The organism is Streptomyces sp. NPDC047982 (assembly GCF_043204165.1).
Taxonomy (GTDB): domain Bacteria; phylum Actinomycetota; class Actinomycetes; order Streptomycetales; family Streptomycetaceae; genus Streptomyces.
The window spans coordinates 1-115,343 of sequence record NZ_JBIDBS010000022.1 but is presented as its reverse complement, the minus strand read 5'-3'; the positions used below and the strand labels follow the sequence as shown (position 1 = coordinate 115,343).

General features: G+C 71.5%; 93 protein-coding genes and 5 pseudogenes (1 of these 98 running past the window's edge). 40 read left to right on the top strand and 58 right to left on the bottom strand.

The window, feature by feature from the left end; genetic code table 11:
* From ACGF2V_RS25155 to ACGF2V_RS25145, 3 genes are all read right to left on the bottom strand, one after another.
* Positions 1-220: the 5' portion of a chaplin gene (locus ACGF2V_RS25155; protein ID WP_362709148.1), read on the bottom strand. The gene continues 17 nt to the left of window position 1, outside the view; the window shows 220 of its 237 coding nt (coding positions 1-220); the start codon lies at positions 218-220; the stop codon falls past the left edge of the window.
* Positions 221-480: 260 nt separating this feature from the next.
* Positions 481-1,053 carry a transcriptional regulator gene (locus ACGF2V_RS25150; protein ID WP_362623831.1) on the bottom strand — a complete coding sequence of 191 codons (573 nt, stop codon included), beginning with the start codon at positions 1,051-1,053 and terminating at the stop codon, positions 481-483.
* A 344-nt stretch (positions 1,054-1,397) separates the two neighbouring features.
* The gene (locus ACGF2V_RS25145; RefSeq protein WP_362709151.1) at positions 1,398-2,783 is read right to left on the bottom strand and encodes an alpha/beta hydrolase; all 1,386 of its coding nucleotides are present in this window, start codon (positions 2,781-2,783) and stop codon (positions 1,398-1,400) included.
* Between the two features lie 145 nt (positions 2,784-2,928).
* Between ACGF2V_RS25145 and ACGF2V_RS25140 the strand changes: the two genes are divergently transcribed.
* From ACGF2V_RS25140 to ACGF2V_RS25120, 5 genes and pseudogenes are all read left to right on the top strand, one after another.
* On the top strand, positions 2,929-4,200 hold the full coding sequence (locus ACGF2V_RS25140) for an APC family permease (protein WP_362623825.1): 1,272 nt from the start codon (positions 2,929-2,931) through the stop codon (positions 4,198-4,200).
* 175 nt (positions 4,201-4,375) lie between these two features.
* Positions 4,376-4,873, top strand: a complete 498-nt coding sequence (locus ACGF2V_RS25135) for a DUF2975 domain-containing protein (RefSeq protein ID WP_362709154.1) — start codon at positions 4,376-4,378, stop codon at positions 4,871-4,873.
* Entirely contained in the window at positions 4,873-5,100 is a 228-nt protein-coding gene (locus ACGF2V_RS25130; protein WP_362623819.1) for a helix-turn-helix transcriptional regulator, read from the top strand. The genes ACGF2V_RS25135 and ACGF2V_RS25130 overlap by 1 nt, the downstream gene beginning before the upstream one ends.
* A 207-nt stretch (positions 5,101-5,307) precedes the next feature.
* Positions 5,308-5,649: pseudogene (locus ACGF2V_RS25125) on the top strand (TetR/AcrR family transcriptional regulator); the annotation flags it as partial.
* 151 nt (positions 5,650-5,800) lie between these two features.
* Positions 5,801-6,292 carry a GNAT family N-acetyltransferase gene (locus tag ACGF2V_RS25120; protein ID WP_362623816.1) on the top strand — a complete coding sequence of 164 codons (492 nt, stop codon included), beginning with the start codon at positions 5,801-5,803 and terminating at the stop codon, positions 6,290-6,292.
* 219 nt (positions 6,293-6,511) lie between these two features.
* Here the strand turns inward: ACGF2V_RS25120 and cpt are convergent, their stop codons facing one another.
* Positions 6,512-7,033, bottom strand: a complete 522-nt coding sequence (gene cpt / locus ACGF2V_RS25115; RefSeq protein ID WP_392913120.1) for a chloramphenicol phosphotransferase CPT — start codon at positions 7,031-7,033, stop codon at positions 6,512-6,514.
* A gap of 428 nt (positions 7,034-7,461) precedes the next feature.
* Here cpt and ACGF2V_RS25110 point away from each other — a divergent pair, with 428 nt between their 5' ends.
* Complete coding sequence (locus ACGF2V_RS25110; protein WP_362709159.1) at positions 7,462-7,821, top strand: hypothetical protein; 360 nt, start codon at positions 7,462-7,464, stop codon at positions 7,819-7,821.
* 178 nt (positions 7,822-7,999) lie between these two features.
* Here ACGF2V_RS25110 and ACGF2V_RS25105 read toward each other — a convergent pair whose 3' ends face one another.
* Positions 8,000-8,365 (bottom strand): VOC family protein, encoded by a 366-nt coding sequence (locus tag ACGF2V_RS25105; RefSeq protein WP_362709161.1) that lies wholly within the window; start codon positions 8,363-8,365, stop codon positions 8,000-8,002.
* 168 nt (positions 8,366-8,533) lie between these two features.
* On the opposite strand from ACGF2V_RS25105, the gene ACGF2V_RS25100 reads away from it, so the two are divergent.
* From ACGF2V_RS25100 to ACGF2V_RS25085, 4 genes are all read left to right on the top strand, one after another.
* Positions 8,534-9,109: a WYL domain-containing protein gene (locus ACGF2V_RS25100; RefSeq protein ID WP_362709252.1), complete on the top strand. Its 576-nt coding sequence runs from the start codon at positions 8,534-8,536 to the stop codon at positions 9,107-9,109.
* 399 nt (positions 9,110-9,508) lie between these two features.
* A complete protein-coding gene (locus ACGF2V_RS25095; RefSeq protein ID WP_362623808.1) occupies positions 9,509-9,619 on the top strand; it encodes an SDR family oxidoreductase in 111 nt (36 codons plus the stop codon).
* Positions 9,620-9,827: 208 nt separating this feature from the next.
* Positions 9,828-10,421 (top strand): helix-turn-helix domain-containing protein, encoded by a 594-nt coding sequence (locus ACGF2V_RS25090; RefSeq protein ID WP_362623806.1) that lies wholly within the window; start codon positions 9,828-9,830, stop codon positions 10,419-10,421.
* Positions 10,422-10,454: 33 nt separating this feature from the next.
* The gene (locus ACGF2V_RS25085) at positions 10,455-11,735 is read left to right on the top strand and encodes an MFS transporter (RefSeq protein ID WP_362623803.1); all 1,281 of its coding nucleotides are present in this window, start codon (positions 10,455-10,457) and stop codon (positions 11,733-11,735) included.
* A 455-nt stretch (positions 11,736-12,190) separates the two neighbouring features.
* Here ACGF2V_RS25085 and ACGF2V_RS25080 read toward each other — a convergent pair.
* The 4 genes and pseudogenes from ACGF2V_RS25080 to ACGF2V_RS25065 form a co-directional block, all read right to left on the bottom strand.
* Positions 12,191-12,274: pseudogene (locus ACGF2V_RS25080) on the bottom strand (MerR family DNA-binding transcriptional regulator); the annotation flags it as partial.
* 239 nt (positions 12,275-12,513) lie between these two features.
* Complete coding sequence (locus ACGF2V_RS25075) at positions 12,514-13,137, bottom strand: hypothetical protein (protein WP_362623802.1); 624 nt, start codon at positions 13,135-13,137, stop codon at positions 12,514-12,516.
* The gene (locus ACGF2V_RS25070; RefSeq protein WP_362709164.1) at positions 13,134-14,060 is read right to left on the bottom strand and encodes an AAA family ATPase; all 927 of its coding nucleotides are present in this window, start codon (positions 14,058-14,060) and stop codon (positions 13,134-13,136) included. The genes ACGF2V_RS25075 and ACGF2V_RS25070 overlap by 4 nt, the downstream gene beginning before the upstream one ends.
* A 3,430-nt stretch (positions 14,061-17,490) precedes the next feature.
* Positions 17,491-19,908, bottom strand: coding sequence for an excinuclease ABC subunit UvrA (locus ACGF2V_RS25065; RefSeq protein ID WP_362709166.1), 2,418 nt, complete (start codon positions 19,906-19,908; stop codon positions 17,491-17,493).
* A gap of 1,165 nt (positions 19,909-21,073) precedes the next feature.
* Between ACGF2V_RS25065 and ACGF2V_RS25060 the strand changes: the two genes are divergently transcribed.
* From ACGF2V_RS25060 to ACGF2V_RS25050, 3 genes are all read left to right on the top strand, one after another.
* Positions 21,074-22,135, top strand: coding sequence for a bifunctional DNA primase/polymerase (locus tag ACGF2V_RS25060; protein ID WP_362709169.1), 1,062 nt, complete (start codon positions 21,074-21,076; stop codon positions 22,133-22,135).
* On the top strand, positions 22,132-23,691 hold the full coding sequence (locus ACGF2V_RS25055) for a phage/plasmid primase, P4 family (protein ID WP_362623792.1): 1,560 nt from the start codon (positions 22,132-22,134) through the stop codon (positions 23,689-23,691). Before ACGF2V_RS25060 ends, ACGF2V_RS25055 begins: the two co-directional genes overlap by 4 nt.
* 205 nt (positions 23,692-23,896) lie before the next feature.
* On the top strand, positions 23,897-24,283 hold the full coding sequence (locus tag ACGF2V_RS25050; RefSeq protein WP_362623789.1) for a DUF6009 family protein: 387 nt from the start codon (positions 23,897-23,899) through the stop codon (positions 24,281-24,283).
* A gap of 236 nt (positions 24,284-24,519) precedes the next feature.
* Here the strand turns inward: ACGF2V_RS25050 and ACGF2V_RS25045 are convergent, their stop codons facing one another.
* On the bottom strand, positions 24,520-25,695 hold the full coding sequence (locus ACGF2V_RS25045) for a macrolide family glycosyltransferase (protein WP_362709172.1): 1,176 nt from the start codon (positions 25,693-25,695) through the stop codon (positions 24,520-24,522).
* 673 nt (positions 25,696-26,368) lie between these two features.
* On the opposite strand from ACGF2V_RS25045, the gene ACGF2V_RS25040 reads away from it, so the two are divergent.
* On the top strand, positions 26,369-26,845 hold the full coding sequence (locus ACGF2V_RS25040) for a hypothetical protein (RefSeq protein ID WP_362709175.1): 477 nt from the start codon (positions 26,369-26,371) through the stop codon (positions 26,843-26,845).
* A gap of 190 nt (positions 26,846-27,035) precedes the next feature.
* On the opposite strand, the gene ACGF2V_RS25035 is transcribed toward ACGF2V_RS25040, so the two are convergent.
* Entirely contained in the window at positions 27,036-27,461 is a 426-nt protein-coding gene (locus tag ACGF2V_RS25035) for a Rid family hydrolase (RefSeq protein WP_362623780.1), read from the bottom strand.
* A gap of 339 nt (positions 27,462-27,800) precedes the next feature.
* Here ACGF2V_RS25035 and ACGF2V_RS25030 point away from each other — a divergent pair, with 339 nt between their 5' ends.
* Positions 27,801-28,259, top strand: a complete 459-nt coding sequence (locus ACGF2V_RS25030) for a hypothetical protein (protein WP_362623777.1) — start codon at positions 27,801-27,803, stop codon at positions 28,257-28,259.
* A gap of 178 nt (positions 28,260-28,437) precedes the next feature.
* Here ACGF2V_RS25030 and ACGF2V_RS25025 read toward each other — a convergent pair.
* The 11 genes and pseudogenes from ACGF2V_RS25025 to ACGF2V_RS24975 all read right to left on the bottom strand — a co-directional run.
* A pseudogene (locus ACGF2V_RS25025) lies at positions 28,438-28,732 on the bottom strand (restriction endonuclease); the annotation flags it as partial.
* Positions 28,733-28,802: 70 nt separating this feature from the next.
* Positions 28,803-29,522 carry an MBL fold metallo-hydrolase gene (locus ACGF2V_RS25020; protein WP_362709178.1) on the bottom strand — a complete coding sequence of 240 codons (720 nt, stop codon included), beginning with the start codon at positions 29,520-29,522 and terminating at the stop codon, positions 28,803-28,805.
* Between the two features lie 193 nt (positions 29,523-29,715).
* On the bottom strand, positions 29,716-30,639 hold the full coding sequence (locus ACGF2V_RS25015) for an NAD(P)-dependent oxidoreductase (protein WP_362709180.1): 924 nt from the start codon (positions 30,637-30,639) through the stop codon (positions 29,716-29,718).
* Entirely contained in the window at positions 30,636-31,880 is a 1,245-nt protein-coding gene (locus tag ACGF2V_RS25010; RefSeq protein WP_362623768.1) for a cytochrome P450, read from the bottom strand. Before ACGF2V_RS25010 ends, ACGF2V_RS25015 begins: the two co-directional genes overlap by 4 nt.
* Positions 31,877-32,653 carry a glycosyltransferase family 2 protein gene (locus tag ACGF2V_RS25005; RefSeq protein ID WP_362623765.1) on the bottom strand — a complete coding sequence of 259 codons (777 nt, stop codon included), beginning with the start codon at positions 32,651-32,653 and terminating at the stop codon, positions 31,877-31,879. Before ACGF2V_RS25005 ends, ACGF2V_RS25010 begins: the two co-directional genes overlap by 4 nt.
* A 244-nt stretch (positions 32,654-32,897) precedes the next feature.
* Complete coding sequence (locus ACGF2V_RS25000) at positions 32,898-34,385, bottom strand: class I adenylate-forming enzyme family protein (protein WP_362709182.1); 1,488 nt, start codon at positions 34,383-34,385, stop codon at positions 32,898-32,900.
* Positions 34,385-35,125: a glycosyltransferase gene (locus ACGF2V_RS24995; protein WP_362709185.1), complete on the bottom strand. Its 741-nt coding sequence runs from the start codon at positions 35,123-35,125 to the stop codon at positions 34,385-34,387. Before ACGF2V_RS24995 ends, ACGF2V_RS25000 begins: the two co-directional genes overlap by 1 nt.
* A complete protein-coding gene (locus ACGF2V_RS24990; protein WP_362623757.1) occupies positions 35,122-36,147 on the bottom strand; it encodes a ketoacyl-ACP synthase III in 1,026 nt (341 codons plus the stop codon). Before ACGF2V_RS24990 ends, ACGF2V_RS24995 begins: the two co-directional genes overlap by 4 nt.
* 368 nt (positions 36,148-36,515) lie before the next feature.
* Positions 36,516-37,601 carry a branched-chain amino acid aminotransferase gene (locus tag ACGF2V_RS24985; protein ID WP_362709188.1) on the bottom strand — a complete coding sequence of 362 codons (1,086 nt, stop codon included), beginning with the start codon at positions 37,599-37,601 and terminating at the stop codon, positions 36,516-36,518.
* A gap of 609 nt (positions 37,602-38,210) precedes the next feature.
* Positions 38,211-39,602 (bottom strand): hypothetical protein, encoded by a 1,392-nt coding sequence (locus tag ACGF2V_RS24980; RefSeq protein ID WP_362709190.1) that lies wholly within the window; start codon positions 39,600-39,602, stop codon positions 38,211-38,213.
* Complete coding sequence (locus ACGF2V_RS24975; RefSeq protein WP_362709192.1) at positions 39,599-43,615, bottom strand: DEAD/DEAH box helicase; 4,017 nt, start codon at positions 43,613-43,615, stop codon at positions 39,599-39,601. Before ACGF2V_RS24975 ends, ACGF2V_RS24980 begins: the two co-directional genes overlap by 4 nt.
* A 469-nt stretch (positions 43,616-44,084) precedes the next feature.
* Here ACGF2V_RS24975 and ACGF2V_RS24970 point away from each other — a divergent pair, with 469 nt between their 5' ends.
* A complete protein-coding gene (locus tag ACGF2V_RS24970) occupies positions 44,085-44,687 on the top strand; it encodes a GNAT family N-acetyltransferase (protein ID WP_362709195.1) in 603 nt (200 codons plus the stop codon).
* Between the two features lie 582 nt (positions 44,688-45,269).
* Here the strand turns inward: ACGF2V_RS24970 and ACGF2V_RS24965 are convergent.
* From ACGF2V_RS24965 to ACGF2V_RS24955, 3 genes are read right to left on the bottom strand one after another with little or no spacing between them, the layout of a single operon-like run.
* Positions 45,270-45,764: a hypothetical protein gene (locus ACGF2V_RS24965; protein ID WP_362709198.1), complete on the bottom strand. Its 495-nt coding sequence runs from the start codon at positions 45,762-45,764 to the stop codon at positions 45,270-45,272.
* Positions 45,761-47,290 carry an ATP-binding protein gene (locus ACGF2V_RS24960; RefSeq protein WP_389047470.1) on the bottom strand — a complete coding sequence of 510 codons (1,530 nt, stop codon included), beginning with the start codon at positions 47,288-47,290 and terminating at the stop codon, positions 45,761-45,763. Before ACGF2V_RS24960 ends, ACGF2V_RS24965 begins: the two co-directional genes overlap by 4 nt.
* The gene (locus ACGF2V_RS24955; protein WP_362709201.1) at positions 47,287-47,979 is read right to left on the bottom strand and encodes a response regulator transcription factor; all 693 of its coding nucleotides are present in this window, start codon (positions 47,977-47,979) and stop codon (positions 47,287-47,289) included. The genes ACGF2V_RS24960 and ACGF2V_RS24955 overlap by 4 nt, the downstream gene beginning before the upstream one ends.
* A 136-nt stretch (positions 47,980-48,115) precedes the next feature.
* Between ACGF2V_RS24955 and ACGF2V_RS24950 the strand changes: the two genes are divergently transcribed.
* Genes ACGF2V_RS24950 through ACGF2V_RS24935 form a run of 4 tightly spaced genes read left to right on the top strand, consistent with a single transcriptional unit; the run spans position 48,116 to position 51,880 of the window.
* Complete coding sequence (locus tag ACGF2V_RS24950; RefSeq protein ID WP_362709203.1) at positions 48,116-48,763, top strand: hypothetical protein; 648 nt, start codon at positions 48,116-48,118, stop codon at positions 48,761-48,763.
* The gene (locus ACGF2V_RS24945) at positions 48,760-49,839 is read left to right on the top strand and encodes a peptidoglycan-binding protein (protein ID WP_389047473.1); all 1,080 of its coding nucleotides are present in this window, start codon (positions 48,760-48,762) and stop codon (positions 49,837-49,839) included. The genes ACGF2V_RS24950 and ACGF2V_RS24945 overlap by 4 nt, the downstream gene beginning before the upstream one ends.
* The gene (locus tag ACGF2V_RS24940) at positions 49,836-50,690 is read left to right on the top strand and encodes an ABC transporter ATP-binding protein (RefSeq protein ID WP_362709205.1); all 855 of its coding nucleotides are present in this window, start codon (positions 49,836-49,838) and stop codon (positions 50,688-50,690) included. Before ACGF2V_RS24945 ends, ACGF2V_RS24940 begins: the two co-directional genes overlap by 4 nt.
* Positions 50,687-51,880 (top strand): ABC transporter permease, encoded by a 1,194-nt coding sequence (locus tag ACGF2V_RS24935; protein ID WP_362623730.1) that lies wholly within the window; start codon positions 50,687-50,689, stop codon positions 51,878-51,880. The genes ACGF2V_RS24940 and ACGF2V_RS24935 overlap by 4 nt, the downstream gene beginning before the upstream one ends.
* Positions 51,881-52,317: 437 nt before the next feature.
* On the opposite strand, the gene ACGF2V_RS24930 is transcribed toward ACGF2V_RS24935, so the two are convergent.
* On the bottom strand, positions 52,318-53,286 hold the full coding sequence (locus tag ACGF2V_RS24930; RefSeq protein ID WP_389047479.1) for an alpha/beta fold hydrolase: 969 nt from the start codon (positions 53,284-53,286) through the stop codon (positions 52,318-52,320).
* Positions 53,287-53,384: 98 nt separating this feature from the next.
* On the opposite strand from ACGF2V_RS24930, the gene ACGF2V_RS24925 reads away from it, so the two are divergent.
* Positions 53,385-54,005 carry a TetR/AcrR family transcriptional regulator gene (locus tag ACGF2V_RS24925; protein WP_362623727.1) on the top strand — a complete coding sequence of 207 codons (621 nt, stop codon included), beginning with the start codon at positions 53,385-53,387 and terminating at the stop codon, positions 54,003-54,005.
* Positions 54,006-54,162: 157 nt separating this feature from the next.
* On the opposite strand, the gene ACGF2V_RS24920 is transcribed toward ACGF2V_RS24925, so the two are convergent.
* The 6 genes from ACGF2V_RS24920 to ACGF2V_RS24895 all read right to left on the bottom strand — a co-directional run bounded on the left by ACGF2V_RS24920 (position 54,163) and on the right by ACGF2V_RS24895 (position 62,788).
* Positions 54,163-54,930, bottom strand: a complete 768-nt coding sequence (locus ACGF2V_RS24920) for a LuxR C-terminal-related transcriptional regulator (RefSeq protein ID WP_362623723.1) — start codon at positions 54,928-54,930, stop codon at positions 54,163-54,165.
* Between the two features lie 28 nt (positions 54,931-54,958).
* Positions 54,959-56,662: an amidohydrolase gene (locus ACGF2V_RS24915; protein ID WP_362709209.1), complete on the bottom strand. Its 1,704-nt coding sequence runs from the start codon at positions 56,660-56,662 to the stop codon at positions 54,959-54,961.
* Between the two features lie 252 nt (positions 56,663-56,914).
* Positions 56,915-57,205: a hypothetical protein gene (locus ACGF2V_RS24910; RefSeq protein WP_362623717.1), complete on the bottom strand. Its 291-nt coding sequence runs from the start codon at positions 57,203-57,205 to the stop codon at positions 56,915-56,917.
* Positions 57,206-57,412: 207 nt separating this feature from the next.
* Positions 57,413-57,967 (bottom strand): WHG domain-containing protein, encoded by a 555-nt coding sequence (locus ACGF2V_RS24905; protein WP_362623715.1) that lies wholly within the window; start codon positions 57,965-57,967, stop codon positions 57,413-57,415.
* Complete coding sequence (locus ACGF2V_RS24900) at positions 57,960-58,796, bottom strand: alpha/beta hydrolase (RefSeq protein ID WP_362623712.1); 837 nt, start codon at positions 58,794-58,796, stop codon at positions 57,960-57,962. The genes ACGF2V_RS24905 and ACGF2V_RS24900 overlap by 8 nt, the downstream gene beginning before the upstream one ends.
* A gap of 566 nt (positions 58,797-59,362) precedes the next feature.
* Positions 59,363-62,788: a S8 family serine peptidase gene (locus ACGF2V_RS24895; protein WP_362709212.1), complete on the bottom strand. Its 3,426-nt coding sequence runs from the start codon at positions 62,786-62,788 to the stop codon at positions 59,363-59,365.
* 231 nt (positions 62,789-63,019) lie between these two features.
* On the opposite strand from ACGF2V_RS24895, the gene ACGF2V_RS24890 reads away from it, so the two are divergent.
* Both ACGF2V_RS24890 and ACGF2V_RS24885 read left to right on the top strand, forming a co-directional pair.
* Positions 63,020-63,571 (top strand): SigE family RNA polymerase sigma factor, encoded by a 552-nt coding sequence (locus ACGF2V_RS24890; RefSeq protein ID WP_362623708.1) that lies wholly within the window; start codon positions 63,020-63,022, stop codon positions 63,569-63,571.
* Entirely contained in the window at positions 63,568-64,377 is an 810-nt protein-coding gene (locus tag ACGF2V_RS24885) for a hypothetical protein (protein WP_362709215.1), read from the top strand. Before ACGF2V_RS24890 ends, ACGF2V_RS24885 begins: the two co-directional genes overlap by 4 nt.
* A gap of 157 nt (positions 64,378-64,534) precedes the next feature.
* Here ACGF2V_RS24885 and ACGF2V_RS24880 read toward each other — a convergent pair whose 3' ends face one another.
* The 5 genes from ACGF2V_RS24880 to ACGF2V_RS24860 all read right to left on the bottom strand — a co-directional run bounded on the left by ACGF2V_RS24880 (position 64,535) and on the right by ACGF2V_RS24860 (position 69,539).
* A complete protein-coding gene (locus ACGF2V_RS24880) occupies positions 64,535-64,702 on the bottom strand; it encodes a hypothetical protein (RefSeq protein WP_362709219.1) in 168 nt (55 codons plus the stop codon).
* Between the two features lie 76 nt (positions 64,703-64,778).
* Positions 64,779-66,080 (bottom strand): BNR-4 repeat-containing protein, encoded by a 1,302-nt coding sequence (locus tag ACGF2V_RS24875; RefSeq protein WP_362623699.1) that lies wholly within the window; start codon positions 66,078-66,080, stop codon positions 64,779-64,781.
* 242 nt (positions 66,081-66,322) lie between these two features.
* Positions 66,323-67,624 (bottom strand): extracellular solute-binding protein, encoded by a 1,302-nt coding sequence (locus tag ACGF2V_RS24870; protein WP_362623696.1) that lies wholly within the window; start codon positions 67,622-67,624, stop codon positions 66,323-66,325.
* Between the two features lie 68 nt (positions 67,625-67,692).
* The gene (locus ACGF2V_RS24865) at positions 67,693-68,613 is read right to left on the bottom strand and encodes a carbohydrate ABC transporter permease (protein ID WP_362709222.1); all 921 of its coding nucleotides are present in this window, start codon (positions 68,611-68,613) and stop codon (positions 67,693-67,695) included.
* Complete coding sequence (locus ACGF2V_RS24860; RefSeq protein WP_362623690.1) at positions 68,610-69,539, bottom strand: sugar ABC transporter permease; 930 nt, start codon at positions 69,537-69,539, stop codon at positions 68,610-68,612. The genes ACGF2V_RS24865 and ACGF2V_RS24860 overlap by 4 nt, the downstream gene beginning before the upstream one ends.
* Before the next feature lie 433 nt (positions 69,540-69,972).
* On the opposite strand from ACGF2V_RS24860, the gene ACGF2V_RS24855 reads away from it, so the two are divergent.
* Positions 69,973-72,273 carry an FAD-dependent oxidoreductase gene (locus tag ACGF2V_RS24855; protein WP_362623687.1) on the top strand — a complete coding sequence of 767 codons (2,301 nt, stop codon included), beginning with the start codon at positions 69,973-69,975 and terminating at the stop codon, positions 72,271-72,273.
* A gap of 77 nt (positions 72,274-72,350) precedes the next feature.
* Here the strand turns inward: ACGF2V_RS24855 and ACGF2V_RS24850 are convergent, their stop codons facing one another.
* Positions 72,351-73,139, bottom strand: a complete 789-nt coding sequence (locus tag ACGF2V_RS24850; RefSeq protein ID WP_362623684.1) for an IclR family transcriptional regulator — start codon at positions 73,137-73,139, stop codon at positions 72,351-72,353.
* A 247-nt stretch (positions 73,140-73,386) separates the two neighbouring features.
* Complete coding sequence (locus ACGF2V_RS24845; RefSeq protein WP_362623682.1) at positions 73,387-74,679, bottom strand: phosphatase PAP2 family protein; 1,293 nt, start codon at positions 74,677-74,679, stop codon at positions 73,387-73,389.
* 433 nt (positions 74,680-75,112) lie between these two features.
* Between ACGF2V_RS24845 and ACGF2V_RS24840 the strand changes: the two genes are divergently transcribed.
* Together ACGF2V_RS24840 and ACGF2V_RS24835 are read left to right on the top strand one after the other, a co-directional pair.
* A complete protein-coding gene (locus ACGF2V_RS24840; protein ID WP_362709224.1) occupies positions 75,113-75,325 on the top strand; it encodes a cold-shock protein in 213 nt (70 codons plus the stop codon).
* Between the two features lie 243 nt (positions 75,326-75,568).
* Positions 75,569-76,339, top strand: coding sequence for a DUF2071 domain-containing protein (locus tag ACGF2V_RS24835; RefSeq protein WP_362623676.1), 771 nt, complete (start codon positions 75,569-75,571; stop codon positions 76,337-76,339).
* A gap of 41 nt (positions 76,340-76,380) precedes the next feature.
* On the opposite strand, the gene ACGF2V_RS24830 is transcribed toward ACGF2V_RS24835, so the two are convergent.
* Together ACGF2V_RS24830 and ACGF2V_RS24825 are read right to left on the bottom strand one after the other, a co-directional pair.
* On the bottom strand, positions 76,381-76,893 hold the full coding sequence (locus ACGF2V_RS24830) for an N-acetyltransferase (RefSeq protein WP_362623673.1): 513 nt from the start codon (positions 76,891-76,893) through the stop codon (positions 76,381-76,383).
* Positions 76,894-77,232: 339 nt separating this feature from the next.
* Positions 77,233-77,349, bottom strand: a pseudogene (locus tag ACGF2V_RS24825) (IS5/IS1182 family transposase); the annotation flags it as partial.
* Between the two features lie 132 nt (positions 77,350-77,481).
* On the opposite strand from ACGF2V_RS24825, the gene ACGF2V_RS24820 reads away from it, so the two are divergent.
* A complete protein-coding gene (locus tag ACGF2V_RS24820; protein ID WP_362709227.1) occupies positions 77,482-78,576 on the top strand; it encodes an acyltransferase in 1,095 nt (364 codons plus the stop codon).
* Between the two features lie 60 nt (positions 78,577-78,636).
* Here the strand turns inward: ACGF2V_RS24820 and ACGF2V_RS24815 are convergent, their stop codons facing one another.
* The 12 genes from ACGF2V_RS24815 to ACGF2V_RS24760 form a co-directional block, all read right to left on the bottom strand.
* Complete coding sequence (locus ACGF2V_RS24815) at positions 78,637-79,149, bottom strand: copper chaperone PCu(A)C (protein WP_362709230.1); 513 nt, start codon at positions 79,147-79,149, stop codon at positions 78,637-78,639.
* A 70-nt stretch (positions 79,150-79,219) separates the two neighbouring features.
* A complete protein-coding gene (locus tag ACGF2V_RS24810; protein ID WP_362630250.1) occupies positions 79,220-81,499 on the bottom strand; it encodes a heavy metal translocating P-type ATPase in 2,280 nt (759 codons plus the stop codon).
* Entirely contained in the window at positions 81,499-81,756 is a 258-nt protein-coding gene (locus ACGF2V_RS24805; RefSeq protein WP_362630247.1) for a hypothetical protein, read from the bottom strand. Before ACGF2V_RS24805 ends, ACGF2V_RS24810 begins: the two co-directional genes overlap by 1 nt.
* A gap of 450 nt (positions 81,757-82,206) precedes the next feature.
* Positions 82,207-82,803: a sigma-70 family RNA polymerase sigma factor gene (locus ACGF2V_RS24800; protein WP_362630245.1), complete on the bottom strand. Its 597-nt coding sequence runs from the start codon at positions 82,801-82,803 to the stop codon at positions 82,207-82,209.
* Positions 82,804-82,955: 152 nt separating this feature from the next.
* On the bottom strand, positions 82,956-83,753 hold the full coding sequence (locus ACGF2V_RS24795) for a hypothetical protein (RefSeq protein ID WP_362709233.1): 798 nt from the start codon (positions 83,751-83,753) through the stop codon (positions 82,956-82,958).
* A gap of 126 nt (positions 83,754-83,879) precedes the next feature.
* Positions 83,880-84,818 carry an isocyanide synthase family protein gene (locus ACGF2V_RS24790; RefSeq protein WP_362709235.1) on the bottom strand — a complete coding sequence of 313 codons (939 nt, stop codon included), beginning with the start codon at positions 84,816-84,818 and terminating at the stop codon, positions 83,880-83,882.
* Positions 84,819-85,136: 318 nt separating this feature from the next.
* The gene (locus ACGF2V_RS24785) at positions 85,137-86,411 is read right to left on the bottom strand and encodes a cytochrome P450 (RefSeq protein ID WP_362709238.1); all 1,275 of its coding nucleotides are present in this window, start codon (positions 86,409-86,411) and stop codon (positions 85,137-85,139) included.
* Between the two features lie 13 nt (positions 86,412-86,424).
* Complete coding sequence (gene asnB / locus ACGF2V_RS24780; RefSeq protein ID WP_362709240.1) at positions 86,425-88,251, bottom strand: asparagine synthase (glutamine-hydrolyzing); 1,827 nt, start codon at positions 88,249-88,251, stop codon at positions 86,425-86,427.
* Between the two features lie 101 nt (positions 88,252-88,352).
* On the bottom strand, positions 88,353-89,801 hold the full coding sequence (locus ACGF2V_RS24775; protein WP_362709243.1) for an MFS transporter: 1,449 nt from the start codon (positions 89,799-89,801) through the stop codon (positions 88,353-88,355).
* Between the two features lie 87 nt (positions 89,802-89,888).
* Positions 89,889-90,740, bottom strand: coding sequence for an ABC transporter ATP-binding protein (locus ACGF2V_RS24770; protein ID WP_362709246.1), 852 nt, complete (start codon positions 90,738-90,740; stop codon positions 89,889-89,891).
* The gene (locus ACGF2V_RS24765; RefSeq protein ID WP_362630224.1) at positions 90,737-91,804 is read right to left on the bottom strand and encodes an iron ABC transporter permease; all 1,068 of its coding nucleotides are present in this window, start codon (positions 91,802-91,804) and stop codon (positions 90,737-90,739) included. The genes ACGF2V_RS24770 and ACGF2V_RS24765 overlap by 4 nt, the downstream gene beginning before the upstream one ends.
* Before the next feature lie 80 nt (positions 91,805-91,884).
* Positions 91,885-92,958, bottom strand: a complete 1,074-nt coding sequence (locus ACGF2V_RS24760) for an ABC transporter substrate-binding protein (protein WP_362630259.1) — start codon at positions 92,956-92,958, stop codon at positions 91,885-91,887.
* A 421-nt stretch (positions 92,959-93,379) separates the two neighbouring features.
* Here ACGF2V_RS24760 and ACGF2V_RS24755 point away from each other — a divergent pair, with 421 nt between their 5' ends.
* The 6 genes and pseudogenes from ACGF2V_RS24755 to ACGF2V_RS24730 all read left to right on the top strand — a co-directional run.
* Positions 93,380-94,255, top strand: coding sequence for a MurR/RpiR family transcriptional regulator (locus ACGF2V_RS24755; protein WP_362628730.1), 876 nt, complete (start codon positions 93,380-93,382; stop codon positions 94,253-94,255).
* A 356-nt stretch (positions 94,256-94,611) separates the two neighbouring features.
* Positions 94,612-95,499, top strand: coding sequence for an NAD(P)-dependent oxidoreductase (locus tag ACGF2V_RS24750; RefSeq protein WP_362628728.1), 888 nt, complete (start codon positions 94,612-94,614; stop codon positions 95,497-95,499).
* Positions 95,496-97,052 (top strand): aldehyde dehydrogenase family protein, encoded by a 1,557-nt coding sequence (locus tag ACGF2V_RS24745; RefSeq protein ID WP_362628725.1) that lies wholly within the window; start codon positions 95,496-95,498, stop codon positions 97,050-97,052. Before ACGF2V_RS24750 ends, ACGF2V_RS24745 begins: the two co-directional genes overlap by 4 nt.
* Before the next feature lie 9 nt (positions 97,053-97,061).
* Positions 97,062-98,288, top strand: coding sequence for an amidohydrolase (locus ACGF2V_RS24740; protein WP_362628723.1), 1,227 nt, complete (start codon positions 97,062-97,064; stop codon positions 98,286-98,288).
* Positions 98,285-99,643 carry a DUF3100 domain-containing protein gene (locus ACGF2V_RS24735; protein ID WP_362628720.1) on the top strand — a complete coding sequence of 453 codons (1,359 nt, stop codon included), beginning with the start codon at positions 98,285-98,287 and terminating at the stop codon, positions 99,641-99,643. Before ACGF2V_RS24740 ends, ACGF2V_RS24735 begins: the two co-directional genes overlap by 4 nt.
* 153 nt (positions 99,644-99,796) lie before the next feature.
* A pseudogene (locus ACGF2V_RS24730) lies at positions 99,797-99,905 on the top strand (transposase); the annotation flags it as partial.
* Positions 99,906-99,965: 60 nt separating this feature from the next.
* On the opposite strand, the gene ACGF2V_RS24725 reads toward ACGF2V_RS24730, so the two are convergent.
* Together ACGF2V_RS24725 and ACGF2V_RS24720 are read right to left on the bottom strand one after the other, a co-directional pair.
* Complete coding sequence (locus tag ACGF2V_RS24725; protein ID WP_362628718.1) at positions 99,966-100,967, bottom strand: helix-turn-helix domain-containing protein; 1,002 nt, start codon at positions 100,965-100,967, stop codon at positions 99,966-99,968.
* Positions 100,968-101,182: 215 nt separating this feature from the next.
* Positions 101,183-104,935 carry a S8 family serine peptidase gene (locus tag ACGF2V_RS24720; RefSeq protein WP_362710996.1) on the bottom strand — a complete coding sequence of 1,251 codons (3,753 nt, stop codon included), beginning with the start codon at positions 104,933-104,935 and terminating at the stop codon, positions 101,183-101,185.
* A 1,106-nt stretch (positions 104,936-106,041) separates the two neighbouring features.
* On the opposite strand from ACGF2V_RS24720, the gene ACGF2V_RS24715 reads away from it, so the two are divergent.
* The gene (locus tag ACGF2V_RS24715; protein ID WP_362628712.1) at positions 106,042-106,473 is read left to right on the top strand and encodes an SRPBCC family protein; all 432 of its coding nucleotides are present in this window, start codon (positions 106,042-106,044) and stop codon (positions 106,471-106,473) included.
* A 105-nt stretch (positions 106,474-106,578) separates the two neighbouring features.
* Here ACGF2V_RS24715 and ACGF2V_RS24710 read toward each other — a convergent pair whose 3' ends face one another.
* The gene (locus ACGF2V_RS24710; RefSeq protein ID WP_362628709.1) at positions 106,579-107,043 is read right to left on the bottom strand and encodes a hypothetical protein; all 465 of its coding nucleotides are present in this window, start codon (positions 107,041-107,043) and stop codon (positions 106,579-106,581) included.
* A 32-nt stretch (positions 107,044-107,075) separates the two neighbouring features.
* Here ACGF2V_RS24710 and ACGF2V_RS24705 point away from each other — a divergent pair, with 32 nt between their 5' ends.
* The 3 genes from ACGF2V_RS24705 (at position 107,076) to ACGF2V_RS24695 (ending at position 109,922) form a co-directional block, all read left to right on the top strand.
* Complete coding sequence (locus ACGF2V_RS24705; protein ID WP_362628706.1) at positions 107,076-107,408, top strand: hypothetical protein; 333 nt, start codon at positions 107,076-107,078, stop codon at positions 107,406-107,408.
* Positions 107,405-107,584, top strand: a complete 180-nt coding sequence (locus ACGF2V_RS24700; protein ID WP_362628703.1) for a hypothetical protein — start codon at positions 107,405-107,407, stop codon at positions 107,582-107,584. The genes ACGF2V_RS24705 and ACGF2V_RS24700 overlap by 4 nt, the downstream gene beginning before the upstream one ends.
* A 154-nt stretch (positions 107,585-107,738) precedes the next feature.
* Positions 107,739-109,922 carry a hypothetical protein gene (locus tag ACGF2V_RS24695; protein ID WP_362710998.1) on the top strand — a complete coding sequence of 728 codons (2,184 nt, stop codon included), beginning with the start codon at positions 107,739-107,741 and terminating at the stop codon, positions 109,920-109,922.
* Between the two features lie 278 nt (positions 109,923-110,200).
* Here ACGF2V_RS24695 and ACGF2V_RS24690 read toward each other — a convergent pair whose 3' ends face one another.
* Positions 110,201-110,353 (bottom strand): hypothetical protein, encoded by a 153-nt coding sequence (locus ACGF2V_RS24690; RefSeq protein ID WP_362628697.1) that lies wholly within the window; start codon positions 110,351-110,353, stop codon positions 110,201-110,203.
* Between the two features lie 380 nt (positions 110,354-110,733).
* Here ACGF2V_RS24690 and map point away from each other — a divergent pair, with 380 nt between their 5' ends.
* Positions 110,734-111,516, top strand: coding sequence for a type I methionyl aminopeptidase (map, locus tag ACGF2V_RS24685; protein WP_362628694.1), 783 nt, complete (start codon positions 110,734-110,736; stop codon positions 111,514-111,516).
* Between the two features lie 201 nt (positions 111,517-111,717).
* Here map and ACGF2V_RS24680 read toward each other — a convergent pair whose 3' ends face one another.
* A complete protein-coding gene (locus ACGF2V_RS24680; protein ID WP_362711000.1) occupies positions 111,718-113,262 on the bottom strand; it encodes a protein kinase in 1,545 nt (514 codons plus the stop codon).
* 96 nt (positions 113,263-113,358) lie between these two features.
* On the opposite strand from ACGF2V_RS24680, the gene ACGF2V_RS24675 reads away from it, so the two are divergent.
* Positions 113,359-113,598 carry a transposase domain-containing protein gene (locus ACGF2V_RS24675; RefSeq protein WP_389047526.1) on the top strand — a complete coding sequence of 80 codons (240 nt, stop codon included), beginning with the start codon at positions 113,359-113,361 and terminating at the stop codon, positions 113,596-113,598.
* A gap of 57 nt (positions 113,599-113,655) precedes the next feature.
* The gene (locus tag ACGF2V_RS24670; RefSeq protein WP_362628689.1) at positions 113,656-114,471 is read left to right on the top strand and encodes a DUF6042 family protein; all 816 of its coding nucleotides are present in this window, start codon (positions 113,656-113,658) and stop codon (positions 114,469-114,471) included.
* The last annotated feature ends 872 nt before the right edge of the window (positions 114,472-115,343 follow it).

Here is a 115,343-nt window from a genome sequence, read left to right as displayed (position 1 = left end):
TGTTGCCGAACGTCGGGTTCAGCGCACCGATGAGGCTGATGCTGTTCCCACAGAAGTTGATCGGGACGTGCACGGGGACCTGGACGACGTTGCCGGAGAGGACGCCGGGCGAGCCGATGGCGGCGCCCGCCGCACCGGAGTGGGCAGCGGCGGCACCGGCGCCGGTGAGAACGGCCGCGGCGGCCATAGCAGTGGCGGCCATAGCGGTTCGAATGCGCATGTTTCTCCCATCAGGGGACGAAAGTTCCGAAACTGATCTCATCACGATCATCTTGGAATTAGGTCACTGGAGGGACCTACATCACCCGAACGGGTATCGACACCCGGCGTCACCGCTGCCAACCAGGGCCGAACGAGTGAACCGACAACAGGTGAAAGCTCGTCATGCCCCGAACGGGTGGCAGGAGGCCGTCGGGGCGCAGCCGTAGCGTGCGTCAGGGCACAGCCGTAGCGTGCGTCACTGCACGCGATCACCACCTGTTACGCGGCGAAGCCGACGCTGGTGCAGTACTCGTACTGCCCCCACTGCGAGCCGAGGTCGACGATCTGGTCCACCCACGCGGCGTCCAGCGCGGCATCGTCCTCGCGGGCCCACGCGTCGATGATCCGGTCCCAGTGACGGATGTTGAGCGTGCGGAACTCCAGGAACCTCTGACGCGGGCGCGGCACCTGGGACTGGTTGAGGGGGTGGATCTCGACGCGTGTGCCGCGCCCTTGGGCGTTGAGGCGGCGGAGCAGGTATCGGGCCACGTTCGCGCGGCGGACCGTGCGGTAGGCCCTTTCGATCCTTTCGAGATTCTTGGGCGAGGGGCTGCGCCTGCCGTCCAGCCACGCCTTGAGGGTGCGGTCGGTGACGGTCAGGCCGGCGTCCCGTGCCGCCGCGCGGCTGTGGGCCGACCTCGTCAGGTAGTGCAGGCGGGCCATCAGGCCGCGCTTGGCGGTGACGGGGGTGGCGATGCCGCCCGCGAGTTCGTCGAGCCGACGGGCGACCAACTCGTGGCCCTTGACGCCCTGGGCCCCGTACTTCCCGAACTCGTGCGTACGTTCCGGCACTTCGCCCTCCCCTCCTCCGTCGTACGTGCCGGGGCACGGTGCGCCGGGCACGGCGGTGGCCGAAGAGGCCCCGTCGTCCCTGTCGGCCGCCACCAGAAGTCCAGCATGCCTGGTAGGTCGTTGTCGATCACGACAGCCCCCCGTCGGGCCGGCCCGACGGGCCGCTCGGCTCCCTTGCGACGGATGGCGGGCGTCGGTCGATGGCGTCGGAGAACGGACGGCGGGTGGCGACGGGCGGTGTCAGGGAGCGGACGGCGGGGGACATGCCGAAGGTGACGGACTACAACGGGGAGACGCGGCGACACCTGCCCCCGCACGAGAACCAGCGGGGGAAGCGATGACGGTCAGGGCCCGGTACGGGCTGCGCTGCACGGCATCGGCACCGCATCGGCACGGCTCCAGTGGGAACCGGATGATGTCGGCGGCATGCCTCGTTCCTGCTGCGCATGAATGTTGGCCGCTACGAAGCGACGAGGACGCGGGCAACGCATGGAGTCGAGGAATCGGCGGATTGCAACCGCTGACTCCTTCGGCCTCCGCAGATGAACCCAGTGGTCGGCGTGCAGTTCGACCAGGGTGGTGCCGTGGCGTCGAGATGCCATCGCGCGGGCCTGTGCAGTGGGCAGCACGGTGCTGGCCGTGCCGTGCAGGAGCAGCGCTGGGCAGTGGGAGCCCAGCCATTGGTGCCAGTGGTCGCCGAGGACGCGGGTGTCGGAGTCGACCATGTCCGCAGGGTGACAGCCGAGCCGCCACCCGTCATGGTGCGGCCGCAGTCCGTTTTCCAGCAAGGGCGTCAACGAACCGCAGGCGGCGAGGAGTTCCTCGCGCGTGGGGGCGGAGTACGGAAGGGCGAGCAGAACGGACAGCGGGGCGGGGTCCACGACTGGCAGGTGCACGGGCCCGTCGATGTTGATCAGGGCGCTTACAGCGTCAGGTCGGGTCGCGGCCAGGTAGTAGCCGTTGATGGCACCGAGGGAGTGCCCGACGACGGGCAGGGGAAGCTGATGGTCAAGGCCCAGATGAGTGAACAGGAGACTCAGATCGTCGAGGTATCCGTCCCGGTCGTACCGCTTCGCCCGGTCGGAGTCACCGTGCCCGCGCTGATCCAGTGCGACCACCCGCCACCCGTCGGGGCTCAAGGCGCGGGCGAGCTCTGCGAAGTCGGCGCCTTCGCCAAGGTGCCCGTGCAACCCGAGCAAGGGCCGCCCCCCGGCCGGCCCGAAGTCGAGGTAGGAGAGGCGTCGCCCGTCGGGGGTGGCGAGGTATGCGCGTACGGGTTGACCTGGGGCTGGTTCGGTGGGCATGGCGTCACCGTAGAGAACGCTCACGCAGGCATGCCACAGCATCGTCAGTTCGGAGACAGCTTCTGACCACACCCGGCCGAAGGCCCCGACACCACCGGCGGAGGGGTGCGAGCAAGCACCGCTCACACCCCCTCGAGGCCGGCTCCGCCACCATCCCCCGCGCGAGGCTCGCACCGTGCTCAGCATCGACCCGGTGGCAGTGGCGTCCGACGGTGACCTGCCGGCCCGCCCGGACGGCGAAGCCGTCAGCGCGAGGTCGACCAGCCCCAGGACCGGGCAGATCGCCGCGAGCCCCCACAGCAGCACCATCAGCAGCCCGGTGGCACCCGTGCCGCGCCCGGCGTCCGTGGTGAGGTGGCCCGGCAGATACGTCGGCTTCGTGACGAAGCCGAACGGACCGGCGACGGCGTTGCCCGAGATGGACATGGGGACGACGAATACGGCGAGCAGGACGGCGGCGAACGGAAGCAGCGACGGCGCACGCGGGCGTGGGCGCCTTCCCGAAGCTCCTCTATCGTCTGCCGATATCGGAACCCATGACCCCTGTGGCCGACCGCCGAGGAGCGCGCCCGTGAACAAGCCATCGACCACCGGTGTCCCGGACGAACTGCAGCGGCGGCTCGGCGTGACCGACGCCGTGGTGATCGGCCTGGGGTCGATGATCGGTGCGGGAATCTTCGCCGCCCTCGCCCCGGCAGCACAGGCGGCCGGCTCCGGCCTGCTGCTCGGCCTGGCCCTGGCCGCCGTGGTCGCCTACTGCAACGCGACGTCCTCCGCGAGGCTGGCCGCCCGTTACCCGGCCTCGGGCGGCACCTATGTGTACGGTCGCGAGCGCCTCGGCGACTTCTGGGGCTACCTGGCGGGATGGGGCTTCGTAGTCGGCAAGACCGCCTCCTGCGCGGCGATGGCGCTCACGGTCGGTTCGTACGTGTGGCCCGGGCAGGCGCACGCGGTCTCGGTGGCCGCCGTGGTGGTGCTGACGGCCGTGAACTACGCGGGTGTGCGGAAATCCGCGCTCCTGACCCGCGCGATCGTCGCGGTGGTCCTGGCGGTGCTCGCGGCCGTGGTGGTCGCCGCGCTCACCTCCGGCGCGACGGACGCCGCGCGACTGGACATCGGCTCCGACGCCACCGTCGGCGGGGTGCTCCAGGCGGCGGGCCTGCTCTTTTTCGCGTTCGCCGGCTACGCCCGTATCGCCACCCTCGGGGAGGAGGTCCGCGACCCCGCACGCACCATCCCCCGGGCGATCCCGCTCGCGCTCGGCATCACCCTGGTCGTGTACGCCGTCGTCGCCGTCGCCGTCCTGACGACGCTCGGCCCGGAGCAACTGGCCGAGGCGACGGCTCCGTTGTCGGACGCCGCGCGGGCCGCGGGCGCCGACCGGCTCATCCCCGTCGTACGCGTCGGCGCCGCCGTCGCCGCGCTCGGCTCCCTGCTCGCCCTCATCCTCGGCGTCTCCCGTACGACCCTGGCCATGGCCCGGGACCGTCACCTGCCCCACGCCCTGGCCGCCGTCCACCCCCGCTTCAAGGTGCCCCACCGCTCCGAACTCCTCGTCGGCGCCGTGGTGGCGGTGGTCGCCGCGACAGCCGACGTGCGCGGGGCGATCGGGTTCTCCTCCTTCGGCGTGCTCGTCTACTACGCCATCGCCAACGCCTCCGCCTGGACCCTCGCCCCCGACGCGGGCCGCCCCCGCCGGCTGATCCCCGCCGTCGGGCTGGCAGGCTGCCTGACCCTGGCCCTCGCCCTTCCGTCGGCCTCGGTCGTCTCCGGCGCCGCGGTGCTCGCGGCCGGTGCGCTCGTCTACGCCGCACGCCGCTCGATGGCGGCACGCAAGCCGTGACCCGTAGGCCACCACACCGCCGTGGGCCGTGAGCACACGCACGAAGCGCCGGTACGGGGCGGGCACGAAACCGCCGATGCTCCGGCCGTGCGTACCGCAACCCCGCCGCTGTACACACGGCCGGCGTCACACGCGATCGATTGACTTTCGATCGACATCTATCGAGAATCGATACATGAATCGCCTCTTCATAGTCATGCTCCGGGCCGGTATCGCCGCAGCGATCGTGGTGGGTCTCTTCGGTCAGATCGTGGTCATCCCGACCACGGCAGCCGACGAGGTCGACCGTTTTCCCCCCTACGCCCCGTTCGCCGCGCCCTACGTGACGGTGGCGATCGTCGGCATCGCCTGCGTCCAAGTCGCGCTCGTCGCCATATGGATGCTGCTCACCATGGTCCGACGGGACGCGATCTTCACACCGTTGGCCTTCCGATGGGTCGATGTCATCATCGGCTCCTCGGCCGTGGCGACACTGCTGGCGATCGGGGTAGCCGGCCACCTGGCCCTGACCGACGTCCCCTCCCCCAACGGCAACATGGGCGCCGTCAGCGCCCTGGCCGCCGCGATCGTGGCCGTCGGCGTCGGAGCGTCGTTCGCGATGCTGGTCGTCATCATGCGCGGTCTCCTGCGCAAGGCGACGGACCTGCAGACCGAGATCGCCGAGGTGATCTGATGGCGATCATCGTCGACCTCGACCTCCAACTCGCCAAACGCAACCTGTCGGTCGGCGAGTTCGCCGCCGCCGTCGGCATCACGCCGGCCAACATCGCCGTGCTGAAGAACGGTCGCGCGAAGGCCGTACGGTTCACGACGCTCGACGCGATCTGCCGCACACTCGACTGCCAGCCCGGTGACGTGCTGCGCTGGGTGCCCGACGACGAACACCCTGACGTCGACTGAGAGCGGCGGGCGGCCGGTCAGCCGCGGACGGTGTCGGTGGTGCGGTCTTCGGCCCCGGCGATGGCATGGCCCATATCGGCAAGCATCGTGGCGAACTGCACCGGTATCACCGTGGCCGACCGGACGCGCAGGGGCGTCGGGGGTCAGGTGGTGGCGAGCCACGGGACGGCCGGTGACCTGGGTGACGATCGCGTCCCCAGTGGCAAAGGGCCTCCGCCACTGGGGCCCGCCACGCCGCCGCTTCAGCGCGTACCGGCCCTGCTCGATGCCGGGCTGTTCTTCAAGCGCGACAACCCCATCTCGCGCTCGCCCTGGAAGGAAACGGCGCGGACAGCCCCTACCGGACCGAGTACTACGAGCGGTGGCACGCGCTGCTCCGGGACCTTCTGGAGCGCGTCCCGGGCCCGGCCGACAGTGGCTTCACCGCTCACGCCGCTTGCCGCCACCCGGGCCGACCTCGTCGCATACCCGGCCGGCGAGAAGGGGGTGCCACGCGGAGAACTGCGCGAACGGCTGGCGGACTTCACCGCCGGAATCCTCGGCTCCCGCACTCACCGGGGGCGGCCGAGGAACAAGCCGAGGAACAAACGGAATCGGCCACGGAATCGGCCACGGAATCGGCCACGGAATCGGCCACGGAATCGGCTGACGAACAACGACCCGGAGTCGTTGTCAGTGCCGGGTGCCAGACTCGCCGAGTATGACGAACGATGTGCGGTTGAGGGACGTCGAAAAGGCCGATCTGGAGTTTTTCTTCGGGTACGAACACGACGCGGAGGCCGTCCGGCGATCGAAGTTCGCTCCCCGGGACCGGGAGAAGTTCATGACCCATTGGGCCACGAAGGTCCTCGGGGACCCGACCGTCTTCGTGCAGACCGTCACCGTGGATGGCGAGACGGCGGGCAATGTCGTCGCCTGGTGGGATCGGCACCGACGCTTCATCGGGTACTGGTTCGGACGGGGCTACTGGGGCCGGGGCATCGGCACCCGGGCACTGACGCTCTTTCTGGAGCGGGAGCGGACGCGCCCGCTCCACGCCGATCCCTTCGTCGGGAACACCGGCTCGGTACGACTTCTGGAGAAGCACGGCTTCCAGCACACGGAGACCGTACGGTACGGCGAGCACGAACACGCGATGCTCATACTCCACGAGGACAGCGGTGCGAAGCCCGGGTCCGCGGGCGAGGCGTGAACGCCTGGAGACGGCGACATGTCGCCGTCCGAGCCGCCTCACGGGCGCAGGGCCCGGAAGACGGCTCGGAAAGCTCGCAAGACGGCCCGGAGCCTTCCTTCCGCCCCGCAGGCCCGACGCGGACTCGGCCGCGTGATCGGGAGGCTGACGGTCACCGACGACGGCCGGGTCGAGTGCGAAAACCTGCTTGCCGCCGACGGTGAGCCGCCGAGACCGTGATCAGACGACCTGGGCGGCGATGGTCCGCGCGCACTCCAGGGATTCGGCGCGCGTGGTGTCCACCTCCAGGTCGTAGAGCACGTCCCGGTGGACCACCTCCGCCTGCGACACGGCCATACCGGAGAGCCGGTCTCCGCGGGCGATCTCGCGGCCTGCGGCGACCGCGCTCTCGCACCTGACGCCGACCCACAACACCTCCAGTCCGCCGAGAGCCTTCCGCCACCGCTGCTGGGACTCCGCCCCGCCGAGAAAGACATCGTCGACGATGATCCGGGCGCCCGCACGAGCCATCGCTGCGAGCCCCTCCATCCATGCCGCTTCCAGCACCCGGAACTCCGCTCCGATGCTCACGCCGCCGTCCGCGGTGAAGTCGATGCCGGACTCCGATGCCTGCATGGAGGCGGGCATCGTCTCGATCAAGGTGTCGACCCCGACAGCGAGCCATGGATCCGGCAGGGTGGACTGCAGACACCGAGCGATCCCGGATTTGCCCGAACTGGATCCGCCGTTCAATACGATCACCTGAGTTTTCACCACGTCACAGTAGAGGCGTTTCCGTACGGCGTCGAAGCCGATTTCCGCACGCCGACGCCGAGTACCGCGGAACGGAGCCCGGGTCCGCCGGCCCTCGGATCCCGCGTTCTCCGGCCCGAGGTAATCGCAAGCCAGGTATTCATGAGCCCGAGACACTCGCAAGCCAGGTACTCGCAAGCCAAGTACTCGCAGGCCAGGTACTCACGAGTCCGAGACATTCGCGCACCGGTTCCGCTGCCGTGTACTCGCTCATGTTGCCGGTTCCCGGAATACTGCGGGGCGTATTCCCTGCCCAATCCGGCAGGCGCATGGGCCCGGCCGAAAGCTCATCCTGGTGGGGGAACCACAGCGACGGGTCTTCCGGCTGCGGCGTTCGGAGTTGCTCGTGTGGTGGAGGGGCGGAGGTTCGCGACGTGATGGCGTTGTTCGAGGCGGCCATGGACGTATTCATGATGGCTATGGGCCTGGGATGCGTGTGGCTGGGATGTTCGGCCACGCACCGGCGCCACCAATATCCGGAGCTGGCTCGGGGGCCCGTCTGGACCACTCGCACCTGGGGGCTCGGCTTTGTGCTGCTGGGGGCGTCACTGGCCGTCGCGTCGGTGGGCCGGTTCACCGGCGAGGTGTGGAGCTGGCCGTCGGCCGTGATGCGCTGGGTCGCCGGGCCGTTGGTGATCGGCTCGATCCTGGCCTCGATGGTGTTCCGGCGGCGGGGACGCCGAAACAACCAGGCGGTGGAAGCTGTGCAATCGGCGGACGAAGCACGCCGGGCTTGAATCGGCGTGCTCCTGATGTGGGACGACGCTCTTGGCCTCGGCCTGCTCGGCCCAACTCCGTCCGCTCGGCCCACTCCGTCCGCTCGGCCGGCCCGCGCGGGTTCCCGCCGGTCCACTGGTCTGCCGGTCCGGCCGACCCGTCCGGCCCACCGCACGACCGGCCGTACGATCCGCCCGGTCAGTCCACCGGGGATACGCGGATGAGGTTGCCATCGGGATCGGTGACGACGAAGGTACGGCCGAAGACCTCGTCGTGCGGTTCCTCGACGACCGTCACGCCCTTGGCGAGCCACCGCTCGTGGACCTCGTCGACCGCGGCAGCGGCGCCCGGGACCATGAGTCCGACCTCGGACGTACGCGGGGTCGCGGACGTCACGGTCTCGCTACGCCCGCTCCACAACGCGAACAGCACCCCGGGCGCGACCTCGAACGGCACGTAGCGCGGTGTCGTGACGACCGGTTCCATCTCGAACAGGTCGCTGTAGAAGCGCGTGGCTCGTTCGACGTCGGTCACATAGATCAGGAACAGGTTGGGGTTCGCCACAGTGTTGCTTCTCCTTCGTCCTGGACGGTCGCCCGCGTCGGGGCGGGCCACCGTGTCCGCCGTGTCCGCCGTGTCCGCCACACTGGCACGTAAACATGACACTTCACGTCATGTTTACGTGGAGGTGGTCCCATGAGTGGCCCCCATGAGCCGAGGTGATCCCATGACCTGCGTCGTGGACGGCGCCTGCGCGTCCGGTACCGGCGCAGCGGCGCCCGGCACCACCGGCCGATCGTCGTCGATCCCTACGGAGTGCTCCTGCGCGCCGGCCGGTGGTACCTCCTAGCCGATACGGACGGCGAACCACGCATGTACGCGCTCAGCCGCCTCGCGGACTGGGAGGTACTGGACGAACCCCGCAGGCTGCGCGCAAACACCACGCTCACCGAGCTGGCCGGAACACTCGGTGCGAGCCTGGAGGGCGCGCAGGACCTCGTCGTGACCGTGCGGCTGGACGCGGACCATCTCGACATCGCCAAACGAATCCTCGGTAAGCGCCTGCTGAGCACGGGGTCGGCCGACGCCGGCGCCAATGGTGATGCCGATGCCAGTGCCAGTGCCGATGCCGATGCCGATGCCGAGGGCAGTTCAGCGACCATTTCGAGGTCTTGGGCCCGCCCTCGGCGCGGGAACTCATCGAACGCCTCGCCGAGGCGATCGCACACCGCCATCGCGCCCCGAGCCCTTGACGGTCACACAACGGGCCCTGCGGTCGCCGGGCTCTCGGGACCGGTGAGCGTCTGACGGCCACCTTGCCTTCGCCGGGATATCGAAGGAGGTAGAGGCGGGTTTGGTGATACGGGCTTGCACTCATGCTTGAGGAAGTGTTTGCGTCGATGCTTGTCTCCATGTTTGCGTCCACGTTTGTTCCCATGTTTGTTCCCATGTTTGCCTATCCATCCTTGTGCCCATGCTTGTGTCCATGCTTGTGCCCATGCTTGTGTCCACGCTTGTGTCCACGCTTGATGTAAGGCTTGGATCTGCGTCTGAGTACACAGGGCCGTCGGCGTACCGGGGGCGTCGGTGAATCCGCATCAACGCGCTCGTTGTGGGCGGCATGCACACCGAGATGATGGACGAGGTCGTCTCCGCCAACCCGGAACCGGAAGACACGAGGTCGTCGTACGGGCCGCGCAGAAGCGCATGACAGACCCGGCGGAGGTGGCCCAGGCGGCGGCGTGGCGCTGCAGCGACCGCTCGTCCTTCGTCACCGGCACGGCGATGCCGGTCGACGGCGGCTGCACCGGTTCCTGAGCCGCCGTCGGTGGACAGCCGTGCGGAACAACGGAACGCAGGTCGGGGGCAGTCGGCGCGGCACAGGACAGCACCCGAAGCGAGCGGGGCGCGTGAAGCGAGCGGGGCGCGTGAAGCGAGCGGGGCAGCTGAAGCTCTATGACGACCTTGAAGAAGCAACTCTGAAGGAATTATTGCGAAGTTCTCGCTTCACATCTACGGTGAGGGCATGTCACCTGAGCGCAAGCCTGAGCAGATCATCGAACTGTCGCGGTTGAGGACGTTCATGAATCCCCTGCGGATGCAGCTCTACCGGGTGCTGTACGCAGCGGGCACCGCGACCGCCTCCCAGCTCGCCGAGCATGTCGACCAGACTCCGTCGCTGGTCAGTTATCACCTGCGCAAGCTGGCCGAGCACGGATTCGTGACCGAGGCGAACGGTCAGGGGGCCGACGGACGTGAACGGTGGTGGCAGGTGGCGTCCGAGGAAGGCTGGGGCTTCCGCGACTCGGACTTCCTGGACACCCCCGAGGGAGCCGCCGCCGTCGGCGCGGTGACTCGCGGCATCTTCGACACCCGGGTCGCCCAGTACCGCACGTATCTGGACCAGAAGTCCGCCTGGGGCAAGGAGTGGACCGACGCCGCGTTCAACTCCGAGTGGCTGCTCGACCTGACTCCGGCCGAACTCACCGAGATGAGCGAGGAGTTCGACGCTCTGGCACGGCGCTGGCGAGAGCGCGGCAAGGCCGCCGGAGCGGACGGCGACGGCGAGGGCCGCGAGCACGTGTCCGTACACCTCTACGGCTTCCCCTTCCGGCCCTGACACCTCCGCACCCCCGACTCCCTGGAGCCCGCCATGACCACCGCCGGGACGGACCTGCCCAGACGCGTCACCACCCCGGCCCACCGCGACGGGAACGTGCTGCGCTGGCTCACCGCGCACACCGTCTCCCTCGTCGGCGACAGCGTGTACTTCGTCGCCCTCGGCTGGTCCGCCCAGAAGGCCGCCGGACCTGCCGAAGTGGGCCTCGTCATGACCGCCGGAGCGCTGCCGCGGGCGTTGCTCATGCTCGGCGGGGGCGTGGTGGCCGACCGGTTCGACCCCCGCCGGGTCATGCTCGGCAGCGACGCGCTGCGCTGCCTCCTCATCCTGGCGGTGGCCGCCGGTATCGCGCTGACCGCACCCGCCTTGTGGATCCTGGTCGCGGTGGCGCTCGTCTTCGGCGCCGTGGACGCGCTGTTCGTACCCGCGATCGGGGCCCTCCCGCCGCGGATCACCGACCCCGACCAACTGGCCCGTGTCGCCGGCATGCGCTCGCTGTCGATGCGCCTCAGCCAGATCGCGGGCCCGCCGCTCGGCGGTCTGGCCATGGGGCTCGGAGGCGCGGCAGCCGCCTTCACCGTCGCCGGGCTGCTCTTCGCCCTGTCCCTGCCGCTCCTGTTGACGATACGGATACGGCCCCTCGCGCAGTGCGAGGCGGAACAGCCGGAACGCCGCAACACCGCGCTCAAGGACCTGCTCGACGGCCTGCGCTACATCCGCCGCCATCGCCTCATCGGCCCGCTCGTCGCCGCCGGTGCCATCTACGAGCTCGGCCTCACCGGCACCCTCAATGTCGGCCTGGTGCTCCTCAACGCCGAGCGGGGCTGGGGTCCTTCCGGCTACGGCTGGATCGTCAGCGGCTTCGGTGCGGGGGCGGCGGTCAGCGCCGCGCTGCTCGCCGTTGTCGGCTGGCTGCCCAGGGCCGGTCTCCTGCTCGCCGGAACGCTGTTCGTCGGCTGCGCGGGATCGGCCGGCATCGCGCTCGTGCCCACCCTTTGGATCGCGGTGGTACTGGCCGTGCTGATCGGGCTGAACGCGGGTGTCTTCGGCAGTCTGGGCAGCACCCTCATGCAGACCGCCGCGGACCCGGCCTACCTCGGCCGGGTCACCTCCGTCTTCATGCTCACCATGGTCGGGCTCGCACCTCTCAGCTATCCGGTGGTCGGCGCAGCCATCGGTGCCTGGGGCCCCGGCCCGGTGTTCGTCGGCTGCGGCGCCTTCGCCAGCCTGGGCGTGGTCGTCGTCCTGTCCTCCGCCGCGGTCCGGCACGCTGAACTGCCGCGGCGGCGGGCGGGCGCGAGCACCTCGTCGTAGGAAGCCATGACGCGTTCCCGTCCATCACCCGAGGGAGCCGGGCATCGGCCCCGGGGCCGAGTACCATCCCTGCACGCCCCGTGCCCCCGCCTCTCCCCGCACCCCGTGCCCGCCTCTGCCCCGCGGGGCGGGGAAGACCGACAGCCGTGAAGGCGCCGCCCTCGCGCTGTTCGCACCAGCGTTCCTCGGCCCCTTCGACCCACGGGCTGCCCGTCCTCGCCGAAGATCTCGACCTGTTCCTCCGGAGTCAGCCGCATCCGGCGTGTGCGAGACCTCCAGCATGCGGTCGACCGCGCGAACCACCTTCTGCAGATGCGCGATGGGCTCCATGAACTGCGTCCGCTGTCGACGCAGGTGGTGGCGCGCGTCGACGGCCGGGTCGTCGAGGTCCGGCCGATCCAGGCGAACGGGAACCCGAGCTCACGGTAGACGAGGACCCGGTGGATCCGGGCGACATCGTCGCCCGAGTACACCCGGTACCCGACCCAGGTGCGCTCGCTCGGACGCATGAGGCCGATCGCGTCCCAGTGACGCAGCATCTTCATACTGACCCCGACGAGCGCGGCCCGCTCGGCCGGCGGTGAGTCCGCCGGCGGCAAGTCCATGGGGCCGATCGGTTCGGCGCTCTCCCCCGTGAAGGCCGGTTCGCGCCCGGGAGCGTCACTCGTCATCGGCTCGGTCTCGCTCACCGCGCCGGGCCTCCGAGCGCCGCCCCCTGCGTCACCCCCTCATCGCTCCATCTTCGCCGAACCTCACGCACCCCGGCCTGCGCCGAACCTCACACGTCCCGGCGTCCCGGCAGGTACTGGTCGAGGACGATCGCGAGGAACTTCGTGTGATCCGGGAGACCCGACTCACCGACGAGCCCGTTGATGATTCCGCGCTGCGCCTTGGTCGGCTTGTACTGCAACTGAACGGGGCCGAGGCCACGCAGATCCGTGTCGTCAGGCTTCACCGCGAACAGCTTCGACTGGAACTTGGGTGCCCTGCGCGCGTCCTCGACCACCTGCGCGACCCCCTTCTCCACGGCCGCCTCGACGGCGAGCAGAACGATCTGCGTGTGGGTGAGGTCGGTCTGCTTGCGGTACTTGCGAAACCGATTCGCGACGTTCGTGGAGACGTAGAAGCCGACCGGCTTGGCCGTGTCCGCGTCGTCGACCGCGGCGGGCTCCTCGACAACCTCCCGCGAGGGTTGCGGAATCACCGACACCGGACGCGCCGGCTCCACGATCGGAGTGGGCTGGACAGGGGCGACGGTCGGCTGCACCGCCGGAGCGCTCGCCCAGCCCGCCAGCGCACTGGCGGGCGCCCCTCCCCCGCTGAACAGATTGCCGACGCCTTCGTCGGACATGTTCTGCTCGTCATCCTCGTCCACGCGCTTCTTGCCCTTCGGCGGTGTCATGCCGCAGTTTCCTTCCTCAGCTCAAGAGCCCGAGCGAACATTTCTTCGGTAAAGCCTTCATAGTCGGCGGCCAGGCCCATGACGGTCTCCGGAATGCTCCGGTCGCCACCCGCCCGCCGTTCGGCCAGCTCCGACACGAGCAGACCGCGCTTGCGCACGAGCCGTGCCACCGACTCGGTATGGCCGATGAGGTGCTTGAACATATGGGCTTCCTGCCCGAGCACCTTCTGAACCTGCCGTCGTACGTCGGCATGGATCCCGGTGTACGTACGCCCCGTATCGAACAGCAGTACGCCGAGCAGCGCGATGTGCGGGTTGATCTGGCTGACGAACTTGACGTACGAGAATTCCAGGCCGATCTGGGCAAGCCCGTCCTCGGCGCCGCCGTCGCTCTTGACCGGGATGATGAGCCATCGCGCGGCCGACAGGGCGAGCCGCTGCAGCGACGGGTTCTCGGGAGGCGTGTCGAGAACGATGATCTGATACCTGTGCGCGATGGGCAGCAGGCACATCAGCAGCCGCAGATACGCGTGCGGGCCCTCTTTGGCGAGAAGCGTGTGAAAGAAGATGCCGAACTCGTCGCCGAGCGCCGGTCCGCCCATGACCACGTCAAGGTTCTCGCGCACGTTCTCACGCGGGTTCAGCGGCGTACCCGTCCGGAGGGATTCGAGCAGCCCCGCTCCCCCGTCGTTCCACTCGGCCTTCTTGTAGCCGAGTTCACGCGCGATGTTGCCCTGGGCATTGCAGTCGATGATGAGCGTCCGCAGTCCGCTGCGCGCTGCCTTGCCGGCGGCGTTGGCGGAGACGGAGGACTTGCCGACGCCGCCCTTGCCGTTGCCGAACATGAAGATGTGCGACAGCGAGGCCCAGGGGATCGCCGGCAGCTGGGCGCGGATGTCAGGTGCTGCGAAGGGACTGGACATGGGTCCTCTCACTCTGGTTCAGGCCCGGAAAGAGGGCGCTGTATGCCCGATTTGAACTGTTATGCATGGTCGAAACTTCGCTCAGAACGATCCTGCGCTCCAAACCGCTCCATGACGGTGCGAGGTAGGGCCCGAAGGCAGGGATCTGTCCGCGATAAGCCCCCTGGCGCCCCCGTCCCGCCAGGTCAGCGGCCCTTCGAGAGTTGTCCCCCACATAAGCCGCACCGCTTTTTCGCAGGTTGATCCATCTGCCTCTCAACCCATTCGATGTACCGCGTTCTCACGGATGGAGCGATGTGTGATGACCACTCCTGGTTCAACCACAAGAACAGTCACCTCCAGCCCAGTTGTGGAACAAAGCGCAGCACACGCTATCAGGAAACCCTTGGGTTCCATCGACCAACACACGGGTTGACTCACTAAGCGTCAGGGATTCAGGCGGACCGGAAGGGCAGCAAGGCGACGAGCAGCTTCCCTTGCTTCCTCCTCAGCCACCGTGCCCACGTCTGACCAACCCCTCAGGCACACCACCGTCCGGGGTGGCGCACTCCCCCGCGGGTCCATGCTCCTCCTCCTTGACCGGCCAACTCCCCGGCAACCCCGCCGACACCCATGGTGATCCACCATCCACCGGGCCGACCAGCAACTTTGCGTGCGGAATGGCTCCCCGATTCGCCCCTGCGTCTCCCATCCCACCCAGCACTGTGCCGACTGAGCCACCAACCGTCCGACCTGCTGGGCCACCTCCCCTTCACCTGTCTGTTGGGCTGCCCGATGAACCCACACCTCACTCGGCGTGCCCCCTGACACTCATGCCCACCACCGAGCCCATGGACTTGCTCGGATTCGAGTCGCCACATCGATCCGCCGTCGAACCCTCCCACCAACGCGAATGCCAACCGACTTGCATGCCCTCCTGCTTGTGGGTGGACGCGCCCACTCCGAAGTCTGCTACCCGGCAGGCGGACGCCCCCACAAGCCGACACCTGGACCCATGTGCGACCTGGTGAACCCGTCCACGCCTGAGGAAACCGGCACTCGACCTTGCGGATCGGCACGCGTACTGGCACGAATGCCCGCTGGCGCGGTCGCCAGCACCTACGTACCCGACTCTGCTTTTCGTCAGGCTCACCGGCACGCATACGTCCTCGCATGACACTTCGTGGGTGACCTCACACATGGACGGACCCTGAGGGCTGCTATGCGGCCCGTATGCCTGAGAGCCTGCACATTCATCGATGACGTCGCTCGTAAGCAGGTACGCACTCCCGCCTGCCGCCCGGCTCGCAAACCAGCTCACAAACCAACTCATCACCACACGTTGACCCCGGCCCCGACCTAGGCGCACGGAAACACCTGTATCACCGTGGGAGACAAGGTGCTTCATCACACGAGAAGCCCCATCCACGTCCACACGATTTCCCGAGCAAGCCGAATCGCTGTTGACACAGCTCGTGGTCAAGCGTGCCTCCAGGTGTGTATCCAAGCTTGCACCCATGTTTGCGCCGATGTTTGTTTCTGCAGGTCAGAGCCTGTTTTTGCCTCGAACAAGACGTCGTCATTCTACGCGCTCAGATCGGACCAACGCATCACCTTGAAGGGAAGTTAGAGCGGTCCGTAGTGATGGGTTCGCAGAGTTCGACCGAACCCAAACACCCTTCTTGACCGCTAACACGTCTTCCCACTGTCGTCAGGGAAACGCCCTCGCATGGACGGGGGCACCAAGCGACTCTTCACCAAAAAGATGTCGCCCACAGCCCCGATCATCCCGTTGCCTTCTCGATCACCGTGAGCTGCTTGCATCCTGACCAGAAGACCGGATCTTCTCTCGATCCATGCACGGTCGACGGTCAGCGAAGCAGAGCGATCGCCTCTGCCCGACACATGGACCTTCACGACGCTTCAGTTCCACCGGGCTGTCCTCGTGAGGCGAACGGGATGAAGCACGCACGAGGAACTTCGTGGACGCAGTCCGAGAGCATGATGTTGCGTCACCGGCCACTCCGCGGCCCGGACCAGCCTGCTGTGCTCGAAATGCCCGGGAGAGCGAAGGATCAGTCAAGTCTTCAGGCACCCGGATCGGTGGGGGCATTCCTCTCGTTCCGCCCTGACGTGATCCGCCGGCTTGCGCCCCGCTGACTCGCGTGAAGTGGTCTACTGATGGGCCGAGAGAGACTCGCACAGGCGGAGACACCATCGGATGCAGATCTCTGGCTGTCCGTGCGTGGCACGAACAGGCCGCCCATGACCACCTGAGCTGCCGGACCGCTCACCCCGGAGACCGGTAGCCCCAACCCGCCTCGGCCGGTTTCTCGGCCGACGTCATCCCACAGAACGGGTCGCATCGGACGCGCTGGGGCATCGGTCGCCCCACCACTTCCGCACCGAGCGGAAGCGAGGCGCCTGTGACGCCGTACATGCTCATGCTCTTCTCGTCATGGACAACGCTCCGTGTCTCATGGACGCGACGAACCACGACACGCGCCGACAGTCACTCCTTCCCGCCCTCCGACCGATGCCATCCCCGGGGTCCCCGCCGATGCAATCGATAGTCTCCGCACGAGATTGATTTCATCGGTGTCCTGTGGCGACCACACCGGCAGCGGGCTCCATGCACAGGGGCGCCCGACCGCACCGCATGAGCGCACTGCCTGAGCAACCGCCTCGCCGACGGGCCTCCACCGCAACGAAGCAAGGCGTTGCCGACAGCAGTGCCCGCCCGCCTGCCGGCTGCCGCCCTTTCGAAAGAGCCGCTGAGTCGCGCCAGGCCCTTGCCGACGGGCAGCAGAACCTGCCCACCAAGGAGCCGACTTCTGCTCCGGCGCCGCCGCAACGCCCCGATGACGTACCACCATGTCCTGACCCGGCTCGGTTCCGTCGCCGTCCGTCTTGAGCAGATCGGTCGCATCCGCCGGGCGGATTACTTCTCGGAAAGTACCGCTCCCGCAGCGGGGGAGCGGAGCAGAACAGCGCTTGAGCAACAGGTCCGGCTGTCGGCGCTCGGCGGCGACTCAGGGGGCGAAACGCAATCCGGCCCCGGACCGAAACGTCCTCGCGACGGATGAAGGGCAGCAGGCTCGGTAACGCTGGCACGGCCGCGCGTACGGTTTCCGGGCGGGAAAGACGCAGCTGGGCCGCGCGCGCTCAAGCCCTCCCAGAGAAGTCATTCATCTTTCAACTATCTGAACCGGGGGATCTCCGTCCTCGGGGCGGGTCGGCGGGGGAGAGGGCCCGGGCACACGCGTGACGGCGGTTGCTTCGGGGCCAGGTGCGTCTGGGAGCAGCCGCGCCATCCCGGTTGCTCCTCCAGGGCCGCCCCGTCCCGGCTCGCCGGCCCGTCCTCCCGCCTCAGGGCCCCTTGTCCCGGCGCGCGGGCCCGGGACAAGGGGAATGACGGCGGGGCGGCGTCTGACGGGCGCCAGGCAGCCCCTCAGGCGCCGACGTAGTCCGCGAGGTGCTCGCCGGTGAGGGTGGAGCGGGCGGCGACGAGGTCGGCGGGGGTGCCTTCGAAGACGATCCGGCCACCGTCGTGGCCCGCGCCGGGGCCGAGGTCGATGATCCAGTCGGCGTGGGCCATGACCGCCGGGTGGTGCTCGATGACGACGACCGACTTCCCGGAGTCCACGAGCCGGTCGAGCAGGCCGAGCAACTGCTCCACATCGGCGAGGTGGAGGCCGGTGGTCGGCTCGTCGAGGACGTAGACGCCGCCCTTCTCGGCCATGTGGGTGGCCAGCTTGAGCCGTTGCCGTTCCCCACCGGACAGGGTGGTGAGCGGCTGGCCGAGGCTGAGGTAGCCGAGGCCGACGTCCGCGAGGCGTTCCAGGATCTTGTGCGCGGCCGGGGTGCGCGCCTCGCCCCCACCGAAGAACTCCTCGGCCTCGACCACCGACATGGCGAGCACTTCGCTGATGTCGCGGCCACCGAGGCGGTGGTCCAGTACCGACGCCTCGAACCGCTTGCCCTCGCACTCCTCGCAGGTGGAGGCGACACCCGCCATCATCGCCAGGTCTGTGTAGACGACACCGGCGCCCTTGCAACTGGGGCAGGCCCCTTCTGAGTTGGCGCTGAACAGTGCTGGCTTCACGCCGTTGGCCTTCGCGAACGCCTTGCGGATCGGGTCGAGGAGTCCGGTGTACGTCGCCGGGTTGCTCCGCCTCGAACCGCGGATCGGGTCCTGGCCGACGGACACCACGCCCGCGCCGGCGGGGATCGACCCGTGCAGGAGCGAACTCTTGCCGGAACCGGCGACGCCGGTGACGACGACGAGGACTCCGAGCGGGACGTCGACGTCGACGTCCCGCAGGTTGTGCGCCGTCGCCCCGCGGATCTCCAGGGCGCCGGTGGGCCTGCGCACCGACTTCTTGAGAGTGGCCCGGTCGCCGAGATGGCGTCCGGTGATGGTGTCGGTGGCCCGCAGCCCCTCGACGGTGCCCTCGAAGCAGACGGTTCCGCCCGCCGTACCGGCGCCGGGGCCGAGGTCGACGACGTGGTCGGCGATGGCGATGGTCTGCGGCTTGTGCTCGACGACGAGCACCGTGTTGCCCTTGTCCCGCAGGCGCAGCAGCAGGTCGTTCATCCGGCTGATGTCGTGGGGGTGCAGGCCCGTGGTGGGCTCGTCGAAGACGTACGTGGTGTCGGTGAGCGACGAGCCGAGGTGGCGGACCATCTTGACGCGCTGCGCCTCGCCGCCGGACAGCGTGCCCGAGGACCGGTCGAGCGAGAGGTACCCCAGCCCGATCTCCACGAACGAGTCGAGCGTCCGGCGCAGCGCGGTGAGCAGCGGGGCCACCATCGCGTATCCCGTGCTCGAAGAGCCGGGGGAGGGCTCGTCGAGGGTGCGGATCCATGCGGCCAGGTCGCTGATCTGCATCGCGCAGGCGTCGGCGATGCTGATCCCCTCGATCCTCGACGACCGGGCCGCCTCGCTGAGCCGGGTGCCGTCGCACTCGGGACAGGTGGTGAAGGTGACCGCCCGGTCCACGAACTCCCGGATGTGCGGCTGCATCGCCTCCGGGTCCTTGGCAAGCATCGATTTCTGGACGCGCGGGATCAGACCTTCGTAGGTCATGTTGATGCCCGCGATCTTCATCCGGGTCGGCTCGTGGTGGAGGAAGTCGTGCAGCTCCTGCGCGGTGTACTCGCGGATCGGCTTGTCGGGGTCGAACAGACCCGACTCGGTGTAGAGCCGGTAGTTCCAGCCGCCCGCCTTGTAGCCGGGGATGGTGAGCGCCCCCTCGCCCAGCGACTTGGAGTCGTCGTAGAGCTGGGCGGGGTCGAGGGTGCTGACCGTGCCTCGGCCCTCGCAGCCCGGGCACATGCCGCCGGTGCGCGTGAAGGTGACCTTCTCGGTCTTCTTGTTGCCGCGTTCGACGGTTATCGCACCGCTCGCCCGGACCGAGGGGACGTTGAAGGAGAAGGCGTTGGGAGAGCCGATGTGCGGCTGTCCGAGCCTGCTGAAGAGAATGCGCAGCATCGCGTTGGCGTCGGTGGCCGTGCCGACCGTGGAGCGGGGGTCGGCGCCCATGCGCTGCTGGTCGACGACGATCGCGGTCGTCAGTCCTTCGAGCACGTCGACCTCGGGGCGCGCCGATGTCGGCATGAAGCCCTGTATGAAGGCGCTGTAGGTCTCGTTGATCAGCCGCTGCGACTCGGCGGCGATCGTGTCGAACACCAGTGAGCTCTTGCCCGAGCCGGAGACCCCGGTGAACACCGTCAGGCGGCGCTTCGGGATCTCGATGTCGATGTCCTTGAGATTGTTCTCGCGTGCGCCGTGCACGCGGATCAGGTCATGGCTGTCGGCGATGTGGGGCGCAGGCGACTGCGGGTCCGTCCTCTTGGCCATGGTCATCGTGTCTCCGTCTGTCGGACGGGCCGCGTTCGCGGTCTCCGTCGGTGTCGCCCGGCTCGGCCTGACCGGCGTCGAGAAGTATGTCTGGTCCCCCCTCGGAGGGGTGCCAGGGGCCGCGTACCGCCGCCTGTGCGGCTGCGCGGGCTCGTGCGGCGTGCCCGGCGTGCCCGGGCCGTACGCGACCGCTGGCCGGCCCGGCGCAGCTTGTTGTCGCGGACCAGGTTGCCCGCGGCCCGCTTCACTACGGGCGGCCGAGACGGTTCCCGCAGCGCGCCAGACGAACCTGAAGGGGGCGGCGGCGGGCTGGCGGCGGCGGTCGGGGATCGGACAGCCAGGGGGCCGTCAGGGGCCCCTGACGGCCGGTTCCTGCGGCCGGCGGCGGCGGCCCGGTCCCTGCGGAGGCCGCCCGAGGAGCAGGGACCAGAAGGGAAGGAAGGGCCCAGGGACCGAGTTCAGTGACTGGTCCCTGTTCGGTCCCTGCCCTTCAGTCCCTGATAAAAGCCCAGGTCAGAGCGTTTTCATGCCCCAAAACAGGGACTGAAGGGACTCAAATTCCTAGTTATAAGCTCACTACGTACGCGTGTACGTGCGCCCGCGTGTATCTCATATGACTCAATACGTATCTGGCTCATAATTAGAGATTTGAGTCCCTTCAGTCCCTGTTCGGGGGGTCATCCCCCCTCTGACCTGCGGGTATGTACAGGGACTGAAGTCAGGGACCAACCCCTTCCCTTCGGTCCCTGGTCCCTCGCTTCAGTCCCGGGGCCACCACCCGGTTTTCCAACTCGCCAAGGATCCGAGGTCTGCGGCGCTCCAGCCCCTGGATGCACCCCGACTTCCGGAGCATCCACTCCGCCTGAGAAAACGGTATATAACGTGACTTTGTCGGTCGTTCAGCGGTCTCGAGGAGGGCTTGAAGGGACTCAAGGGACTGAGAATCAGATAACGGCGCGCGGGGGAGATGACAGGACGGGCAAGGGGGACATGCCTACACTCATTCCGAATGACAGTCCCTTCAGTCCCTGTCGGCGGGCCAAGAGGCCATGTGGCCAGCGGTGTCAGAGGCAGGGACTGAAGCCTTTACGACCGGACGGACAAGGACGACTGCGTGCGGCGCCACGGTGAGACGAGCCACGGAGCTCCCCCTGCCCGGCAGGTGTCGTCGATGTCCGTCGCCCGCTGGTGCGCCGGCAACGGCTGGCCCGTCCACCCGCTGGCCCCGGGCCGGAAGACCCCGGCCGGGAACTGCGAGGACTGCAAGGACCGGCACCACGACCCCCGTACCTGCCCCTGCCTCCCCGCAGGGCGCCCCTGCCACGGCTTCCACGCCGGAACCACCGACCCCGGGCGCATCGAGAAGTGGTGGACCGACAGCCCCCGCTCCGGGGTGGGGGTGGCATGCGGCCCCGCCGATCTGATCGTCATCGACATCGACGCCCACTCCGCTCCGGTCCCCGACCGGAGCCGGCTGCTTCCGGGAATCCCGATCCACGAGTCCGTCAACCTCACCGGCCTGGCTTCCGGATTCGACACGATGGCGTTGCTCGCCGCCTTCCGGGGGCATCCCGACCCGGCCGGGGACGAGAGCACCCTGCGCGTACGGACCCCCTCCGGCGGGCTCCACATCTGGTACCGGAACCCCGCCCCGCGGACCCGGTACCGTTCCTCGGCCGGCTCCAGCCCCAAGGTCGCGCTGGCCTGGCAGGTGGACGTACGGGCCGAGGGCGGGTACATCGTCGCTCCGACGACCCGTACCTCCCAGGGCGTCTACGAGGCCCTGGGAACCGCCCGCATGCCCGCCCCCCTGCCTTCCTGGCTCGCGGCCGAACTGGACCGCACCGGCCACATCGTGTCCCCTGAAGCCCCTCAGGCGCCCCGGACGCCGCAGACGCCCCGGCGTGCCCCCACGAGGCGCCTCGTCCCCGCCGCGCGGCGGGCACGCCGCCCGAAGGCCGCGCACAGAATCCTGGCGCCGCTCGTCGACGAGGTCGCCCGGTGCGAGGCGACGAGGGAGGGCGCGGGTTTCACCGAGAAACTCAACAGGGCCGCCTTCACCGCCGGAGGGCTGGCCGCCGCCGGGCACCTCCAGGAGGACGATGTCCGGGAACTGCTCATGGCCGCCGCCCACCGGGCCCGGCCCTGGCAGGGCCCCCGTAACGAGAAGATCATCCACGACGGCCTCGCAGCCGGGGCCGCCCGACCGCTCCACCCCGAAGGACGTTCATGAGCAGTGCCGAGAGCACGCGCTTCGACGCCACTGCCGCCGCTCAGCAGATGCTCGACCTCGAAGCCCGGGAAGAGCCCGCGCCGGCCCCCGTGATGCCCTCGCATCACGCGGCCGCCCTGCCGGCCCAGGCCGTTCCCGGAGCCACCGTGCCCCCGGTGGCCTGGCCGCCACCGGGGCAGTTGCCCGGCACGCTGACCGACCGGGGCAACGCGAAGCTGTTCGCGCGCCTCTACCGCGACCAGTTCCGGCACGTGGAGGGCCTGGGGTGGTACTCCTGGGACGGCCACCGCTGGAAGCGCTCGGGCGGTGAGAAGGCGGCCCTGTGGGCGGCGGGGGAGATGGCCGAGGAGATGCCGGACTCGGACTCCCGGGGGATCTTCAGCGACCGGGAGCTGCGCCTCCACAAGAAGCGCACGCTGTCGACCACCGGCATGAAGGCCCTGCTGACCCAGGCCAAGGCGTCCCCGGACCTCTCCGTCGACCCCGACACCCTCGACGGAGATCCCTACGCCCTGTGCACGCCCGACGGCATCGTCGACCTCAAGACCGGACGCCTCCGCAAGCCCGACCCCACCCGGGACTTCCACTCCCGGGCCACCAGCGTCGGCCCCCGGGACATGCCCACGCCCCGGTGGCACCGGTTCCTGGCGGACACCTTCGGCGACGACGCCGAGGGCCAGGAGATGATCGACTTCCTGCACCTGCTGCTCGGCTACTCCATCACCGGTGACGTCGGCGCGCAGGTCCTTCCCTTCCTTCACGGGCAGGGCAAGAACGGCAAGTCCGTGCTTCTCGACGTGATGATCCAGATCCTGGGCGACTACGCCGACGCCGCCCCGCCCGGCTTCCTCATGGACCGGGGCGCGTTCTCCGAGCACTCCACCGAGCTCACCGAACTCCACGGGCGCCGCCTGATCGTCTGCAGCGAACTCAAGCCGAACGACCGCTTCGACGAGGCCCGTGTACGCCTCCTCACCGGCGGAGACAAGATCAAGGCCCGCCGCATGCGGCAGGACTACTTCTCCTTCACCCCCACCCACCACCTGTGGCTGCTCGGCAACCACAGGCCCGAGGTGTCCACCGGTGGCTTCGCCTTCTGGCGCCGCATCCGCCTGCTGCCCTTCGAACGGATCGTCCCGGACGAACGGAAGATCGACAATCTCGCCGTCGAACTCGTCGTCGACGAGGGGCCCGGCATCCTGCACTGGCTCACCGAAGGCGCCCGCCGTTACCTCGCCACCCGCGACACCCTCGCCGGCCCCGACAGGGTCCGCATCGCCACCACCGCCTATGCCAACACCGAAGACCACATCGGCCGCTTCCTCACCGAGTGCTGCATCCACGACCCCGAACGACCGGAACTCCGCGTCGAACAGGGTCTGCTCTACGCCTCCTACAGCACCTGGTGCACCACGAGCGAAGGCATCCGCCCCGCGACCACCCGTACCTTCGCCACCCGGGTCCGTCAGGAGGTCGGCCTCGCCTCGCCCGCCGACATGATCAAATCCAACGGCCGCAAGTTCTACCCCAACCTCGCCCTGGCAGCCGAACAGTGAACGACACCCGCACCCACCATTCCGCCCGTCTCCCTCGACGCCGCCCCCTGCACCCGTACCGAGACCCCCTCTACGATGGAGACGCGGCCCATCGGGCGTACGTCCCCCGACCGGGGGCGACATTCCGGACACCTCAGCGGAACAGCGGTACACAATTCAGGCACCACCCGGACCGGTGCACGCGGACGAAGGAGAGGTCGTGGCCATGAGCTCGCTACTGACCGACGGCGACCTCACCCACGAAGCCCACGTGGTGTGGCTGGAAGACACCGAGCACCTCGACTACGTCCGCCAGGCCCTGGACAAGACCCCTCGCAGGCGCAGCAGACCCCGCTACGCCCGCGACGGGCGGATGATCGGCTACGTCGAACTCGACGCCACCGCCGAAGCCGACCCGGACAGCGGCCTCTACCGGCGTCGCGTGTTCTTCCTCCTGCCGCACGACCGCGACTCCGACCCCGACGGCGTCTACCGGCAGGGCGCACCGGGCGAAGCCGTCGACCCGAGGACCATCCAGCCCAACAAGGCCGGTGAGAAGACACCGCGTTCCCAGCGGGGCACCGCGAGAGCGGCGGCGACGCCCCAGCCGTAGCCGACGGAAGCAGGCAGGGCTGCCCGAGCCTGTCGACCCGACGGAGCGGGCGGGCGCCTTCCCGGGCCCGCGGACGGCGCGGCAACTGCCCTGCCCGGCACGGCAGGCGCCCGCCACATCCGCGGAAGCCGGGCACCGGCCGGCCTCCGCCCGAACGCAGGCCGGACCGGGGGTGGGGAAGCGGGGGTTCCGCTCCACCACCCCCGGCCCGGCCTGCGTTCAACGGCGGGTGGGGATCAGCTCAGCATGCCCTCGATGAGGTCGGCGGCCCGCGTGGTGCCGCCCTCGGCTCGGGCGTCGGCACGCAGCTGTGCCGAGCGGCGGGCGACCTCGGTGTCGGCGACGAGCTCGTTCAGGGCGTTGCGCAGGGTCTCGGCGGTGGCGTCCGGAGTGTCGACGCGGCGGGCCACACCCAGCTCCACGAGACGGTCGGCGTTGGTGAACTGGTCGGCGGCCTGGGGGACGGCGATCATCGGAACACCGGCCATCAGCCCTTCGCCGCAGCCGCCCATACCGGCGTGGGTGACGAAGGCGTCCGCCTGCTCCAGGATCGCCCGCTGCGGGACCCAGGAGTGCACCTCGACGTTGGGCGGGATGGCGCCGAGTTCCCGCGGGTCGGTGTACTTCCCGATCTGGAGGACGACATGCCAGCCGGGCCGGCTGCCGAAGGCCGCCAGGCACTGGCGGTAGAACTCCGGCCGACGGGTGTACGCCGATCCCAGGGAGACCAGCAGCACGTTCTCCGCACCGGCCGGGCGGTTCCAGCTTCCCTCGCTCTCACGCGGGTCGAAGCAGGGCCCGACGAAGGTCACCGTGTCGGTGTCGACCTGGTCGGCGTGCGGCTGCATCGCCCGGGTGATCAGCGCCAGGGCCCGCGCGGGTCGCCCGGAGAAGGCGTCCACGTCGGTGGTGGACGCCCCGCACTCGGCGAGCCACCGTGCGAACTTCGTCCGGTACGCGTCGGCCCCCGGCAACTGCCACAGGTGGGCCGCGACGTCCTGGTCGTAGCCGTCCCAGGCCACGTAGGTCGGGGACAACTGCATGAGGGGCCGGTCCTGCGCCTCGGCGAGGGCGCGCGCGGCGTAGGCGCCGATGTCGTACAGGTAGAGGTCCGCCGGGTCGTGGTCGTAGGCGGCGCGCAACTGGGGGAGTGCCTGAACGGCGTTGTCGAGGAAGAGGCCCATCGCGGCGATGGGGTCGTCGGGCCAGTCGTTGTCGGCGACCGGCAACGTGGAGGTGCAGGCGACGAGTTCGGCACCGGTGGCCGCGATCCGGTCGGCCACCGCCGGGCCGTTGGCGTAGGTCACCCGGTGCCCCCGGGCGACCAGCTCGCGGACGACATCGAGGCTGGGCAGGACGTGGCTGACGGCGGGGATGCCGACCATCGCGATGTGGGCACGGCGACGAGTCATGGAAGATCACTCATTTCAGATCTCTGGCGAAAAAGGGAAGGGCGTCACGAACCCGTGCGCTCAATGCCGCGAGAGGGAAACGCGTCGCAGGAGCGTCACGTGGGTGTGCGATACGAGAGAGGGGTCTGCCCCGTCCGCGTCAGCCGTAGATCTGATACAAGTACATGCTCGACACGCTAGCCGTCGTCGGGCCATCGGTCATCACGATTTCAATGCTCTCCATGACGGCCGCCCCGTTCTGATCGTACGTCAGCTCTTACGGAACCCTCCTCCTGGACGCGGAGCAGCACCTCGGCCCGGAGCCGCAGATCTCCGGCCGCCGCCATGGGGGTCGGGTACCCAGGAGCTCGATGGTGTTGCGGTTCCTCCCTGCCGCCTGCGCCAGGCAGTGCTGTGCCGCGCCGGACCACGGGAACGAAGAGAGTTTCATCTGCCGGTGGGAAAAATACCGTGACGAAAAGTCACCTGCGATTCGCCCGGGCGTACGGTGGACGTCTTCTTGGCCGAAGCGGCGAGGTGGTCGTTCTGCGGCGCGGAATTCCCGTGCTGATATGGATTTCGGGCATCCTGAATTATTGGGGATTTCCGTGAGCCGGTTTCCTTCCGGAGGCATGTGGGAGTTTCATGGCGTGGCCCTGGACAACAGGGCGTCATGATCTGTGAAGGGAAAACGATGAAACTCCCTACCTTCCCGTTCCTTGTCGTCGCGACCGCGGTCCTCGCGGCCGGCGGCACGCTGGCCGGTTCCGCTCAGGCATCCGTTTCCGCGCCGGAGGCGGCTCGTTCCGCCCAGGCCGCCGGCGCGCGCCCCACGGCGGACACGCTGATCTATCCGAGGGTGACGCTGCACAAGAACCAAGCCTGGACCTCGGGCAACGGCCGGGCCATCCTGCGGCTGCAGCAGGACGGGAACCTCGTTCTCTACAAGGACAATCGCCCGGCGTGGCAGGCCCCCGGTGCGTACCCCAATGGTGACCACGCCGTCATGCAGGAGGACGGGAACTTCGTCCTGTACGACCGCGGCGGCCGCCCGCTCTGGGCCTCCGACACCTGGCGCAAGGGTGCGTATCTCGCCGTCCAGGATGACGGCAACGTCGTGGTCTACAGCAACGACGGGCGCCCGGTCTGGGCCACCAACACCGGGGACTGAATTTCCTCGGTGATATCGGTCCGGGAACCCTCCCGGTAGCTCCTGCATCCCCTCAAGGCATCGGGCCTGCTGATACCCCGCCTCTCGGGTCCGATGTCTTTTTGCTGCCGATTCTCTCCCCTGCGCGGTCCGGCCTTCCGGTATGCGGCGACGGTGGGGCGGGCGGGCGGGCGGTCCGGGCCGTGTCCGCTCAGTCGGCGTGCGGCCGGGCGACCGGTCGGACGGCCACCGCGTCGATCTCGAACAGCATTCCCGGCATCGCGAGGGAGGCCACGCCGCTCAACGTCTGGGCCGGCAGCCGGTTCCCGAACCGCGCGTGCAGCGCCTTGCCGAGGATCTCCAGCCGGGCGGGTTCGTGGTCCACGATGTACGAGCCGAGCCGGACGACGTGCTCGAAGCCGAGCCCCACCCCTTCCAGGGCCGACCGCAACCGGTCGAGGGCCAGATCCACCTGGTCCGCGAAGCCGCCCGGTACGGGGGAGCCGGTGGCGTCGGACGCGTACTGGCCGGCGATGAAGACGAGTTCGCCGGGGGCCGAGACGGCGTGGCTGTAGCCGTACGGTGTCGGGTCGTGCAGTGTGGCCGGGTTGGTGATCGCGCGCTGGTCGTGCGTCATGGGCGGTGTTCCTTCCGTGGAGTACGACCGCCGCGTGGGCGGCGGCCGGCGGATGGCGAGCGGCCGGAACCGTGCGGGAGAGAAGGCGCAGTTTTCCTGCCCCTCCCTTCGACAACCCTCAACACCCCACGGTCAGTCGTCCATTCCGTGCCGGGTGGACCACATGCCCGACTTGGTCGGGGCATGTCAAAAATCATGGCGGTGTGCCTTGTTGTCTCAAGGGGGCCGTGCCTCAATGAGGGAGTCATCCCCCTGACGGGTTGTCAGGGGTGTGCGACGTTCCGGCGCGGTCCCGCGAACTCGCGCCATTGATCCCCCCACACGAAGGGCCAAACCAACATGAGGCATGTCATACGGCGGACAGCCGTCTGTTCCGCCCTTGCCGCGGGCACGCTCGCGCTGGCTCCCACGGCCGGTGCGGTCACTCCCTCCACCGCCACGATCTCCTTCGACTGCGGCATCTACGGTTCCGGCGCCGCCACGCTCACCGCCACTCAGAACGGCACGGCCGCGACCATCAGCCTCTCGACCTCCGCCATCACCGCCCCCATCGACGTCGGGGCGAACACGGTGAAATCGACCCTCACGCTCACCAACAAGGGCACGAGCACGGTGACGTTCACCGGCAGCTCCAACCCTGCCATCCCCGCGGGCAGCCCCGTGTCCACGGGCCCGCTGAGCGGGACCGTCGCCTCGGGCGACAGCCTCCAGGCCAAGTCCCTCAAGGTCGTGGTCATGGGCATCACCGCGACCTGCAACGCGACGTCCGCCCAGTCGCCCGGACCGTTCGTGTTCTGACCCTCGTGTTCTGAGCCGCTCCCCGAGCGGCTGAACGGAGCGGCGGGAAGCACCACGTACGTGGGGGGGGGGGGGGGGGGGGGGGGGGGGGGGGGGGGGGGGCGCGCGCCCCCCCCCCCCCCCCCCCCCCCCCCCCCCCCCCCCCCCGGCCGCTCACCCAGGACAGGGCCAGAGGCACTCATGACAGGGCCCGGGGAGAGGGCACCGCCCGCAGCAGTTCCCACAGGGGGGCGGTGTCCGCCGGCCCACGTGGCCAACGTCGCCCGATCCACCAGGCGCAGGCGCTGCGACCTGGCGAAGTCCAAGGCCGGTTTGGAGAAGCGGCCGTTGGTGACCAGGACGATGACATCGCCCCGGTGCGCGCGGCGGTCCGTACCGTTGAGGACCCGCAGATCAGGTGTCCCGACGGCGGCCCCGGCCAGTCCGGCACGGCGGTGCTTGCGCAGGATGACCCAACGTCGCCCGTGCGGATCGCGGATCTCCGGATCGCGGAACCTCTGGGGTCGGCGCCCCGGAGGTCCAGGAATCACCGGTGAATGCGTCTCACACCCAGTCGTTCTCCGGAGTGGCCGCCCGAAGCACCGCGCCGCCGTTCTCCAGCAACGGTAGGCCATGGGGTACGCACACCTTCTCCACGTCCAGCGCGGCCATCCGCCGGAAGGAGGCGATGGCCTGCTGCCGGTCCAGGTTGAACGGACCGAGGATCGCCCGACCGCCCTCGGTGGCGATGGTGTCGCCCGGGAACAGCACGCTGCTTTCCGTGAAATGGAGGGCGATGCTTCCCGAAGTGTGGCCCGGCACGTGCAGCACGCGAACGGGCTCTGCCCAGCCGTCGAGTGCGTCGCCGTCCCGTAGTTCGACGTCGACCGGCACATGCTTCAGAGGCGGCATTTCCGCGTCGGCGAATCCCGCCATGACCTGCTCGTGGAGCGCGTGTTCCGAGGCGGTGCGCACGGCCTCGGGCTCGGGGGCGGTGCCACGGACGAACGGGGCGTCCAGCGCGCCGGCCAGCACCCGGGCACCCGTGGCGGCGACGAGGTCCGCGGCCGAGCCCATGTGGTCCACGTGCGAGTGGGTCAGAACGATCTGCCGGACGTCCTGGGGGCGTCCACCGAGCTGATCGAGGGCGGCGAGCACCGCCGGGGCGGACCCCGGCACGCCGGTATCGATCAGGGCGTATCCGTCCAGCAGACGCACGAAGTGAACATGCCCAACGGGAAGTGGCAATTGCCAGATGGAGGGAGTGATGCGGGTGAGTTCCATGGCGTCACGCTAATCCGTGACGGAGGAACGTTCTGTCGCTGTGCGCTGCGGGTGAATTACGCGCAGCGTGAACGGCTCGGACTTGAAAAACCCTGGAAAAGGGTGACCCATGAATGAACGGCATGGCCCGGCCGTGAGCGGGGCGGACCAGTTCTGGCGGACCATTTTCACACGGTGCGGAAACCGGACGCGATCAACCGGGACCGAGGGCCCGGGCGACGTCCGCCGTGTAGTCGTGCAGAGACCGCACGGGCACCCAGCCCTGCCCCAGGGCCCTGGAGACGTCGAGAACGACAGTGTGCGCGAGCTGATCCACGGCGTACCGGGTGAGCGGCGGCTCGGCCTGCGGCCGCAGCCGGCCCAGTGCCTCGCCCACGACGGCCGCGCCGTGGGCCACCGCGAGCGGCAGGTGATGGAGGCGCGCCGTCACTCCATGGGCGCGCAGCACCGCCTCTACCGCCGTATCGCGCCGGTACGCGACCGGGTCGGCGATGTTGTACGCGCCGGGCGGCCAGCCGGACGCGGCGAGGCAGGCTTCGGCGAGGTTCTCCACTGCCGTCAGGCTCAGAGCCACGTCGCCCCCGGGCAGGAACAGGCGCCCCGCGCGGACCCGGTCGAGGACGCGCGGCACCAGGTGCGGGTCGCCGTGGCCGTAGACGGCCCGCGGACGCAGCACCACCGCGCCCGCGTCGAGCGCGAGGGCCTCGCCCGCCGCCTTCGTGCGCCCGTACGCGTTGAGGTGCCCGCGTACGGGGTGGTCCTCGCGGATCCGGCCGCGCCCGTGGCCCGGCGCGTACACGCTGGCGCTGCTCACCCACACCACCGGATGTCCCGCCGCGGCCTCCAGCAGCCGGGCCGTCCCGTCGACGTTGACGGCCCGCATCGCCGCCTCGGCCGGCGAACCCGGGACGGGATCGCCGACGGCCGCCGCGCAGTGCACCACGACATCGGCGCCCCGCAGATCCGGCGCGTGCGACGCGGCGTCCCAGGGGACATGACGGCCCACCGGCCCCGGGCGGCGCCCCACGCACAGCACGTCGGCACCGCGCGCGGCGGCGGTCATGGCCACATGGGAGCCGCAGAAACCGCTCGCCCCGGTCACGGCGATCGTCGTCATCGGTCCTCCGCGGGGGGCGTCGTGTTCGGGCTGAGAGCCCTGATGGTGAGGGTGCGCCAGCCCGGCAGGGCCGCCCGTCGGTCCACTCGGGCACGTACGACGACCGGACGGCGGGGCGCGAGCGAGGCCAGGACATCGTCGAGCTGGGCCCGTGCCAGCCGGGCACCGGGGCAGGCGTGCGGACCCGCGCCGAAGACGAGCTGGGACACGGCGGGTGCCATCGGCCGTCGGGCGTCCGGCGGGGTGTCGTGGGCACGGGCCGCGTGCCGGGCGACCAGGACCAGCCGGTCCCCGGCCCGTACCGGACAGCCGCCCGCCGTCGCGTCGGCGGCAGCAGCGGCGACGCGCGGCAGCAGCGGCGACGGTGCGGTGACCCGCAGGAGTTCGGTGACCAGCGCGGGCCGCAGCCGGTCGTCGGCCGCCTGGTCCCACAGGCCCGCGTCGGCGCACCAGGCGGCGGCGCGGGGCAGTGCCGCCACGGTGGTGTTGACGGCGGCGACGGCGAGCATGGCCCGCAGCCCCCCGTCCGCGAAGCCGCCGCCACTGGTGGCGAGGAGGGTTTCCAGGCGTGCGGCGGCCTCCGCGGCGGCCCGGGCGCTCCCGGGGCGGCGCGGTCCGGGCAGATGGTCGCGTACGGCGGCGGACGCGGCGTCGCCCGCCGCCGCGGCGAGCACCGACGGATCGGCGCCCGGCCCCGTGCCGAGCAGGGCGCACACGGTCGCCCCGGCGAGCTCCCGGGCGATGGGCACGAGATCGACCGGGCGGCCCGCATCCAGCGGGGCGAGACACCGGTCGAGGACCGCCCGCCACACCGGCCGCAGCCGCTCCACGCCCGCCGCGCCCAGACTGTCCGCGACCGAGCGGCGGGCCTCGCGGTGCCCGTCGCCCTCCTGGTCGAACAGCAGCCCGCCCTCGGGCGGTCGGCGAATCGAGTCGACGGACGGTTTCCCTGCCGTGGCCGTGGACAGTTCGCGCGCCGTGCCGCCGGTGGTGCCGGCGGCCGTGCGGTCCAGCGGAACACGGGTGAGCGTCCGGCGGTACGCGTCCGTCCCGTGCACCAGCACCGTCCCGCCGAGGCGTACGAAGGGCCGTCGGCGCGTCGCGGCCAGCAGGGCGAACAGGACGGGGTGCGCGCGGGTGTAGACGCGGCGGTCACGTCGGCGGGCCCGTGCCGCGGCCACGCCCGGGGCCGGAGGCAGGTTCGGGGCCGGGGTTTTGGGGACGGGTGGTCGAGGGGTCAACGGACGTGCACCTCACGGTCGTCGGCGGGAAGGTGACGGCGGTCCCAGTACCACAGCAGGGTCCGCCGCGCGCCCCAGGCCCGCAGTCGGCGCAGGCTGTTGTGGACCACCAGGTGTTCGGTCCGGACGATCCGGTCGCTGTGCTCCCGGGCTCGGTTGAGCAGTTCGACGTCGTCCGAGGTCTCGCGCAAGGGCAGCCGGGGCGCACCCCCGCAGCGGATGTAGAGATCGGCGGTGAGGGCGAGATTGTGGCCGTGGCACAGCACATAGGGGGTGCGGTAGCGGGGATCGCGGTGTGCCCGGCGGTAGCGGCCGTAGAGGGAGGCCAGCCGGACCGCCGCGGGCAGCAGACGCCGTTCCGCGAACGACGGGGACTCGTCGGGGCGGGGCACGCTGCGCCCGCAGACCATTTCGGCTCCCCGCGCGAACTCGGCCCGCGCGGTCGCGATCCAGTCCGGTGCCGGGAGGCAGTCGGCGTCGGTACGTGCGAGCAGAGCGGCGCCGTGCCGGATGGCGAACCGGAACCCCGTGTCGCTGGCGGGGCCCGGCCCGCGTTCCGCCTCCGCGATGACATGCACCGGGAAAGGTGCGGTCGCGGCGAACCGGCGGACGACGGTCGCGGTGCCGTCGGTGGAGGCGTTGTCGACGACGACCAGGGTGAAGCCGGTGTCGGTCTGCGCGGCGAGGGCGGTGAGGGTGCCGCCGATGGTGCGCTCCTCGTTGTGGGCGGGAACCACGGTCCACAGCGGGGGCCGCGGCTGCTCGGGGTTCATTCGGCGTTCCTTCCGTCGTGGGGCGATGCGGTCGCGGAATGTGGAGGCGTGCAGTGGTGGAAGGTGGAGTCGTGGGGAGCGGTGCGGCCGTGGAGACGTGCGGCTGGGGAGCGGCGCGCGCGGAGTCGTGGGGCGGTGCGGGGGGACGGGCCTTGTGCGGCGAGCGGGGGTGGCATGGCATTCGGGTGCCGGCGAGGCGTGCCCGCTCGGCATGGTGATCAAGGTGCTGATGCGGTGTACCGGCTCACCCGGTACGCCGCCCCGTGCGGGCCAGTCGCCGCGCCGCGAGGCGGGCCGTCGCCGCGCGGTCCGGTTTGCGGGAGCGGCCGGAGAGTGGGATTCCGGCGAAGAGGAGGGCGTCCGGGCGGGCGGTGCCCATGCGGGAGATCGGGGCGGCCAGGGTGGTCCGCAGGCGGACCGTGTCGGCGCCGGGGGCGGGCTGGACGACGGCCACGAGGCGCTCGTCGCCGTCACCGGCCGGAACGCCCACCAGCAGGGCGAGTTCGACACCGGGCACGTGCAGAGCGGGTTCGTACAGACCCGGGTAGATGTTCTCCGCCGTACGGAGCACCATGTCCTTGCAGCGGCCCTCCAGGACGATGCGGCCGCGGTCCAGGCGGGCCCGGTCGCCGGTGGCGACCCATGGGTCCGGGTCCTCGCCGAGATAGCGGTGGCGAACGGCGGGGCCCGAGAGCAGCAGTTCGCCGCCGGGGCCGGACTCGACCCCGACACCGGGCAGCGGCGCGCCGACGAGGTCGCCGTCACCGGTGAACGCGGCCTTCTCGGCCTGCTCGACGGCCGCCGCGGGGAACAGTTCGGTGAGGGCGTAGACGCCCCATGCCTCGTCGGCGCCGCTGTCCTTGACGCGGGTGAGCAGATCGGTGCTCGCGGGCGCGGAACCGGTCCATACGCGCCCGGTGAAGCGCGCACCCTCGGCGAGCGCGGCCCGTAGCTGGGGAGGCGTCAAATAAGTCGCTTGTGCGCCCAGTCGGCCTGTCTGACGGGCGAGGACACGGGGCGAGCGGGCGGGCAGAGCGACGGGCGCGCCGCTCGCCAGCGACGGGACGAGGACGAAGAAGGTGCCGCCGAGCACGGGCCGGCCGGGCTGCGGCCCCACGAGTCCGGTGACCGTGGTCATGCCCGCGGCGATCGAGGAACGGGTGTGGACGACGGCGCGTGGCCGGGAGGTGGTGCCGGAGGTGAAGACGATGACCGCGTCACCGTCCTCGTCGCGCGGTCGGGGCAGCCCGCCCGCCCCGGCGGTCCGGTCCAGCGCGGGCGCGCAGCCGGGCAGCCGGGGGCCGATCGTGGCCACGGGGCCGCCCAGACCGGCGAGGTCGGGCAGGGCGAGCCGGGCGCGCCGGGCGAGCGGCCGGGCCCATCCGGCGACGGCCTGCGCGGTGGCGTCGGCGAGGACGAGGTCCGGGCGGGCGAGGGCCAGTCGGGCCCGGAGCACATCGGGCCCCGCACCGGGATCGAGCACGGCGGCTCGGGCGCCGAGGCGGTGCACGGCCAGGAGTACGGCGAGCGCGCGGGGCCCGGGGCGCACGGCGACTCCGACCGTGCCGCCGCTGCCGATGCCGCGTGCGTGCAGGGCGGCGGCGTACGCGTCGGCGAGGTCGGCGAGTTCACCGCAGGTGGCCTTGGTGCGGACGGCTCCGGTGCGGGTGGTCCCGAGGACGGCGGGCCGATGGCCGCCGCGGCGCAGGGCGTGGGCGAGGGTGTCGAGCATCAGCGCGGGTCCTCCCCGTGACGGCCGGGGCCCCGGTCGAGGTACCAGCGGGCGGTGCCGACGAGGCCGTAGGCGCGCAGACGGCGGGTGGAGTTCTCCACGACCATGTCGCGGGCGTGGACGATGGCCGTGGTGTGGCGCCGGACGCGGTTGAGGAAGAGCCGGTCGGTGGGGGAGGGGCGGCGGGGCATGCCGCCGACGGCCTCGTAGAGCCGGGCGGTGATCGCCATGTTGTTGCCGGCGTGCATCCGGTACGGCGTGAGGTAGCCGTGGCGCCGGTGGTGCGCGGGACGGACGCGGCCGAAGAACGCGGCGAGGGCGACGGCGGCCCGGAACGCGGCACGGCCGGTCGGCCCGTGTTCGTCGCGGCGGGCGTCGATCCGCCCGCAGACCAGCCCGGCGCCGCGCCCGAACGCGTCCCGGGCCGCGGCGGTCCAGCCGCGGTGGGGGAGGCAGTCGGCGTCGGTACGGGCGAGCAGGGCGGCGCCGTGCCGGATGGCGTACCGGAACCCGGTGTCGACGGCGCAGCCGACGCCCTTCTCCCGCTCGTCCAGGACGTGTACGGGGAAGGGGGCGCTCCGGGCGAAGTCGCGAGCGATGTCACCGGTGCCGTCGGTGGACGCGTTGTCGACGACCACCAGGGTGAAGCCGCGGTCGTGCTGCCGGGCGAGCGCGTCGAGCGCGGAGCCGATGCGGGCGGCCTCCTGATGGGCCGGTACCACGACCCAGAGGTCGGTCACGCCTTCTCCCAGACCATGGTGGTGATGCTGACGCCGCCGCCCAGGCCGACGAACAGGACCCGGTCGCCGGGCCGCAGGTCGTCGTGGACGCGGTCGAGCTGGATTCCGAGGGTGGCGGAGGCGATGTTGCCGGTCTCGGGGACGGTGACGACGAGCCGGTCCTCGGGAACGCCGGTGATCTCCCGGAAGCGTTCGAGATAGGGCAGGGTCACCTGGTGGACGAGGATGTACCGGTAGTCGTCCCAGCCGAGACCGGTGCGGTGGCGGACGCGGTCGAGGACGCCGGTGCCGACCTTCTCGAAGACGTCCCGCAGTTCGCCGCCGTCGCCGTGGAAGTAGGTGTGCTCCTCGTCGCGGGGGTGGCGCGAGCCCCCGCCGAAGATGCCGCCGACCGCCCAGTGTTCGGAACGGGTCTCGGTGTCCACGTCGAGGATGCCGCCGGTGGGCACCGGTTCGAGGACGACGGCGGCACCCGCGTCGCCGAAGGTGTAGCCGGCGAAGCCGGCGCGGAACTGGCCGAGGTCGGCGGGGCGGTGGCGTACGGCGCGGCTGGGCGTTTCGCCGGTGACGACGAGGGCCCGGCGGGCGCGCCCCGCGAGAATCAGGGCGCGTGCGGTGTCGATGCCGTTGACGAAGCTGTTGCAGGCGTTGGTCACGTCGAAGGCGTGGGCACGGGAGCCGAGTTCCGCCTGCACGATGTGCGCGGTGGCGGGCTCGACCACATCGCGGCTGGCGGAGGCGAACAGCAGGAGGTCGATGTCGGGCGGTTCGAGTCCGGCGCGGCAGAGCGCGGTCCGGGCGGCGGCCGTGGCGAGGGTCGAGGCGTACTCGTCGTCGGCGGCGACACGACGGGTCACGATGCCGGTGGACCGCTCGAACGTGCGCGGCGGCAGGGGGAGTCCACTGGCCCGCGTCACGCGTCTGAGCAGGTCCTCGGAGGTGATGACCCGCTCGGGCAGGCACGAGCCGACCGCGGTGATGCCCACGCGCCGGGCCGCGGCGGAGGACTGATCTATGTGCATGGGCCGGACCCTACGGGCACACCAGTACGGTTCGCCTGAGCACTCCTACTCAGGAACCCTGGGGAGGCGGACCACCCCGGGGCACGGGATTCCGGCGTAACGGTCACCCCCGACGAGGCGAGGGCCTGGTCCCAGCACGCCGAAGGGGCCTTCGAGTTCAGCGTCTTCGAGGGTGGTCACTTCTCTCTGACGGCACATCAACAGGAGATCGTCCGGCTGATCGCCGACCGGGCCTCCGCGCCGACGGCCGGCGCCACCGGCTGAACGCGGCCGGGGCGGACAACCCCGGCCGCCGTACGCGCGCGTCGACTCGCCTGGCGCGACGTGCGAGCCCGCTGGCGTCCCGGCCGCCGTACGCGCGCGTCGGCTCACAGCACCCGGCGCAGCCAGCCGTGCTTGTCCTCGGCGCGCCCGTACTGGATGTCCAGCACATGCTTGCGCAGGGCCATGGTCTGCCGGCCCGGGGCGCCGTTCCCGACGGTGAACTGGTAGCCGTTGCCCTTGAAGCCGGTGATCGGGGTGATGACCGCCGCCGTGCCCGCGGCGAACACCTCGGTGATGGAGCCGTCGGCGGCACCCGAGCGCAGTTCGTCCAGGCCGATCGACCGCTCCTGCGGGGTCAGGCCGAACTCGGGGGCCAGTGCCAGGACGGTGTCGCGGGTGACGCCCTCCAGGATCGTGCCGAGCGCCGGGGTCACGAGGCGCCCGTCCGAGGTGACCAGGCACAGGTTCATCGTCCCGGACTCCTCCAGGGCGCCGTTGCCCGCGCTGTCCAGGTACATGACCTGGTCGCAGCCGTGCTCCTCGGCCTCGATCTGCGCGGCCAGGCTCGCGGCGTAGTTGCCGCCGCACTTGGCGGCGCCCGTGCCACCGTCCGCCGCCCGGGTGAACCGTTCGCTCACCCACAGGGTGACCCCCGTGACACCGGACGCGAAGTAGGGGCCCGCCGGGCTCGCGATCACCGAGTAGACGACGCGGGCGGCGGGCCGGACACCGAGGAACGCCTCCGAGGCGAACATGAACGGCCGCAGATACAGGCTTTCCTCACCGGACGACGCCGGGACCCACGCCTCGTCCGCGCGGACCAGTTCCTCCACGCTCGTGAGGAAGACCTCCTCCGGGAGTTCCGGCAGCACCAGGCGCTCGGCGGAGCGGGCGAAGCGCCGCGCGTTGGCCTCGGGACGGAACAACCAGACGCTGCCGTCCGCGTGGCGGTACGCCTTCAGCCCCTCGAAGATCTCCTGCGCGTAGTGCAGGACAGCGGCGCTGGGGTGGAGGGAGAACGGCTCCAGCGGGCCCACCTTGTGATCGTGCCAGCCGACTTCCCGCGTCCATACGGCCGACGCCATGTGGTCGGTGAAGTGACGGCCGAACCCCGGGGCGGCGAGAATCCTCTCGCGCTCGGCCGCCGGCGTGGGACGTGTGGTCCGGGACAGGGGAAAGCCGGTACGCATAGCCAATTCCTTACGCCGGAACGGTCCTTCGGCGGCGGCGGATGCCGCCCGCCGGATCGGGCCCCATGGTAGTGGCCGTCACGCCGGGGAGGTCCGGCGCGAAGGCCCGCCGACTCCGTTCACGACGGCGGCCCGGCCGTACCGACGAGCCCGTCGGACCGGCTTTGCCCCGCCCGGACCTCACGGCGCGTTCATCCCCGTCGTGGCCACCGCCGCCATGGCCGGCCCGACCGCCGGACCTCGCGGATACGCATGGCGAACGCACCTGGACGAAGAACCGGCTTCCTTGCAGGCGCAGTCGATCCGCGTGAACGATGCCGGTCGGCGGACACTCGGACACGTCGACAGCGGTGAGCGCCAGACGCGCGGCGTCCACCCCAGGGCGTGCGAGGGGCCGCGACCCTCACGGTGTCGTCGATGACGGCGTCGGTGAGTCCGCCCCGGCACGGCGCGGCCTCATGGTGGCCGCGTGGCAGGACGGTGAGCCCACGCCTGTGCACCAAGCGACCTTCGACGCCATGAGGACCTGCCGGCGGCGTTCGCGACCGCGTCCGGGACCCGGCACGGCTGCCCGGTCGCCCGACAGCGGGCGTCAGTGGTGACGAGTTGTCAGTGCGTCGTCGGCCGCGCCGCACGTGCGCGGCGGGCCGCCCGGTACGTCTCGACGGGATCGGCGGAGCATCCGGCGGCGGGCCGCCACTCCCCGCCGAACGAGGTGAAGGGGAACCAGCGGCCGTCCGGGCCCGGGCGGAGCTGGACACCGGCGGTGGTGTCGGTGAGGGTGCCGTCGACGACGTCGATGCCGCCGAGAAGCAGCGCCCGGGACGCGCGGACGGCGTCCCGCGCCTGTTCCAGGACGGCGGCCGGGACCGGCGCCGGAGCCAGGGCGGCATGGGCCCCGGCCGGACCGCCGTGCCGGTAGCCGATCATCAACGTGCGCAGGGCGGCCTCGTCGTGGCCGGTGGCGCGGACGGCTTCCGGGATCCGGTTCACACCCTCGGGCGTGGCCAGGATCCGTACCGTGTCGGCGAGTTCGTCGTGCGGCTGCCCCGCCGCTGCGGCCCCGGCCAGCAGCGCGCGGGCGCGGTCGGCGGCGTCCTCGGTCATCCACGCCAGTTCCCGCGCCGGGGGGCAGGGGGCGGGCGGATCGTCGAGGGCGTCGGTGACCGGGGCGACGGAGTCCAGACCGCCCGCGGCCCCCCGCCCCGCTCCGGTCTCCGTCCAGGCCCCGGCGCCGGCCTCGTTCCTGTCCTTCGTCCCGGCTTCCGTTCCGGGCCGCTGCGAAGGGCGGTGCGCCCAGAGCGAGTAGGTCTGGTCGGCGCGGACGGTGCCGTTCACGTCTGCGGGAAGGGCGCCGGGAACGGTGTCGCTCATGCGCGCGCGCAGGAGCGTGGCGAGGTCCCGGGTGCGCATGCCCCGTGCGGTGAGCAGCAGGGAGGCGCCACCGGCGAGGTGGGCGGCCACGGCGTGGCCGACGGCCGCACTGTGGTCGCACACGCGGCCGGCGCGGCCGGGCGGGCAGGTGCACGAGAAGCGGATCTCGTCGGCTTTTGGGACGACGGAGATCCCGGGGGCCCGGGAGCCCGCGTCCCCGGGTCGGCCGGGACCGTCCGGGACAAGACCTGCGACGAGATCTCCGATGCGAACGGGACCGTCGGCCACGGCCGGTACGCGTTCGGCCAACAGGTCCGCGACCGCGGCGGACACGCGTCCGGCCAGGAGGTCGGCGACCGCGGCGGGGACCTCCGCGAGCCGGTCGGCCACGGCGCGCCACGGTGCGTCGGTGAGTCCGGGGAAGGACACGGCGGCCTTGAAGGCGGCCTTCTTCGCGGTGACGGGCGCCGAGAGCCGTCCGGGGGCGGCGTGGATCTGGCCGACGGCGCCGCCGCGATGCAGGGCGAGGCCCCTGGCGTAGGAGCCGGAGCCGTCGGTGGCCAGATGGAAGTGCTGCTTCCAGACCGTGACGAGGGCTCCCGCGCGAGGGCTTGCCGAGGAGGTCATCGGGTTCCCTGGAGGGTGACGAGGGCGGCCAGTTCGGTGTCGTCGAGATCGGCGAGGGCGCTCTCGCCGGAGGTGAGGACCGCCTCGGTCAACGCGCGTTTGCGGGCGAGGAGTTCGCCGATGTGGTCCTCGACCGTTCCTTCGGTGATCAGGTGGTGGACCTGGACGGTACGGCGCTGGCCGATGCGGTACGCGCGGTCGGTGGCCTGGTCCTCGACGGCGGGGTTCCAGGGGCGGTCGTAGTGGACGACGTGCTCGGCGCGGGTGAGGTTGAGCCCCGTCCCGGCGGCCTTGACCGACAGGACGAACAGCGGGGCCGGGTCGGGATCGTGCTGGAAGCGGTCGACGAGGTCCTGGCGTCGGGCAGGGGGCGTCTGTCCGTGGAGGAAGTAGACGGAGCGGTGGCCGCGGGCGCGCAGATGGTGTTCGAGGATGCGGCCCATCCGTACGTAGCCGGTGAAGATCAGGGCGGCCTCGCCGCGACCGGAGAGGGTGGACAGGAGCTCGTCCAGCGCGGCCAGTTTGCCCGATCGCCGTATGGAGTCGGCCGGGTCGGCGGCGTCGTCGAGGGACTCCTTCAGGTAGAGGGCGGGGGCGTCGCAGATCTGCCGCAGGGCCTGGAGGAGCCCCAGGACCAGCCCGCGGCGGGCGATGCCCGTGCTGTGGGCGATCGCGGCCATGGTGTCGCGGACCGTCGCCTCGTACAGGCCGATCTGTTCGTCGGTCAGGGACACGACCCGGGTGTGGTGGACCTTGCCGGGCAGTTCGGGGGCGATACCCGGGTCCGACTTGTGCCGGCGCATCATGAACGGGCCGATCAGGCGGGCGAGTCGACCGGCTGCGGGCGACCCGGCGTCCTTCTCGACAGCGGCGTAGCGGGCGCGGAAGGCGGTGTGGGAGCCGAAGAGGCCGGGGTTGGTCCAGTCGAGGACGGCCCACAGCTCCGTGAGGTTGTTCTCGACCGGCGTGCCGGTGACGGCGAGCCGGGCCCGGGCGGGCAGTTCGCGCAGCGCGGCGGCGGTGGCCGAGGCGGGGCTCTTGGCGTGCTGGGCCTCGTCGGCGACGACGAGCCCCCAGCGCAGGGCGGCGAGGGCGCGGGTGTCGCGGCGCAGCGTGCCGTAGGTGGTGACGACGACGCAGCGGTGGTCGAGGGCACCGGCGTCGAGGGCGCGGCCGGTGCCGTGGTAGCGCACCACGGTCGTGCCCGGGGCGAAACGGTCGATCTCGCGCTGCCAGTTGGTCATGAGGGAGGCCGGACACACCACGAGGGTCGGTCCGGCGTCCGGCACGGTCTCGGCGCGGTGGAGGTGCAGGGCGATGGTGGTCAGCGTCTTGCCCAGGCCCATGTCGTCGGCGAGCAGCGCGCCGAAGCCCATGCCCGTGGTGTGGGCGAGCCAGGTCAGGGCCCGCTGCTGGTAATGGCGCAGCGTGGCCTTCAGGGTGGCCGGCGGCGGGACGGGGCACGGGGCCGAGGGGGCCCGGCGCAGCTTCTCGACGAGGGCGGCGAGGGTTCCGGCGGGCCGGACCCGGAGCATCTCGCCGTCGACGGCGAGCGCACCGGACAGGGCGGCGGCGAGGGCGTCCAGCGACGGCAGCGGCGCCAGATCGCGGTCGCGGGCGCGGCGGGCGGTGTCGGGGTCGACGAGCAGCCAGCGCCCACGCAGCCGGATCAGGGGCCGTACGGCTTCGGCCAGGGCGGTCATCTCCTCGTCGGACAGCGGCTCGCCGTCGAGGTCGATGTGCCAGCGGCAGTCCACCAGCCTCTCCAGGGTCAGACAGCCGCCGCCCCCCGCGGTCGGCGCGCCTTCGTCGTGGCCGCCGACGACGGCGGTGGAGGTGAGGGATTTGACGAGGAAGGCGGGCCAGTGCACGGCGACGCCGAGGTCGGCGAGCGGACCGGCCGCGTGGAGGTGGAGCCGGACCAGGTCGTTTGCGGACAGGGTGGTTCCGCCCGGCCGCTCCTGCACGGCCAGGCCGGCGAGCGGCGGGAAGACGCGGGCGGCGCGGCGCAGGGCCCGGCGCACTCCGGGCAGGAGCGCGGGCGTGAGGTCCGGGCGGGGCGTGTGCCCGTCCCAGACGCCGATCGCCGACACGGTCTCCTGCCCGTCCGGGGCGTCGAGGTGCAGGGTGACCGGTACCGCGGGTGCGTCCCCCGTCGCGTCGGGCTGCTTGACGCGCAGCACCAGACCGGGGACGGGCCGGGGGTCGACGGTGTCCTCGATCGCGTCCGCCCACTTCCACAACTCCTGCAACGCGCCGACGTGCTGCTCCGGCGGCCCGCAGTAGGGGCCGGGCCCGAGGAGCACGGAGGCGCCCGGGGTACGGAGCATGCTGTCGGCGACCGCGTCCAGGAGGTCCCGCACCGCCGCTTCGGGCGCGGGCACGCGGGCGGGCGTCGTACCGGCGAGGAGGCAGTGGCCCTCGGGGGCCAGTCGCACGGCGACGTCGGCCGCGGCCCGGCGCAGCGCGTCGGTGACCGGTCCGACGCGCCAGCAGTCCTGGCCGTCGGCGGTCAGGGCGGGGTGGACGCGCCGCCGCGCCACGCACTCCAGGCCGAGCCGGACGGCGTGCCGCCATCCGGTCACCGACGGATGCTCCCCGTCCCGGGACGCCAGAAGGGCCGGCAGGGCGAGGCCGAGCGGGACGGCGATCCCGGTCACGGTGGCGCGGCGCGGCATGATGCCGCCGGGGCCGGCCAGGACGAGCTCGCGGGTGACCGCCCGCAGCGGCGCCGTAGGGGTTTCGGCCTCGGCGAGCGGTGTGCCGTCGGGCCGGAAGGCCATCCATATGGTGTGTGCCGGGTGCGGGGAGGGCAGCAGGGTGAGGGCGGCGCCTGCGGCGAGGAGCCGGTCGAGGGCGGCGCGTGCGCCGAACAGGCCGGGCGCGCTCGCCGCGAGGGCCTGCGGGAGTTCCCGGGCGGACGCGGACGCGGTCGGAGCCGGCGGTCCGGCCGGAACCGGTGAGAGGGGGGCACCCCCGGGAACCTGCGCCGCGGTGGCGTTCGAGCGGCTGTCGGCGAGCGCGTGCCGCAGGACCTTCAGGAGGTTGTCGGCGGCCCCGGCGCGGGCGGCCTCGTGGCCGGGCCCGGTTCCGGTGCCGGTGAGCCGTCGTCCCCGGTGGGTCGTGGTGACGGTCGCGGTGAAGCGGCCGGGCGAGTGTGCGGTGACGTGGAAGTCGGGCCGCGTGATGTGGCCCGCCTGCGCGTACTCGGCGAGGACCGGGACCGGGCCGCGGACGCCGTGGAGCGCCGGCCCCGGCCGGGAGGCCGGTGCGCGGGGCGGCACCGTGCCGCTCGGCCGGGGCCATGTCCCGGCGTGCGCGGCGAAGGGATCCTCCAGCCCGGCGAGCGCGGCGACGAGGCTCGCCATGGCCTGCTGACGGGCACCCTTGCGCGTGTGGGCCCGCTGCACGCTTCCGGCGACCTCGGGCCCGTCGGACGGGAACGCCGCCTGCGCCACGAAGGCCGGCCCGCTCCCGGGTTCGTGACCTTCCCGGACCGTGGCCGAGGGCAGACGCAGCAACTGGGCGTGCAGGGAGATGACGCGGGGCGCGAGGGCCGGACCGGAGGCGACCGCGCCGAGCGCCGCGCGACGGGCCCGCGCCCACAGGTCCGTGGCGGGGGCCTCCAGCAACAGAAGCCGCAGATCGGGAACGTGAGGCTGCCCATCCCCAAGACGCCGCACGGCCTCCGCCGCGACCCGGGCGGCCATGCCGCGAGGCGCGTCGGCGGCAGTGGCCCGTCGAAGGACACGATGGAAGGTATCGGCGTCCCACGTCTCCGGCCCTGACGTCTCCACGGATCCGCTCGACGTCTCCGGCCCTGACGTCTCCACGGATCCGCTCGACGTCTCCGGCCCTGACGTCTCCACGGATCCGCTCGACGTCTCCGGCCCCGGCGCCTCCACGGATCCGCTCGAACCGCCGTCGGCCCGGGCCGACGGGATGCCGGGTGCGGTGGGGCGGTCGCCGAGGGCGGCGGGCGCGCCGACGCGCTGCGGACGCTCGATGGACAAGAAGCACTCCCAGAGACCCGGATGCCGTCGGAACCGCTCGCCATTGTGGCCCGCGCCCCCGCCAGGCCGCACAACCGCACACACTGCACCATCAATGTCAATTGCCATTAAAACGGGGCGCGAACGAGGGAGATGTCAGGGGCAGCTGCCCACCGCACGCCGGGAAGCCAACCCCTTAGGGCTGCTGCTCGAACGATAGTTCTCTCTGGTATCGTCCCGCCCGGCCATTGCGTCGGCGGCCGAGGAGCAGCCGGAGCAGGCACCTGCCTCCGGCGCTCACGGTGACGGCACCGGTGGGGAGTTGGACGGGGCGAAGGCGTGCGCGGCGACCCAGTCGGCCCCGACGAGCACGACGGCACCGACCAGGGGCGCGCCGGGCAACGGCTCGGTCGCGCGTCTCGCCGCCGGGGCCGCGCCACCCGGCCCGGGCCGCCGCCATCCCGTACAACGACTGGACTGGTACCGACACATGACCGAGAGAGCGCCCGGCGCCCGCGCCGCCACCCGTGAGGACCTGCCGCGGGCCGTCCGCACCCTGGGCCGCGCCTTCCTCCACTACCCCCTCACCCGCCACACCATCGCCGACGACGACCATGCCGCGCGGCTGGAGCGGTTCAACCACCTCTTCGTCTCCCGGGTCGGCCTGGAGCACGGCAGTGTGTGGGTGAGCGACGACTGTGCAGCCGTGGCGGTCTGGACGACACCGGCGACGGCCGACGCCGCCGCGGTCTTCGCCGAGATCGGCCCGGAACTGGATGAAATCGCGGGCGACCGCGCCCCGTTCGCGGCCCGTGCGGAGGAGGTGATGCGCCCGCACCGGCCGACGGGGCCCTGCTGGTTCCTCGCCACCATCGGCGTCGACCCCGGCCGGCAGGGCCGGGGCCTGGGCCGCGCGGTGCTTCTTCCCGGGGTGACGGCCGCCGAGCGGGCGGGTGTCCCCGCCTTCCTGGAGACCTCCGACGAGCGCAACGTGCGGTTCTACCAGGGCCTCGGCTTCGAGGTGACCGCCGACTACGCACTGCCGGACGGCGGCCCGCACACCTGGGCCATGACCCGCCCACCCGGCGCCTGACCGGCAGAGCCGGGTGCTGTCCGGCGTCGTCGGCGGCCCGTCAGGTCGGCCCCGCACCGCGGCCGCGCGTCCCGTGCGTGAAGCCCCCTTCCCGCGCGCAAAGGCCCCGGCCGAGGGGGACGCGCTCCAGGCGGGCCGCGGTCGACCGGCTCGCCGAAGCCTGGACCGCGTTCACCAGTACGCGGAGGGGCTGCATGGTGCTGCACGCGCTGACACCGCTCGGCCGCGCCCGGCGCCGCTGAGCCGGTTTCCCCAGTGCCTGTCTCCGGACTGGGAGACGGGTCCGCATACGGTATGGTTGATCTTGGCAGTTCGCCGCAACTCACGGCGGCTGACCATGCGTTGGTGGTCCAAGGAAAGACGCCCCGCTTCCTGCGGGGAGATGCAGGTGCAAGGCCTGCCCGGCGCTCGCTCACGGAGCCCTTTCCCCGCTCGGGGGAAGGGCTCCGTCACGTTCTCTGTGTGCCCTGGAGGACTTCCGCGCGGCACGGTCGGTCGGCCCCGCCGCGTGTCCACGACGCTCCTTCCCCGGGTAAACCTTGCCGGTCACGGCTCTGCTGCCGCTCCTTCGGGAACGCGCCGTCACCTGTCGAGGAACTCCGCACATCGGTAGGGGCCCAGCTCGGCGCTCCCGAGCGGCCGCAGAGTGACCTCCACGTCGTCGGTCCTGACCTCCGGGTCGAGCACGGACTGGGCGCGTGCCAGCGTGCACACCAGCTGCCCCGTGCCCTGGTCGCGCCCCGTCCCCGCGTAGGGGCCGTCGAGGCGCAGCGTCACGCGGGTGCCCGTTCCGGTCGCCGAGAAGCCGGGCAGATCGACGAACGAGGTGAGACCGTCGGCCTGGCCGCCGGGCGGCGGCCCCACGAGAAGCAGCTTCACGACCGCGTTGAGGTCCTCGATCTCCATGTCGACCACGGGCAGCGCGCGCAGTCCGCCGGAGGACGCGAAGTACAGCCGCGCCCCGCGTGTCAGCCCGGACGCGGGCTCGCCCGCGCCCACCACCCCGGTCGGCTGCACCCCGCAGCCGGTGAGCACGATGCCCAGCGCGGCGGCCACGCCCGCCAGTCGGCCCCTCATTCCGTCTCCCCTTCACCGCGCCGCAGGGGCAGCCGCAGCGTGAACACCGCGCCGCGCCGCGGTCCGTCGGCCACCTCGATCGTGCCGCCGTGCAGTCGTGCGTTCTCCAGCGCGATCGCCGTACCGAGGCCGCTGCCCTGTCCGCCCTCGTCCGCCGCGCCGCGTGTGCGGGCCGCGTCCGCCTTGTAGAACCGGTCGAAGACCCGCTCCCGGGCCTCCGGCGGCAGCCCGGGCCCGTGGTCGGCGACCTCCAGCGTCACCCACTCCCCGCCGGCCCCGTCCGCCGCGCGGACCGTGCCGAGAGTCACGGTGACCGGCGGGGCCCCGTGCCGCAGCGCGTTGCCCACCAGGTTCGCGACGATCACGTCGATGCGGCGCCGGTCGACCACCGCCCGCAGTCCCTCGTGCAGGTGCGTCTCCACCCGGTCCGTCCAGCCGCGCAGTGCCAGCGACGCCCGTACGGTGTCGGCGAGGTCCGTCTCGGCCGCGTTCAGCCGTACCGCCCCGGCGTCGAAGCGGGAGATCTCCATCAGGTCCTCGACCAGGCGGGTCAGCCGTGCCGTCTCCGCGCCGACGGTGCGGGCCGCCTGCGCGGTGTCCGGCGGCAGCCGGCCGGCGTCCTCCTCCAGGACGGTCGCCACCATCGTCATCGCCGCGAGCGGCGTGCGCAGTTCGTGCGACACGTCCGCCACGAAGCGGCGTGCCTTCGCCTCCTGCTCGCGCAGTTCCGCGTCGGACGCCTGGAGCGCGTCGGCGGTCTCGTTGAACGTCCGGGCCAGGTCGGCGAGTTCGTCGTGCCCGGTGACGGCGACCCGGCTGCCGAGGTCTCCGGCCGCCAGTTCCCGGGTGGCCCGGCCCAGTTTCCGTACCGGACGAAGGACCGTTCCCGCGGCCAGCAGCGCCAGGACCGCGGCCAGCAGCACCACCGGCACCGTGCCCGCCCGTACGGAGTCCAGCAGGGCGGCGGTGTCGTCGCGTTCGGCCCGCAGATCGGTGATCGCGTAGACCTCCAGGCCCGAGACGCCGCGGTCCCCGTCGGCGTACGTCACGGGCATCCCGACGATCAGGTAGGGCTCGCCCCGCCACATCACCCGCTGGAACCGGGCGCCGCCCCCGGTCATGACGGCGGCGCGCAGTTCGACCGTGATCCGCTCCTTCGTGTCGGCGAGCGTGTCGGAGACCGCGACGAGGTCCTGGTGGCGGGCGACCACGATGCGGGCGCCGAGACCGTCGGAGACCTTCGCCGCGAACCGGGACAGCGACTCCTGGTCCGGCGGCAGGTCGAAGTCCGCCGCGACCGCGGTGACCCGCTCCCGGAGGTCGTTCACCGCGGTGTCCTGGGTGCGTTGCAGGACGGCGGTGCGGGCGTCCCGGTAGGCGAGGGCCGTCGCGGTCAGCGCGCTGGCGAGGGCGACGAGGACGAACGTCACGACGAGCCGGGTGCGCAGCCCGCCGACGAACCACCACGGGCGTCTCGTCGCGGTGGCGCGGCGCCTGCCCTTCTGCCCCTCGTCCGCCCGGCTCACAGGGGACCGAAGCGGTAGCCGAATCCCCGCACCGTCTGTATGTACCGGGGCTTGGCCGGTATCTCCTCGATCTTGGCCCGCAACCGGCCGACCGCCGCGTCCACCAGTCGGGAGTCCCCCAGGAAGCCGTGGTCCCAGACGGATTCGAGGAGCTGCTCACGGCTGAGGACCCGGCCGGGGGAGGCCGACAGTTCCAGCAGCAGCCGCAGTTCGGTGGGCGGAAGCGAGACGGGGACGCCGTTCCTGGTGACGGTCAGTCCGGCGCGGTCGATGACCAGCCCGGCGAGATCGCCGTCCGTCCCCTGCCGGGCCGACGGTTCCGCGCGCCGCAGCGCGGCCCGTATGCGGGCCTGCAGCACGGGTGCGGTGACGGGCTTGACGACGTAGTCGTCGGCGCCCGCCTCCAGCCCGGTCACGATGTCGGAGTCGTCGCCGCGCGCGGTCAGCATGATGACCGGCAGGGTCGCCGAGCGGGCGCGGATGCGGCGGCACACCTCGAAGCCGTCCATGCCGGGCAGCATCAGGTCCAGTACGGCCAGTTCGATCCGCGCGCCCTGCTCCCCGGCCAGCAGGTCGAGGGCCTGTTCACCGGTGGCGGCGGTGTCCACACCGTATCCGTGGCGGCGCAGAACGAGTTCCATTCCGTCTCGTACGGACATGTCGTCCTCGATGAGCAGTACGTGCGGCATGGGACCGATTATGACCACGTCCAAGCCTCTTCCGACCAGTCCGGAAGGAGGAGCGGGCCCGCGGGCCCGGGCATTGTTACGTTCCCATCATGTGGCCATGGACGGTTCATCATCCGTGGCCACGAGCGTAGGAGGCATGAACTTCCCCATCAGGACGAACCCCCGAGCCACCCCTGCCCGGCTGCGCCTGGCCGCCCTCGTGGCCGTGCCCGTGTTCGCGCTCTCCGTCGCCTGCGGCGGCGGGGGCGACAGCGCCGGCGGGACGGAGAAGGACGACACGATCGCCGACGTACCGCAGGCGGCGGGCGAGAACCCCACGAAGGACGAGAAGAGTTCGGGTGGCCGGGCCGCGGGCGAGAGCGAGTTCTACGACGCCCAGATGAAGTACGTCCGGTGCATGCGGACCAAGGGGGGCTTCAAGGACTTCCCCGACCCCAAGCTCAGCGGGCACCTCGACTGGGGCAAGATCGACGAGATCGGCGCCGGCAGAGACATCAAGGGCGGCAGGGGAAGCGGTTGCGTCGACGAGTTGCGGGCCGCCATGGCGGCCGAGCCCGAGCGGGACCAGCAGGAGGCCTACGAGTCGATGCTCGCGCACGCCAAGTGCATGCGGGACAACGGCGTCTCCCGGTTCACCAATCCGACCATGAGCGGTGGCAACGCCGTGCCGGGCGGTGACCCCGACCCCGCGTCCCCGTCCTTCGACATGAACTCGCCGACGTACAAGAAGGCCCGCGAGGCGTGCGCGCCGAAGCTGCTCGACGGTCTGGACGGGATGCAGTGAAGCGACGCACCACTTTCTTTGTGCTCGGCGCGGTGGTCGTCGCCGCGGTCGTCACCGGGGGCTTCCTGCTGCCCCTCGACGGAGGCGACGCGGGCGCCTCCGGCAGGGGCGGCGACCTGCCGCCCGCCACCGCGACCGTCGTACGCACCGACCTCGTGCGGTCCAAGACGGTCGACGGCAAGCTCGACTTCGCCCAGCGCCGCGCGGTCAAGTCCGCCGTCGAGGGCACCGTCACGGTGGCCGCTTCCGAAGGGAAGACACTGACCATGGGACAGGCCCTGTACGAACTGAACGACAAGCCCGTCACCCTTCTCTACGGACCGGTCCCGATGTTCCGCGAGATGAAGGTCGGCGACCGCGGCACCGACGTACTCCAACTGGAGCGCGGTCTACGTGACTTGGGGTACGGGGCGAACCTGTACATCGACACACGGTACGACGCGGACACCGAGGCCGCCGTCAAGCGGTGGCAGAAGTCCCTGAACCGTGACACCACCGGCAGGGTCGGCCGGGGCGACGTCGTCTTCCAGCCCGGCCCGGTCAAGGTGGTCTCCGCCGACGCGGCGCTCGCCGACCAGGTGGGCCCGGACGTGCCGGTCCTGACGATCGCCTCCACCAAGCCCGTCGTGCGGGCGCAACTCGATCAGACCGACGGCGCGCTCACCGCACGCGGGACCAAGGTCCAGGTCACCCTGCCGAGCGGGAAGACCGTGGCCGGCGACGTCGCGGGGACGGTACGCCCGGAGGACTCCTCCGCCGAGGGCGGTGCCGGCGCGCAGGAGGGCATCACCGTCGAGGTCGTCCTGGACGGCGGGGTGAAAGCCGCGTCCGGCGAGGACACCGCGGTGTCGGCGAGCGTGAAGTTCGTCAGCGAGGCGCGCAAGGGGGTCCTCGCGGTGCCCGTCGAGGCGGTCGTCGCGCTGCGGGGCGAGAACGGCGGCTACGGCCTCCAGGTCGTCCGGGGCACCACGTCGAGGATGGTGCGGGTGGAGACGGGCATGACCGCCGACGGGCTGATCGAGGTCGGCGGACCGGACGTGCGCGAGGGACTGAAGGTCGGAGTGGCGAAGTCATGACATCGGGCCCGGTGATCGAACTGCGCGATGCCACCAAGTCGTACCCCGGCGGCGTCCACGCCCTGCGCGGAGTGAACCTCACCGTCGACGAAGGAGAACTGGTCGCCGTGGTCGGCCCGTCCGGCTCCGGCAAGTCCACGATGCTCAACATCATGGGCACGCTCGACAAGCCCACCACGGGCACCGTCCGGGTCGCCGGGTACGACGTGTCCGAGCTCTCCGACTCGCGGCTCTCCGCGCTGCGCGCCCGCCACATCGGCTTCGTGTTCCAGCACTTCCACCTGGCGGCGGGGCGCGACGCGGTGGACAACGTGGCCGACGGGCTGCTGTACGCGGGCGTACCGCTGAGCCAACGGCGTGCGCGCGCCCGGGAGGCGCTGGCCCAGGTGCGGCTGGATCACCGCCGCACGCACACCCCGAACGAGCTGTCGGGCGGCGAGAAGCAGCGCGTGGCCATCGCCCGCGCCCTGGTGGGAGACCCTCGGCTGCTGCTGGCGGACGAACCGACCGGGGCGCTGGACACCGCGTCCGGCGAGATTGTCATGGAGTTGCTGCACGAGCTGAACGCGTCCGGCACCACCATCTGCGTGATCACCCACGACAACGACATCGCGGACGCGCTGCCGCGCCGGGTCCGGTTCAAGGACGGCGAGATCGTGGCGGACTCGGGTTCCGGCACGCGGCGCGGCGCGCGCGCCTGCGCAGGACCTGTTGTGCGTTCCGGCGGGGGTCCCGGCACCCGCTCCGGCGCGGGACCGACCACGCGCTCCGGCGCGGAGCCCACCGCACGTTCCGGCGCGAGACCCGGCCCAGAACCCGTCTCCCGTACGGAAGAAGAGGCCGGTCGGTGAAGAACGACCTCAGACCGGCCCGCCTCTCCCTTCGCGACATCCTGCGTGTCGGCGCACTCGGTCTTCGCGCGCGCCGTGCGCGTGTGGTGCTCTCGGCGCTCGGCATCGCCATCGGCATCGCGACCATGGTCGCGGTCGTCGGCCTGTCCGAGTCGAGCCGCGCGGACCTGATGGCCCGGCTCGACCGCCTCGGCACCAACCTTCTCACCGCCGAGGCGGGCAAGGACGCCATGGGACAGCAGATCAAACTCCCCAAGAACGCGGTCGCGATGGTCGAGCGCGTCGGCCCGGTGCTGCACGCCACGGCCACCGCCGATGTCGACGCCCGGATCCGCCGCAGCGATGTCGTCCCCGAGGAACGCACCGCCGGCGTCACCACGCAGGCGGCCCGCCTCGATCTGCTGTCCGCACTCGGCGGCGAGGTCGACGAGGGCGCGTGGCTGGACCCGGCCGGTGAACGCCTTCCGACGACGGTCCTCGGTGCGGTGGCGGCCGAGCGCCTGGGCATCACCCGCACCGGCGAGACGATCATGATGAACGACACCCGCGTGGTCGTCGTCGGCATACTCAAACCGCTCGAACTGGTGCCCACCCTGGACCGGGTGGCGATGGTCGGATTCCCCGCCGCCGAGCGCTACTTCGGCTTCGACGGCCACCCCACCACCATCTTCGAGCGCTCCACGGACGCCTCCGTGGAGGACGTGCGGGCGGTTCTGGCCCGCACCATCAGCCCCGGCGACGAGGCGGGCGTCAAGGTCTCGCGCCCCTCGGACGCGCTGGCCGCCAAGGCCGCCACCGACGAGGGCCTGACGACCCTGATGCTCGGCCTGGGCGCGGTGGCCCTCCTGGTGGGCGGTGTGGGCGTGGCGAACACCATGGTCATCTCCGTCCTGGAGCGCCGCCAGGAGATCGGCCTGCGCCGTTCACTGGGCGCGACCCGCAACGCGATCCGGCTCCAGTTCCTGACGGAGTCGCTGCTGCTGTCGGCGCTGGGCGGCGCGACGGGCGCGCTGCTGGGCGCGGCGGCGACGTACGGCTTCGCGCGGGTCCAGGGCTGGACGGCGGTGGTCCCGCCCTGGTCCCTGGCGGGCGGCCTGGCCGCCACCCTGCTGATCGGCGTGGCCGCGGGCCTCTATCCGGCGATCCGTGCCTCCCGTCTCCATCCGACGGTGGCCCTGCACGCGACATGAGGCAACGCCGTCCGCGGATGCCCGGCGGCGCGGGAGGTACGCGGCGCCCGGCGGGGTCGTGCCCCGGCGGGGCCGATGTCGGCGGGCTGCGCCCTGTGCGCCCGGCGCACCGGGGAGCCGGTCCGTCCGGGGTCCGTCACGGGTCCGTCCACACCGGCCGGGGCGCGCCTCCCGTCGCGTCCGCCCGCGTCCGCCGGGACCGCGCTGCCCGGAGCACGCGCTCGAACGTGCCGTCCCTGGACCACCGGCGGAAAGCAGTGCGCGGCATGGCACGCGGCCCGTATCGCTCGGGAACGTCCGCCTGGCCGCCCCGGCACGGAACCTCCCCACGAACCCGTCGAGGACCGTCCGGTCGTCCAGCCGCTCGCAGCCTCGCAGACCCACGAACTCACAGCGCGAGGGGATCCCTGGATCTGCCGGGCAGGTCCAGGGCGGCCCTAGACGCTTCGTCCGCCGCTCTTCGACGAGCCACGTTCCACGGCATCCATGAAGTCCAGCATGAGGCGGTTGGTTCGCTCGGCATGGTCGATCTGAGGGCCGTGGCCGGTGTCGGCCAGGATCTCGGCCCGGGCGCCCGGGACCAGTCGCGGGACGCGCTCCGCCTGCCGCTGCGGGTGCACGAGCAGGCTGCGCTTGCCCATGAGCAGATACAACGGCGTGCGAACGCTTGCCAGTTCGGCATCGGACAGGGGGAGGGGAGCAGGGCGGCGTACGCGGTAGCTGCGGACGCCGGCCCTGATCATGGTGCGCAGTTCCGGCACGACGAGAACGGGCTGCTCCAGCCAGGAGGCGAGGCGGGGCCGCAGCGACCTGGGGGCGAAGGTGGCGAAGAGGCTCGCGAAGATCCAGGCGAAGAAGCGCAGCCCCACCTTCTCCAGGCCGCCCGGGTCGAGCAGCGTGACCGAGGCCAGGCGCTCGGGCTTCAGGTGCGCCTGGTTCAGGGCGAGCCAGCCGCCGTACGAGCTGCCGACGAGGTGGACCCGGTCGAGCCCGAGCTCGGCGAGGGCCTCGTCGAGCCACTGCGCGGCGCGCTCGGGCTGGTGGATGGGGGCACGCTGGACGCTGCGGCCCGGATCGCCCGGGGTGTCGAGCGCGTAGACGGGTCGCTCCGCGCCGAGGTCGGCGGTGTTCGGGTACCACATGGCGGAGCAACTGCCCGCGCCGTGCACGAGGACGACAGGGGTGCGGTCGCGGGCGGCCGGGTCGACGGGGTCGTAGCCGTAGACGTGCGTGGTCGCGAAGGACGTCTCCACGCTCTTCTCCCAGGACGCGGGTGCGCCCAGCGCGTAGACGGCGTCGCAGGCGGCGAAGTAGCGCTCGCGCCAGGCGTCGCTGACGAAGCGGCCGACATCGGCCTGGGCACGGGCTGCTGCGGACGGGGACACGGCCACCTCCCGGGTAGTCAATCTTTGTGATACGACCGTACCATGAAGGTGGTACGGTCGTATCATCAAAAGGTCAGGGAGTCCCTGCGCACTGCCGGCCGAGGAGCGGAGACCGAACGATGCCCAAACGCGTAGACCACGAGCAGCGGCGGACCGAGATCGCGGAGGCACTCGTCCGGGCCGCCGGGCGGCTCGGACTCCACGCGGTGGGGATGCGCGACGTGGCGGCGGAGGCGGGAGTGTCGCTCCGGCTGGTGCAGTACTACTTCGAGTCCAAGGAGAAGTTGCTCCTTTTCGGGCTCCGGCATCTCACCGGGCGCTTCGCGCAACGGGTGACCGCCCGGCTGCGGGCCGCCGGGGCCGATCCGGGAGCGCGCGCGGTGATAGAGGCGTTGTTGGCGGCGGCCCTTCCCGTCGACGAGGAGAGCCGCACCTTCCACCATCTGTACACCTCGTACGCGGTCCTGGCCGTGACCAACGAAGCACTCGCCGCCCAGCCGTTCATCAAGGACCCCGACTCCGCCGAGGACACCGTGGCCGGTCTGCTCCGGCAAGCGGCGGAGCAAGGGCAGTTGCGGCCCGGCGTGGACCCCCGCGCCGCGGCGGCCGGCCTGCTGGCCGTGTCCGCCGGTCTCGGCACCGGCGTCCTCGTCGGCCAGCGCAGCGCGGAATCGGCCGCCGGGGTGCTCGCCCACCACCTGGACCTGATCTTCCTGCCGGGACCCGTCGCAGCCTCCTGAGGAGGCAGCAGTGCTCCGACTTCCGAAGCCCCCGATTTCCTGAAATACGCCGTGACCGGCCGACTGGAGCGCGCGAGCAGCCTCCAGGGGTTCTCCCGTCTGACGTCCGGGTCGGCTGACGAGTCGGTTCGCAGGCGGCCGTGCGCGCGTACGCGCGTCAGCGGGAGGGCTCGATTCCCCAGGCGGCGGCCCGGGCGGCGGCCGCCGCGCGGTTGGGGAGGCCGAGCTTGGCGAGGATGTGCTCGACGTGGGTCCCCACGGTCCGCGGCGTGATGTACAGCCGCTCGGCGATCTCCCGGTTGGTGCGACCGGCGGTCAGTTCGGCCAGCACCTGGAGCTCCCGCGGCGAGAGGCCGCCGGGCCGCCACGCGTCCGTGCCGGGGGCGGCCGGGGCGACCTGCTCGGGCGGCGGGCCCTCGCCGCGGTCGACGGCCGCGGCGAGCGCCTCGGTGAGCAGGGTGACCACGGCGCGCGCCGGATCGGGCGTGCGCCGCGGCCGGCGGGTGCTGACGTTCAGCATGCCGACGTACCGGCCGTCGGCGGCGAACAGACACTGGGCCACGCCGTCCTCGATGCCGAGGGGACGCAGCACCTCCCGGAAGCCCGGGGACGCCGCCAGGAGCTGCCGGGGGACGTCCCTGAGCCAGAGACCGCCTCGGGCCGGGCCCCGGAGCACGGGGAACACCGGGTCGTGGTGGAGGCGGGTCTCGATGTAGGCCGTGGCGTCGTCCGGGTAGCTCCCGGCCAGGGTGGTGTGGCGCCACCGCAGCGGATCCCACCGGGCCAGAGAGGCGTGGTCGTAGTCCAGCACCTCCGACAGCGCCGCCAGGACCGTGTCGACGCCGGTCGCGCCGCTCCTGGCGGCCTCACGGACACGGACGGCCGCGTCCAGGATGTCCGCCGTGCTCCGCTCCGCTGCCATCATCCAAGGATGATCATGTGCCCGGAATACGTCAATCGCGAAGGGCGTCGTGCACGACCTGCCCGTCCACGACGGTGAGGACGACGGGCATCTGCGGGATGTCGTGGGGGTCGGCGGTGAGCAGGTCCCCGTCGAGCACGCAGAGGTCGGCGACCTTGCCGGGCTCCAGGGAGCCCTTCCAGTCGTCGGCGAAGTCCTGCCAGGCCGCGTCGATCGTGTACGTACGGATCGCCTCGGCCAGGCGGATGCGCTGCTCGGGGCCGCTGACCCGGCCCGCGGCCTTCGACTCGCGCAGCACCATCGTGGCGACGCCCTGGCGCCAGTCCGGGTACGTGACGGGGGCGTCGGACCCGCTCGCGACCCGTACGCCGGCGTCGATGGCATCGCGGTAGGGCCATGCGTACGCGGCCCGTTCGGCGCCGACGAACTCCTCCTCCATGTCGGCGACGGTCCACTTGATGGTGGGGTTCATGTTGACGCCGAAGCCGTGCGCGGCCAGCACCTTCATGCTGTGCGCGGTGAGGAAGTCGCCGTGGATGACGTAGTGGCGCGCATCGGTCCGCGGGTGCTCGGCCATGGCCGCGGCGAAGGCGTCCGCGACGGTGTCGATGGCCCGGTCACCGGTGACGTGGACGCCCAGTTGGTGTCCGGCTGCGTGGGCATGCCGGATGATCGCGCCGATCTCGGTGATCCGTTCGGCGTCGGTCTCGCCGCCGACGCACAGGGAGCCGCAGCCACCGTCGACGTACGGCTCGTGCATCCAGGCCGTCTTGTTGGGGACGACGCCGTCGGCGAAGACCTTGACCCCGTGGATCGCGAGGCGGCGGGGATCGGCCTCGCCGGTCTCGCCGAGGGCGGTGAGCGTGCGGGCGAACTCCTCGGCGGTGCTCGCCATTCCGGTGGGCAGGAGCAGGACTCCGACGCGGGCGGTCAGTTCGCCGTCGGCCAGCAGCCGGCGGTAGACGTCGAGGGTCTCCGCGCCGAGTGAGCCCCGCATGATGCCGTCGCCGCCGGGGCCGAGCCCGGGCTCGGTGTAGCTGGTCACGCCGAGCCGGGCGAGCGCGGCGAGGGCCGACTTGATCGAGTCGGTCCGCTCCTGCCGGCTGAGCGGCGGCAGCGCGTTCTGGACGAGGGCCTGGGCCCCCTCGTGGAGCAGCCCGGTCGGCTCCCCGGCCTCGTCCACGACGATGGCCCCGCCGGGCGGCGCGACGGTGTGCCGGTCGATCCCGATGAGCTCCAGCGCCTTGGAGTTGACCCAGGTGGCGTGCCCGGAGAAGGAGTACAGGACGACGGGGTGGTCCGGGCTCACGGCGTCGAGGTCGCGCCGCGAGGGCAGCCGCGACGGATCGGCGACGCACTCGTCGAGGTAACCGGTGTCCCAGCCGTGCCCCGTGATCCACTGCCCGTCCGGAACCCGGCCGACAGCCTCCCGTACCGCCTCGGTCACGTCCGCGAGGGAGGACACCGCGGGATGGCTGAGGTCGAGGGAGAGCGGCGGCGTCGACATGCCGAAGGCGCACCCGTGCAGGTGCGAATCGTTGATACCGGGAAGCAGCGTCGCCCCCCGCAGGTCGACGACGCGGGTGCCGGGTCCGACGAGCGGCGCGACGTCGTCCCGCCCACCGACGGCACTGATGATCCCACCGGTCACCGCCAGGGCCGAGGCGATGGAGAACTCCGCATCGACCGTGACCACCTGCCCGCCGAGAAACACCAGATCCGCATACGTGCCCACAGAAAGGTCCTTTCGAAAACCGGGCGCACCACGGCTGCCCGCGAACGATCTCCCGAGGACTATGACCGCGCCTCCGCCCCTCGCACATCGGTCATCCCACCGATACGCGCTCTCGCGGGGGGCGTACGACGGTCGGCGGACCTACGTGAGGTCCTTGCCCCTGGTCTCGGGCAGAGCGGATCACCGTGCTCGCCGTGTGAAGCCGGCCGAGCGAACCGGACCACTTCGGCCATCCGCGGACTCCCGCCCGGTTTACGCGCCGTTGCCCGGGCGGCCCCGGCTGTGGTGCGCGCTCGAACCCCTACGGGGCGCGCACCACGGGACCGGTCGGCGGGAGTTCAGCGGCGCAGACGCTGCCGCGTTGCGCCGGTTCCGCCGTGCGCGAAGCCCTTCCGGGCCGAGCATGAACACCAGCAGCGGCATGAGGATCACGAGCGCGAGCCCGACCAGGGTCAGCATGCCGTACCCCACCCTGTCGCTCGTCACGGAGTGGGTGCTCGCCGTCTCCACCGCCGCCCGTTCACCGTCTCCCACCCGTCCCACGAGCCATGGTCTCTCCTGTCGGACCTCGTACCAGGCGGCCTGCGCCGCGCGTGCCTCTGAGGTGTCCTCCCCGCCGAACAGAGCTCTACCCGGGAAATCTCGTGCTCCCCGGAGACCGGCTGTCCCGACGTGACCTCGAAGGGACGCGTTCGGCGTCGAGGAAGGCCGACGCCCGCCCGCGGGCCGCGACGATCGAGGCGGAGGGGGTCAACGAGGCGAGCGCAGGCCCGTGATGACCATGTGGATCAGCAGGTCGTAGCTCTCGTCCAGTTTCTCGGGAAGCCCGAACGCGCCTTCGCTCTCCAGGGTCGCGAAGCCGTGGACGACGGCACGCAGGCATCGGGCCGCGTGGATCGCCGCGGAGTCCTCCATGCCGTAGGCCCGCAGGGTGGCCAGCACGATCTTGATCAGTCGTGCGCCGGCCTCGGCGGTCCGTGGCTCGGGGCTCTGGACGAGTGCCGCGTACCGGTGCGGGTGCGCCGACGCGTAGTCGCGCCATGCCGACATGAGTGCGCGGATCGCCTCGTCGGCGGAGCGTCCGAGCACCGCTTCGCCGACCTGGTCGGCGATCTCGTTGATGATGCGTGCCGACAGGAGGTCACGCAGCTCGGCGAGGTTGCGTACGTGCTTGTAGAGAGACGGGGTGGCCACACCCGCCCGGCCGGCGACCGCCGACAGGGTCAGGGCGGTGGGAGAGCCCTCGTCGATGATCCGTAGCGCGACATCGACCACCGCGTCCGCGGAGAGCGCGGCCCTAGCCACGGACGCCGACCTTGAGGAAGGCCAGGACGGCCGCGGCGACTTCGGCGGGGAACTGGACGTGGGCGTAGTGGCCCGCGCCCTCGATCATTTCGAGGCGACCGAGTCCCGCGGGCATTTCCGCCACGATGCCTTCGCCCTCGGCCCGGGGGTCGGCCCAGTCGGGGTCGAGCGTGCCGCCGATGACCAGAGCGGGGCACCGGATGTCGGCGAGCACCGCACCCGCGTCCGTGGGTGCGGACATCCCCATTCTGCTGACGACCGCCATCCGGCCCGGCCTGCGCAGGTCGGCGTCGAGCGCGGCGACATGGTCGGCGAAGCCGGCGGGCCGGAGGCCCGGGTAGGCATGGTCGAGGTAGCGCTTCCACAGCCCGACGCTGCGCAGGAGCCCGGTACCCATGAGCAGCGCCATGCCCTTGCGGTAGCGGGCGCGGGACACCAGAGCACCCAGGTCGATCTTCTGCGCGCGGGTGAACGGGCTGATCTCGACGACGGCGCTGACCAGTTCGGGCTCCCGCGCCGCCGCGATGGTGGCGGCGCCACCGGCGAACGAGTGGCCCACGACGACGGCGGGACCGCCCAGGTGCCGGACGAGAGCGAGCAGGTCGGCCGCCACATCGGTGCGGGTGTAGGAGGTCCAGCCGGTGCTGGACTCACCGTGCCCGCGCAGGTCGGTGTTGGCGACGCGGAATCCGGCGTCGGCGAGACGTGCGGCCACCTCGCGGTAGGCCGCCCTGTTGTCACCCATGCCATGGGCGAGCACGATCAGCGGGCCCTCGCCCGTCACGTCGTACGCGATCCGTCCGTCGCCGGTCTTCAGGAATTCAGTCATGCCGTCCCCACAGGAGCTAATGTCTATAACCAAAAAGCTAATGCCATTAGCCTCCTCTGTCAAACGTAGGCCGTAGGCCCCGTGCCTGCGGGGATCTGCCTCTCGCGCCGGTTCCGGCCGTCCGCCGCGGCGAGGACATCGCCGTTCCGGGCCGCGGGGCCGCCGAGTGCTCTGTGACGGGGGTGCGTCGACGGCCGTCGGCCCCATGAGCGGCGTATCGCCGTTGTGGATGAGGCAGGAGCCGAGAGCGTGACAGCACACGTCCTCGCGCGAGGTCAGGCCCCCACCGTCTGCCGGTCGGTGACGCAGGCACTGCGCAGCGTGGCGGCCGGGGCAGCCGGTCTGTCGGTTGCCGTGGCCGTCGTGTGGCTGCTCGGCCCGGCCGCGGGGAGCGCGGCCGTCATCCCGGCGATCGCGCTGGCGGGGTGCCGACCACGCTGCTCGGGCAGCCGGAGCAGCGGGGTCGGACGGTTCGCGGTTCCCGGGAAGCCGCCCCGGCGGCATCGGGTGCCCGCCGGGGCGGCTCGGGGAGCGGAAGGAACGCGGTCCGGGGCGTTCCGCCGCGGTCAGGGGGCCAGACGGTAGGCGCGCAGGACGGTCTGTTCCACGGTGCCGCCGTCGGCGTCGTGTGCCGTGGCCTTCAGGGAGACGAAGGAGCCGGAGCCCGGAGTGATGGTGACGCGGTGGCTCGTGCCGTCCGAGGTGACCGGGGCGTCCTGCCATGTCGCGCCGTCGTCGAAGGAGACTTGCACGGTCAGGCGCTTGGTCCCGGCTGCAGCGGCGCCGGCCTGCCGTTCCACCCGTGCGGTCAGTGTGTGCCTGGTACGGGCCGTCTGGTTCTTGGCGTCGACGGGGGCGAGGAAACGTACGACATCCAGCGGCAGCGCGTCGGTGCGCACCGCACCGCCGGTACCGGGCGCGACCGCTGCGGAGCGGAAGGTCCATGCCGTCTCCACCGTCGTCGACAGTGACGCCCACGGCTCCTTGCGGGTGGCTCGGGCGGTCAGCCGGTAGGTGGCCGCTTCCTGGGGAACGGCGAAGGTGGCCCTGGGGGAGTCGCTGGAGCCGAGCTTTTGCCCGTCCTTCGTCAGGGTGATGTGCACGGTGTCCTCCAGCCAGTCGGGCATCGGGCCGCCGTAGTGCCCGGGGGCCGCGTCGCTGAACAGCTGCGGTTCCGCGCTGATGGTGCCGTCACTGGCGCGGCCGATCGACGGCGCGCCGTTCTTGACGGGAGCCAGGCCAGGGCCGATGACGGCGGCGTTCCACCGGTCGGCGCAGGTGCTGCCGGCCGTGCACGAGACCGTGCCGACCTGCGTGACGGGCAGCGGCAGGTACTCGCCGCCCTCGCCGGCGTGCTGGCTGAAGTACGTCTCGCGCTGCTGACCGCGCACGGTCATGTACTCGGTGCGTGCCGCGGGCAGCGCGAAGTCCGGTTCGACGATGCTCATCCCGCCCAGACCGGACTGGGTGGGCCAGCTGGACGTGCTGCCGGCGGTACCGGGCCCCTGCGCGTAGTAGTCGTTCCTGACGGCGGCCAGATCCTCGCGGCCGAGGCGGAACGCCGGGTCGGGGAGGGAACCCGTGGTGAGCAGCAGCAGGTCGTAACGGTCGGGCAGGCGTCCCTTCGGGGCCTGCGCGCCGTGCTGGATGCTGCGGACGTAGAAGTCGAGCGTGCCGCCGGAAACCTGTGCGCCCGGCACGACGTGGAGCCGTCCGGGCCTGCCGAGCAGGGCGTCCTGGTCCGCGCACGGCCTGTCCTTGGCCGGGCGGTAGCAGTAGCCGGCCGACAGCGAGTAGGGCTGTGCCTCGGCGTCCGGGACGGCGACGGTGATCGGCTTGCCCTGCCGGGCGTCCACCGTGCGTTCGAGGTCCTGGCGGACGTCCAGCTCGGGCTGCAGGAACATGGTCGACGTCGGTGCCGCGTCGCCGGTTCCGGGAGTGACCAGCGTGCCGCCGAGGTTGTAGCGGCCCTCCGGCACGCTTGCGGTGGCCGTGCCGTCGTTGAAGGTGAGGCCGAACGTCCGGCCGTTGGTGAGGTTCGTCAACTGTACGGAGGAGAAGCCCTGTTCGCGTGAGCCCGGGCCGAGGGGCGCACCGTTGCGGTCGACGGCCTTGACCGTGACCTGGCGGTGTACGGCCTCCTTGGTGACCGCGAAGGCAGGGCCGGTCACCACGGTGCCGCCTTCGGCGGTCGCGGTCGGACGTCCGCTGAAGGAGGTGCCGGCCGCCGCGGCGCCCGGGTCGATGGTGACCGTGGCCCGGGCCGTGCCCCCGGCGGGGACGGTCAGACTGGTCGGCGACACGGTGAGCAGACCCTCCGGTCCCGGCTCGTCGGCCCGGCCGGTGGTGGCGGCCGACACGGTGAGGGAGACCGCCGCCGTGCCGGTGTTGTGGTACGTGACGGTCCGGGTGACCGGTTCGGTGGCTTCCGGGTCGGCGAAGTGCACGCCGGTGCCCTCGGCGGTGGCGAACACGCTCTGGGCGGTGGCCCGTGCCACGTCCAGGCGTCCGGCGCCCTGCTCGTACGCCCCCTGCCCGGCGATCGGCTTCGCCGAGGAGGTCAGCGCGGCCTTGAGCTGCGGACCCTTCCAGTCGGGGTGGGCCTGGGCCAGCAGCGCGGCGGCGCCGGCGACGTGCGGCGCGGCCATCGAGGTGCCCGACAGGGCGGTGTAGTGGTCGTTGACCGGGGTGTCGCCGTCGGTGCCGGCCGCGCGGGCCGCCACGATGCCGATGCCCGGCGCCGTCAGATCGGGCTTGACCGCGTGGTCGCCCGGGCGCGGTCCCTGGCTCGACAGGCCGGCGAGCGTGTCGTCGCGTTCGACGGCGCCCACGGTCAGCGCGGCGTCGGCCGTACCGGGCGTGCCGACCGTACCGGAACGTCCGCGGTTGCCGGCCGCCGCGACGAACAGCGTGCCGTGGTCGGCGGAGAGCTTGTCGACCGCCTGCGAGAGGGGGTCGGTTCCGTCGGTGACGGCGCCGGACAGACTGATGTTGACGATGGGCGCCCGCGCCGCGGCCCACTCCATGCCCTGGAGGACCCACGACTCCTGCCCGCCGCCGTTGTCGTCCAGCACCTTGCCGACCAGCAGTTCGGCGTCGGGGGCCACGCCCCGGTAGCGGCCGTCGGACGCGGTGCCGTCCCCGGCGACCGTGGAGGCCACGTGCGTGCCATGACCGTCACCGTCGGGGACGGCGCCGCCGACGGCACCGTCGCCCTGCGTGAAGTCCGCCGACTCGCCGATCGCGCCGGAGAAGTCGGGGTGCGTGGAGTCGATGCCGGTGTCCAGCACCGCGACCTTCACGCCCTTTCCGGTCCAGCCGGACTTCCACGCCTGCGGCGCACCGACCTGGGCCGTGCTGCGGTCCAGGGTGGCGCCGACCTTGCCGTCGAGCCACACCTTGGCCACGCCCGGAGCGAGGGCGTCCGCCGATCCTCGCTTCGACGCGGCCGGTCCCCACCGCTTCCAGAGCTGGGACACCCGCTTCTTGTCGGCCCGCAGCGCGGCGCCGTGCACGCTCGCCAGGGCGCGTACGGCCGGTGCCCCGGCCGGTGGCCGCGGAGCCGCCTTCCCGTCGACCGCCTTGTCGTAGCCGACGATCAGCGGCAACTGCGGGCTGTGGGCGTCGTCGTACCCCTGGGCCACGAGTCCCGTGATGTCGAACAGGCGCGGGTCCAGGCGTCCGGCGCGCAGCGGCCCCACCGCGTCCTGGGGCACCAGCGACACCGAACCCCCTGTGCCCTGCTGGGTGAACGCGATGTCCTCGCGTCCGGGCCCGGGGCGAACGGAGAGCACGGACACCGTGCCGTCGGTGCCGACCCGGGCGGTGACCTCGTCGCCCGTGATGAGCGTCGTCCTCACCACGGATTCCGCCCCGGCCGTCGTGGTCGTGCGGGGCGGGGCCGCCCCGGCGGGCGGTACGGCCGCCGTACCGATCAGCAGTGCCCCCAGCACGACGGCGGCCGGCGGCCCCGCTGTACGTATGCCTCGCATACGTGTCCTCTCGATCGCGCGGACCCGCGAAAGCGTCCGCCCGCATTGCACGGGCGGACGCTCCGGACGCGGGCGCCGCTCACTTTGATGCCTCGCCAGGAACGACGGAGCGGCCGGGGCGCGGGGATGTCACGAGGCGTCAGAAAATAATCCGGAAAGATCTCACGGCCCGTGACATCCCCGCGCCCGGTCCGCTCCGTCGAAGGGGTCAGAGACGAACGGAGGCACGCATTGCGTACCGGTGACCTGGAGGAATTCCGCGGCTTCGCCCAGGAGCGGCTGGTGCACCTGCGCCGCACCGCCTACCTGATGTGCGGTGACTGGCACCACGCCGAGGACATCACGCAGACGGCACTGGCGAAGTTGTATTCCGTGTGGGGGCGGCGGCGCCAGATACGCAACCTGGAGGCGTACGCCCACCGCGTACTGACCCGGGCCTGCGTCGACCACATGCGGCGGCGCTGGCGTCGTGAACAGCCCTCCTGCGTACTGCCCGACCGCGCCGAGCCCTGCGCGGACCCGGCGCTGGGACTTCAGGTGCGCGCCGCGCTGGCCGTCCTGCCGCCGCGGCAGCGGGCGGTGGTGGTGCTGCGCTACTGGGCCGACCTGGACATCGCCGCGACCGCCGCGGCCATGGGCTGCTCCACCGGCACCGTCAAGAGCCACACCGCGCGGGCACTGGACCGCCTGCGTTCCCTCCTGGGGGACGACGCGGACGCCGACACGTTCGGAGTGTTCGCCCCTCCAGCCGATTCCACCCGAAGGAAGGCCGCACTGCGATGAACAACCACGATGTCAAGACCCTTCTGGAGGCCGGTCTTCATGACGAGCCGCCCCTGCGGACCAGCGTGGACACGGTGGTCACGGCCGGACGGCGGAGCCGATTCCGCCGCCGCGGAGCACTCGCCGGAGCCGGTCTGACCGCGGGGGCGGCCGTGGCCGCCCTGGCCCTGGTCACGCCAGGCGTGGACGCGGGCACGACCCCGTCGGCCGCGGCCGACCCGCTCGTCGGCCCGCTGGTGCCCGCCGCGGCCGACAGCGCGGCGCCGCAGACCGTGCGGCCCGACTCCTTCGGGTCGGGAACCGAGCACACGACCCGGTGGAGCAGCAAGCGGCTCGCCGGCACCCTGGTCGAGCTGCTCCCGCCGGGGAAGACGACCGTCCAGGAGGGAGACTTCCCCGGCCGGACCTACCGCGTGCAGTGGGACGGTGGCACCGGCCCGGTGGAGTTCGTCGGCGGAGCCGAATACACGGCCAAGGCCCCGCAGGTGCCGCTCTGCGCGACCATCGAGATGCCGAAGATCGCACCCCGTCCGGGCGCACCGGCTCCGCGCGACACCGCCCCGAAGAGCGACTGCCAGGTGGTCGAACTCCCCGACGGCGCACGGGCGGAGGCCGTGACGCTGCGGTTCCCCCAGGACGGACAGCCGTCCTGGTACGTCCGGGTTCTGCGCAAGGACGGCCGGACGGTGACCCTCCAGCAGTGGGGCGACCGACCGGACGCGAAGCGGCGCGACGCGCGGTCACAGCCGCAGCTGGACACCGCCGCGATGCTGAAGATCGCGAACGACCCCGCCTGGAAGTTCTGAACCGCGGCATGCTCCCGCCCCGCCCCGCTCCCGATACGGACCGGGGCGGGGCAGGACCCGAGGCCCGGCACAGCTGCCGGGCGATCGCCACGTACGAGCCCTGGCCGCGCACGCACTCGGTGTCGAAGTGCCACGCCCGGTCGCAGAACCACCGCCCCTACAGCTCAGCCTCGACCGCGCAGCCCAGCGCGAACAGCACCAGGTCGAACGGCTTGCGCTCGTACGCCTCACGCGGCCACGAGCACAGCAACTCGTCCACGGTCCGGCCGGCCGCGAGCGGCAAACCCAGTCCCGCCAGCTCGTCCAACTGTTCTTCACGACGCATGGCCGGGACCGTAACCGCCACCTCGGACAACGCCCCGGTCGTCGCCCGCCGCCGGGGGTCCGGGCGGCGCAGGGCCTCAACGACGCCCGTAGTAGAGCGAGTTGTGCGCGACATCCGGCAGGTACAGCACGTCGTTCCCGTCCGAGTCCCGCCGCACCGCGAGCCGGTCCGCGCTCACGCCGGGCGCGGCGGACTGCGAGGTCCACGTGCCGCCCGACCCGGTCGCGGCGAAGACGCGGTCGGTGCCGGAGCCGGTCACGTAGTAGACACGCCCGGCGTCCGTCTGGTCCCAGGTGATGCCGAGGGCCGCGGCGGTCTGGCCCCCGGCGTACACGGTCTGGCGGACCCAGCCGCCGCCGCTCGGATACGCGTAGTACACGCGGAAGTCGCCGCCGCTGTCGGCCGAGCGGTAGCGGTAGGCGACCTTCGGGGTGGAGCCGTCGAGGGTGAGCTTGGCGCTCTGCACCGCCGGACCCGTGTAGGCGTTGTCGATGCTCCATTCCTCGCCCGCGGTGAGGTCCTGGATCACGTCGGACGTGGCGGGCGTCACCGGGGTGGTGACGACCGCGCCCGCGCTGTCCGCGAAGGCGCCGGTCGACGGGTCGTGGCGCAGGTAGGAGAGCTGGTGCCGGAACCCGGTCGCCGGGGCCTTGGCCCACTCGTACAGGAGGTGCACGCGCCCCGCGGCGTCCACCATCAGGTCGTCGGGGTACACGGAGCGGTTCAGCGCGCCGGCGAAGGTGGCGACCACGCTCCAGCGTGCGGCGGCGTTGTCCCAGCGGTACAGCTTGCCGGGACGCTGGTCGGCGCCGGCACCGACGCGGGCGGCCAGGTACAGATCGCCGTTGGGCGCGGTGGTCACGATCGGGTAGGTGATGCCCACGCCCTGGTCGGGCAGCTCGGCCGCGTGGTCCGTGACGTCACCGCCGGGGGCCTCGGTGCGGAAGTAGCGCCAGGCATCGGCGTGCATGGAGGCGAACACGTGCAGACGGCCGCTGCCGTCGCGCGCGACGGACGGCTGGTTGTGGCCGTTGTCGTCGGCGAACTCGGCCTGCTGCCCGCTCTGGTCGAGCAGCGGCAGACGGCTCCAGACCCCGTCCGGGTCGCGCCGCGCGATGGCCGGGCGGTGCGTGGCGGCCGTCGAGCCGGGCTCGTTGAAGGCGAAGTACGTGTACTGGCCGCGCCCCTTGTACGTGGCGACCGGCGTCCACCACGCGGCCTGGTTCGACGAGTCCATCGCGTACGGGACCTTCTCGATCACCGTCGCCGCCGCTGCCGTGGGGGCCGTGCTGTCGGCCCGGGCGGCCGGGACGAGCGTGAGCAGGGCGGTCAGGGCCGCGGCCGAGGCGGCGTACGCGCGTGCCGTGGGACGTCGCAAGGTGAACTCCTTCGCGGGCGTGTCGGTGAGGCGAAAGGGGGTGGCCCCATGGGGCGGTCCACCCCTCCGCTGCGCCCGGAACTTACAACAGATCCCAGATCATGAACAGAGATTGCGCAATGCGGATCTGAGATACGTATGGGGGAAGCGGTGTGCGGCATGACGAAGGGTCCGGTGAAGGTCGTTCGATCTCCACCGGACCCTGAACCGCCTTGCGCGGACTCGGCGCCCGACGCGCCGACTCAGCGCTTGATGAGGGCGGTGACCTCCTCGCCGGCCTTCTTCATCGCGTCCTTCGGCTTCGCCTTGCCGACCAGGACGGCCTGGACCTGCTTGGCCACGGCCTCCTCGATCTGGGCGTTCTGCGCGAACTGCCAGAACGGGCTGCTCGTCGCCGTGTCGGTGATCTTCTCGGTCCACTCGGTGGTGAAGGTGTCCTGCGCGACCTTCGGGTCCGCCAGGCCCGCAGTGGTGGACGGCGGCAGGGCGCGGGCGGCGAAGTATTCGGTGGTGGTGGCGCGGTCGGAGGTGGCGTGCAGCGCGAACTGCGATGCCGCGTCCTGCCCCTTGCCCTTGACGATCGCGATCACACCGCCCCACAGCAGAGCCTGCGGCTTGTCACCGGCGCGCAGCACCGGGCGCTGCATCGGCTGCATCGCGTCGGCCAGCGTCTTGTCCTTGGACTGGGCCGCGGTCACGCCCTTGCCGATGATGGCGTCGTCGTAGAAGGCGGCCTTGCCCTGCCCGAACAGGGCGCGCGCGTCGAAGCGGTCCACGTCCGCGGCGATCAGCTTCGCGTCGTGCAGCTTCTTGTACCAGGTGACCGCGTCGACGGAGGCGTCGTCGCCGATGGTCACCTTGTCGCCCTCCAGGAGCGAGCAGCCGAAGGTCTGCATCCACGGGAAGATGTCCTTGAGCTGCGCGACCTTGGTGGCCGCGGCGTAGGGCACGATGCCGCCGCCGAGCCCCTTCAGTTCCCGCAGCGTGTCCTCGAACTCCTCGACGGTGGTGGGGTGCTTCTTGATGCCCGCCTTCGCCAGGAGCTTGGAGTTGGCGATCACGCCGATCGAACCGGTGTTCCACGGCAGGCCGTACTGCTTGCCGTCGTACCTGCCGCTGCGCAACGCCACGTTCGTGTAGCCGCCCTTCAGGGCCACGGAACCGAGGTCGGCGAGCTTGCCCATCTGCGCCACGGCGGCGAGCCAGGCGATGTCGAGGTGCACCGCGCCGGTCGTCTCCCCGCCGCCGAGCTTGAGGGTGAGCTGGCTCAGGTACTCGTTGTACGGGTACGAGACCGCGCGGATCTTGGAGTTCTCGGCCTTCTCCCACGCCTTGATGATCTTCTCGATCGCAGGCTTGGCGGCCTCCTCGTTGAGCGACCAGGAGGTGAAGTCGAAGTCCTTGGACTTCGTGTCGCCTCCGTTGGAGGAGGTGCCGGCGCCGGACGGTGCGCAGGCGCCCAGCACGCCGGCGCCGGCCACACCGAGCGCGCCGATGCCGAACATGCGCAGCGCGCCGCGTCGGCTGATGCCAGAGGTGGTCATGGTGTCTCCATGGGGGAGTGGGCGGAAGGGGATCTGCGTGAGGGAAGGGGCGGGCGGACCGCGCGGGCTCAGCTCTTGACCGAGCCGGCGGTCATGCCGCCGACGAGGTAGCGCTGCAGGAACATGAAGGCGATGACCACCGGGACGGACACGATGAGCGAGGCCGCCATCAGCTCGGGCCAGGCGGTCTGGAACTCGCCGATGTAGGTGGAGACGAGACCGGGCGGAAGGGTCTGCTTCTCCTTGTCGGCCAGCGTCACCGCGAAGATGAAGTCGTTCCAGCCGCGGACGAAGGCGAACAGGCCGGCGGCGATCATGCCGGGCGCGGCCAGCGGCGCCACGATGGAGTGCAGCGTCCGCCACCGGGACGCGCCGTCGATGGACGCCGCCTCCAGCAGGGCGTCCGGGATGGTGTCGAAGATGCCCTTCAGCATCCAGACGCACAGCGGCATCGTGAACGTGGTGAAGGACAGCACCAGGGCGGTGTACGTGTTCAGCAGGCCGAAGCCGGAGAACACGGCGTACAGCGTCACCAGCAGGACCGCCTGGGGGAACATCTGGGAGGCCAGCACCATGTGCATCAGCGAACGCCGCCCGCGGTAGCGGAACTTGGAGAACGAGTAGCCCATGTACGTGGCGACGACCACGCTCAGGACGGCGGTGATCGAGGCCACGACGAGGGAGTTGACGAGGTACTTGATCAGCTGGTCGTTCTCGGCGAGGGCCGTGAAGTTGCCGAAGGTGATCTCGGTGGGTATCAGCTTCGGCGGGAACTGGAAGGTCTGCTCGGGGCTGCTCAGGGCGGTGGCCAGCAGCCAGTAGACCGGCAGGATGCCGAAGGCGCCGATCACCACTACCGCGGTCCAGGCGGCGATCCGCGAGCGGAGCAGGTCCTTGCGGATCCGGCGACGCGAGGTGCGCCCGGCGGACGTGCCGACCGGCCTCGTCCGGTCGGTGCCGGACAGCGTGGTGGAGGTCGTGGAGGTCATCGGGCGTCGCCCTTCCGCTCGGTGATCCTGAGGTAGACGGCGACCAGGGCGAGCAGGAGCAGCATCCACAGACCGCCCAGCGCGGTCGCCCGGCCGATGTCGAAGCCCTTGAAGGCGGTCTGGTACACGGCGGTCGCGAAGGTTTCGGTGGTGCCGGCCGGGCCGCCGCCGGTGAGCACGTAGATGGTGTCGAAGTGCTGGAAGTTCCAGATGAACTCCAGGAGCAGCACGATCGAGGCGACACCGCGGACCTGCGGCCAGGTGACGGCGAAGAAGCGCCGGATCGAGCCCGCCCCGTCCATCGAGGCCGCCTCGTGCAGTTCCTTGGGCACGGTCTGCAGACCGGCCAGGAGCATCACCATCATCCAGGGGAAGCTCGCCCAGGTCTTGGTGACGATGACGGCGAGCATGGCGGTGCCGGGCTGGCCGAGCCAGGAGACCGACTCCTCGATGAACCCGGCCTTCATGAGGATGCCGTTCAGCACGCCGTAGTTCGCGTTGAAGATCCACATCCACAGGAAGGAGACCACCACGCCCGGGATCACCCACGGGAACAGGAACAGGCCGCGCAGGAAGCCGCTGCCCTTCAGCCCCGAGTTCAGCGCGAGCGCGAGCGCGAAGCCGATCACGAAGGGGACGATCGTCGCACCGACGGTGAAGACCAGCGTCTGCTTCAGGATCGTGAGGAAGTCGCCGTCCAGCCAGTAGGTGAAGTTGTCCAGGCCGACGAACTCCCGGCCCGGAAGCCGAAGGTCCTGCTTGAAGAAGCCGGTGAACAGCGCCGACAGCAGCGGGTAGATGATGATCGTCGCGAACAGGGCGAGCCCCGGTGCGGTCAGCAGCAGTGCGAATGCGCCGTTGGAGAGCCGTCCGCCGGTCCGCTCAGGGCGTGGAGCGGCCTTTCGGGGAGGCGCGGCCGTACTCATGGGTGTGTCCTCTCGAACGGTGCGGGAGCGGTGGTGCGGGGCGTGGCACGGGAGGCCGTGCGTCGGCAGGCGGAGGCGACGCGGCCGGGCGCGAGCGGTGGGCCGCCCCGTCCCCTGCTTCGACCGAGGCCCTGTGTGAATGCCATGCATGCTCCATTGAACGCAAGTTGCAGCATGCGGGATCGTTCTCCATATCGTGCGACGACGTCAACCCTTTTGGTCGTTGAACTGTCGGTTCCGTCGGGCCGATGAAGTCGCCGTACCTGCCGCGAGCTTGATTGTCGGCTCACGCCGACGGTGTGATCGGTTGCGCGGAAACTTACAGTACATCCCACTGACTGAACAGTGGTTGCACAATATGCATGTGATGTACGTTCATGGCGGCTCCGCTGCGGCGGAGAGTGTCCGAGCTTCACACCAAGGAGGCCGCACCGTGCGGGAAGAAGAGGTCCATTACGACATCGCCGTCATCGGCGGTGGCCTGGCGGGGACCTGCGCGGCCATCGCCGCGGCCCGGCTCGGCCGGCGCGTCGCCCTGGTCAACAACCGGCCCGTCCTGGGCGGCAACGCCAGCAGTGAGATCCGCGTCTGGGTCTGCGGCGCCACCGCCCACGGCGTGCACCGCTGGGCCCGCGAGACCGGCATCATGGGCGAGCTGTACACCGAGAACCAGTACCGCAACCCCGAGGGGAACCCGTACTACTGGGACCAAGTGGTCCTCGACGCCGTCCGGGCCGAACCGGGCATCGACCTGTACCTCAACACCGACGTACGGGAGGTCGACGCGAGCGGCCCGGACGACGCACGCGAGGTGCACTCCTGCACCGGCTGGATGATGGGCTCCGAACGGCGCATCACTTTCCACGCACGACAGTTCCTCGACTGCACCGGCGACGGCCTGCTCGGCCACCTCGCCGGCGCCCGCTACCGCATCGGTCGCGAGGCGCGCTCGGAGTTCGGCGAGCCCTGGGCGCCCGAGGAGGAGGACGAGGCCCTGCTCGGGTCGACGATCCTGTTCCACACCAAGGACATGGGCCGGCCGGTGAAGTTCGTGCCGCCCGCCGGCGCCCGCGACCTCGCCACCACGCCCATCCTGCGCAACCGCGTGCTGCGCAGCGGCGACAACGGCTGCGACTACTGGTGGATCGAGTGGGGCGGCGAGCTCGACACCGTCCACGACAACGAGCGCATCCGCGACGAGCTCCAGGCCGTGATCATGGGCATCTGGGACCACATCAAGAACTCCGGCGAGTTCCCGGACGCCGACAACCTGACGCTGGAGTGGGTCGGCAGCCTCCCCGGCAAGCGCGAGTACCGCCGCTTCATCGGCGACCACATGCTGACCCAGCAGGACATCCTCGAGCAGCGACAGTTCGCCGACCGCGTCGCCTTCGGCGGCTGGTCCGTCGACCTCCACCCGGTGCAGGGCATGTACGCCGACGAGCCCGGCGCCCGCCAGCGCTACGCGGACGGCATCTTCCACATCCCGCTGCGTTCCCTGTACTCGGCGAACGTCACGAACCTCCTGTTCGCCGGGCGCAACATCTCCGCCACCCACGTCGCCTTCGGCGCCACCCGCGTCATGGCCACCTGCGCCACGCTCGGTGAGGCCGCGGGCACGGCCGCCGCGCTGTGCGTCGCCGAGGGCCTCAGCCCGCGCGACCTCGCCACAGAGCGCCCCGAACTGGTGCGCCGCACCCTGCTGCGGCAGGACGCCTCGGTCATCGGCCTGTACGACGACGACCCCGACAACCTGGCGCTCACGGCCCGCGTCAGCGCCTCCTCGCACCTGAGCCGGCTGGCCGCCGAGCCTTCGCCGGCCGCGCCCGGTGAGCCGTACCCGCTCACCCGCGACCTCGCGCTGCTGCTGCCGGTGGACCCCGCACTCGAGACGGTCGATCTGCTCGTCCACGGGGCCCCCGGCGAGCGGCCGAGCGAAATCACCGTGGAACTGTGGAGCACCGGCCGCCCGGAGAACGCGGTCCCCGTCGACCATCTGCTCACCACCACGGTGACCGTGCCGGCCGACGGCCCGCACTGGGTCACGGCCCGCCTCGACCACCGCCCGGACACCCCGCAGAACGTCGTCCTGATCGTGCGCGCCTGTCCGGGCGCGGCGCTGGTCCTCGTCCCCGAGCGCACCGACGGTGTCCTCGCTCTGCGCAGCAGGGTCGAGGGAGACGCGGCCGTCGACCACGACATCCCGGAGGAGGAGGGCCAGTTGGTCCTGGAGTGGCAGGCCCGCGGCCTGCGCCGCCGGACCTTCGGCTTCCGTGCGACCCCGGACACCGCCGCGTTCCTGCCCGAGCGGGCCGTCGGCGGATTCCAACGCGCCTACGGCGGCCCGCAGATGTGGTCGTCCCAGCCGCTGCCCGACCCGGACCGGGCCTCGGAGTGGCTGCGTCTCGACTGGGACGAGGAGCAGCCACTCACCCAAACGCGCGTGGTGTTCGACGACGACGTCGACGAGTACCTCAACAACCTGCATCGTCACCGCACCCCGTTCGAGGTCATGCCGGAACTGGTCCGCGACTACCGCATCCAGAGCCGCGAGGCCGACGGAAGCTGGCGCACGCTGCTGACCGTGACCGGCAACCGCCGCCGCCACCGCGTGCACGAGCTGAACGGCGCGGACGGGGGGCCCGTGCGCACCGACGCGCTGCGGCTCCTGGTGGACGCGACGCACGGGGCGCGGCACGCGCACGTGATCGCGTTCAAGGCGTACGGCGCATAGCCGCACGGCCAAGGGGCCCGGTGAAGGTCGTTGGACCTTCACCGGGCCCCTTCGCCGTGCGATTCAAACGGCGCGATTCACAGGGCGCCGAGTGCTTGGCTGATCGCGTCGGCGGCTTCGATGACCTCGCGGGCGAGGGCGAGGCGCTGCCCCTCGGCTTCGGCGTGGTTGCCGAGGAGGGAGGCGGGGCCCCACAGGGAGATCGCGGCGACCACGTCCCCCGAGGCGTCGCGGACGGGTGCGGCGAGGGAAGCGCGGCCCAGGGCGCGTTCCTCGGCTTCGATGGCGTAGCCGGTGCGGCGGACGGTGTCGATCTCGGTGTCGAGGAGGTCGTGGCTGGTGGTCGTGTAGTCGGTGTGCGCCGCGAGCGGTTCGGGAAGCAGCGTGCGGCGCTCCTTGGGTGTGAGGCCGGTGAGGAGGCATTTGCCGATGCTGGTGGCGTGCAGTGGGGCGGTGTGTCCGGCCTGCGTGTACGACTTGGGGGCGCGGGCCCCCTCGAAATTGCACAGGAACATCAGCTCGGTGTCGCGGCGGACGGCGACATTGGCCCCGAGTCCGGTGCGGGTGGCGAGGTCTTGGAGGACCATGCGGGCCGCGCGGTGGACGGGGTGGCGATTGGTGGCGGTGGCGGCGAGCGGGAGGATGCCGAGGCTGAGGCGGTAGAGGCTGCTGACGGGGTCGCGTTCGACCATGTCGAGGCGCTCGAGGGTGGACAGGAGCCGGGAGGTGGTGGAGGAGCCCAGCCCGGTGAGTTCGGCGACGTCGGAGACGCGTAGTTCGGCGCGGCCGGAGTCGAGTGCGCGCAGCACCGAGACCGCTCGTTCGACGCTCTGGTTCGTCCCGGCGTCGGTCGCCCGAGTAGCCATGACCCTCCTCATTCTGCAAACCGCTTGCACAATCTGCATTAGCTTATCGCGTCGACCTGCCGGTTGTTCCTGGAATTCGTCAGCTCGCGGCCGGAACGGATACGGGTCACCATGTGGGACGGGGCGCCCATGGGCGGTCGTCATCGGCGTGAGGGAAAGCGCACGGCGGGGGGCACGCCTTCGCCGAGGTCACCGGCACGCACCGTCGTCGGCCGACAGGACGACGGCGGTGCGTGCCGGCCCCCTCTCAGGCGGGTTCGGGTTCCGGTTCCGGGTCGGCGGGCTGTGCTTGCGGCTGCCGCTCCGGTGCGGTCCTCGACTGCCACCGGCCGGTGGTGCGTACGTAATGAAGGATCACGGAGGCCATCATCAAAAGGAGAAGAGGGCCGAACAGCCACGGATGCGCGGCCATCTGCTGCGGCAGGTAGCGGTACGACACCAACAGCACCGTGAAGACCGCCGTGCCATGGACGACCAGCCATGTGCCCGACCGGTCCCACCCGCGCGCCGCGCAGCGCATGGCGGCCTCGATGGTGAGGGCGAACACCACACCGGCGACGAGGTCCACGCCGTAGTGATAGCCGAAGCCCAGCGTCGCGCAGAGGGTGGCGACCAACCAGAACACGCCTACGTATCGCATGAGCCGTGAGCCCTCGCGGGAGTGGATGAGGAGCGTGACGGCCCACGCGGTGTGCAGGCTCGGCATGCAGTTGCGCGGCGTGATCTCGTCGAACGGTATCGGGTGCGGGGCGCCGACCACCGGCAACGACTGGGGCCACACGTCGGCCGCCGCCCACGTTCCGCCTTCGGCGCCGTAGGCGAAGATCGGCCCGACGACCGGGAAGATCATGTAGATGGCGGGCCCGAGCAGGCCGATGACCACGAAGGTGCGCACCAGATGGTGGCGCGGGAACCGCCGCTGGGCCGCCACGTGACGCAGCTGGTACAGCCCGATGAGCGCGGCTGCCAGCGGGAGTTGGCCGTAGACCAGGCCGAGAACGAGGGTACTGACGGGATCGGTTGCCTCGACGATCCGGCCGAACAGCCACGAGGGATCGCCCAGCGCGTGATCGGCGGTGACGACGTACGGGTCGAGCACCGTCGGGCGGGTCTCCGACGTGATCAGCAGCCAGGTGTCGCCCGTCTTGTGGCCCATCACCAGCAACAGGCCGAGACCGACGCCCTTGAGCAGCAGCGCACGTTCCGCGCCGGTGCGGCGCGTGAGCGCGAGGACCGCACAGCCCACGACCACCCACAGCGCCCCGTTGCCGAAATTCAAGTCGGCGCCGACCGCCCAGCGCACCAGACAGAAGACGATGTCGATGCCGATCGCGGCCCCCGCGGCGATGAGCCGTTGGCGCCAGGTGAGCACCACCATCGTCAACGCCAGACCGGCGTACAGCAGAGGCCCCGAATGGGGGGCGAATATCAGCTCCTCTATCTCCGTGGTGATCGGCCCCGGCTCGCCGAAGCCGCGCGCCGCGAATTCCAGCGCGACGAGGAATCCGAGGGTCGCCACCCCGGCCGCAGCCCACAGCATCGTTCGTGGCTGACGCCATGTGGCATGACCGTGCAAAGGTATTCGTGGTGGTGTGGTCTGCAATTGTCTGACTCATCGGTGGAATGGAGGGAAAGGGACAAGTGTTGCGCCGAGCGCCGCGGATTTCCGGTGAGAACAAGTGAGGGGCGATCGTCGCGAGTTCGAACATGCTAGCGGCATGCGGGCGCGTCACAAGTGGTTTGACCGCCGAGCTGGCGGCGAAGGCCACCGCTCCACCACCCTCGGGCACCGTCGTCGGCCCATGGGCTCTTCACCGCGCCAGTGGGCCCGCCCGCGGTAGTAGCTCGTCCGCGGCACGGACCGGGCTCGGCGGCGACGAGCAGGGGAGCCTTGTCACCCTTTGTGTTTGTTCGGACGCGCTGCGTGAAAGGATTACATGGTTAACGCGCCCCGAATGCGATCAGGAGAAGGCATGGCCGAACGGCAGAACGGCACCGTGAAGTGGTTCAACGACGAGAAGGGCTACGGCTTCATCACCCCGGAGTCCGGTCCCGACCTGTTCGTGCATTTCCGCGCGGTCGAAGGAAACGGCTTCAAGTCCCTGAGGGAAGGAGAGAAGGTCTCCTTCGAAGCCGTCCAGGGCCAGAAGGGAATGCAGGCGGACAAGGTCCGGTCCGAGGGGTAGGGGAGCCCTCGACGCGCTGCCGGGCGCGAGCCGACGGCCACCCGGCGGGTCGACGGGCCCGCCCTGCCCGGCGGCCGACGGACCGGCCGGATCATGTCACCATGCCATCCAGGGCCCGACCCCGTGCGGCCCACGCGAGAACGGCCCCGGCGGCGGGCCGACGTCATCTGATTCCTCCGTGGATACTCCGCCCTTCAGGCCCCTGTCGGCCCTGTCCGCGGCGCGCTCTGACACACTGACGCGATGTCGTTGCCTCTGGACACCTTCCCCGATCCCATAACGGCAGACCCGCCTCGTGCGGCAGGCCGTCCCTTGCTCACCCAGTCCTGGCTCGATCTGGCTTTCCTCCACTGGGCTGCCGACCCCGACACCGTGGCCCCGCTGTTGCCCGCCGGTACGCAGCCGGACACATGGAACGGCGTCACGTACATCGGGCTCGTCGCCTTCCGGATGCACCGCGTGGGATGGTTCGGTCTCCCCGGCATTCCCTATCTCGGTTCCTTCCCGGAGACCAACGTCCGCTTGTACTCGGTGGACGCCCACGGCCGACGCGGGGTGGTCTTCCGCTCGCTCGACGCCTCCCGGTTGCTCCCTGTGGCCGTCGGCCGGGCGGCTTTCCGCCTTCCCTACGTCTGGTCGAGAATGGAAGTCCGCCGGCAGGACGACACCATCACGTACACCAGCCGGCGGCGCCGGCCCGGTCCTCGGGGCGCGCACAGCAATGTGGCTGTACGGGTCGGCGGCCTGGTCGAGGAGCCGTCCGAGCTCGAACACTTCCTGACGGCCCGCTGGGGATTGCACGGCTTGTTCTTCGGGCACTCGCTGTACCTCCCGAACACTCACCCCCGCTGGCCCCTGCACCGCGCCGAGCTCCTCCACTGCGACGAGAACCTTGTGGCCTCCGCGGGCCTGCCCACGCCGACCGAGGAGCCCGTGAGCGTGCTGTACTCGCCCGGGGTCCCGGTCCGGTTCGGACGCCCGCTCAGGAAGCCGGGCGGCATCCCCACACCGTGAGCCGGGCAGCCACCCGCCTGCCGACAAGAAGGAAGCCTGGATCAGATACCGAAGGGAGCGGCGTAGCGGACGGTTCCACTGGGCAGCGGGTGGTCGGCGTCAAGGGTGAGCGCCATCAGGGCCTCGTCCGGGACGTCGATGGTCACGCCGATGCCGTGGGCGGAGGCGCGGCCGAAGCCGAACCGTGGGTAGTAGGTCGGGTGCCCCAGGACGACGACGTGGTGCTCGCCCATGTCCTCGGCCGCTGTCAGGGCGGCCAGGACGGCCGCGGAGCCGGCGCCACTCTTGTGCTGCTCGGGCCGTACGGCGACCGGCCCCAGGCACAGAGCCGGGGTGTCGCCGATGTGGCAGCGAGTCAGCAGCGCGTGGCCGACCGGGTTTCCGTCATCGTCTGCGGCGATGAGGGACAGACCGTCGATCCACGCGGTGGGGTCGGCGCGCAGGGCGTCGACGAGGTCGGCCTCGAGCGTGGTGGGAAAGGCGGCGAGGTCGATTTCGCGGATGGCAGGGATGTCGGCGGTGGTCTCGGCGCGTGTGATCCACATGCTGCTCATGATCGATGAAGATCCGTTTCAGGGAGATATTTCGTGGGGACGCCCCGCGAGCTCACGCTCCCGGCGAGGGCGGACAGGATGAGGTCAGGCCACGGCCCGGGGCGTGAGGGAGACCCGGACGCTGCGCACGGTGGCCTGGAGCGCGCGCATCGACCCCACCTCCCTGCTTCCCTCGTCGAACACGAACAGGCGGCAGCGTATGGCGGCTCTCCGAACGGACACAAGGGACCATCTGCGGAAGTCCACCTTCACTTACGGCGTCAGCCCAGCCCGCGCCGGTTTCCCCGGCCGACTCGTGGTGGCATCTTTCCGGGCCGGGACGGGTCAGGAGGTGATGGTGGCCACCCAAGTGACCAGGGTCTCGGAGTGCTGGACGAGCCGTTCGCCGTCCCGGACATGACGTGCCGTCATCCGCACAACGCTGCGTTCGACGACCCACTGGCAGGGCAGCACCACAAGGCGGAGACGTCCTCGGGGCCTCCTTGGCCGTGTCCCTGTCACAGCGCTGATAATCGCGGGATGAGACACGCGATTCACTCCCGCCCCCGGGCCCGGGCATCCTTGTCCGGTCGGGACCGGCTCCCGTCCTTGACGGGGCTTCGTTTCTGGGCGGCTCTGCTGGTGGTCCTGTACCACCTGTCCCGTCAGGTCGGGGAGATACCAGGGCTCAGCCAGGCCGTCTGGTACGGCCGTAGCGGGGTCACCTTCTTCTTCGTGCTGTCCGGGTTCGTCCTGGCCTGGACCTACGACGGGGCGACGGTTCCGGCGAAGGTGTTCCTGTGGCGGCGCTTCGCCCGGATCTGGCCGCTGATGGTGGTCACGAGCGCGGCGTCCGTCGGAGTGTGGCTCTGGCTGGGCAAGGCGGTGTCCGCGAAAGCCGTGATCGCGAACCTGTTCCTCGTACACGCCTGGATCCCCCAGACCGTGATCCTCAAGGGCGCCAACCCCGCGGCCTGGTCCCTCAGTGACGAGGCGTGGTTCTACCTCGTCTTCCCGCTGCTGATGGCCCTCCCTGCCTTCCACTCGGCACGCGGCCGACGCTGGATCTGGGCGCTGTCCTGCGCCGGCGTGGTCGCGGTCTGGCTGAGCGGCGCCCTGGTCACCGATGTGCCCACGCGGGTGTGGCTGGTCGACTACCTGCCCCTGACGCGCATGCTCCAGTTCGTGCTCGGAGTCGCCGCCGGCCTCGCGGTGGCCCGCGGGTGGAGGCCCCCCGTCGGCCTGTGGACCGCGGTGGCGCTCGCCGCCGCCTGGCACCTGGCATTGATTCCCTGGTCGTGGTGCGCACCCGATGCGCTCTGGTACGGCCCCCTGCACGCCTCGCAGCTGCTGTCCGCCCCTGTCTTCGCGCTGCTCGTCGCCGCAGCCGCCCGAGCCGACCTCGACGGCCGCCGCACCGGGCTGGCCGGCCGGTGGTCCGTACGCCTCGGCCACTGGTCCTTCGCCTGGTACCTCGTCCACGAGATCGTCATCCGGACATGGCTCGGCCTCCACGGTCGCCCGGAGGGCCTCCTCGCCACCGCCCTCGTCTGGCTCGCGGTGATCGCAGTCAGCCAGGCCCTGGCAGGCTGTGCCTACCACTGGGTGGAACACCCCCTGGAACGGCGGCTCCGGGCAGCAGGCCCCCAGCCCCGGTCCCGTCGCCCCACGGAGCTCCCCGCCGAATCGGCTGCGCACGCCTGACACAGGGGTCGTTCCGGTGTCCTGCGGTGCGGGTGTGGCTGCTGCGGTCCGTCCCTTCCCTCACTCCGTCCCGGGGCGGACCACCGTGGCGAGAGCATCGACCGGCCCGCTGCGTTCGAAGTGAAGAGTGAAGGGAACCAGGTCGCCGGCCCGCCGGAGCGGCGTGGCCGGAACGGTCACGTCGCTGGTGAGCGGGGACATGTCGAGGGTGCCGCCCGTCGGGACGGTCAGGGAGTCCGCGACCTGCCGATAGGCCGCTCCGCCCGCGGTCATCCGATGCCTGCTCAGGGAGATGTCCCCGTTGACCGCCGAGGACGTCACCGAGATCAGACGGTCGGCAGACCCGCCGGTGTTGGCGATCCGGAAGAACGCGGCCGTCTCCGGCACTCCCGCGCCGGGAAGGTACATCCGCGCGTCGGTGACGCTGATGCGCGCGGGGCTGCCCGCGTGGCCCGTCGCGCTCCAGACGGCGAGGCCACCCAGGGCCAGGACGCAGGCGCAGACCGGCGCGAGGGCGGCCGGCGCGGTGTCCGCGAGGCGACGGCGGGTGGGGATCCAGGTGCGTGGTGTCATCGGGCGGGCTTCCTGCCGGAGTCGGGTACGAGAAGCGGGTCGCCGGCCCGCGCGGTGTCGGCGGCGGCCGTCACCGTGGCCTCCGGCCGGAAGCGGGCGCGGTTCGTCGTCCCGTCGGTGATGGCTGCCAGGCGCGCAGCCGCAGGCTGTTGCCGACCACGAGCAGGGAGCTGGCGGACATCGCGGCGGCGGCGAGCATCGGGTTGAGCAGGCCGACCATGGCCAGGGGGATGGTCACGACGTTGTAGCCGAAGGCCCACAGCAGGTTGGCGCGGATCGTGGCCAGCGTGGTGCGGGAGAGGCGGACGGCGTCCGCGAGCGCCTCGATGTCGCCGCGTACCAGGGTGACGTCGGCGGCGCCGATCGCCACGTCGGTGCCGCTGCCCATGGCGATGCCGAGGTCGGCGCCGGCCAGGGCCGCCGCGTCGTTGACCCCGTCGCCGACGACGGCGACCCGGTAACCCTGTTCCCGCAGCTCACGGACGAGGTCGGCCTTGTCCTCGGGGGTGCGGCGCGCGTGCACGTCCTCGATACGGAGGTCGGCCGCGACGGCTCGGGCGGGTGCCTCGCGGTCGCCGGTGGCGAGCACCGGCCGTACGCCCAGGCGTTTGAGCCGGTCCACAGCCCGGTAGCTGCCCGGCCGCAGCACGTCCCCGACCTCGATCAGCGCTTCGACCGTGCCGTCGACGCGGACCATGACCGGTGTGCGGGCGGCCGTGTCGGCGGGCAGGAGCGCCTCGGCCAGGGGTGCGGGCAGCGTGTCGTCCGGGGCCAGTACCTCCACGAGCCGGCCCTCCACGTGACCGCGCACGCCGCGTCCCGGCAGCGCGGCGAAGCCGGTCACGTCCGGGACCGCCTCATGGCCGGAAGATCGCCGGGCGTAGGCGGTGAGGGCGCGTCCCAGCGGATGCTCCGAGCCCTGCTCGACCGCGCCCGCCAGCCGCATCACCTCGTCCTCGCCCAGGCCGCCCGGTACGGCGGTGACCCGGGCGACGCTCATGTGCCCGGACGTGAGGGTGCCGGTCTTGTCGAGCACCACGGCGTCGATGTGCTGGAGCCCTTCCAGCGCCTGCGGGCCGCTGACCAGGACGCCCAGTTGGGCACCCCGGCCGGTCGCCGCCATCAGTGCGGTGGGGGTCGCCAGTCCCAGCGCGCACGGGCAGGCCACGACCAGGACGGCCACGCACGCGGTGACCGCGGCCTGCGGGTCGGCGCCGGCGCCGAGCCAGAACCCGAGCACCGTGACGGCCAGGGTGAGCACCACCGGTACGAAGACGCCGGCGACTTTGTCGGCGAGGCGCTGAGCGCGTGCCTTGCCGGCCTGGGCATCGGTCACCAGGCGGGTGATGCGTGCCAGTTGGGTGTCGGCTCCGACCGCGGTCGCGCGGACCAGGAGCAGGCCGCCTGCGTTGACGGCGCCGCCGATCACGGGTGAGCCGGGACCGACCTCGACCGGTTCGCTCTCGCCCGTGACCAGGGAGAGGTCGACGGCCGAGCTGCCGTCCGTGACGGTGCCGTCGGTGGCCACGCGCTCACCGGGCCGGACGACGAAGACCTGGCCGACGGTCAGTTCCTCTATCGGGACGAGACGTTCACCGCCGCCGTCCCGTACGGCCACTTCCTTGGCGGCCAGTCGGGCCAGTGAACGCAGAGCCGCGCCGGTGCCCCGCCGGGCCCGCGCCTCCAGGTACCGGCCCGCCAGCACGAACAGCGGGACGGCGACCGCGGCTTCCAGGTAGATGTGGGCGACGCCCTCCGAGGCGGAGGGCACCAGGCTGAACGGCATCCGCATGCCGGGCTCCCCGGCTCCACCGAGGAAGAGGGCGTAGCAGGACCACGCGAAGGACGCGACCACACCGAGGGAGACCAGGGTGTCCATGGTCGCCGCCGCGTGCCGCAGCCCGCGTGCCGCCCTCTGGTGGAAGGGCCAGGCTCCCCAGACGACGACGGGCGCGGCGAGGACGAAGCACAGCCACTGCCAGTTGCGGAACTGCCAGGCGGGCGCCATGGACAGGACCAGGACCGGGACGGCGAGCAGGGCCGTGACGAGCAGCCGGACGCGGTCCTGGCGGGTGCCTTCCACCGCGTCCTTGTCCTCACGCGCTTCTCGCCGCGGCGGCTCGGGGAGTGCGGCCGTGTAGCCGGCCTGCTCCACCGCCGCGACGAGTTGGTCCGGGCTGGTCGCCGACGGGTGGTGCACCCGGGCCCGGCCGGTGGCGAGGTTCACGCTCGCCGTGACCCCGTCGAGTCTGCCCAGCTTCTTCTCGACGCGTTTGACGCAGGCCGCGCACGTCATGCCGCCGACGGTGATGTCGGTGACGACCTGCACGGACGCCGGTTCGGTGGTCATCAGCCCCCGCTTCCGTGGTGCATGTCCATGTTGTCCATGTCCATTCCGCCGCCGCCGTGGCCGCCTGACGAGCCGCCTTCGGTGGTCCCGCTGCGGTGCATACCGGGCGCGACGGGTCCCACACCGGTCCCGACGGCGTAGGAGGCGGCGAACACCAACACCAGCAAAAGGAAGAATCCGCACAGGGCGGGTGGCGGCACGGCTTCGCGCAGCAGAGCAGCCGCCGGACGGGAAGCGGGTCGCCGAGTCTGCGGCATCTGTCATGTCTCCCGAATCACGTGGTACGGCTTCCGTGAGACCGAGCCGTAGCAGGACAGGAGTCGGGTTGATCGACGGTCGAGTTCCGATCACCGCACGTGACCCCTGTCACATGGATGGTTCGGGGGTGTCGATGGGGACCGAAGAGGACAGGCGGTCGGAGGGAGTCCTGCGCCCGGAAGTCGTACGGGACGACCGACGGGTTCCTGGCCGGGGCCCGGCAGCCGAAGCACCCCGAGGTGTTCGGCCCCACGGGCGGACACGCCGTGCCTCCGCCCGCACCCCGAGCTCGTGTCAGGGCGTGTGCCATGGGTATGTCAGGGCCGGCGACCCGCGCCGCGACCGTCCGGGGCAGGCCGCACCCTCAAGGAACGCACGCGGGCACGGGCCCGTCCGCCCGTGCCGGCCGGTGCTGTGCCACCGGCCGGCACGGCGGCCATGTCGTGCCGTCAGGCCACGGCGGCCTCGGCCCGGCAGGTGGTGCCGGGCTCGTCCGCCATCATCTGGGCCAGGCTCAGCCGGGCCCGGGAGACTCTGGAGCGCACGGTGCCGACCGGGCACCGCGCCACTTCCGCGGCCTCCGCGTACGGCAGTCCGTACACCTGCGTGAGCACGAACGCCTCACGCCGGTCGGGCGGCAGGGAGTCGACCAGCTGCATGAGGGCGACGCCCTCGTCGATCCCCGGCAGGCCGGTCGGCTGGGCGCGCTCGACGGCACCCTCCCAGTCGGCCGTGTCGGCAGCCTTCGGGCGGCAGGCCGCGCGGCGCAGACTGTCGGCGACCGCCCGGCGGGCGATGGAGAGCAGCCACACGCGGGCCGAGGAACGGCCCTCGAACCGGTGCAGCGAGGTCAACGCCCGCAGGAACGTGTCCTGGGCGAGGTCGTCAGCGGCCTGCGCGTCATCGGCGAGATGCGCCACATAGCGGCGTACGTCGCGTTGGAGGGCGCGCACGAAGCTGTCGACCGCTTCGCTGTCGCCGCCTGCGGCGGCGAGCGCCCACGCGGTGACCGTCTCGTCGGTCACGGCGGGCAGGGCAGGGCTCATCGTCCCGTGGTCCTTCCTCGGAAGATCCCGCACGGCCGGGCCGAGGAGGTCCGGGAGACCATCGGCCGCCGTACGAGTGGGGAGATCCGTCCGCGCGGACGCGCGCACGGGAGACCGCCGCCGCGCCGGGCGCGACGGCGGTGATCCGGCTGTCAGACGACAGCGATCGCCCCGGGAGGCCCCCGGGTGGTGAGGGTGTGGACGAGCACGAGCTGCCGCAGGCGCCGCCGGGACCGCGGCGACGGCCGACAGGCGGGCGGGCGCGGCAGCGGTACGAGTACGGCGAGCACGAGCCGCAGCGGTACGAACGCGCGGTCCGCGCAGGCACGCACCAGCGCGAAGGCCGCGCGTTCCCCCTGGGCCAGCCACAGTCCGCACAGGACGGCGGCCAGCAGGTGGGCGGCGAGCATGCCCCAGTGGGCGCCACCCGTCATCTGGCCCATGTCGTGCATGCCCGCCATCCCCGCCATCCCTGACATGTCGGGGATGGCGGGCACGTCAGGGCTCATGGAGGTCATGGCGCCGGTGTCGTGCCCGGACGCGTGGTGCGGGCTCCGCGTCAGGCCGGCCCGCACCGCGATGTCATAGGCGCGGGCCGCCTCGGCCGACGTGGGGTCCGCGCCGCAGAGCATGTACCGGGCCCACTGCTGGACGGTCTGCGGACCGTGCGCCGCCGACGTGGAGGGCTGCTGTCCGATGGACTGCGCGAGCGTGAAACCGATGTGCAGACCCGCCTGTACGGCGACGGTCAGACCGGCCACTGTACGGCGTCGGCGTTCCTGGCCGCCGAAGGCCCAGCCGACGGCACCGACCGCGGCGATGCCGGACAGCAGCACCCACCAGGGCAGCCCGGCCCCGGACATCAGCACGTGGCCGATGGCGGCGAGCACGACACAGACGGCCGCGAACATCGCGGCCCGCAGCGCGCGCAGGGTTCCGCCGGCAGACATGACACCCCATCCTGACACCAGCCGGATGGGACGGGCACCCGGGTGCCCGGTGTCTTCCGGACCGGGACGGGTCGTACGACTGTGTTCCGGATCGGGACGGGGCGTACGACGGGCATGCCGCCCCGCTCACGCCGGTTCCTCGAAGTGGCTCGGTCTGCCGTGCCGGTGGACGAGGCGACCGCACCGCTCGGCGCGGGCACGGGGCATCAGCGTCCACGTGCCGTCGCCGCGGCGCAGGGCGACGGAGTGCCAGGGCGTGGTCCAGGCGTCGGGGGCGTCCAGGAGGCGGATGCCGAACTTGGCGGAGTCCGCCGGCTGGGGGTGGATGGAGAGCCGTACGGACCGGGGATGGTGCTCGGCCACCAGGGTGCCCCAGGCGCGGCTGCGCTGGATGACGCCGTACGCGCGCCTGCGGCACTCGCGTTGGAGGGCGGAGCGGGTGCCGTTCCAGTCGGCGGTGTCCTCGACGAGGAAGCGGGTCATGCCCCGGTACAGGGCGAGGGTGGTGTCCTCGGCGCGGACTTCCGCGCGCAGTGCTTCCAGGGTGGGGGCGTACCGCGCGTGCAGCGTTGCGCGCTTGTCGTCGTGCGGGAGGCTTCCGAACACGTCGCGCAGGTCGAAGACGGCGAGGCGGTCCAGGTTCGCCTCCCGTATGTAGGTTCTGAGGTGGTCGGAGTAGGCGTCTATGTGCTCGTCGGGGACCCGGATGAGGTCGCCGAAGACGTGGCCGTCGGAGCAGATGATCACGCGGGCGCCGGGCGCGTGGATCCGTTCGATGTCGCGGCACAGGGTGTCGAGGAAGGTGAGGGAGAGGCGTTCCCCCTGGTCGGGGAGGTGGCCCAGGACCTTCGCGGCGTTGGGGGATTTGCACGGGAAGGCCGGCAGGGTGAAGAGAACGGGTTCGCCCGCGCGGACGAAGTCGGTGATCCGGCGCAGTGGGAGCCGGAACGTCTCCGGGGCGGCGTGCGACGGATCCGTGCTCCGGTGGTGGGGCAGGAGCAGGTCGAGCACGGCGGCGCTGGTGCTGCTCGGGGAACGGGTGTCCGGGGCGGTCGTGAGCGGCATGGTGTGGGGTCCTCCCTGAGGGGTCTGCGTGCCACGGGCACGCGGGCATGGCCGCATGGCGCCTCGGCGTGGGACGCCGAGGCGCCGGCGGGTCGAGATGGCGCGGTCGGCCGGAGGGGCGGTCCGCGCGTGGGTGAGGCAGGGGCCCGGCCGGTCCGGCTCGGATGAAACGACGTCTCAGTGGTCCGGGACGGGGCGGGCCGGGGCGAAGGTCTACGGCGGGCGGCCGGGCGGATCCGAGTGGTCTCGCGCGGGCGGACCGGCTTCAGGTCGCCGTCGGCGGACCGTGTCGGACCGACCGGCACATGGGGGGCGGTCTCAGAGACGTCGGTCGTAGGCGGCGGGCAGGTGAGGGGCGCCTCGGCCGAGAACGGCCCCGATCCACTCGATGTCCTCGTCGTCGCCGGCCAGGCGCAGGCCGGGCAGGCGAGCCAGGAGGGTGCCCAGGGCGATCTGGAGTTCGGTTCGGGCGAGGGCTGCGCCGGGGCAGAAGTGGATGCCGTGGCCGAAGGCCAGGTGGGGGTTGGGCGAGCGGTCGAGGTCGAGGGTGTCGGGGGCGGGGAAGCGGCGCGGGTCGCGGTTGGCGGCGCACAGGGAGACGATCACCGAGTCGCCGGCGGGGACCTCGCGGCCCTGCAGGTCGCTGTCCTGGTCGAAGAAGCGCCAGGTGGTCAGCTCGAAGGCGCTGTCGTAGCGGAGGAGTTCGTCGACCGCGCGGGGCATGAGGTCCGGGTCGTCGCGCAGGCGGGCGAGGTCGGCGGGGTGGCGGAAGAGGGTGATCAGGGCGGTGGTGATCTGGTTGGTGACCGGTTCCTGGCCGGCCACGAGGAGCTGGAAGATCATCGAGTCCACCTCCTCCTGCGACAGCTCGCGGCGGTCGCGGGCCACGACCAGGCGGCTGAGCAGATCGTCGTCCCCGTGGTCGCGTTTGTACGCGACGACGTCGGCGATGTAGCTCTGCAGGCCGTGCAGCCGGGCCTCGTACCGCGGCCGTCCGGGGTCGGTGGGGCCGACCGGCTGGACGACCTTGCCCCAGTCCCGGTCGAAGCGGTCCGCCAGTTCCGCCGGGAGCCCGATGACCTCGGCGAGGACCTGGAAGGGGAAGTGGGCGGCGAACCCGGCCACGAGATCGGCGGGGCCCGTCTCGGGGAGGGCGTCGACGAGGGCGTCGGCCAGTTCCTGGAAGCGGGGCCGCAGCCGCTCGACACGGCGCGGGGTGAACGCGTCGGTGACGAAGCGCCGCATCCGCGTGTGCTTCGGCGGGTCCTGGTGCAGCAGGTGAACCTGGAGCTGGGAATGCTGGGGCTCGGGCATGATCGAGGCGCGCTCCCGCCAGCGGTCGTTGCCGCGGTCGTGGTTCTTGCCGAGGCGGTCGTCGTTCAGCGCGCAGTGGGCGGCCTCGTATCCGGTGACGAGCCACGCCTGTACGCCGCTCGGGAAGAGGACGCGGTGGACCGGGCCGGCCTCGCGCATCCGCTCGTACAGCGGGTAGGGGTCGGCCTTGTACGGGCAGCCCATGAGCGGGACCGGGTCGGGCAGGGGTTCGTGCGGGCTGTCGGTGTCCGCGGCGGGCAGCCGCTCGTGCAGGGTCATCCGGGGGTGCTCCTCACAGGGCGAGGTCGGGCTGGTGGTGGTCGAGCCAGAGGGCGAGGTCGACGACGCGTTCGAGGCGCAGCCGGTGGCCCCACCGAAGCTGATCGGGGGCGGTGTCGAGGCAGGGCTTGATCAGGGTCTCGTCGGCGAGGGAGCGGACGGTTTCGTCGGCGAGCGCGTCGCGGGCCAGCTCCTGCAGGCCGCGGTTGTAGTCGGGGTGGTGGGTGGCCGGGTAGTGGTTCTTGGGGCGGTGCAGCACCGCGTCGGGTGCCAGGCCCGTGCCCGCCGCCCGCAGCAGGCTCTTCTCCCGGCCGTCGAAGCTCTTCAGCGCCCAGGGGGTCGCGAAGGCGTACTGGACGAGCCGGTGGTCGCAGTACGGGACGCGCACCTCCAGGCCCTGGGCCATGCTGAGGCGGTCCTTGCGGTGCAGGAGCTGGCGCAGCCAGCGGGTCAGCGACAGGTGCTGCATCTCGCGCTGCCGGTGCTCGTCGGGCGTCTCGCCGTCGAGGTGCGGTACGGCGGCCAGGGCGTCGCGGTAGGTGTCGTCGCGGAACTCGCCGATGCGCAGGTCCAGTTCCGGATTGAGGGGCATGGCGGCCTCGTCGCCGGTGACCAGCAGCCAGGGGAAGGTGGCTGCGGCGAGGGCCTCGGGGTTGCGGAACCAGGGGTAGCCGCCGAAGACCTCGTCGGCGGCCTCGCCGGACAGGGCCACGGTGGAGTGCTTCCGTATCTCCCCGAAGAGGAGGTACAGGGAGGTGTCCATGTCACCGACGCCGATCGGTGAGTCGCGGGCCACGACGACGGCCTTGCGGTGTTCGGGGTCGAGAAGCGCACGGGGGTCGAGGACGACGGTGGAGTGGTCGGTACCGATGAAGGCGCCCGCCTCGGTGGCGTACGGGGTGTCGTGGCCGGTGCGCAGGACGTCGCCGGTGAACTGCTCGGCCTGGTCGCTGTAGTCGACCGCGTAGGAGCGGATACGGGCGTCCGGGTTCACGCGCGTGCGCAGTTCGTCGGCGAGCAGGGCGGTCAGGACCGTGGAGTCGATCCCGCCGGACAGCAGGGAGCACACCGGGACGTCCGCTTCGAGCTGGCTCCGCGCGGCGGTGCTCAGCAGGTTGTGGACGCGGGCGACGGTCTCCTCCCGGTCGTCGGTGTGGGTGCCGGCCTCCAGTTGCCAGTAGCGGCGTTCGCGGATGCCGTCGCGGTCCAGGACCAGCAGTCCGCCGGGTTCGACCTCCCGCACCCCGGACCAGACGGTCGGCCCGGTGTTGAACAGCAGGCTGTACGCCTCGCGCAGCCCGTCCGCGTCCACCCGGGGCCGGATCTCCGGGTGGGCGAACAGCGCCTTGGGCTCGGAGGCGAAGGCCAGGCCGCCGTCGACGTGCGTCCAGAACAGGGGCTTGACGCCGAGCCGGTCGCGGACCAGCAGGAGCCGGGAGGCGCGTTCGTCCCAGACGGCGAAGGCGAACATGCCGTCCAGGTGGTCGGCCACCGCCTCACCCCACTCGGCATACGCGCGGAGCACCACCTCGGTGTCGCTGCGGGTACGGAACTCGTGTCCCCGCCCCCGGAGTTCGGCCCGGAGTTCGTGGTGGTTGTAGACCTCTCCGCTGTAGGTCAGCACGGTGGCCGGGGCATCGGGCCGGTCCGTCATCGGCTGGGCCCCGCCGGCCAGGTCGATGACCGCCAGGCGGCGGTGGCCGATCGCCGCGTGCTCGCCGAGCCAGACGCCGCCGGCGTCGGGGCCGCGCGGGGCGAGCGTCGCGGTCATGGCCTCGATGACCGGGGCCTGGGTGCGGGCGTCCTGATGGAAGGACGCCCAGCCGGTGATTCCGCACATGCGTAGGTCTCCTCGGGGTGGCGGTGGAGCGCGGTGGCTCAGAGGGGTTCGGCGGGAGCCGTGTCGCGGTTCAGGGGGTTCGGGAGCCGTGTCGGGGTGGCTCAACGGGGTGCGGCGGGAGTCGCGTCGGTGGTCTCCCCGGACGGGGATGCCGGTCGCCGGGAGGGCAGGGCCAGCAGCGGTACGGCGAGAGCGGCGGCGGTGGCGGACACGGCCAGTGCCGCTCGTGCGCCACCGTCCGGGCCGGTCAGGCCCCAGGCGGCGGTGGCCAGGGCCGGTCCGAGCGTGAAGCCGAGGCTGCGGGCGAGCTGGACGGTCGAGCCGACCGTGGCGGCCCGGTCCGGCGGGGCGGCCCCCATGACCAGGGCCTGGACCGGCCCCCCGTTCAGGCCCATGCCGAAGCCGGCCACCGCCAGCCGCCAGGCCACGCCGGCCGGCGACCAGCCGTCGCCCAGCGGGACGAGCAGCAGCAGGCCGACGGCGGTGAGCGCGGCGCCGGTGAGGGCGACGGGCCTGGACCCGTACCGGTCCGCGAGCCGTCCGCCGAGGGGGCCGGCCACCCCCATGCCGAGCGGGAAGGCGAGCACCGCCAGGCCGGTCGCGGTCGCGCTGACGCCCTCGTCCCGCCGGAGGTGCAGGGCGATCACGTAATGCGCGGCGGCGAAGCCTGCGGCCAGTGCCAGCACCGCTCCGTGCGTGCGCAGCAGGCCCGCCGCCCGCAGCACACCGGCCACGGGCCGGCCGCCCGGTCCGCGCAGCCACCACCACAGCGGCACCGCGGCGGCCGGGGCGAGCGCCAGCCACGCGGAGGTGTCGGCGGCCAGCGTCAGCGACAGCAGCAGGAGCGCCACACCGGCGGCGACGAGCACGGCGTCGGCGAGCGCCCGTCGGCCGGCGGTGGAGGTACGGTCGGCCGGACGCGGCGCCGGCACCCGGGCTCCCGCCGTCCCGCCGCGCGGCACCAGCGCCGCCACGACCAGAACGACCAGCAGGCAGAACGGGACCTTGACGAGGAAGATCCAGCGCCAGCCCAGGTGGTCGAGGAGCAGTCCGCCGACCGCCGGGCCGGTGACCGCGCCCAGCGGGCCGAGGGTGGCGGGCACGCTCATGGCCCGACCGCGCAGTTCGGGCCGTACCGAACGGACGGCCAGCACCGGCATCAGGACGAACAGCACGGCGCCGCAGGCGCCCTGCGCGATCCGGGCGGCGACCAGCCAGGACATCCACGGGGAGACGGCGGCCAGCGCGCTGCACAGCGCGAAGCCGCCGGTGGCCAGCAGCAGCGCCGTGCGGGTGTCCGCCCCGTCCAGTCGGCGGCCTGCCGGAAGCAGGAGCGCGACCACCGGGAGCTGGTAGCCGAGTACCGCCCACTGGGCCGTCCCGGCCGGCACGCCCAGCCCCGCGGAGATGTCCGCGACGGCCACGTTCACGATGTTCATGTCGAGCATCGCCACGAACGACAGCACGCCCGCCACGGCCACCAGCAGCCAGCGCTCCCGCACCTCGGGTATGTCCCCAGGTCCCTCCGAACCGGAGCCATGGTCCGTCACTCGTTCCCTCCCCCACTCGGTGGCCGCCGGTGAGCGGCCTCGTCACAGGAGTCGGGGGAATCGGCGGCTGAGTTCCCGGGGTCTGCGTCACGGGCCGGGACACACGCTTGCCTCTCCGGGAGCCGGTTCCCCCTCTCCGTCACCCGCGTCCGGCGCCCGGAGTCCCTCCGCCGGCCGGCGGTGGTCGAACGCGATCAGCGGGTCGCCGGTCAGCGGATGCTCCGTCACCGCCGCGCGCACGCCGAACACCTCGGCCAGCAGGCCGGGGGTCAGGACGTCGCGGGGCGCGCCGGAGGCGACCACGCGGCCGTCGCGCAGGACGTGCAGCCGGTCGCACACGGAGGCGGCCGCGTTGAGGTCGTGCAGGGAGACCAGGGTCGTGCGGTTCCGGCCGCGCAGCAGGGCGAGGAGTTCGACCTGGTGACGTATGTCGAGGTGGTTGGTCGGCTCGTCCAGGACCAGGACGTCCGGCCGCTGGGCGAACGCGCGGGCCAGCAGGACGCGTTGCCGCTCGCCGCCGGACAGCTCCGTGAAGCGGCGTTCGGCGTGGTCCGTCATGCCGACGTCGGCGAGAGCCCGGGCCACGATGTCCCGGTCGCCCGCGTCCTCGCCCGCGAAGGCCCGCTTGTAGGGGGTACGGCCCATCGTGACGACCTCGCGCACCGTCAGCTCGAAGTCCCCGCCCCGCTCCTGCGGGAGGGCGGCGATGTGCCGGGCGGACCGCGCCGGGCGCAGCCCGTTCAGGTCCGTGCCGTCGAGCAGGACGCGCCCGGCGACGGGCCTGAGATGCCGGTACACGGTCCGCAGCAGCGTGGACTTGCCACTGCCGTTGGGGCCGACCAGGCCGGTGATCTCGCCCTCGGCCGCGATCAGGTGCGCGCCGGCCACGACCGTGCGTCCGCTGTAGGCGACGTGCAGGTTCTCGATGTCGATCCTCAACTGCCGCTCCCCAGGCGTCTGTTCAGCAGATACAGCAGTGCTGGGGCGCCGATCAGCGAGGTGACGACACCGACCGGCAGCTCCTGCGTGTCCATGGCCGTGCGGCACACGATGTCGACGACCACCAGCAGCAGCGCGCCGAACAGTGCCGACACCGGCAGCAGACGGCGGTGGTCGCCGCCGACGACGAGGCGGCAGGCGTGCGGGACCATGAGCGCGACGAAGGCGATGGCGCCGGAGACCGCGACCAGGACGCCGGTGAGCAGGCTGGTGACCGCGAACAGTTCCCGGCGCAGCCGTGCCACGTCGATGCCGAGGCCGGCGGCGGTCTCGTCGCCCATCAGCAGGGCGTTGAGTCCCCGCGCCCGTGCCTGGAGCAGCAGCCAGACCGCCGGCACCGTCACCGCGGGAGCGGCCAGCAGCGGCCAGCTCGCGCCGCTGAGGCTGCCCATGAGCCAGAACAGCACGCTGTGGGTCTGCTGCTCGTCCCCGGCCCGCAGCACGAGATAGCTGGTGAACCCGGACAGGAACTGCCCGATCGCCACTCCGGCGAGCACCAGTCGGAGCGGGGCGAAGCCGCCGCCGCGCCGGGCGACCGCCCAGACGAGGGCGAAGGTGGCCAGGGCGCCGGCGAACGCGGCGCCGGACAGGCCGAGACCCAGCGCGCCCCCGCCGCCGAGCCCCAGCACGATGGCGGCCACGGCTCCGAGGGAGGCGCCGTTGGAGACACCGAGGAGGTACGGGTCGGCCAGCGGGTTGCGGACCAGGGCCTGCACCGCCGTGCCGACCAGGCCGAGTCCCGCCCCCACCAGGGCCGCCAGCAGTGCCCGGGGGAGGCGAAGTTGCCACACGATCAGGTCGTCGGTGCCGGGTCTCGGGGCCGCGCCGGTCAGTCTGCGCCAGACCACGCTCCACACCTCGCCCGGCGGGATCGGCGTGGAGCCCCATGCGACCGCCGCCGTGACGGCCGCGACGAGCACGACGGCGAGGAGCAGCGACAGGGGACCGGCGGGTACGGAACGCCGCGACCGCGCGGGGGCGGCGTCCCTGCCCTTCCGGCTCACCGGTGCGTCTAGGGCGGGTCTCGAAAGTCCCGTCTGGTCGCGGGCGGACGACGCTCCTTTCGAAACGCGCCCTAGCACGGTCAGCCGACCTTGCCCGGGTAGAGGGTCTTCGCGATCTCCTCGACGGTGTCGGCGTTCTCGACACCCGCGATGGTGGTCCGCTCGGAGCCGATGCGCAGGAAACGGCCTTCCTGGACGGCCTTCAGGCCCTTGGTGGCGGAGTTGTTCTCCAGCCACTTCCGGGCCTCGTCGAACGCCTTGTCGTTGGCGGCCTGACTGCCCCGGTTGCGCACGCCGAGCTGGATCCAGTCGGGGTTCTTCGAGATGACGTCCTCCCAGCCGACCTGCTTGTAGTCGCCGTCGCAGTCGGCGAAGACGTTGCGTGCCCCGGCCAGCGTGATGACCGCGTGGGCGACCTGGCGGTTGCAGACGGCGGTCGGCTGCTTGGTGCCGGCGTCGTAGTCGAAGAAGAAGTACGTCGGGCGTTCGCTCCCGGGCGTCCGGCCGACGGCCGTCCGGACGGCGTCCACCTTCTCCTTCATGCCGTCGACGAGTTCCTTCGCCTTGGCGCCGGTGCCGGTGACCTCGCCGAGGGAGAGGATGTCGGCCTGTACGGCGGACAGGTCGGTCACCGGGCGCTCGCTCTGCGCCGCGCAGGCGGTCGACTTCAGGTGGACGTGCTTGATCCCGGCCGCCCTGAACTCCTCCTCGGTCGGCGCGTCGCCCATGCCGCCGCCCATGTTCATGGAGGCGAAGGTGTCGATGTACAGGTCGGCTCCGGAGCCGAGGAGCTTCTCCTTCGGGATGACGGACTCGCTGAGCACCTTCACCTTCTGCGCCTGCGCGTCGAGTTCGCCGGGCAGGCTGCCCTTGCCGGGCGGGAAGCCGGTGCCGATCACCTTGTCCCCGGCACCGAGGCGGAGCAGCAATTCGAGGCTGGAGGCGTTGCTCGTGACGATCTTCCCGGGTGCCTCGGAGAACGTGGTCCTGGCACCCATGCAGTCCGTCACGGTGACCGGGTAGGTGCCTGCGGCCGGCTTCCCTGCGGCGGGGCTCGCCTTGTCGCCGCCCCCGTCGCCGTCACCGCAGCCCGTCACGAGGAGGCTGCCCAGCACCACAGCCGTCGTGCCGCCCCACCACATGCGAGAACGCATCATCACTCTCCCGGAGATGTTCACTCGGTGCACGGGTGGACCGTCCGCCACCCGGTCCAGTAGTCGCGGGGCACGGGGCCCGAGTTCCCGCCCCGCGAGAACTCGACGGCGGAACCCCGGGTACGTGGGCGCGTCGTGCGGGGCCCAGGAGAACGCCTCGCGGTGAACCGGTGGACGTGGGCCGACTCGGGCGGCCACACGCCGTCGTACGACCCGGCTGAGGCGGTTGATCAGCCCTGCGATCGTCCAGTGCCGCGACCGGCGACGATCGCCCGCCGCACCGCCCGGCACCGCTCCTTCCGGGCAGACCTGGCCGGTAACGGCACTGGCACGGAGGGCTTCCTGCAAATGAAATTGCGGTGTACGGTTTTTGCAATCGCGCTTGCAGCGCAGCCGCGTCTCGTACGAGGGAGCAAGACCTGTGTCCGCATCGCACAACCACGACCCCGCCGACGGCGACAGCCAGTGGCTGGGCGACGCCCTGCCCGATGTCCCGCTGTCCAAGGCTCAGGCCCGGGTCGTCGACGTCGTCGTCCGCAATCCGCAGCTCGCCTCGTACGCGGAGATCGCGGAGATCGCCGAGCGGGCGGACGTGAACAGTTCGACGGTGGTGCGGGCGGCCCAGACGCTGGGCTACCGGGGCTGGCCGGATCTGCAACGCGAGTTACGGGCCCGCTACTTGGTGCACATCTCCACCGAGGAGACCCTGACCGAACACGGCGAGCACCGCAGCCCGCTGCACGACGCGCTCACGCACGACATCGGGAATCTGCGCCAGACCCTGGAGAGCAACTCCGCCGCCGACGCGGAGGCGGCCATCGCCACGCTGGCCTCGGCCCGGTCGATCCTGGTGGTCGGGGTCGGCTCCTTCGCCGGTCCGGCCAGTGTCATGGCGCACCTCGGCTCCACCATGGGCTACCCCGTCACGCTGGAGCACCGGGCCGGCGTCCACTTGGCGACCGCCGTCAACTGCCTCGGTCCGGGGGACGTGCTCGTGGTCGTCAACATGTGGCGGTCCACGAAACAGATCATCGTCGCAGCCGACGCGGCCCGTGCGGCGGGCGCCACGGTGGTGGCGATCACCGACATGCGGCGCGGCCGGCTCGCCACCTCCATCGCCCACCATCTGCTGATCGTGCCGTCGGAGGGCATCTCCTTCTTCCAGTCCGTCACGGCCGCCACCTCGGTCGTCTACGGACTCCTCGCCGGCATGCAGACGGCTCGGCCCGAGCGCAGCCGTGCCGCCATCCGCCGCACCCAGCAACTCTGGAAGGACCTGGACGTCTACCTCGACTGAACCGCTTCTTCCCCCGTCGTGCCGCGTGGACGTGCGACCCGGTCCGCGCGCTCGGCGACGCCCCGCGGCACGGCCCCTGTCGGGCGGCGCGCCCGACCGGCTGTCGCCGCAGCGCACGCGCTCCCTCGCCACCCGACCGGTGCCGCCTTCGGAGCGCGGTGACCCTACGCACCTCACAGCCCACCTCATTCACCGGCCGCGTGCGAGCGCCGACCGCGCCGACGGGCCTGCCCCGGCCGCCCCTTCCCCACGTCTGCCGGGGCCCACCTGAACACCGTCCCCCCCCGGGCCGGCGAGGCCCGTCCCCCCGGCCTCGCGCGTGTCCGTACGCATGTCCCCTCATGACAGGAGCACTGATGAGCAAGCACATCGCCGTCGTCGGCCTCGGCTCGATGGGCGGTGCCATGGCTACCGCCCTGCTGCGGGCGGGGTGGCAGGTGCGCGGATTCGATCCGTCGCCCGCCGCCCGGTCCGCCGCCGCGAAGGCGGGTGTGGAGGCCGTCGAGGACCTCGACCAGTTGGCCGGCACGCCCCATGCGGTCCTGTCGCTGCCCTCGGCCCGCGTGGTCGAGGCGACCGTGCCCGCTCTGCTGGCGCGGCCGGGCACGCTGGCCATCGTCGACACCACGACGTCGGAGCCGGGCACGTCCGCCGCGTGCGCGGCCCTCGCGGCGGACAAGGGTGCGGCCTTCGTGGACGCACCCGTCTCGGGCGGCCGTGACGGCGCGGTCGCCGGCCGGCTCGCCGCGTTCGTCGGTGCCGACCCCGACGCGCTCGACGCGGCCCGGCCCGTCCTGGACGCGCTCACCGGCGGCCAGTACCGCCACCTCGGCGCGCCCGGCTCCGGAAACGTGGTCAAGCTCCTCAACAACGCCCTTGCGGCGGTCAACCTGGTCGCGGTCGGCGAGGCCCTCGCCGTGGCGAAGGCATACGGCGTCGATCCCTCCTCCGCCGCGGCGGGCATCAGCGGAGCGTCCGGCGCCAGCAAGGCGTCCGCGGCCATGTACCCGGACTGGGTACTCACCGGAACCTACGACTCCGGTTTTGCCCTGGGACTCATGGCCCGGGACGCCGCACTGGCCGTGGAGACCGCCGGGCAGCGCGGTGAGACCCCGCAGCTGCTGGCCGCCGCCAGCCGCGTCTGGCAGGAGGCCCTGGCCGCGCTCGGCCCCGGCGCCGACTTCACCGAGATCGCCCGCACCGTAGCCCCCTCCCTCACCTCCGAAGGAGCCACCGCAGCATGAGCGCCACCACCTTCCCGACGGACCTGAGCACGTCCGGAGCCGCCACTGCCCGCGCCGCTCTCGACGCCGCTTTCCCGCAGGGCCCGGGCTCGTTCGTCGACGGTCGGGTCGTCACCGGCCGCGGCGAGACCGTGCACCTCACCGCCGCAGCGACCGGAGAGGGCTTCGCCGACTACGCCGACGCCGGGGCCGAAGGGGCCGACTCCGTGCTGGCCTCCGCCGTCCGCGGGGCCGAGGTCTGGGCCGCGACCGACCCGTTCGAACGGGCCGCGATCCTGCGCGAAGTCTCCCGGACCATCGGCGAGCACACGGAGGAGCTCGCCCTCCTCGAATCCGCCACCACCGGCAAGCCCGTCCGCGACACCCGCGCCGAGGCCGCCAAGGTCGCCGAGATGTTCGGCTACTACGCGGGATGGGCGGACAAGCTGCTGGGCCACACGATCCCCGTCCCGGGCAACTGGCACACCTACACCGAACGGGTCCCCTGGGGCGTCGTGGTGGCCATCACCCCGTGGAACGCGCCCCTGTTCACGGGCGGCTGGAACTCGGCCGCACCGCTCGCGGCCGGCAACGCCGTCGTCGTCAAGCCCAGCGAGTTCACCCCGGCCTCCACACTGCGGCTGGCCCAGCTGGCCCACCAGGCGGGGCTGCCGGACGGCGTGTTCAACGTCGCCACCGGCCTCGGCGCCACCGTCGGCGCCGCCCTCACCTCCGACTCCCGGGTCGGCAAGGTGTCGTTCATCGGCTCGGTCGCCACCGGCCGCCGGGTGGCGGTCGCCGCGGCGGGCGCCGGTATCCCGACCGTCCTCGAACTCGGCGGCAAGAGCGCCAACATCGTCTTCGCCGACGCCGACCTGGACCGGGCGGCCGACGGCGCCGTGTCGGCCGTCTTCTCCGGAGCGGGCCAGTCGTGCGTGGCCGGCTCCAGGCTGCTCGTGGAGCGTTCCGTGCACGCCGAGTTCATCGCACGCGTGGCCGAGCGAGCGTCCCGGCTGCGCCTCGGCGACCCCCTCGACCCCACCACCGAAGTCGGCCCCATCATCACCCGGTCCCAGTTCGGCACGGTCACCTCGCTGATCGAGGCCGGGCTCGCGGGCGGCGCCCGCCGGGTGACCGGCACCCGGCTGCCCGCCGGGCTCACCGACTCGGCGCTGGCGAGCGGACACTGGGTGGCGCCCACCCTGCTGGACGGGGTCACGCCCGCCAACCCGCTGGAGACCACCGAGGTCTTCGGACCGGTGGTCGGCGCCGACGCCTTCGACACCGAGGCGGAGGCCATCGCCCGCGCCAACGCCACGAACTTCGGCCTGGCCGGGGCCGTGTGGACCCAGGACGTCGCCCGCGCCCACCATGTGGCGCGCGCCGTGAAATCCGGCACCTTCTGGATCAACGCCTACAAGACCATCCACGTCGCGGTGCCCTTCGGCGGCTTCGGGGACTCCGGACACGGCCGCTCCTCCGGCCCCGGAGTGCTGGACGAGTACACGCAGACCAAGGCCGTCTGGACGCCCACCCGCGCCGCCGGCGCCCCGTTCCCCTCACTGAGCTACTAGGAGGCACCCGTGACCACGAAGAATCCCGCCGGCTCCGCCAGTCGGCTCAAGGCCGACACCTCCACGGGCGTGTCGCACTGGCAGGACCGCGTGCTCGAGCTGGCACGCGCCCTGCACGCGCGTCCCGAAATCGCCTTCCAGGAGACCGAGTCCGCCGCGGCGATCACCGAACTGCTCACCGAGGGCGGGTTCACGGTCGAGCGCGGCACGGGCGGTCTGCCGACCGCGTTCACCGCCACCGCGGGCAGCGGCGAGCTGACGGTCGCGCTCTGTGTCGAGTACGACGCGCTGCCCGAGGTCGGTCATGCCTGCGGCCACAACCTCATCGCCGGCGCCTCGGTGGCCGCCGCGCTGGCCCTGGCCCCCTACGTCGACGAACTCGGCATCACGCTGAAGGCGATAGGCACCCCGGCCGAGGAGCACGGCGGCGGCAAGGCACTGCTGCTGGAGGCCGGCGCGTTCGACGGGGTGGGCCTGGCCCTGATGGTCCACCCGGTCCAGGACGGGGTCGGCTACAACCCCGCCGGGAGCACCGCCCAGGCGGTCGGCCGGTACCGGGCCGTGTTCCGGGGACGTGCGGCGCACGCCGCGGCCGCACCCCACCAGGGCGTGAACGCCGCCGACGCCGCCACGCTCTCCCAGGTGGCCGTCGGCCTGCTGCGCCAGCAACTGCCGGGCGACCAGCGGGTGGCGCTGTTCGTCTCCGAAGGCGGCGTCGCCACCAACATCATCCCCGAGCGGACCGTCGTCGACTTCGAGTGCCGGGCATTCACCCTGCCCGAGTACGAGGCACTGCTGGAGCGTGTCCGGCGGTGTTTCGAAGGCGCGGCCCTGGCGACCGGCACCGAACTGACCGTCGAGGCCACCGAGCCGCTCTACGAGCCGCTCGTGCAGGACGACGCGCTGGCGGGCTTCTGGACGTCGGCCATGGCTGCCTTCGGGCGGGACGTCACCGCCGGCGACCGGCTCGCCGGCGGTTCCACCGACATGGGCAACGTCAGCCAGGTCATACCCAGCCTGCATCCATGGCTGAGCATTCCGGGAGCCGACGCACCCATCCACTCCCATGCCTTCGCGGCCATCGCCGACACACCCCTGGCGTACGACATGATGTTCGAGGCGGCCCGCGCGCTCGCCTGGACCGTCGTCGACGCGGCGGGCCATGCCGAGCACCGGCACCGTTTCATCGCCGCCGCCTACCGCCGTGACGTCCGTAAGGAGGCGGTGGCGACATGAGCAGCCCCACCGCCGCAGCCAAGGACCGCGTCGCCGGGTCGCGTCAGACCCTGCCGATCGCCGCCCTCGCCCTGGTCATCGCCCTGGTCGTGCAGGCCGTCGGGCAGCTCGAGATCGACCTGGGCGTCGGCTCCGTCATCGTCTTCCCCATGGTGTGGGGTCTGATTCTGGGCCTGCTGGTGTCGGTCCAGAAGGTCCGGCCCCTCGGCATCCGTCTCCAGAAAGTGGCGTCCGCTCTCGTCGGCGTGGCCGTGATGCTCCTGGTCGCCCGGCTCGCCTTCAACATCGGCCCCAGCCTGCCGACGCTCGTCAAGGCCGGGCCCGCGCTGCTGCTCCAGGAGATCGGCCATCTGCTGGGCACGGTGGCCATCGCCCTGCCGCTCGCCGTCGCACTGCGCCTGGGCAAGGCCACGGTCGGAGCCACCTTCTCGCTGGACCGCGAGCCGTCCTTCGCGATGGTCTCGGAGAAGTACGGGCCGGACTCCGACCAGTACCGCGGGGTCCTGGCCATGTATGTGTTCGGCACGATGTTCGGAGCGGTGTTCATCACGCTCCTGACCTCGCTGGTGGCGAACTGGAACATCTTCGACCCACTGGCCCTCGCCATGGGCGCCGGTGTCGGCTCGGGATCGATGATGGCCGCCTCCTCGGCCAGCATCGTGGCCGCGTACCCGGCGCACGAGGAGGCCATCCTCGGCATGGCGGCGGTCTCCAACCTCATCACCACCATCCTCGGGGTCTACGTGGGCATCTACGTGGCACTGCCGCTGGCGGACCGGTTCTACCGCTTCCTCACCCGCCGGCAGGACACCCGCACGCCGGAGACGACGCCCGACGCCCTCTCGGCCCCGGACAGTCCCACGGACGATGCCGCCGCGAACCGCGCCTTCCGGGAGGAGGTCGCCGCCGCCTCGGGCGAGATCAGGATCCCGCTCTGGCTGTCGCTCGGCGTCCTGACGGTGCTCGGCGTCGGCACCGCCTCGGTCGCGGCCGGCACGATCGGCTGGGACATCGTCGGCGGCTACGCCGTGCTGCTGGGCCTGGTGCTGCTCGGTCTGTTCCTCGCCAAGGTCAGCCGGAAGATCTCCGCGATCGTGTGGATCACCACGGTGGGCGCGTACGTGTCCAGCCCGTGGTTCTTCGCCTCCGACAGCCTCAACCGTCTGGTCGGCTCGGTGGACTTCCTGTCCATCGCCACGATCATGCTGACCCTCGCGGGACTGTCGCTGGGCAAGGACCTGCCGTTGCTGCGCCGCATCGGCTGGAAGATCATCCCGGTCGGGCTCGTCGCGATCACCGCTTCGTTCCTGCTCTCGGCAGTGATCGCCGAGTTCACGCTCGGCGTGTGGGGCTGACTCCCCCTCCCGCCGCGGGCATGACCGCGTGACGGCTCCTCCACCGGCGCTGACGTGATCGGCGTCAGCGCCGGCCCGGAGAAAGAGAGCAACGACGTCGATCGGGACGGACGCGCCGCCGGGCGGTCGTTCGAGGCGATCGGCACGGACTTCGCCGACCTCCGCCCCGGCGAGGCCACGACCGACACCCGCGACGCGTTCGTCATCGCGGACGCCGCCCGCGCGATGCCCCCGCACCCTGCGCTCGATCGACCCGGCCGACGGCCCCGAGCCGCGTCATCCGCGGCTGCAGGGGTCGAAGGGGGAAGACGCCGATGTCTTGCTACATCCAGTTCCGCCGGGCGGCCTGCCATGCCAACTGCATCCGTGTGGTGGCGCCGACGAGGGCCATCATCGACTGGACGCGCCGCTGCACGGTCCGTCTGCTGAGCCGCATCTGACTGGCTATGGCCTTGTCCGTGACACCTGCGACGAGGAGAGACAGCAACTGACGGTCCGTCGCCGACAGTTCGTGGTTGCCGGGCGAACCGTCCGCGCCGCTGACCGTTCCGGACTCGCTCACATGGAGCGGTACCGCGTCCTCCCAGTAGCGTTCGAACAGGGCGACCAGCGCTTCCAGCAGACTGCTGCCACGGACCAGGGCCGTGGTGGGTTCCTCGGTGCTGCCGCTCGGCCCGCCGGGGACCAGGGGACAGATGGCGATGGCCCGGTCGGCGATCGCCAGGCGCAGCGGAAGGTGCGGGACCGCGCGGGCCGTCTCTCCCGCCCGCATGCCCCGCACCACGTTGCCGACGGCGCCCGAGTCGTCGAAGAACGCCCGCTCGTACAGGACGCGGTAACGCACACCGCGCGCCAGGGCGTCGTACTCGGCCTCGTTGCTCCCCGAAGGCATGGCCACGTACTGGGCCTTGCAGAACCACAACATCTCGTGACGCGTGTTGTCCTGTATCCGGCGCAGGTGCTGGCGCAACGCCCTGGCACCGGTGATCACGTCGATGAGCTGGTCGGGGTCCCGGCGGCGCCGGGTGCGCCGGTAGGTCTCCAGCAGATCGGTGACCGCCACACGGGCGTGGTCCAGGGCGTCGGACTGCTTCTGGAGATGCGGCAGCAGGGCGACGTCCGGGGGACTGGCCGCGAAACTGCCCGGTGCCCGGTCCGTCGCGCTGACCAGCCCCTTCGCGGTGAGCGCCGCCAGGACCTGCTCGACCTCCGCCGCCGCCAGACCGGACTGCTCCGCGATTTCGTCCGCCGAGGCGGTGAACAGGGTGACCAGAAGCCGGTACACGGTTTCCTCGGCCGGGGTGAGCCCCACTGCTTCCAGCATCGTGATCCTTTCCGTCCCCTGCCGAACGTGCGGCAAGCGACGGAACGGCCTGGTGGAAGCGCCCGGCGACAGGGACTTGCCGGGGACAAGCGCCGGTGGCAAGCGCACTATACGCCCCGGACATGACCGGACCGGAAGGGGAAAGCGGCGGGCACGGAGGATTCGGCCACCTCCGTGCCCGCCGCACCTTCGGTCCCCCGAGGCGTGCGCCCGGCCTACCTGCCGATCACGTACGCGCGTTCCACGGTCTGCCGGACGCTGTTGCCGACCCCGTCGGTCGCCGTGACCCGCAGCGTCACGAACGTGTCGCCGTGGGTCCGGCCGGGCCGTCCGACGGCGGCGGTGAAACGGTTTCGGCCGCGGTCCTGGGCCTTGACCTCCTTCGTCCAGGTCCTGCCGTCGTCGTAGGAGACAGCGACCCGGACCGAGACACCGCGCGGTGCGGGCAGACCGTCCTGGTTGCGGACGGCCAGACCGATCGTGTGGCCGCGCCGCGCGGTCACGGTGTTGTGTTCGTCGATGGGCACGTCGTAGTCGAGCTGGAGCAGCGGGAGCACCGTCCTGCCAGTGGTGGTGTCCGAGCGGAAGGACCAGGAGGTCTGCGTCCGCGTGCCGAACTTCCACTCGGGGGAGACACGGGAGGCCGACAGGTCCAGCCGGTAGTCGGCCTTCCCGGGTGCCACCTCGAAGTCCTCCCAGGCGTCCGTGGCGTCGGCGATCTTCTTGCCGTCACGGAACAGGGCGACGGAGACGGTGTCGCCCTCGGCCCCCTCGTCGGCCGTGCCGAAACCGTCGGTCAGGGCCTGCGACCAGTGCCCCGCATGGGAGTCGTTGAACTCGGGCACGCGGAGCGCGAGAACGTCGCGGGAGCGTACGGACGGTGTCGTGGTCCCGCGCGGGACGGACGGCCGCACCACGGCCCCGAACCAGTTCTCGGCAGGCTGCCTGCCGGGCCGGTAGGTCCGCAGGAAGTCGCGCATCCCGACCGTCAACGCCGTGTCGACGTAGAAGACGAGCCCGTGATTCACCACGTGCAGCCACTGGGTGTCGCCGGCGCTGACGTACTCGGTGCGCCGCGCCCCGGTGGGCACGTACCGGCTGTACTGGTTCCAGAAGAAGTTCTGGTAGGGGCGGCTGCCGAAGCGCTGTTCGCTGGCCCAGGGAATGCCGCCGCTCTCGGTGTACGTGGATTCGACGACGGCGCTGTTGCGGTCCGAGACGGTGTGCACGACGCGTTCGGGGACGCGGTCCGTGGACACCTGCATCACGTCGTACAGGTAGGGGCTCCTGGCGGTGCCGGAGAACGCCACCGCGGTCCTGCGCCGCTCGACGCGTTCCAGCAGGGCGCCGCCCTCGGCCGCGCTCACCCCCATGGTGGGCAGGGGGAGGCGCTCGCCGTCCGGGGTCCAACGGCTCCACGGGTAGCTGTCGGCGGGATGGACGAGCATGAGACCGCCGGCGCCGGCGTCGGCCGCCGCCCGGGCGAGTTCCGCCGCGTCGGTGCCGTCGCTCCTGACGACCGCGAGTTTGCCGCGGACGCGGCGCAGATCGGGGGCGGCGTGGGTTCCCGCGTCGACCGCGGTCAGACGGGTGCCCTTCGGGCTGAACAACGGGGAGTTGTGCGTGTAGTACGGGCTGACGGCGAGAGGTGACCCGAGGACTTTTGCCTCCAGCAGCGGGGCGACGAGCTGCCAGCGGGAGGCGAACTCGAAACGTCCCTCGGTGACCTTCGCCGTGGGGCTGACGTAGACCCGCTTGGCCACGTCGAAGTACATCGTGCCCTGGGTCAGACTGTGCCCGTCGAGCTGACGGTACGTCTGATAGCTGATGATGCCGCGCTGTTCGGCGGGCCGGGGCGTGCGGATCTCGACCTCGGTGGTCTTGCGCGCGTCCAGAGTGACGGACATGTCCTTGGTGACCTTCACCTCGGGCAGGACGACCTCGCGCAGCTCCTGGCCGTCCGCGGCGTCGTCCAGCGAGGAGTGGCTGAGCTGGTAGGTGCCCTCCTCGACCTCGGCGACGGCCGGACTGGTACTGAGGTAGCCCTCGAACCCGTCGGCACCCCAGATCATCGGCAGGTCGTCGACGGGCTTGCCCTCGCGATCGATGACGTTCACGGTGATCCGGTGCTTGGGACCGTGGACCGAAAGGCTCACCGTGGTGTGGACGCTCGTCCTTCCGTCGGCGGTGGAGGCGTTCACGTACCCGTAGTAGTCGCCCCGATCGAGGAGCGAGGGATCGACCTGCAAGGACACCTCGGCCGTGGCGGAGGGGGCGATACGGACCGAGTCGGCGCCGAGCCGTACCGCGCCCTTGGCGATCTCGCGTCCGCCGGTGGTGGCGAGCCGGAGCTTCAGGCCGAGGGTGAGCTCGGAGTCGGAGGTGTTGGCGTACCGGACGGTGGTGTTCCCGGACCGCTCGGCGGTGCCGCCCGTCACGAAGGAGCCGAGCGCCACGGCACCGGTCGCGGTGACCGGGCCGAAGGCCGCGGCAGCCAGGTCGACGCGACCGCCGCCCTGCTCGGTCACCTGTTGGCCGGTCACCCGGTGGGCGGTGCTCACGAGCGCGTCCTTGATGCGCACGGCGTCCCAGTCCGGATGCTGCTGGGCGAGCAGCGCCGCGGCCCCGGCGACATGGGGGGTGGCCATGGATGTTCCGGAGGACGCGATGTAGTCGGCGTCCGCCGGGTCGCCCATGCTGGTCCCCGCGGCCCGGGCGGCCACGATGCCGACACCGGGCGCGGTGACGTCGGGCTTGGCCACTCTGTCGGTCGGGCGCGGTCCGCGGCTGGAGAAGGGGGCCAGCGAATCGTCGCGGTCGACGGCACCCACGGTGAGCGCCGCGTCGGCCGCCCCGGGCGAACCGATGGTCTGGTTCCCCTGCTCGCCGTTGTTCCCGGCGGCCACCACGAACAGGGCGCCGCTGCTCTTCGTCAGCCCGTTCACCGCGAGGCTCATCGGGTCGGTGCCGTCGCTGGGCGCGTCCGAGCCCAGGCTCATGTTGACGACCCGGGCACCGGCGGCCGCCGCCCATTCCATGCCGTCGATCACGGCGGACTCGCTGCCGTAGCCGTCGTCCCCGAGGACCTTGCCGATCATCAGCTCCGACCGGGGCGCGACGCCCTTGCGCCTGCCGTCGGAGGCCGCTCCGGTGCCGCCGACCGCGGACGCGACATGGGTGCCGTGCCCGAAGGCGTCATTGGTCCCGGCGCTGCCGGAGAAGTCCTTCGTGGCCGTGGCCCGACCGGCCAGATCCGGGTGGTCGAGGTCCGCGCCGGTGTCGAGGACGGCGACCTTGACCCCCTGGCCCTGGTAGCCGGCGTCCCACGCGGCGGGCGTGTTGATCTGCGCCGTGCTCCGGTCGAGCGTCGGGCTCACCCGCCCGTCCAGCCATACGGCGGCGTCGGTGGCGTCGAGGGCGGAGGGCGACTTGCCCGAGCCGTGGGCGAGTTGCTTCCAGAAGCGGCCGAGATCCTTGTCGCCGATGTGCAGCGAACGTGCGTTGATGCTGTCCAGCCGACGCGTGGGGGCCGAGTCGTCGTTCAGCGCGGACAGGGAGTCGAGGGCGGAGACCGGTTCGCCGTGCGGCCGGGAAACGATCAGCGGGAGGGCGTCGGTGTGCGCCTCGTCGTAGCCCTGCGCGAGGAGCCCGGTCACGTCGAAGAGCCGCCGGTCGAGCTTTCCCGAGAAGAGCGGGGCGATGGCGTCGGACGGCAGGACGGACAGGGCGCCGTTCTCCTCCGTGGTCCGGAAGATGATGTTCGCGCGGCCGGGGCCCGGCTGAACGGAGGCGACCTGCTTGCCGTCGGGACCGGCACTGACGGTCACCCGGTCACCCGTGATCAGCCGCACCGTGGCTCCCGGCTTCCCCGGCGCCGAGCGGACATGCCCGCCCGGCGCCGGCGAATCGGCGGAGACCGGCGCCACGGCACCCACGATCAGCAACAAAGCGGTTGGTGCTGCCGCCAAGAGGCGGGCACGTCTCATTTTTCCAACCCTTCTTTCGGCACGACTGGACACACGCTGTCCGAAAGAATCCGGCAGAGCCGGAAGGGCTGTCACGGCATTCCGGTGTCGCTGTTGCGACATGTCTCAACGGCGACACCACGCGTCGCGGGCTCGCGCACGTGACTGGACGCAGGCGTCTTCGGCGTTGCCGTGGTCGGGAGTTGGCCGTGGAGTTCCCGGAACTTCTCGGCGACTCCCGGGGCCGCGATCTGGCCGAGCGACGGGCGGCACGTGTTCGTGTCGCCTGGCGCGCGGTCGACGGCGGATCGGCTGGGCGCCCGCCGACTGGATCAGGCGCCTCACCCATGACCTCCGATTGCTGCGCCTCACCCGGGACGGCGACACCATGTGGACATCGCACGACCCGTCCGTGGTCACTCCCGACCTCTGGGTCGGATGCCTGGGGCCGGCAGCCCAACTCGCCCTCACCGCCTCCGGTTCGGCTGACGCCGTGCTGTCACCGGCGTGGTTGCGCCGCTGTTTCGTGCCACCGGGGGTCACGCGGAGTGACGTAGGCCGGGTGTGAGTCCGCCCGAGGTGCAGCCCCCTGTTTGCGGCGTGAGGATCGGAGTACGGGTACACAACCGGGGCAGGGGGCGTCGGCCGTCAGTCGGGCGCAGGTGGGTTTGAGCAGGACGGACCTCCGGCCGTTCGCCGACGACCTGAGACCCCGCGCGGGCAGCCCGCACCGCCGCGCGGGCAGCGGGCTGCCCGCGCGGGATCTCAGGCGGCGGATGCGGCGGGTTCGGCAACGGCCCGTGCTGCGGTCGTCCGGGCATGGGTGACCGCGGGGTGGGCCTGGGGGCTCTGGCCGGGATGCCCGCCGGGAGCCGCAGGGGTGTACCGATGCGCACGCGGAGAGGCGGGCGGCGGACCGGGGCCAGGGCCGCGGCGGCCTCCTCGAGCGCATCAGCCCCGCGGGCGGTTCCCCGGTGGACGCCTTCGGCAAGGGGACACAGTCATGCCGGGCCCGCAGTCCGGCGGCCCTTTTACAGGACCGCGAAAACATAACAGGCGACAATGGGGATATGGCCCCGTAAGCCGTGAACCGAGTTGCGAGGTGGCCAATGAGCACTCTCGAAGAACAGATCGACGTCGACATTCCGATCGCTGAGGCATGGGAAGCCCTGCACCGTGCGGAGACCTATCCGCGGTTCGTCGAAGGAGTGCGCGAGGCTCGTTCGGGGGACGGGCACCGGACGCACCTGGATGTGGACGTCGGCGGCCGGGTCCAGGAGTTCGACGCCGAGATCACCGACCGTGGCAAGGAACACACGATGGAGTGGCAGACCACGAGCGGTCCCGAACTGGCGGGGACCTTCTCACTGCTGCCCATCGACCGGGAGCACACCCGGGTTCAGGCCCGGATCGAGTACGACCCGGGCACCGTCAAGGAGGCGTTCGGCGGGCCGAAGGGATTCGCCCAGGCGACCGCGATCGAACGGCTTGTAAGGGACGACTTGGAGCACTTCAAGGAGTTGGTGGAACGGGAAAGGTGAGGCGCCCCCGCCGAGTACGACAGCAGGGCAGGCAGGCGGTCCATAGCCTTCGATGTGGCTGGTTGCCTGCCGGCCGCGGCGCTGCCGACCCTGCGGGGCGGCGGGTTATCTCTCCGAGAGCCGTTCGTGCAGGTCCTGCGCAAACCGGGCTCGATAGACGCCGTACGCGAGGGTGTCCGGGGACTGATAGCCCCGGTGCTCCGGGGCCGAGACCTCTTGGTCCCACTGGGCCACTTCCTTGCTGAGCGGCGAGGGGCGTCCCAGGTACGCTTGCGCCGCTTCTGCCAGTTCCCACTCGCCCGTGACAACCGAGGACCAGAACCCACGGCCCTGGCCCACCACCCACATGCACAGATCCTGGGTGCTGTCCTCGGACCAGACTTCTCCGTCGACGTTCACGCCTTCCGAGAAGTCGATCAGTGAGTCCGCAGCATCCAGGTAGGCCAGCGCGAAAGCCTCGAGATTCTCTCTCGACTGCGACTCCAACCGCGCTTCAAGCGCGGACAGGCGTGGTCTTGTCGCATCCAGGACTTGCCAAAACCAGTCGGGAATATGCCCCAACCCGCTCACCTGTCCTCGTCGCCCCTGGCAGCTTCCGTCCGATGGTAAGGGAGCCCCCGGGGCTGCGGGCGGGCCAGGACGCGGTGCGCCGGAGCATGCGTGGCGCAGGCGGTTCGAAGGCATGGATGCTGGCCCGCCGGCGCATCGGCGGCGTCGACGCATGGGTGGTCTGTCGCGAAGGGATGGGGATGGGAGACGAGGTCCATTACTCGCTCGTCGTGCACCTGCGGCCCATGCACCGCGCCAAGGAACTGCCCGCGGTGCGGGTGGTCCCGCGCCGCCCCGCCATGGGCCTGGCGCTGCGGGGGCGCGACCTGTTCGATCGCCGTTGCCGATCGCCTCCCGTGAAACGACCCGCGCCCGCACACTGGTGACCGAAGAGGTCCGTGCGCAGACCCTCGAACTGGATCTGGAGGGCTGGCAGCTGCAGGACCGGATCCTGACCGTAGTGTTCGCCGGGCTGCGTGACCCGGGCACCCTCGAAGACCGCCTGGGCGGGCTGATACGCCTGGCGAAGCAGGTTGCGGGACCGCCGCCCCGGGCCGGATGAGGCTTCTCCCGAAGTCCCTGGGGTCCGGGCCCGGACCCTCCCTCCGTCGGCCCCCTCCAGCGGCCCGTCGCTTCGCAGGATGGCGGGGCGAGGCCGCGACAGGTGTTCGAAAACCCGAGTGCGTCGGTTCGTATGGGTCTGGGATCATGCCCGGATGGTCCACCGTTTCGAGCCTCTGATCATTCGGCACACCCACCGCCTTCCCTCCATCGCCGGTCCGAGCGGCCAAGGGGATGTCGTGGCACGACAGTTCGACGCGGCGCTGATGTCCGTGGGGTTCAAGCTCGCGGCTGACCTGCTGAAGCACCTGTCGGGGCTGTCCGAGGGGACGGTCATCGACACTGCTGTACGAACGCTGGAGACCGTCCGGGCGATGGTCGGGGACCACGTTCAGCACAACGCGTACTTCATCGACTTTCCGGCCAATGTGCCGGACACGTACGGCTTCTGGCACCAGTGCGTCGCCCAGGCGCTCGCCGACGATGCCTCGCGCGAGGGCACGGTCGACCAGCTCCGCAGCGGCGTGGTAGACCTGCTGACCCTGCCCTCGTACGGGACGTACCAGCACACGTACGCGGCGATGCTCGCTGTGCATGACGAGCTGATAGCCGCGGCGGGCGACCGCGTGACGGTCCTGCACCTGGGCGGTGCACTGGACGACGAGATCAGCGCGCTGTACCTGGGCCTGGCTGGGAGCACGACGCCGCTGGGCGACGAGGTCCTGCTCGACCTGGCGGCGCTTGCGGGGCACTGCGTGGACGGCCCGCAGCCCGAGGCGATTCCGGTGCGGGAGAACCGCGCCGTCGTCAACCGCGCCCGGCTCGAGGCCGGGGCGGACCTCCTCGTCGACACCGTGACCGATGTGCTGCGTCTCGCGTGCGCGCTGTCAAACGGCGATGTGACGCTCACCGAGCCGACCCGGTTCCGGTCGCCCTCGCGCCGGGTCCGCCGCGCCCTGCTGGCGGGTCTCGACGCCGTCGTCGCGGCTTCCCCGGCCAAGCTGGCCGACGTGGCGGCGCACAGCGAGGCGTTCAAGCGGCTCGGCGAGCGCCTGCACGCGCACGAATACCAGGCGCGCTGGCCGCACGCCGCCGACGTGTTCGCCGTTGCCCGGGGTGAACGGGAGGCCCGATCCTTCGACAGCCGGGTCGAGGAACTGCTCGGCGCGGGCGACGTCACCGGAGCCGTACGGCTGCTCACGGCCGCGCCGGGCAAACTGTTCCGCTCGCTGGACCGGCTCCTGCGCGCCGGCACGACCCAGGAGGAACGCGAGGCGGTGGTCGCGGCCGCCGAACAGGTGGCTCCGCAGGTGGCCGCCCGGGTCCTGCTGTCAGTGCGCGAGCACCTCTACAACCGCACCGAGAAGCACCAGGACGGCGGTGGGCGCCGGGTGTTCGTCAACCGGCTCGGACGCGCCTGGGTCACCGACGACACCCGCGCCCCGATGCCCGCAGCCGAACGCGACCGCATGCTCGCCGCCTTGGATGCCGAGCTGAGCCGCCGCCTGCCGGCCCCGGGACACCTGCTGATCGACCCGGACGTCCTGGACGTCGCGCTCCCGCTGAGCGGCAGGGCGACGGCAGCCGGCCTGGGCGTGCTGCCCCGCGGCTCTCTGTCTCCGGTCGACGGCGAACTGCTGCGGTTCTTCGTGTACTGGAAGCAGACGAGCCGCTCCACCGACTACGACCTGTCGGCACTGATGCTGGACGCCGAATTCCAGACCATCGCGTGGCTGTCGTACACCGCCCTCACCCAGCTCGAGGGCGAGCACTCCGGCGACATCACCGACGCCCCGGACGGAGCCTCGGAGTTCATCAACCTCCGCCTGGGCGCCGCACGCGGCACCTTCATCGTCCCGCAGGTCAACATCTACTCGGGCGAGGGCTTCGAGGAGACCGAGGAGTCGTTCTTCGGCTTCATGCTGCGCGACGCCGACCAGCGAGGCCGCCCCTTCGAGCCGCGTACGGTCCGCATGAAGTCCGAGCTGCGCGGCCCGGGCCGCGTCGCGCTGCCCCTGGCATTCGTACGCGGGGACGACGGCAGTTGGCACGCCAAGTGGCTGCACCTGTACCTCAAGGGCAACCCCAACTCCAACCGCGTCGAGGGGAACCGCGTATCGGTTGCGGCGCTGCTGCGCGCCATCGTCGAGCGCGAGCAGCTCACCGTCCGCTACCTCACGGCCCTGATGGCCGACCGCGCCACGACCACCACACTGTGGGACGGCACGGCGGTGCCGCAGGGCCCGGTCACGTACATCGGGCTGGAACGTCCGGACGGACTGCACCCGGACTCACGGATCATCACGCCGGGAAATCTGCGCGACTTGATCCCTGGCTGACTGTTAACGTTGACCCCGGCGAGGCCATGAAGGGACTTCCTTCTCACATCACTCTCCGAAATTAGTCCTTTCGCTTTCCTCGTCCTCGACATCACGCCGGGTGCCCCATGGCACCCGGCGTTGTCGTCTGCCCAGGCCCGAGGCCGTTGGGTCGGGGCAGACGCCAACAAATGCGGCACGCGGTGGCCAGGAGGCCGCGCTGATGGCGGGCGAGTGGACGCCACCGACCGAAGGCGGATGGCGCCACTGAGTGGACGCCATCGGGGTGGGCGCCGCGTCTACACGGTGGCGACGTACGCGGTGACGCCCTGTTCGACACCGGCGGCCTCGAGCTGCGCCAGGACCTCGGCGACGTCCTGGCCGTCCAGGACGGGCGTAGGAAGCCGCCCACAGTGTGCCTGGTGGCCTCCACCGTGACCATCAGCCGGCACTGGCACGCAAGCCTTTGGACAAGGTTCTGCCGGTCCGGTGATGTCGGACCCGGCCTCCAGGCTGCGAGGTACGGCCCGTTCCTGGGCGCGACCGCATGAGCACCTCGGTGCCGCTCCCGGCCCACCGGACTCCGAGGTGGTCCGCCGGGCCGCTGCCGACCTGACGACGCAGCTCGCCCTCGACCACGCAGCTTCGACCGTTCCACGCCACAGTGCCGCGCGGGGAAGTACGGGGTGGCGTGCATCGAGCGCTCTCCCCTGGTCCGACGCAGGAGGGCGCCGAGGCGCTGTCCGCGTTCGACCCCTGCGGGAGTGAGGGACATTCCCATACCGGTATAGTAATGCCGGTATAGTTATTGGTTGCGTGAGAAGGGCGTCGCATGATCGAGATCCTGAACCCCACCCTGTTGGCCCGGGCAAAAGACACAGGCGCCCTGGTCGCTGACATCCTGCAGACGCTGAAGAGCCGCAGCGCGATCGGCACGAACCTTCTGGACATCGATCGGTGGGCCGAGACCATGATCGTCGAGGCGGGAGCGCTGTCCTGTTACGTCGACTACGCGCCATCCTTCGGACGCGGCCCGTTCGGCCACTACATCTGCACGGCCGTCAACGACGCCGTGCTTCACGGAAGGCCGTACGACTACACGCTTGCCGACGGCGATCTGCTGACGCTCGACCTCGCCGTCTCCAAAGGCGGAGTCGCTGCAGACGCTGCCATCAGTTTCATCGTGGGCGACGCAAAGCCCCCGGAGAGCGTCGCGATGGTAAGGGCGACCGAGCGCGCGCTGGCCGCAGGGATCGCCGCCGCCGGGCCCGGGGCTCGCATCGGGGACATCTCCCATGCCATCGGCACGGTCCTCAGCGAGGCGGGGTACGCGATCAACACAGAGTTCGGAGGTCATGGCATCGGATCAACGATGCACCAGGACCCGCACGTTTCGAACACCGGACGGCCCGGCCGTGGATACAAACTGCGCCCTGGGCTGCTGCTGGCACTGGAGCCGTGGGTCATGGCGGACACCGCTGAACTCGTCACTGATGCCGACGGGTGGACGCTCCGAAGTGCGACGGGCTGCCGGACAGCACACAGTGAGCACACGATCGCCATCACCAACGACGGAGCCGAAATCCTCACCTTGCCGAAGCAAGCGCAGCCGTGAGGTCGAAGCCCCCGTAAACGCTGCCTGCTGCGGCACCAGTGCCGCAGCAGGCAGCGTTCGCCCCGTCGCGACGCCCGGCACACGCCCTCTCGCCGCACCGGCCGAAAACCCGAGTACGTCCAGTACGAGGGCTTCCGGCCGGCACACCGAGAGCACGCGCCGGACGCGCTCCTCGACGGGCAAACGCTGCCTGCTGCCGCACTAGGAACGGGAGCAGCGGCCGGTCGGCCGGCTGGCGGGAGGACGGCACTGGAGGGCGTCGTCGGCCGAATTGGCGCTCAGGTAGCGGCCGATGCACGCGTTGGCCGTGGTTCTGCCGCGCTCGGCGCAGAAGGCGAGTGCGGAGCGCCCGTCGGTGAAAGGGCCTGGGGCATAGAGCACCCAGTAGCCCGGGCGCAACGACGCATAGTCGTCGCTGCGGAGAACCTCCGCTTCGGGCACCGACCGCCGAACCGCGGCGAGCCGTTGATCACGCACCGCGACGCCCGCGCTGACGGGCTCGGAGTGGAGCTGGGCGATCCAGCGGCCGCTGGGCAGGGGAGGTTGTTCGGCCGGGGCGGCCGATTGCGACGCATCAACGGTCGGGTCCGCCGTTGTCCCCGCTGTCGCATCTGCCGTCGGGTCCGTCGTTGCGGTGGGAGTCTGCCCGGGCGGGCGGCTCGGTGCGGTGGCCGGAGATCGGGAGGACGTCGTGCTCGGTGAAGTGCCCACTTTCCTGCTCGCCTCGCCGTCTTCCGGACCACGAGGCAGGAGCACCAGTGCGGTCGACGCTGCGGCCACCAACACCGCAGCGGTCACGGCGATGACGACCGGCTTCCGGTTCCGTTGTCGCTCCGACACGGGGGCGGGCAGCCTGGGGCTGTCGAGTTGAGTGGGTGGATGCCCGAGGGAAACAGACGGTGGCACCGAAGCGGTGACCGTCGGCTGTGCCTCGTGGGGCGCCGAGATGGCCTCCACCTGCGCCAGCATGGCGTCCAGTTGTTCCGCGTTCGGACGGGCCGCCGGGTCGCGTACCAACAGTGCTTGGAGTACGGGGGCAAGTGGGCCGGAGCGCACCGGCGGCGGCACTGGCTCGTCGAGCACTGCGGCGAGCGTGGCAAGCGTCGTAGCACGCCGCATCGGGCTGACACCCTCCATGCTCACGTACAGCACCAGGCCGAGCGACCACAGGTCGGACGCGGGATCGTCGTCGTGGCCGCGAATGCGCTCAGGAGCGATGTACTCGGGTGAGCCGACAAGTTCGTGCGTTGCTGTCAGCGAGGTAGAGCCCCGCAGCCCTGCGATTCCGAAGTCGGTGAGCACGGCGGTTCCGTCGAGGCGCAGCAGAACATTGGCGGGTTTGACGTCCCGGTGGTGTATGCCTGCCCTATGGGCGGCCTTGAGCGCGGACAACACCTGCCGGCCCATGCGGGCCGCCTCCCCGCACGTCATCGGGCCCGCCGAGAGCCGTTCCTGGAGGGAGTGGCCGGAAACCAGCTCCATCACCAGCCATGGGTGCGGATCCGCATCCACGATGTGGTGGATGGTCACGACGTTGGGGTGGTTGAGCCGGGCCAGCGCCCGTGCCTCGCGCAGAACACGTTCGCGCGAGACATCCGACGCCTCTGTGTCCGACCGCACGGCCTTGAGTGCGACTTCCCGGTGCAGCACGGTGTCGCTCGCCCGCCACACCGTGCCCATTCCGCCACTTCCCAGCTGCTCGATCAACCGGAAGCGTCCATCTATCAGAGGTCCCCCTGTGCCCATGTGTCACAGAGTAGGGACTGAGCCAATTTTTGATCAAGTTCACGGAAAAGCTGCTGTGAGGAGGTCGCGAGGCTGCTGACTCACGGTCTGGAACGGGTGCGACGGTGGGAGAAGCCGTGGCGCGTGCCGACCACGGCGGCGATCGGCCCGGCCCGTCGGCGGCTGGGGCCCGAGCCGTTGAAGGTGCTGTTCGAGCGGGGGTGCCGACCGGTCGCGATCGACGAGACGACCGACTCCTGGTGCCGGCGGGGGCGGACCTCACGACGGCGGACCATCAACGGATCGAGGCCAGGGAGCTTCATGCCGCCAGCTCCTCGACTGTGCGTTAGGCGTTGAGCACAGTGCGTATGCTGCGAGCGTTGGGCTGTCTTTCTTCCAGGAGGAGTTGACCGGATGATCGATGATCTGTCCGTACCAGGGCCGCGCTGGGACATGGCGATGCATAACGACTGGTGGGCTGCGGGCTGGGAGCACGTGTTGCCCCGCCAGGGCTTCCCCCTGACGATGTTGATCGGGACCGCGAGCCAGTCTGGTTTCACCGGTTCCCTCGACGACCTCCTCCAGGAGATCTTCGGGGGCGACTGGGACATGATCGGCGGCAGCCTCGACGGTGCGCTCTCGTTCTCGTGGCCTGACGAGGAATGGGACTACACCGAGGCGCCGGAGGGGCGCGAGGCATACGAGGCGAGCCGCTGGGAGGACTTCGGCGCGCTGCTCACGGCGGCCGGCTTTCCGGTGCCCACGACAGTGCGGGACTTGTCCGAGCTCTACCTGACGTGGGGTCTGGCTCGCCGCGAGAAGACGCCGACCGGCACCCGATGGTCGATGCCCGTCGCACTGCCGTTGCCTGGCGACCTGCTGCCTCTGGGGGCCGACCTCACCCATCGGCTTGACCAAATCCGGTGGACGTTGCGCACCGGCCCGCTCGTCGACGGGTTCATCACACATCTGGTCGATGATCTGGGCGAGCCGCAGGAGGTGCTCACATCCCTGGACCGCCTGGCGGCTGCCACCGGCCGGGTCGCGGACGATGCCCGTATCGCCGTTTCGGAACTCGTTCAGGCCGGTGACGCCCTGGTGTATCGAGGCCAGGAGCCGGCCGACGTGGAACGACTGGACACGCATCAGCGTTTCCGCCTGGTCATGAACTGGGATCACCTCCACGCGACACGGGTCGCGTTGATGAGAGCGGAGCCGACGGCAGGTTGATCGAGACGGCCCATCGCATTCCTGAACTGCGGTAACGCCCCTGATAGGAAGCCCGTGTTGCACCTTGCGCCACGGCCCCGCGCTGCCGTCCGCCCGGCGGCGGAGCCGGAAGCCGCCGGCGCCCCGGCGCTGGCCTTCGGGCGCCGGGCCCATCAAGGGGTGAGGCGGGAGAGCCCCGCCGGATGGAGGTACTGCTGCGACGTTCCGACTCCTGGGTGGCCCGCTCGTCGGTCGCGTGCTGGAGACCACCGACGCCCCGTGGGCCTGAGGCCGGCTCACGGTCGGTGACGCCGACTGGGGCCTGTACGTCCCGCGTGCACCGCGACCCGGCGACCGGAATCGTCCTGGCGGAGATCAGGGCAACGACTCCACGCAGCCAGTACCAGCACGGGGTGCCCCAAGAGGGGTCCTCCCACGGGGCCGATCGTCGGACGCATGGCACTCCCTCGCGCTCACCCCATGTCCGGGTCCGGTCCGGCGGATCACGAGCGTGTGCCGGCTGGGGACGAAGGCGGTCGTTCGCCGTGGGCCTTCACGCCGGCGACGCTCAGCTCTTCCCCTGCCGGGCGAGCCTGCCTGGCGCGTGATCCCCTGGTGGGCGATGGTGGCGTCCAGGGCGTGTGTCGAAAGTCCCGTCCGGCCCGCGACGCCTGGCACGGCGCCTCGCCACGTTGTGATCGTCCACGTACGCCCCGTACGAGGACGACTCTCCGCCTTGCGATGCACCGACCAGACGCCGGGGGCCCGCCCTTCGGGCGGACGACGCCGCTTTCGACAGCCCTAGGTGTACTGCCCTGTGAGGTTGGGGACGCGGCTGGCGGGTGGTTTGCCTTTCAGCGCGGTGTGTCCGCGGTGGTGATTGTAGGTGTGCA

Coding starts and splice junctions, on each gene's coding strand:
- ACGF2V_RS25135 (WP_362709154.1), top strand. CDS start 4,376: ATGAATCGCCTCTTCATAGTCATGCTCCGGGCCGGTATCGCCGCAGCG.
- ACGF2V_RS24895 (WP_362709212.1), bottom strand. CDS start 62,788: ATGCGAGGCATACGTACAGCGGGGCCGCCGGCCGCCGTCGTGCTGGGG.
- ACGF2V_RS24840 (WP_362709224.1), top strand. CDS start 75,113: ATGGCCGAACGGCAGAACGGCACCGTGAAGTGGTTCAACGACGAGAAG.
- ACGF2V_RS24735 (WP_362628720.1), top strand. CDS start 98,285: ATGAGCAGCCCCACCGCCGCAGCCAAGGACCGCGTCGCCGGGTCGCGT.
- ACGF2V_RS25090 (WP_362623806.1), top strand. CDS start 9,828: ATGTCACCTGAGCGCAAGCCTGAGCAGATCATCGAACTGTCGCGGTTG.
- ACGF2V_RS24715 (WP_362628712.1), top strand. CDS start 106,042: ATGAGCACTCTCGAAGAACAGATCGACGTCGACATTCCGATCGCTGAG.
- ACGF2V_RS25000 (WP_362709182.1), bottom strand. CDS start 34,385: ATGCTCGACACCCTCGCCCACGCCCTGCGCCGCGGCGGCCATCGGCCC.
- ACGF2V_RS24750 (WP_362628728.1), top strand. CDS start 94,612: ATGAGCAAGCACATCGCCGTCGTCGGCCTCGGCTCGATGGGCGGTGCC.
- map (WP_362628694.1), top strand. CDS start 110,734: ATGATCGAGATCCTGAACCCCACCCTGTTGGCCCGGGCAAAAGACACA.
- ACGF2V_RS24940 (WP_362709205.1), top strand. CDS start 49,836: ATGACATCGGGCCCGGTGATCGAACTGCGCGATGCCACCAAGTCGTAC.
- ACGF2V_RS24870 (WP_362623696.1), bottom strand. CDS start 67,624: ATGACCACCTCTGGCATCAGCCGACGCGGCGCGCTGCGCATGTTCGGC.
- ACGF2V_RS24695 (WP_362710998.1), top strand. CDS start 107,739: ATGGTCCACCGTTTCGAGCCTCTGATCATTCGGCACACCCACCGCCTT.
- ACGF2V_RS25030 (WP_362623777.1), top strand. CDS start 27,801: ATGAGGCATGTCATACGGCGGACAGCCGTCTGTTCCGCCCTTGCCGCG.
- ACGF2V_RS25075 (WP_362623802.1), bottom strand. CDS start 13,137: ATGACACCGCCGAAGGGCAAGAAGCGCGTGGACGAGGATGACGAGCAG.
- ACGF2V_RS24760 (WP_362630259.1), bottom strand. CDS start 92,958: ATGCGTTCTCGCATGTGGTGGGGCGGCACGACGGCTGTGGTGCTGGGC.
- ACGF2V_RS24815 (WP_362709230.1), bottom strand. CDS start 79,149: ATGACACCACGCACCTGGATCCCCACCCGCCGTCGCCTCGCGGACACC.
- ACGF2V_RS24850 (WP_362623684.1), bottom strand. CDS start 73,139: ATGGCTACTCGGGCGACCGACGCCGGGACGAACCAGAGCGTCGAACGA.
- ACGF2V_RS25070 (WP_362709164.1), bottom strand. CDS start 14,060: ATGTCCAGTCCCTTCGCAGCACCTGACATCCGCGCCCAGCTGCCGGCG.
- ACGF2V_RS24670 (WP_362628689.1), top strand. CDS start 113,656: ATGATCGATGATCTGTCCGTACCAGGGCCGCGCTGGGACATGGCGATG.
- ACGF2V_RS25020 (WP_362709178.1), bottom strand. CDS start 29,522: ATGGAACTCACCCGCATCACTCCCTCCATCTGGCAATTGCCACTTCCC.
- ACGF2V_RS24920 (WP_362623723.1), bottom strand. CDS start 54,930: ATGATGGCAGCGGAGCGGAGCACGGCGGACATCCTGGACGCGGCCGTC.
- ACGF2V_RS24985 (WP_362709188.1), bottom strand. CDS start 37,601: ATGCGTACCGGCTTTCCCCTGTCCCGGACCACACGTCCCACGCCGGCG.
- ACGF2V_RS24990 (WP_362623757.1), bottom strand. CDS start 36,147: ATGCACATAGATCAGTCCTCCGCCGCGGCCCGGCGCGTGGGCATCACC.
- ACGF2V_RS25050 (WP_362623789.1), top strand. CDS start 23,897: ATGAGCTCGCTACTGACCGACGGCGACCTCACCCACGAAGCCCACGTG.
- ACGF2V_RS25095 (WP_362623808.1), top strand. CDS start 9,509: ATGACAGACCCGGCGGAGGTGGCCCAGGCGGCGGCGTGGCGCTGCAGC.
- ACGF2V_RS24860 (WP_362623690.1), bottom strand. CDS start 69,539: ATGAGTACGGCCGCGCCTCCCCGAAAGGCCGCTCCACGCCCTGAGCGG.
- ACGF2V_RS24980 (WP_362709190.1), bottom strand. CDS start 39,602: ATGACCTCCTCGGCAAGCCCTCGCGCGGGAGCCCTCGTCACGGTCTGG.
- ACGF2V_RS25065 (WP_362709166.1), bottom strand. CDS start 19,908: ATGACCATGGCCAAGAGGACGGACCCGCAGTCGCCTGCGCCCCACATC.
- ACGF2V_RS25145 (WP_362709151.1), bottom strand. CDS start 2,783: ATGTCCATCTCGGGCAACGCCGTCGCCGGTCCGTTCGGCTTCGTCACG.
- ACGF2V_RS25035 (WP_362623780.1), bottom strand. CDS start 27,461: ATGACGCACGACCAGCGCGCGATCACCAACCCGGCCACACTGCACGAC.
- ACGF2V_RS25045 (WP_362709172.1), bottom strand. CDS start 25,695: ATGACTCGTCGCCGTGCCCACATCGCGATGGTCGGCATCCCCGCCGTC.
- ACGF2V_RS25015 (WP_362709180.1), bottom strand. CDS start 30,639: ATGACGACGATCGCCGTGACCGGGGCGAGCGGTTTCTGCGGCTCCCAT.
- ACGF2V_RS24950 (WP_362709203.1), top strand. CDS start 48,116: ATGAACTTCCCCATCAGGACGAACCCCCGAGCCACCCCTGCCCGGCTG.
- ACGF2V_RS24805 (WP_362630247.1), bottom strand. CDS start 81,756: ATGCCGCAGACTCGGCGACCCGCTTCCCGTCCGGCGGCTGCTCTGCTG.
- ACGF2V_RS24800 (WP_362630245.1), bottom strand. CDS start 82,803: ATGAGCCCTGCCCTGCCCGCCGTGACCGACGAGACGGTCACCGCGTGG.
- ACGF2V_RS24880 (WP_362709219.1), bottom strand. CDS start 64,702: ATGCGTCGTGAAGAACAGTTGGACGAGCTGGCGGGACTGGGTTTGCCG.
- ACGF2V_RS24705 (WP_362628706.1), top strand. CDS start 107,076: ATGGTAAGGGAGCCCCCGGGGCTGCGGGCGGGCCAGGACGCGGTGCGC.
- ACGF2V_RS24900 (WP_362623712.1), bottom strand. CDS start 58,796: ATGACTGAATTCCTGAAGACCGGCGACGGACGGATCGCGTACGACGTG.
- ACGF2V_RS24830 (WP_362623673.1), bottom strand. CDS start 76,893: ATGAGCAGCATGTGGATCACACGCGCCGAGACCACCGCCGACATCCCT.
- ACGF2V_RS24835 (WP_362623676.1), top strand. CDS start 75,569: ATGTCGTTGCCTCTGGACACCTTCCCCGATCCCATAACGGCAGACCCG.
- ACGF2V_RS24865 (WP_362709222.1), bottom strand. CDS start 68,613: ATGACCTCCACGACCTCCACCACGCTGTCCGGCACCGACCGGACGAGG.
- ACGF2V_RS24790 (WP_362709235.1), bottom strand. CDS start 84,818: ATGCCGCTCACGACCGCCCCGGACACCCGTTCCCCGAGCAGCACCAGC.
- ACGF2V_RS24845 (WP_362623682.1), bottom strand. CDS start 74,679: ATGCTGTGGGCTGCGGCCGGGGTGGCGACCCTCGGATTCCTCGTCGCG.
- ACGF2V_RS24785 (WP_362709238.1), bottom strand. CDS start 86,411: ATGACCCTGCACGAGCGGCTGCCCGCCGCGGACACCGACAGCCCGCAC.
- ACGF2V_RS25055 (WP_362623792.1), top strand. CDS start 22,132: ATGAGCAGTGCCGAGAGCACGCGCTTCGACGCCACTGCCGCCGCTCAG.
- ACGF2V_RS25120 (WP_362623816.1), top strand. CDS start 5,801: ATGACGAACGATGTGCGGTTGAGGGACGTCGAAAAGGCCGATCTGGAG.
- ACGF2V_RS24885 (WP_362709215.1), top strand. CDS start 63,568: ATGAACAACCACGATGTCAAGACCCTTCTGGAGGCCGGTCTTCATGAC.
- ACGF2V_RS25060 (WP_362709169.1), top strand. CDS start 21,074: ATGTCCGTCGCCCGCTGGTGCGCCGGCAACGGCTGGCCCGTCCACCCG.
- asnB (WP_362709240.1), bottom strand. CDS start 88,251: ATGTGCGGAATCACCGGCTGGGCGTCCTTCCATCAGGACGCCCGCACC.
- ACGF2V_RS24925 (WP_362623727.1), top strand. CDS start 53,385: ATGCCCAAACGCGTAGACCACGAGCAGCGGCGGACCGAGATCGCGGAG.
- ACGF2V_RS24680 (WP_362711000.1), bottom strand. CDS start 113,262: ATGGGCACAGGGGGACCTCTGATAGATGGACGCTTCCGGTTGATCGAG.
- ACGF2V_RS24965 (WP_362709198.1), bottom strand. CDS start 45,764: ATGAGGGGCCGACTGGCGGGCGTGGCCGCCGCGCTGGGCATCGTGCTC.
- ACGF2V_RS25005 (WP_362623765.1), bottom strand. CDS start 32,653: ATGAACCCCGAGCAGCCGCGGCCCCCGCTGTGGACCGTGGTTCCCGCC.
- ACGF2V_RS24970 (WP_362709195.1), top strand. CDS start 44,085: ATGACCGAGAGAGCGCCCGGCGCCCGCGCCGCCACCCGTGAGGACCTG.
- ACGF2V_RS24725 (WP_362628718.1), bottom strand. CDS start 100,967: ATGCTGGAAGCAGTGGGGCTCACCCCGGCCGAGGAAACCGTGTACCGG.
- ACGF2V_RS24955 (WP_362709201.1), bottom strand. CDS start 47,979: ATGCCGCACGTACTGCTCATCGAGGACGACATGTCCGTACGAGACGGA.
- ACGF2V_RS25040 (WP_362709175.1), top strand. CDS start 26,369: ATGAAACTCCCTACCTTCCCGTTCCTTGTCGTCGCGACCGCGGTCCTC.
- ACGF2V_RS25110 (WP_362709159.1), top strand. CDS start 7,462: ATGGCGTTGTTCGAGGCGGCCATGGACGTATTCATGATGGCTATGGGC.
- ACGF2V_RS24810 (WP_362630250.1), bottom strand. CDS start 81,499: ATGACCACCGAACCGGCGTCCGTGCAGGTCGTCACCGACATCACCGTC.
- ACGF2V_RS25085 (WP_362623803.1), top strand. CDS start 10,455: ATGACCACCGCCGGGACGGACCTGCCCAGACGCGTCACCACCCCGGCC.
- ACGF2V_RS24745 (WP_362628725.1), top strand. CDS start 95,496: ATGAGCGCCACCACCTTCCCGACGGACCTGAGCACGTCCGGAGCCGCC.
- ACGF2V_RS25130 (WP_362623819.1), top strand. CDS start 4,873: ATGGCGATCATCGTCGACCTCGACCTCCAACTCGCCAAACGCAACCTG.
- ACGF2V_RS24795 (WP_362709233.1), bottom strand. CDS start 83,753: ATGTCTGCCGGCGGAACCCTGCGCGCGCTGCGGGCCGCGATGTTCGCG.